This is a genomic window from Streptomyces sp. NPDC001410 (assembly GCF_042895235.1).
Taxonomy (GTDB): domain Bacteria; phylum Actinomycetota; class Actinomycetes; order Streptomycetales; family Streptomycetaceae; genus Streptomyces.
This window is the reverse complement of record NZ_JBIAWE010000001.1, coordinates 57,030-168,029: the sequence shown is the minus strand read 5'-3', so window position 1 is coordinate 168,029 and position 111,000 is coordinate 57,030. Positions and strand designations below refer to the sequence as shown.

At 72.2% G+C, this 111,000-nt stretch carries 107 protein-coding genes and 3 pseudogenes (2 of these 110 running past the window's edge); 54 read left to right on the top strand and 56 right to left on the bottom strand.

Annotation, left to right across the window (positions count from 1 at the left end):
* The 4 genes from ACFY3C_RS00780 to ACFY3C_RS00765 form a co-directional block, all read right to left on the bottom strand.
* Positions 1–581: the start of a cellulase family glycosylhydrolase gene (locus ACFY3C_RS00780; RefSeq protein WP_390769170.1), read on the bottom strand. It extends 1,171 nt beyond the left edge of the window; the window shows 581 of its 1,752 coding nt (coding positions 1–581); it begins with the start codon at positions 579–581; its stop codon lies off the left edge, out of view.
* 484 nt (positions 582–1,065) lie between these two features.
* Positions 1,066–2,031 (bottom strand): pirin family protein, encoded by a 966-nt coding sequence (locus ACFY3C_RS00775; protein ID WP_390769169.1) that lies wholly within the window; start codon positions 2,029–2,031, stop codon positions 1,066–1,068.
* A gap of 171 nt (positions 2,032–2,202) precedes the next feature.
* Entirely contained in the window at positions 2,203–2,544 is a 342-nt protein-coding gene (locus ACFY3C_RS00770) for a hypothetical protein (RefSeq protein ID WP_386577963.1), read from the bottom strand.
* On the bottom strand, positions 2,541–3,233 hold the full coding sequence (locus tag ACFY3C_RS00765; protein WP_390769168.1) for an RNA polymerase sigma factor: 693 nt from the start codon (positions 3,231–3,233) through the stop codon (positions 2,541–2,543). The genes ACFY3C_RS00770 and ACFY3C_RS00765 overlap by 4 nt, the downstream gene beginning before the upstream one ends.
* Positions 3,234–3,451: 218 nt before the next feature.
* Between ACFY3C_RS00765 and ACFY3C_RS00760 the strand changes: the two genes are divergently transcribed.
* Positions 3,452–3,691, top strand: coding sequence for a hypothetical protein (locus ACFY3C_RS00760; protein WP_390769167.1), 240 nt, complete (start codon positions 3,452–3,454; stop codon positions 3,689–3,691).
* Positions 3,692–3,982: 291 nt separating this feature from the next.
* Here the strand turns inward: ACFY3C_RS00760 and ACFY3C_RS00755 are convergent, their stop codons facing one another.
* Entirely contained in the window at positions 3,983–4,678 is a 696-nt protein-coding gene (locus ACFY3C_RS00755; RefSeq protein WP_390769166.1) for a type 1 glutamine amidotransferase domain-containing protein, read from the bottom strand.
* 155 nt (positions 4,679–4,833) lie between these two features.
* Here ACFY3C_RS00755 and ACFY3C_RS00750 point away from each other — a divergent pair, with 155 nt between their 5' ends.
* The gene (locus ACFY3C_RS00750) at positions 4,834–5,739 is read left to right on the top strand and encodes a LysR family transcriptional regulator (protein ID WP_386577967.1); all 906 of its coding nucleotides are present in this window, start codon (positions 4,834–4,836) and stop codon (positions 5,737–5,739) included.
* Position 5,740: 1 nt separating this feature from the next.
* Here the strand turns inward: ACFY3C_RS00750 and ACFY3C_RS00745 are convergent, their stop codons facing one another.
* Entirely contained in the window at positions 5,741–6,298 is a 558-nt protein-coding gene (locus ACFY3C_RS00745; protein WP_390769165.1) for a GNAT family N-acetyltransferase, read from the bottom strand.
* Between the two features lie 2 nt (positions 6,299–6,300).
* Positions 6,301–6,891 (bottom strand): HD domain-containing protein, encoded by a 591-nt coding sequence (locus ACFY3C_RS00740; RefSeq protein ID WP_386577969.1) that lies wholly within the window; start codon positions 6,889–6,891, stop codon positions 6,301–6,303.
* A gap of 61 nt (positions 6,892–6,952) precedes the next feature.
* Between ACFY3C_RS00740 and ACFY3C_RS00735 the strand changes: the two genes are divergently transcribed.
* Together ACFY3C_RS00735 and ACFY3C_RS00730 are read left to right on the top strand one after the other, a co-directional pair.
* Positions 6,953–7,627: a hypothetical protein gene (locus ACFY3C_RS00735; RefSeq protein ID WP_390769164.1), complete on the top strand. Its 675-nt coding sequence runs from the start codon at positions 6,953–6,955 to the stop codon at positions 7,625–7,627.
* Positions 7,628–7,837: 210 nt separating this feature from the next.
* Positions 7,838–8,203 carry a cupin domain-containing protein gene (locus tag ACFY3C_RS00730; protein WP_390769163.1) on the top strand — a complete coding sequence of 122 codons (366 nt, stop codon included), beginning with the start codon at positions 7,838–7,840 and terminating at the stop codon, positions 8,201–8,203.
* A 51-nt stretch (positions 8,204–8,254) separates the two neighbouring features.
* Here the strand turns inward: ACFY3C_RS00730 and ACFY3C_RS00725 are convergent, their stop codons facing one another.
* The 4 genes from ACFY3C_RS00725 to ACFY3C_RS00710 all read right to left on the bottom strand — a co-directional run bounded on the left by ACFY3C_RS00725 (position 8,255) and on the right by ACFY3C_RS00710 (position 11,884).
* Positions 8,255–8,473 (bottom strand): zinc-binding dehydrogenase, encoded by a 219-nt coding sequence (locus ACFY3C_RS00725; protein WP_390769162.1) that lies wholly within the window; start codon positions 8,471–8,473, stop codon positions 8,255–8,257.
* A 79-nt stretch (positions 8,474–8,552) separates the two neighbouring features.
* The gene (locus ACFY3C_RS00720; protein ID WP_390769161.1) at positions 8,553–9,527 is read right to left on the bottom strand and encodes a pyridoxal-phosphate dependent enzyme; all 975 of its coding nucleotides are present in this window, start codon (positions 9,525–9,527) and stop codon (positions 8,553–8,555) included.
* Positions 9,528–9,680: 153 nt separating this feature from the next.
* Positions 9,681–11,030 carry a VWA domain-containing protein gene (locus ACFY3C_RS00715; RefSeq protein ID WP_390769160.1) on the bottom strand — a complete coding sequence of 450 codons (1,350 nt, stop codon included), beginning with the start codon at positions 11,028–11,030 and terminating at the stop codon, positions 9,681–9,683.
* Positions 11,027–11,884 (bottom strand): AAA family ATPase, encoded by an 858-nt coding sequence (locus ACFY3C_RS00710; RefSeq protein WP_386577975.1) that lies wholly within the window; start codon positions 11,882–11,884, stop codon positions 11,027–11,029. The genes ACFY3C_RS00715 and ACFY3C_RS00710 overlap by 4 nt, the downstream gene beginning before the upstream one ends.
* Before the next feature lie 153 nt (positions 11,885–12,037).
* On the opposite strand from ACFY3C_RS00710, the gene ACFY3C_RS00705 reads away from it, so the two are divergent.
* The 4 genes from ACFY3C_RS00705 to ACFY3C_RS00690 all read left to right on the top strand — a co-directional run bounded on the left by ACFY3C_RS00705 (position 12,038) and on the right by ACFY3C_RS00690 (position 15,014).
* Positions 12,038–12,610 carry a TetR/AcrR family transcriptional regulator gene (locus ACFY3C_RS00705; protein WP_386577976.1) on the top strand — a complete coding sequence of 191 codons (573 nt, stop codon included), beginning with the start codon at positions 12,038–12,040 and terminating at the stop codon, positions 12,608–12,610.
* A 117-nt stretch (positions 12,611–12,727) separates the two neighbouring features.
* The gene (locus ACFY3C_RS00700) at positions 12,728–13,408 is read left to right on the top strand and encodes an ABC transporter permease (protein ID WP_390769159.1); all 681 of its coding nucleotides are present in this window, start codon (positions 12,728–12,730) and stop codon (positions 13,406–13,408) included.
* A complete protein-coding gene (locus ACFY3C_RS00695; protein WP_390769158.1) occupies positions 13,405–14,076 on the top strand; it encodes an ABC transporter permease in 672 nt (223 codons plus the stop codon). The genes ACFY3C_RS00700 and ACFY3C_RS00695 overlap by 4 nt, the downstream gene beginning before the upstream one ends.
* The gene (locus tag ACFY3C_RS00690) at positions 14,073–15,014 is read left to right on the top strand and encodes an ABC transporter substrate-binding protein (protein ID WP_390769157.1); all 942 of its coding nucleotides are present in this window, start codon (positions 14,073–14,075) and stop codon (positions 15,012–15,014) included. Before ACFY3C_RS00695 ends, ACFY3C_RS00690 begins: the two co-directional genes overlap by 4 nt.
* 9 nt (positions 15,015–15,023) lie before the next feature.
* On the opposite strand, the gene ACFY3C_RS00685 is transcribed toward ACFY3C_RS00690, so the two are convergent.
* The 7 genes from ACFY3C_RS00685 to rhaI form a co-directional block, all read right to left on the bottom strand.
* Positions 15,024–16,178, bottom strand: a complete 1,155-nt coding sequence (locus tag ACFY3C_RS00685) for a betaine/proline/choline family ABC transporter ATP-binding protein (RefSeq protein WP_386577980.1) — start codon at positions 16,176–16,178, stop codon at positions 15,024–15,026.
* 57 nt (positions 16,179–16,235) lie between these two features.
* Positions 16,236–16,877 (bottom strand): lactate utilization protein C, encoded by a 642-nt coding sequence (locus tag ACFY3C_RS00680; RefSeq protein WP_390769156.1) that lies wholly within the window; start codon positions 16,875–16,877, stop codon positions 16,236–16,238.
* Positions 16,874–18,361 (bottom strand): LutB/LldF family L-lactate oxidation iron-sulfur protein, encoded by a 1,488-nt coding sequence (locus ACFY3C_RS00675; RefSeq protein ID WP_390769155.1) that lies wholly within the window; start codon positions 18,359–18,361, stop codon positions 16,874–16,876. The genes ACFY3C_RS00680 and ACFY3C_RS00675 overlap by 4 nt, the downstream gene beginning before the upstream one ends.
* A complete protein-coding gene (locus ACFY3C_RS00670; protein WP_390769154.1) occupies positions 18,358–19,113 on the bottom strand; it encodes a (Fe-S)-binding protein in 756 nt (251 codons plus the stop codon). The genes ACFY3C_RS00675 and ACFY3C_RS00670 overlap by 4 nt, the downstream gene beginning before the upstream one ends.
* A 72-nt stretch (positions 19,114–19,185) precedes the next feature.
* Positions 19,186–20,649 carry a rhamnulokinase family protein gene (locus ACFY3C_RS00665; protein ID WP_390769153.1) on the bottom strand — a complete coding sequence of 488 codons (1,464 nt, stop codon included), beginning with the start codon at positions 20,647–20,649 and terminating at the stop codon, positions 19,186–19,188.
* Positions 20,646–22,685, bottom strand: coding sequence for a bifunctional aldolase/short-chain dehydrogenase (locus tag ACFY3C_RS00660; RefSeq protein WP_390769152.1), 2,040 nt, complete (start codon positions 22,683–22,685; stop codon positions 20,646–20,648). The genes ACFY3C_RS00665 and ACFY3C_RS00660 overlap by 4 nt, the downstream gene beginning before the upstream one ends.
* Positions 22,686–22,805: 120 nt before the next feature.
* Positions 22,806–23,966 (bottom strand): L-rhamnose isomerase, encoded by a 1,161-nt coding sequence (gene rhaI / locus ACFY3C_RS00655; protein ID WP_390769151.1) that lies wholly within the window; start codon positions 23,964–23,966, stop codon positions 22,806–22,808.
* A gap of 260 nt (positions 23,967–24,226) precedes the next feature.
* Here rhaI and ACFY3C_RS00650 point away from each other — a divergent pair, with 260 nt between their 5' ends.
* From ACFY3C_RS00650 to ACFY3C_RS00595, 12 genes are all read left to right on the top strand, one after another.
* Positions 24,227–25,744: a sugar ABC transporter ATP-binding protein gene (locus ACFY3C_RS00650; protein WP_390769150.1), complete on the top strand. Its 1,518-nt coding sequence runs from the start codon at positions 24,227–24,229 to the stop codon at positions 25,742–25,744.
* Positions 25,741–26,781 (top strand): ABC transporter permease, encoded by a 1,041-nt coding sequence (locus tag ACFY3C_RS00645; RefSeq protein ID WP_390769149.1) that lies wholly within the window; start codon positions 25,741–25,743, stop codon positions 26,779–26,781. The genes ACFY3C_RS00650 and ACFY3C_RS00645 overlap by 4 nt, the downstream gene beginning before the upstream one ends.
* Positions 26,774–27,766, top strand: a complete 993-nt coding sequence (locus tag ACFY3C_RS00640) for an ABC transporter permease (RefSeq protein WP_386577990.1) — start codon at positions 26,774–26,776, stop codon at positions 27,764–27,766. The genes ACFY3C_RS00645 and ACFY3C_RS00640 overlap by 8 nt, the downstream gene beginning before the upstream one ends.
* Positions 27,767–27,796: 30 nt before the next feature.
* Positions 27,797–28,876, top strand: coding sequence for a rhamnose ABC transporter substrate-binding protein (gene rhaS, locus ACFY3C_RS00635; RefSeq protein ID WP_390769148.1), 1,080 nt, complete (start codon positions 27,797–27,799; stop codon positions 28,874–28,876).
* Between the two features lie 17 nt (positions 28,877–28,893).
* On the top strand, positions 28,894–29,232 hold the full coding sequence (locus tag ACFY3C_RS00630; RefSeq protein WP_390769147.1) for an L-rhamnose mutarotase: 339 nt from the start codon (positions 28,894–28,896) through the stop codon (positions 29,230–29,232).
* A complete protein-coding gene (locus ACFY3C_RS00625; protein ID WP_390769146.1) occupies positions 29,232–30,644 on the top strand; it encodes a BNR repeat-containing protein in 1,413 nt (470 codons plus the stop codon). The genes ACFY3C_RS00630 and ACFY3C_RS00625 overlap by 1 nt, the downstream gene beginning before the upstream one ends.
* A 78-nt stretch (positions 30,645–30,722) precedes the next feature.
* On the top strand, positions 30,723–31,748 hold the full coding sequence (locus ACFY3C_RS00620) for a LacI family DNA-binding transcriptional regulator (protein ID WP_386577994.1): 1,026 nt from the start codon (positions 30,723–30,725) through the stop codon (positions 31,746–31,748).
* 98 nt (positions 31,749–31,846) lie between these two features.
* Positions 31,847–33,148, top strand: coding sequence for an alpha/beta fold hydrolase (locus ACFY3C_RS00615; protein ID WP_390769145.1), 1,302 nt, complete (start codon positions 31,847–31,849; stop codon positions 33,146–33,148).
* A gap of 6 nt (positions 33,149–33,154) precedes the next feature.
* Positions 33,155–33,343 carry a hypothetical protein gene (locus tag ACFY3C_RS00610; RefSeq protein WP_390769144.1) on the top strand — a complete coding sequence of 63 codons (189 nt, stop codon included), beginning with the start codon at positions 33,155–33,157 and terminating at the stop codon, positions 33,341–33,343.
* A 42-nt stretch (positions 33,344–33,385) separates the two neighbouring features.
* Positions 33,386–34,129, top strand: a complete 744-nt coding sequence (locus ACFY3C_RS00605; RefSeq protein ID WP_386577997.1) for a PIG-L deacetylase family protein — start codon at positions 33,386–33,388, stop codon at positions 34,127–34,129.
* Between the two features lie 34 nt (positions 34,130–34,163).
* The gene (sigJ, locus tag ACFY3C_RS00600) at positions 34,164–35,057 is read left to right on the top strand and encodes an RNA polymerase sigma factor SigJ (protein WP_390769143.1); all 894 of its coding nucleotides are present in this window, start codon (positions 34,164–34,166) and stop codon (positions 35,055–35,057) included.
* 49 nt (positions 35,058–35,106) lie between these two features.
* Positions 35,107–35,985 (top strand): pentapeptide repeat-containing protein, encoded by an 879-nt coding sequence (locus ACFY3C_RS00595; RefSeq protein ID WP_390769142.1) that lies wholly within the window; start codon positions 35,107–35,109, stop codon positions 35,983–35,985.
* Here ACFY3C_RS00595 and ACFY3C_RS00590 read toward each other — a convergent pair.
* The gene (locus tag ACFY3C_RS00590) at positions 35,947–37,476 is read right to left on the bottom strand and encodes a cytochrome P450 (protein ID WP_390769141.1); all 1,530 of its coding nucleotides are present in this window, start codon (positions 37,474–37,476) and stop codon (positions 35,947–35,949) included. The genes ACFY3C_RS00595 and ACFY3C_RS00590 overlap by 39 nt on opposite strands.
* Before the next feature lie 120 nt (positions 37,477–37,596).
* Here ACFY3C_RS00590 and ACFY3C_RS00585 point away from each other — a divergent pair, with 120 nt between their 5' ends.
* Entirely contained in the window at positions 37,597–38,202 is a 606-nt protein-coding gene (locus ACFY3C_RS00585; protein ID WP_386578001.1) for a TetR/AcrR family transcriptional regulator, read from the top strand.
* Positions 38,203–38,283: 81 nt separating this feature from the next.
* A complete protein-coding gene (locus ACFY3C_RS00580) occupies positions 38,284–39,015 on the top strand; it encodes a DUF2470 domain-containing protein (RefSeq protein ID WP_390769140.1) in 732 nt (243 codons plus the stop codon).
* Positions 39,016–39,105: 90 nt separating this feature from the next.
* Here ACFY3C_RS00580 and ACFY3C_RS00575 read toward each other — a convergent pair whose 3' ends face one another.
* The 5 genes from ACFY3C_RS00575 to ACFY3C_RS00555 form a co-directional block, all read right to left on the bottom strand.
* Complete coding sequence (locus ACFY3C_RS00575) at positions 39,106–40,257, bottom strand: lactonase family protein (RefSeq protein ID WP_390769139.1); 1,152 nt, start codon at positions 40,255–40,257, stop codon at positions 39,106–39,108.
* Positions 40,258–40,467: 210 nt separating this feature from the next.
* On the bottom strand, positions 40,468–41,541 hold the full coding sequence (locus ACFY3C_RS00570) for a hypothetical protein (protein ID WP_390769138.1): 1,074 nt from the start codon (positions 41,539–41,541) through the stop codon (positions 40,468–40,470).
* A 47-nt stretch (positions 41,542–41,588) separates the two neighbouring features.
* Positions 41,589–42,842 carry an aromatic acid exporter family protein gene (locus ACFY3C_RS00565; RefSeq protein WP_390769137.1) on the bottom strand — a complete coding sequence of 418 codons (1,254 nt, stop codon included), beginning with the start codon at positions 42,840–42,842 and terminating at the stop codon, positions 41,589–41,591.
* A gap of 115 nt (positions 42,843–42,957) precedes the next feature.
* Positions 42,958–43,452: an FBP domain-containing protein gene (locus tag ACFY3C_RS00560; protein ID WP_390769136.1), complete on the bottom strand. Its 495-nt coding sequence runs from the start codon at positions 43,450–43,452 to the stop codon at positions 42,958–42,960.
* A 112-nt stretch (positions 43,453–43,564) separates the two neighbouring features.
* Positions 43,565–44,209: a PAS domain-containing protein gene (locus tag ACFY3C_RS00555; RefSeq protein WP_390769135.1), complete on the bottom strand. Its 645-nt coding sequence runs from the start codon at positions 44,207–44,209 to the stop codon at positions 43,565–43,567.
* Between the two features lie 205 nt (positions 44,210–44,414).
* On the opposite strand from ACFY3C_RS00555, the gene ACFY3C_RS00550 reads away from it, so the two are divergent.
* From ACFY3C_RS00550 to ACFY3C_RS00540, 3 genes are all read left to right on the top strand, one after another.
* The gene (locus ACFY3C_RS00550) at positions 44,415–47,630 is read left to right on the top strand and encodes a cytochrome P450 (protein WP_390769134.1); all 3,216 of its coding nucleotides are present in this window, start codon (positions 44,415–44,417) and stop codon (positions 47,628–47,630) included.
* Positions 47,631–47,652: 22 nt separating this feature from the next.
* On the top strand, positions 47,653–48,624 hold the full coding sequence (locus tag ACFY3C_RS00545; protein WP_390769133.1) for a phosphotransferase family protein: 972 nt from the start codon (positions 47,653–47,655) through the stop codon (positions 48,622–48,624).
* Positions 48,625–48,716: 92 nt separating this feature from the next.
* The gene (locus ACFY3C_RS00540; RefSeq protein WP_390769132.1) at positions 48,717–50,006 is read left to right on the top strand and encodes an ROK family protein; all 1,290 of its coding nucleotides are present in this window, start codon (positions 48,717–48,719) and stop codon (positions 50,004–50,006) included.
* A gap of 225 nt (positions 50,007–50,231) precedes the next feature.
* Here ACFY3C_RS00540 and ACFY3C_RS00535 read toward each other — a convergent pair whose 3' ends face one another.
* Complete coding sequence (locus ACFY3C_RS00535; protein WP_390769131.1) at positions 50,232–51,266, bottom strand: PHP domain-containing protein; 1,035 nt, start codon at positions 51,264–51,266, stop codon at positions 50,232–50,234.
* 146 nt (positions 51,267–51,412) lie between these two features.
* Between ACFY3C_RS00535 and ACFY3C_RS00530 the strand changes: the two genes are divergently transcribed.
* Positions 51,413–51,658 carry a hypothetical protein gene (locus tag ACFY3C_RS00530; protein ID WP_386578011.1) on the top strand — a complete coding sequence of 82 codons (246 nt, stop codon included), beginning with the start codon at positions 51,413–51,415 and terminating at the stop codon, positions 51,656–51,658.
* Positions 51,659–51,670: 12 nt separating this feature from the next.
* On the opposite strand, the gene ACFY3C_RS00525 is transcribed toward ACFY3C_RS00530, so the two are convergent.
* Positions 51,671–52,903 (bottom strand): ricin-type beta-trefoil lectin domain protein, encoded by a 1,233-nt coding sequence (locus ACFY3C_RS00525; protein WP_390769130.1) that lies wholly within the window; start codon positions 52,901–52,903, stop codon positions 51,671–51,673.
* A gap of 223 nt (positions 52,904–53,126) precedes the next feature.
* On the opposite strand from ACFY3C_RS00525, the gene ACFY3C_RS00520 reads away from it, so the two are divergent.
* From ACFY3C_RS00520 to ACFY3C_RS00490, 7 genes are read left to right on the top strand one after another with little or no spacing between them, the layout of a single operon-like run.
* Positions 53,127–53,309 (top strand): hypothetical protein, encoded by a 183-nt coding sequence (locus ACFY3C_RS00520; protein ID WP_386578013.1) that lies wholly within the window; start codon positions 53,127–53,129, stop codon positions 53,307–53,309.
* The gene (locus tag ACFY3C_RS00515; protein WP_390769129.1) at positions 53,306–53,758 is read left to right on the top strand and encodes an MrpF/PhaF family protein; all 453 of its coding nucleotides are present in this window, start codon (positions 53,306–53,308) and stop codon (positions 53,756–53,758) included. Before ACFY3C_RS00520 ends, ACFY3C_RS00515 begins: the two co-directional genes overlap by 4 nt.
* Positions 53,759–53,793: 35 nt before the next feature.
* The gene (locus ACFY3C_RS00510; RefSeq protein ID WP_390769128.1) at positions 53,794–54,054 is read left to right on the top strand and encodes a hydrogenase subunit MbhD domain-containing protein; all 261 of its coding nucleotides are present in this window, start codon (positions 53,794–53,796) and stop codon (positions 54,052–54,054) included.
* On the top strand, positions 54,051–54,791 hold the full coding sequence (locus tag ACFY3C_RS00505; RefSeq protein WP_390769127.1) for an MnhB domain-containing protein: 741 nt from the start codon (positions 54,051–54,053) through the stop codon (positions 54,789–54,791). Before ACFY3C_RS00510 ends, ACFY3C_RS00505 begins: the two co-directional genes overlap by 4 nt.
* A 10-nt stretch (positions 54,792–54,801) precedes the next feature.
* A complete protein-coding gene (locus tag ACFY3C_RS00500) occupies positions 54,802–55,149 on the top strand; it encodes a sodium:proton antiporter (protein ID WP_386578018.1) in 348 nt (115 codons plus the stop codon).
* Positions 55,149–56,915 (top strand): complex I subunit 5 family protein, encoded by a 1,767-nt coding sequence (locus ACFY3C_RS00495; RefSeq protein ID WP_390769126.1) that lies wholly within the window; start codon positions 55,149–55,151, stop codon positions 56,913–56,915. Before ACFY3C_RS00500 ends, ACFY3C_RS00495 begins: the two co-directional genes overlap by 1 nt.
* Positions 56,916–56,970: 55 nt before the next feature.
* Positions 56,971–57,924: a ribose-phosphate diphosphokinase gene (locus ACFY3C_RS00490; RefSeq protein WP_390769125.1), complete on the top strand. Its 954-nt coding sequence runs from the start codon at positions 56,971–56,973 to the stop codon at positions 57,922–57,924.
* Between the two features lie 17 nt (positions 57,925–57,941).
* On the opposite strand, the gene ACFY3C_RS00485 is transcribed toward ACFY3C_RS00490, so the two are convergent.
* Both ACFY3C_RS00485 and ACFY3C_RS00480 read right to left on the bottom strand, forming a co-directional pair.
* Positions 57,942–58,322 (bottom strand): anti-sigma factor antagonist, encoded by a 381-nt coding sequence (locus ACFY3C_RS00485; protein WP_389172496.1) that lies wholly within the window; start codon positions 58,320–58,322, stop codon positions 57,942–57,944.
* A gap of 153 nt (positions 58,323–58,475) precedes the next feature.
* On the bottom strand, positions 58,476–58,904 hold the full coding sequence (locus ACFY3C_RS00480) for a MarR family winged helix-turn-helix transcriptional regulator (protein WP_386578022.1): 429 nt from the start codon (positions 58,902–58,904) through the stop codon (positions 58,476–58,478).
* A gap of 105 nt (positions 58,905–59,009) precedes the next feature.
* Between ACFY3C_RS00480 and ACFY3C_RS00475 the strand changes: the two genes are divergently transcribed.
* The 3 genes from ACFY3C_RS00475 (at position 59,010) to ACFY3C_RS00465 (ending at position 62,552) form a co-directional block, all read left to right on the top strand.
* A complete protein-coding gene (locus ACFY3C_RS00475) occupies positions 59,010–60,467 on the top strand; it encodes an aldehyde dehydrogenase family protein (protein ID WP_390769124.1) in 1,458 nt (485 codons plus the stop codon).
* 23 nt (positions 60,468–60,490) lie between these two features.
* Positions 60,491–61,597 (top strand): NAD(P)-dependent alcohol dehydrogenase, encoded by a 1,107-nt coding sequence (locus tag ACFY3C_RS00470; protein WP_390769123.1) that lies wholly within the window; start codon positions 60,491–60,493, stop codon positions 61,595–61,597.
* Between the two features lie 109 nt (positions 61,598–61,706).
* On the top strand, positions 61,707–62,552 hold the full coding sequence (locus ACFY3C_RS00465; protein WP_390769122.1) for a hypothetical protein: 846 nt from the start codon (positions 61,707–61,709) through the stop codon (positions 62,550–62,552).
* A 4-nt stretch (positions 62,553–62,556) separates the two neighbouring features.
* On the opposite strand, the gene ACFY3C_RS00460 is transcribed toward ACFY3C_RS00465, so the two are convergent.
* The 5 genes from ACFY3C_RS00460 to ACFY3C_RS00440 all read right to left on the bottom strand — a co-directional run bounded on the left by ACFY3C_RS00460 (position 62,557) and on the right by ACFY3C_RS00440 (position 68,028).
* On the bottom strand, positions 62,557–63,120 hold the full coding sequence (locus tag ACFY3C_RS00460) for a TetR/AcrR family transcriptional regulator (RefSeq protein ID WP_390769121.1): 564 nt from the start codon (positions 63,118–63,120) through the stop codon (positions 62,557–62,559).
* Entirely contained in the window at positions 63,117–63,479 is a 363-nt protein-coding gene (locus tag ACFY3C_RS00455) for a DUF1304 domain-containing protein (protein WP_390769532.1), read from the bottom strand. The genes ACFY3C_RS00460 and ACFY3C_RS00455 overlap by 4 nt, the downstream gene beginning before the upstream one ends.
* A gap of 63 nt (positions 63,480–63,542) precedes the next feature.
* Positions 63,543–64,781, bottom strand: a complete 1,239-nt coding sequence (locus tag ACFY3C_RS00450; RefSeq protein WP_390769120.1) for a helix-turn-helix domain-containing protein — start codon at positions 64,779–64,781, stop codon at positions 63,543–63,545.
* A gap of 94 nt (positions 64,782–64,875) precedes the next feature.
* Positions 64,876–66,507 (bottom strand): amidohydrolase, encoded by a 1,632-nt coding sequence (locus ACFY3C_RS00445; protein ID WP_390769119.1) that lies wholly within the window; start codon positions 66,505–66,507, stop codon positions 64,876–64,878.
* Positions 66,508–66,525: 18 nt separating this feature from the next.
* On the bottom strand, positions 66,526–68,028 hold the full coding sequence (locus tag ACFY3C_RS00440; RefSeq protein ID WP_390769118.1) for an APC family permease: 1,503 nt from the start codon (positions 68,026–68,028) through the stop codon (positions 66,526–66,528).
* Positions 68,029–68,153: 125 nt separating this feature from the next.
* Here ACFY3C_RS00440 and ACFY3C_RS00435 point away from each other — a divergent pair, with 125 nt between their 5' ends.
* Entirely contained in the window at positions 68,154–68,873 is a 720-nt protein-coding gene (locus tag ACFY3C_RS00435) for a helix-turn-helix domain-containing protein (protein ID WP_390769117.1), read from the top strand.
* Between the two features lie 65 nt (positions 68,874–68,938).
* Positions 68,939–69,403 (top strand): pyridoxamine 5'-phosphate oxidase family protein, encoded by a 465-nt coding sequence (locus ACFY3C_RS00430; protein WP_390769116.1) that lies wholly within the window; start codon positions 68,939–68,941, stop codon positions 69,401–69,403.
* A gap of 34 nt (positions 69,404–69,437) precedes the next feature.
* Here ACFY3C_RS00430 and ACFY3C_RS00425 read toward each other — a convergent pair whose 3' ends face one another.
* Together ACFY3C_RS00425 and ACFY3C_RS00420 are read right to left on the bottom strand one after the other, a co-directional pair.
* A complete protein-coding gene (locus tag ACFY3C_RS00425) occupies positions 69,438–69,746 on the bottom strand; it encodes a DUF4235 domain-containing protein (protein WP_390769115.1) in 309 nt (102 codons plus the stop codon).
* Positions 69,747–69,964: 218 nt separating this feature from the next.
* Positions 69,965–70,414, bottom strand: coding sequence for a nitroreductase family deazaflavin-dependent oxidoreductase (locus ACFY3C_RS00420; protein ID WP_390769114.1), 450 nt, complete (start codon positions 70,412–70,414; stop codon positions 69,965–69,967).
* Positions 70,415–70,646: 232 nt separating this feature from the next.
* On the opposite strand from ACFY3C_RS00420, the gene ACFY3C_RS00415 reads away from it, so the two are divergent.
* A complete protein-coding gene (locus ACFY3C_RS00415) occupies positions 70,647–71,099 on the top strand; it encodes a nuclear transport factor 2 family protein (RefSeq protein ID WP_386578034.1) in 453 nt (150 codons plus the stop codon).
* A 10-nt stretch (positions 71,100–71,109) separates the two neighbouring features.
* Here the strand turns inward: ACFY3C_RS00415 and ACFY3C_RS00410 are convergent, their stop codons facing one another.
* Complete coding sequence (locus tag ACFY3C_RS00410; protein WP_390769113.1) at positions 71,110–71,742, bottom strand: LysE family transporter; 633 nt, start codon at positions 71,740–71,742, stop codon at positions 71,110–71,112.
* 294 nt (positions 71,743–72,036) lie between these two features.
* Here ACFY3C_RS00410 and ACFY3C_RS00405 point away from each other — a divergent pair, with 294 nt between their 5' ends.
* Complete coding sequence (locus ACFY3C_RS00405; protein ID WP_390769112.1) at positions 72,037–73,266, top strand: cytochrome P450; 1,230 nt, start codon at positions 72,037–72,039, stop codon at positions 73,264–73,266.
* Positions 73,267–73,278: 12 nt separating this feature from the next.
* Entirely contained in the window at positions 73,279–73,476 is a 198-nt protein-coding gene (locus ACFY3C_RS00400; RefSeq protein WP_386578037.1) for a ferredoxin, read from the top strand.
* A 39-nt stretch (positions 73,477–73,515) separates the two neighbouring features.
* Here ACFY3C_RS00400 and ACFY3C_RS00395 read toward each other — a convergent pair whose 3' ends face one another.
* Complete coding sequence (locus tag ACFY3C_RS00395) at positions 73,516–74,070, bottom strand: TetR/AcrR family transcriptional regulator (protein ID WP_390769111.1); 555 nt, start codon at positions 74,068–74,070, stop codon at positions 73,516–73,518.
* Between the two features lie 110 nt (positions 74,071–74,180).
* Between ACFY3C_RS00395 and ACFY3C_RS00390 the strand changes: the two genes are divergently transcribed.
* Together ACFY3C_RS00390 and ACFY3C_RS00385 are read left to right on the top strand one after the other, a co-directional pair.
* Complete coding sequence (locus tag ACFY3C_RS00390) at positions 74,181–74,639, top strand: nuclear transport factor 2 family protein (protein ID WP_390769110.1); 459 nt, start codon at positions 74,181–74,183, stop codon at positions 74,637–74,639.
* A 9-nt stretch (positions 74,640–74,648) separates the two neighbouring features.
* Positions 74,649–75,182, top strand: coding sequence for a flavoprotein (locus ACFY3C_RS00385; RefSeq protein ID WP_390769109.1), 534 nt, complete (start codon positions 74,649–74,651; stop codon positions 75,180–75,182).
* Between the two features lie 25 nt (positions 75,183–75,207).
* Here ACFY3C_RS00385 and ACFY3C_RS00380 read toward each other — a convergent pair whose 3' ends face one another.
* Complete coding sequence (locus ACFY3C_RS00380) at positions 75,208–76,059, bottom strand: endo alpha-1,4 polygalactosaminidase (protein ID WP_390769108.1); 852 nt, start codon at positions 76,057–76,059, stop codon at positions 75,208–75,210.
* A gap of 121 nt (positions 76,060–76,180) precedes the next feature.
* On the opposite strand from ACFY3C_RS00380, the gene ACFY3C_RS00375 reads away from it, so the two are divergent.
* Positions 76,181–77,149 carry an aldo/keto reductase gene (locus tag ACFY3C_RS00375; RefSeq protein ID WP_390769107.1) on the top strand — a complete coding sequence of 323 codons (969 nt, stop codon included), beginning with the start codon at positions 76,181–76,183 and terminating at the stop codon, positions 77,147–77,149.
* A 41-nt stretch (positions 77,150–77,190) separates the two neighbouring features.
* Here the strand turns inward: ACFY3C_RS00375 and ACFY3C_RS00370 are convergent, their stop codons facing one another.
* Positions 77,191–78,000 carry a phytanoyl-CoA dioxygenase family protein gene (locus tag ACFY3C_RS00370; RefSeq protein WP_390769106.1) on the bottom strand — a complete coding sequence of 270 codons (810 nt, stop codon included), beginning with the start codon at positions 77,998–78,000 and terminating at the stop codon, positions 77,191–77,193.
* A gap of 69 nt (positions 78,001–78,069) precedes the next feature.
* Here ACFY3C_RS00370 and ACFY3C_RS00365 point away from each other — a divergent pair, with 69 nt between their 5' ends.
* Both ACFY3C_RS00365 and ACFY3C_RS00360 read left to right on the top strand, forming a co-directional pair.
* Positions 78,070–78,963, top strand: coding sequence for a helix-turn-helix domain-containing protein (locus tag ACFY3C_RS00365; protein WP_390769105.1), 894 nt, complete (start codon positions 78,070–78,072; stop codon positions 78,961–78,963).
* 276 nt (positions 78,964–79,239) lie between these two features.
* Positions 79,240–81,078 carry an RICIN domain-containing protein gene (locus ACFY3C_RS00360; RefSeq protein ID WP_390769104.1) on the top strand — a complete coding sequence of 613 codons (1,839 nt, stop codon included), beginning with the start codon at positions 79,240–79,242 and terminating at the stop codon, positions 81,076–81,078.
* Positions 81,079–81,116: 38 nt separating this feature from the next.
* Here ACFY3C_RS00360 and ACFY3C_RS00355 read toward each other — a convergent pair whose 3' ends face one another.
* From ACFY3C_RS00355 to ACFY3C_RS00335, 5 genes are all read right to left on the bottom strand, one after another.
* Entirely contained in the window at positions 81,117–81,608 is a 492-nt protein-coding gene (locus ACFY3C_RS00355; protein ID WP_390769103.1) for a universal stress protein, read from the bottom strand.
* A gap of 55 nt (positions 81,609–81,663) precedes the next feature.
* Positions 81,664–82,917 (bottom strand): SLC13 family permease, encoded by a 1,254-nt coding sequence (locus tag ACFY3C_RS00350; RefSeq protein WP_390769531.1) that lies wholly within the window; start codon positions 82,915–82,917, stop codon positions 81,664–81,666.
* Between the two features lie 60 nt (positions 82,918–82,977).
* A complete protein-coding gene (locus ACFY3C_RS00345) occupies positions 82,978–84,219 on the bottom strand; it encodes a hypothetical protein (protein WP_386578046.1) in 1,242 nt (413 codons plus the stop codon).
* A 200-nt stretch (positions 84,220–84,419) separates the two neighbouring features.
* Positions 84,420–85,106 carry a DUF4232 domain-containing protein gene (locus ACFY3C_RS00340; RefSeq protein WP_390769102.1) on the bottom strand — a complete coding sequence of 229 codons (687 nt, stop codon included), beginning with the start codon at positions 85,104–85,106 and terminating at the stop codon, positions 84,420–84,422.
* Positions 85,107–85,264: 158 nt separating this feature from the next.
* Positions 85,265–86,653 (bottom strand): serine/threonine-protein kinase, encoded by a 1,389-nt coding sequence (locus ACFY3C_RS00335; protein WP_390769101.1) that lies wholly within the window; start codon positions 86,651–86,653, stop codon positions 85,265–85,267.
* A gap of 59 nt (positions 86,654–86,712) precedes the next feature.
* On the opposite strand from ACFY3C_RS00335, the gene ACFY3C_RS00330 reads away from it, so the two are divergent.
* Positions 86,713–87,249, top strand: a complete 537-nt coding sequence (locus tag ACFY3C_RS00330) for an RNA polymerase sigma factor (RefSeq protein WP_389172543.1) — start codon at positions 86,713–86,715, stop codon at positions 87,247–87,249.
* Between the two features lie 22 nt (positions 87,250–87,271).
* Here the strand turns inward: ACFY3C_RS00330 and ACFY3C_RS00325 are convergent, their stop codons facing one another.
* On the bottom strand, positions 87,272–89,653 hold the full coding sequence (locus tag ACFY3C_RS00325; RefSeq protein WP_390769100.1) for a SpoIIE family protein phosphatase: 2,382 nt from the start codon (positions 89,651–89,653) through the stop codon (positions 87,272–87,274).
* Positions 89,654–89,919: 266 nt separating this feature from the next.
* Here ACFY3C_RS00325 and ACFY3C_RS00320 point away from each other — a divergent pair, with 266 nt between their 5' ends.
* On the top strand, positions 89,920–93,018 hold the full coding sequence (locus tag ACFY3C_RS00320) for a glycoside hydrolase family 2 TIM barrel-domain containing protein (protein WP_390769099.1): 3,099 nt from the start codon (positions 89,920–89,922) through the stop codon (positions 93,016–93,018).
* Between the two features lie 218 nt (positions 93,019–93,236).
* Positions 93,237–95,012 carry a glycoside hydrolase family 9 protein gene (locus ACFY3C_RS00315; RefSeq protein WP_390769530.1) on the top strand — a complete coding sequence of 592 codons (1,776 nt, stop codon included), beginning with the start codon at positions 93,237–93,239 and terminating at the stop codon, positions 95,010–95,012.
* A gap of 24 nt (positions 95,013–95,036) precedes the next feature.
* Here ACFY3C_RS00315 and ACFY3C_RS00310 read toward each other — a convergent pair whose 3' ends face one another.
* The 3 genes and pseudogenes from ACFY3C_RS00310 to ACFY3C_RS00300 form a co-directional block, all read right to left on the bottom strand.
* Entirely contained in the window at positions 95,037–96,668 is a 1,632-nt protein-coding gene (locus ACFY3C_RS00310) for a multicopper oxidase family protein (protein ID WP_386578053.1), read from the bottom strand.
* 116 nt (positions 96,669–96,784) lie between these two features.
* A pseudogene (locus ACFY3C_RS00305) lies at positions 96,785–97,004 on the bottom strand (2OG-Fe(II) oxygenase); the annotation flags it as partial.
* Positions 96,920–97,153 (bottom strand): 2OG-Fe(II) oxygenase, encoded by a 234-nt coding sequence (locus tag ACFY3C_RS00300; RefSeq protein WP_390769098.1) that lies wholly within the window; start codon positions 97,151–97,153, stop codon positions 96,920–96,922. The gene ACFY3C_RS00300 and the pseudogene ACFY3C_RS00305, both read right to left, overlap by 85 nt.
* A gap of 139 nt (positions 97,154–97,292) precedes the next feature.
* On the opposite strand from ACFY3C_RS00300, the gene ACFY3C_RS00295 reads away from it, so the two are divergent.
* The 3 genes from ACFY3C_RS00295 to ACFY3C_RS00285 all read left to right on the top strand — a co-directional run bounded on the left by ACFY3C_RS00295 (position 97,293) and on the right by ACFY3C_RS00285 (position 100,082).
* Positions 97,293–97,532: a hypothetical protein gene (locus tag ACFY3C_RS00295; protein WP_386578054.1), complete on the top strand. Its 240-nt coding sequence runs from the start codon at positions 97,293–97,295 to the stop codon at positions 97,530–97,532.
* Between the two features lie 3 nt (positions 97,533–97,535).
* Entirely contained in the window at positions 97,536–97,913 is a 378-nt protein-coding gene (locus ACFY3C_RS00290; protein ID WP_386578055.1) for a toxin Doc, read from the top strand.
* Positions 97,914–98,396: 483 nt separating this feature from the next.
* Positions 98,397–100,082 (top strand): RICIN domain-containing protein, encoded by a 1,686-nt coding sequence (locus tag ACFY3C_RS00285; protein WP_386578056.1) that lies wholly within the window; start codon positions 98,397–98,399, stop codon positions 100,080–100,082.
* Positions 100,083–100,130: 48 nt separating this feature from the next.
* On the opposite strand, the gene ACFY3C_RS00280 is transcribed toward ACFY3C_RS00285, so the two are convergent.
* From ACFY3C_RS00280 to ACFY3C_RS00255, 6 genes and pseudogenes are all read right to left on the bottom strand, one after another.
* Positions 100,131–101,300, bottom strand: a complete 1,170-nt coding sequence (locus ACFY3C_RS00280; RefSeq protein ID WP_386578057.1) for a lactate 2-monooxygenase — start codon at positions 101,298–101,300, stop codon at positions 100,131–100,133.
* A gap of 80 nt (positions 101,301–101,380) precedes the next feature.
* Positions 101,381–102,076, bottom strand: coding sequence for an alpha/beta fold hydrolase (locus tag ACFY3C_RS00275; protein ID WP_390769097.1), 696 nt, complete (start codon positions 102,074–102,076; stop codon positions 101,381–101,383).
* 128 nt (positions 102,077–102,204) lie between these two features.
* Complete coding sequence (locus ACFY3C_RS00270; protein ID WP_386578059.1) at positions 102,205–102,546, bottom strand: cyclase family protein; 342 nt, start codon at positions 102,544–102,546, stop codon at positions 102,205–102,207.
* Positions 102,480–102,833: a cyclase family protein gene (locus ACFY3C_RS00265; protein ID WP_390769529.1), complete on the bottom strand. Its 354-nt coding sequence runs from the start codon at positions 102,831–102,833 to the stop codon at positions 102,480–102,482. The genes ACFY3C_RS00270 and ACFY3C_RS00265 overlap by 67 nt, the downstream gene beginning before the upstream one ends.
* 38 nt (positions 102,834–102,871) lie before the next feature.
* A pseudogene (locus tag ACFY3C_RS00260) lies at positions 102,872–104,466 on the bottom strand (purine-cytosine permease family protein).
* A gap of 157 nt (positions 104,467–104,623) precedes the next feature.
* A complete protein-coding gene (locus ACFY3C_RS00255) occupies positions 104,624–105,187 on the bottom strand; it encodes a hypothetical protein (RefSeq protein ID WP_390769096.1) in 564 nt (187 codons plus the stop codon).
* A gap of 322 nt (positions 105,188–105,509) precedes the next feature.
* Here ACFY3C_RS00255 and ACFY3C_RS00250 point away from each other — a divergent pair, with 322 nt between their 5' ends.
* Positions 105,510–105,944, top strand: a complete 435-nt coding sequence (locus ACFY3C_RS00250) for a protease inhibitor (protein WP_386578062.1) — start codon at positions 105,510–105,512, stop codon at positions 105,942–105,944.
* Positions 105,945–106,249: 305 nt separating this feature from the next.
* Here the strand turns inward: ACFY3C_RS00250 and ACFY3C_RS00245 are convergent, their stop codons facing one another.
* Positions 106,250–106,747 (bottom strand): methyltransferase family protein, encoded by a 498-nt coding sequence (locus ACFY3C_RS00245; RefSeq protein ID WP_390769095.1) that lies wholly within the window; start codon positions 106,745–106,747, stop codon positions 106,250–106,252.
* Positions 106,748–106,821: 74 nt separating this feature from the next.
* Positions 106,822–108,358 (bottom strand): annotated as a pseudogene (locus ACFY3C_RS00240) (MFS transporter).
* A 215-nt stretch (positions 108,359–108,573) separates the two neighbouring features.
* Between ACFY3C_RS00240 and ACFY3C_RS00235 the strand changes: the two are divergent.
* A protein-coding gene (locus ACFY3C_RS00235; RefSeq protein ID WP_390769094.1) for a substrate-binding domain-containing protein crosses the window boundary here: on the top strand, positions 108,574–111,000 show its 5' portion. Its footprint extends 384 nt past the window's final position; 2,427 of the gene's 2,811 nt are visible here — the first part of the coding sequence; it begins with the start codon at positions 108,574–108,576; the stop codon falls past the right edge of the window.

Below are 111,000 nucleotides of genomic sequence, written 5' to 3'. Positions count from 1 at the left end.
ACGCTCTCGAAGACCAGCTGGGCGGGCTCGTTCCGGAACGCGGTGGCGATCTGGGTCCAGGTCGTGTTGAAGCGGGCCAGGACCTTGTCGTGATCGGTGGACATCTTGCTGGTCCACTGCCAGGAGTCGTGATGGACGTCGATGATCACGTAGAAGCCGTCGGCGATCGCCCAGTCGACGACCTCTTTGACCCGGCTCAGGTACGCCGGGTCGATCGTGTAGTTCGGAGCCGCTCCCTGGTGGTCGCTCCAGGTCACGGGGATTCGGATGCTCTTGAAGCCCTGGGCGCGGACCGAGTCCAGCAGGGCCTTGGCGGTGCGGGGCTGGCCCCAGTTGGTCTCGTTGGGGATGGCGTCCAGGCTGTTGCCCAGGTTCCATCCCGGCTGCATCGCGGCCACGGCCGCCATCGCGTTGTCGGGAACCGGGGCCGTCGCCGCGGACGCCTGGGGCTTGCCGTCGTCGCCGAACATCCCGAAGACCGTGCCGTAGGCGATGACGCCCGCGGCGATGAGTGCCAGCGGTGTACCCACTGCGAGCCTAAGCCGACGTCGGCGGTGCTGTGGGGCCTGCTGCTTCTTCATTGCTCATCCGTTCTGGAAGATCGAGCCGGTGTCGCCCCTTAGTCGCCGCCGACGGGCAGGAGGTTGCCGTCATTCACAGGCAAGGCACAGGCAAGGCACAGACACGGCCGCTGCCCTCTGCAGGGGGACCGGCTGCCGGCAATCTCACGGCGCTGCAGTGGCAACCCAATCCCGTTGCCCGAGTGCACGTGGGCTTGGGGCCGTCGAGCCGCCTCGGATCTGCCGTCGGGCCGCTTCCAGCCTTGACGATGTTCGCACTGTCGGGAGCGCCCCGAAGTCGACGTTGGACCTTCGTCGAGAAAAGGGGCGCGGGCGTCCGAGCGGAGCCTCCCGCAAGAAACTGACTCTCTGTCAGTAAAGTCAGCATTGGGTCAGCATCAGTCTGACCACGCTGGAAGCGTTTGCTTACGTGGATGTAGTCAACCGGGCGGGGTGAGCCTCTCCGTGCCCGGCTGTCGGAGCTTCTCGCGAGGAAAATACCAGCTCAACGCACGCGACCCCGCGGCTTCAGCGGCACAGCCGGCAGCTCCGGCGCAGGCAGCGGGCCCCCGTCGTACCCCTTCACTTCCCCGAACCTCGACCCGCTCGTCCAGTCCTCGCGGGCCTGTTCGATCTCCTGCTGCGTACGCCCGACGAAGTTCCACCACATGATCAGCTCCTCGGCGAACGGCTCGCCGCCCAGCAGCATGATCCCGGCGTCCGACTCGGCGCGCAGCGGGAGTTCGGTGCGGCCGCAGCCGAGGTAGAGCAGCGAGCCGGGCAGCACCGGCACCCCGTCGACGTGCACCTCGCCGGACATCGCCAGCACGCCGTACTCGAAGTCCGGTACGAGGGGCAGACGGAGGTCGGCGCCCCGGCTCAGGGCGAGGTCGGCGCCGACGATCGGGGTGAACGTCGTACCGGGCGAGGACGATCCGTCGAGGTCGCCGAGGATCACGGTCGCGGTCAGGCCGGGCGCGGTGACCGTGGGCAGTTCGGAGTGGTACTCGAACCTGGGGTCGGTGTGGCGGTGCTCGTCCGGGAGCGCGACCCACAGCTGGGCGCCGTGCAGGAAGCGGGCGTGCGACTTGGGGCTCTCCTCGGAGTGGCTGATGGCCCGGCCCGAGGTCATCAGGCCCAGCTGCTTGGGCCGGATCGTCTGGAGGCTGCCGGTGGAGTCCCGGTGCAGCACCTCGCCCTCGTGCAGCCAGCTGACCGTCTGCAACCCGATGTGCGGATGCGGCGGGACCTGCATGCCGGGCTCGTCGGCGATGTCGTCGGGGCCGTAGTGGTCGACGAAGGCCCACGCGCCGATCATGCGCCGGCCGAGGTTCGGCAGCAGTCGGCGGACCTCGGTCGACTCCCCGAGTTTCACCAGGCGGGGGCTCAGCAGCTCGCGGACGGGTTCGGCGACGACGAATCCGCGGCCGCCGCACACGCTCGGTACGGGAGCGCGGTCAAGGTTGCTCATACCGCCCAACTTAGCGTCAGGTCGTCTTCGTTGCCGAGCGTGTGGACGGGTGAGGCGCGAGGGTGCACGGGGCAGAGAAGTCCGGGCCCACTAGAGTAAGTCAATCAACTGACTTACCTGCAGGAAGAGTGCGACATCGAACTCGCCCGTCCCGGGGCGTGGTTCACCGGACTACGGCGTCGGGAAGGTGGGTGTCGGCTCGGCCCTGGACGGGTGGACGGGGCTGGGGACCGGTGAGGGGGTGCCGATCGTCGGCCGGGGGGAGCGGGCCGGCTCGGCCGGGTGGGGCGGGCCGCCGCGGACCGTGAAGAACACCAGGGCCGCCACCGCGGCCAGGGCCAGCAGTCCCACCGCGACCCGGCGTACGAGCACCCGGCGGGGGCGGACCGCCCCGGTCGGCGGGCGCAGTGGCCGCAGGTCGGCCGGGCCGACGGACTGTGCCCGGGCGGCGAGGGCGGCTCGCAGCCGCTCCTCGACCGGCTTCGACGCGGTCCCGGTGCCGGACTCGTTCATCGCAGACCCTCCAGACGTCGGCCGAGGGCGTCCAGGGCCCTGCTGGCCGTGGACTTGACGGTGCCGCGCGACAGACCGAGCGTCGCCGCGATCTCGGCCTCGGACAGGTGCGACCAGTAGCGCAGGACCAGCACCTCACGCTGACGCGGGGTCAGCGTCCGCAGGGCCGCCAGCACCTCACGGTGGTCCTCGTGGAGCAGGACGTCCTCCTCCGGCGCGGGGGCGTGCTGCTCCGGTTCGGGGGTGTGCGCCCGTACGGTCCTGCGCCGCCGCAGCACCGAGCGGGCCGCGTTGACGACACTGGTCCGCAGGTACGCCTCCGGGTCGTCCAGCGAGCCGAGCCGGTGACCGTGGCGGCGGAACAGCGCCGTGAAGGCGTCCTGCACGACGTCCTCGGCCGTCGGCAGGTCGTCCACCAGCAGCACCGCCAGGCGCACCAGGGACAGCCGGCGGTGGTGGTACAACTCCTCGATGCCGGGAGGGTGTTCGGGGACGGCCACGCCCCGCGCCTCGGCGCCGTCACCGCTGTCGCGGGGTGCCGGATCCGCCGTCGTACCGGCGCGTACGCGCGTGAGGACGCGGGCCCGCAGCGCATGCTTGAACCTGCGCCAGGCCGGTGCGGCCTCGGACCCAGGAGTGCCGGCCCGGTCCCAGGGCAGGGCTGCCGCCGGTGGTGTCGCTGTCGTCATGGATCTCCCGACCGGGTGCGCGGGGAGCCGCACCGGGCGCCTCCCCGCACACCGGCATGCCTCAGTGGTGCTGCGGAACCGGCGAAGGCGTCGCGTACTCGGTCGCGGGGACCGGACTCGGCGACGCCGGCCGGAGCCCGTGGCCGTGGGCGTGGGCGGAGCGCGGTACCGGCACCGGGGCCGGGGCGGCTGTGGACGGGACCGGTGAGGGGGTGGCCGTGGACGGGACCGGTGACGGGGAGGTCGGCACGGGTTGTGGCGTCCCCGGGTGCGTGGGGGACGGCACCGGGGTGGGCGTGCCTGTGTGGGGGGTGGTCGGCACCGGCGTCGGAGTGCCTGTGTGGGGGGTCGACGGCACCGGCGTCGGTGTCGCCGTACGGACCGGGGACGGCACGGGCGACGGCGTGGCAGGGCCCGTCGTGGTGTGGGATCCGGATCCGGCAGGGGCGCTGCTCTGAACCGCCTGGGCGGTCATGGTGCCGCCTACGGCCAGGGCCGCGCCCACGGCGGAGACCCCCAGGGCGGTACGCAGCCTGCGGATGCGGCGAGGGCGGGGGACACGGTGTGCGGACATGTGTTCCTTCGGTTGCTCGGGTCGCTCGGACATCGGTCGAAGTGGAGGCCTCCACCCCGACAGACGTCCGACCCCGGGCGAGGTTGCAGGCGACGGCCGACCAATTTTCCGCACGTGTGGCCGGCCGCCGCTCAGCAGTACCTCGGCATCAGCCCAGCTGCATCAGCCGGCTGCTTCAGCCGAGCTTCTTCAGCAGTTCCTCGGCGACCGGTGCCGAGGAGGCCGGGTTCTGACCGGTGACCAGGTTGCGGTCGACCACCAGGTGCGGCGCCCACGGCTCGGCCACCTGGACCTCGACGCCCGCCTCGGTCAGCCGGTCCTGGAGCAGCCACTTGGCCCGCTCGGCGAGCCCGCCCTGCGTCTCCTCCTCATTGGTGAAGGCCGCGACCCGGTAGCCGGCGAAGGCGTTCGAGCCGTCGGCCCGCACCGCCGCGAGCAGCGCGGCCGGACCGTGGCAGACCACCGCCAGCGGCTTGCCCGAGTCGAGGGTCGCGGTCAGCAGGCGGCCCGAGTCGGCGTCCACGGCCAGGTCCTCCATGGGCCCGTGCCCGCCGGGGTAGAACACGGCGGCGAAGTCGTCGAGGTCGACCTCCGCCAGCTTCACCGGTTCCCGCAGCTCGGTCATCTCCTCCAGGGCGCGCGCCGTCTTGTCGGCCCCTTCCTGACCGCCGTTGAACTCGGGCGCGAGGCTCGCCCGGTCGACCGCGGGCACCACACCGCCCGGCGTGGCGACGACGACCTCGTGGCCTGCGGCCTTGAGGGCGCGGTACGGGACCACGGCCTCCTCGGCCCAGAAGCCGGTCGGGTGCGGGGTGCCGTCGGCGAGCGTCCAGTGGGTGGCGCCGGTCAGTACGAAAAGGATCTTCGACATGGGTCTTCTGCTCCCTGAACATTGCGCTTGTGGAACGTGCGCTTGTGCGGCAAACGTAGGCGACACCACCCATAGGCAACCAATGAAGCGGCGAATGGAAGACATAGGATCCCCTATGGGTCGCGCGGAGTGCGGTCCGGTGAATACTCGGCCTCGTGGACATCCCTGCTCTCGACCTGAACCTGCTGCGTACCTTCCTCGCGGTCTACCGCTCCGGCTCCTTCACCGGCGCCGCCCGGCTGCTGGGCCTGTCGCAGCCGACGGTGACGACGCAGATGCGCACGCTGGAACGGCAGACCGGCCGGGAGCTGTTCGAACGGCTGCCGCGCGGGGTGGCGCCGACGCAGGTGGCCGAGGAACTGGCCGCCCGGATCGCCGCGCCCCTGGACGAGCTGGCCGCCGTCGCAGGTCCCGGGCCGGGCGAGGGGGCGCGCCCGGAGCCCGTCCACCTCGCCGGGCCCGCCGAGGTCCTCTGCACGACCGTCCTGCCCGCCCTGGCCCCGCTCGTCGCCGAGGGCGTACGGCTGCGGGTGGCCACCGGCCTGACCGATCCACTGCTGGACGAGCTGCGCGCGGGTCGCCACGACCTGGTCATCGCCACCACCCGCCCGCGTGGCCGCACGCTGCACGCCGTGCCGCTGACCGACGAGGAGTTCGTCCTGGTCGCCGCGCCCGTCTGGGCCGAGCGGCTGACGGACCGGCTGCCCGTCGAAGGGCCGGCCGCCCTGCACTCCGTACCCCTGATCACCTACGCCGAGGACCTGCCGATCGCCCGCCGCTACTGGCGGCACGTCTTCGGCCGACGCCTCTCCTGCACCGCCGCCGTGACCGTGCCCGACCTGCGCGGGGTGCTGGCGGTGGTGGTCGCGGGCGCGGGGTTCAGCGTGCTGCCCCGCTATCTGTGCGCGGACGAGCTGGCGTCGGGTGCGCTCGTGGAGCTGCTGGAACCGGAGGACCCACCGATCAACACGGGCTTCCTCGTCCAGCGTCCCGGCGCCTCGGACAACCCCGACGTGGTCCGCGTCCGTGAGCTGCTGCTGCGGTCGGGGCGGACCTGGTAGCTCACTCGCCGGGCCCGGACAGCCAGTCCGGTGCCAGCACCGACCAGATCTCCTCGTCGTGCCGCTTTCCCCGGTAGAGGTAACTCTCCCTGAGGACACCGTCCTTGCGCATGCCGAGCCGCCGGGCCACCGCGATGCTGGGCGCGTTCTCCGGCGACACCCACCACTCGACGCGGTGGATGCCCCGCTCCCGGACCGCCCAGTCGATGAGCACCCGGGCCGCCCGGGTCACCAGACCCCGGCCCACCGCCGCCGGCTCCAGCCAGCAGCCCGCCTCGGCGATGCCCTGCGGCACGTCCATCCGGCGCAGGATCACCGCCCCGACGAGCGTGCCGCCGTACCGGACACCGCGGATACGGCCGGCGTCGGCCGCCTCCTTCTCGGCGTACGCCTGAAGGAACGCCCGGCTGGACGCCACATCCGTGACCACGTCCGGCAGCCCGTTGTACCGCCCGATGAACTCCCGCCCCCGGTCCACGTGTTCGAGGAACTCCCCGGCCTGCCAAGGCCCGAGGGGACACAACTCGGCACCGTCGTCACCGAGGGGGATCGCGTACATGGTCACCTTCGAGCGAGGGGCTGGGACATCTGCCAAGCCAGCCTACGACCGGCCCCTTCGCCGATCCCCACGAGGACCTCGTCCAACTCCAGAAACCACTCCCAGCCCTCCCGCCCGTCGACTCCGGCCAGCCGACCCACGATCAAGTCCTCCAGTTCCGGTAGGCGTTTGTCCTTCCACACCTTGTCGGCGAGGCTCACGAGCAGGTCCTCCACGCCGGTCCCGGCCGCGGTCCAGGAGGCGTGCGTCCCGGCGAACCGGGCCAGCCCTGGCTCCACACCGTGGCTCAGCAGCAGTTCCCGCCCGGCCTCCTCGTGCCGTGCGCCCGGGCCGGACAGCTCGGCCACGTGCACGGCCTTGCCGATGTCGTGCGTCGCGGCACCGAAGAGCACGGCCTCCGCGTCGAACTCCAGCCCCGGACAGTGCCGTTGCACCCAGTCGACGAGCTGTGCCGCCACGTCGTGCACCGCCCGGAGGTGGGCCACCAGACGTGGTGGGGCGTCAACTCGCGTCAACAGTGCGACGGCCCGCTCGGGAAGCGGCCGCAGCGGTGGGTCGACGGTGTCATCCATCGCGATCGACGCTGTGCTCATAGCTGTCACCGTGCCAGAGTAAGCACCGTCGGGCGTGACGGTCTGTGTACGGAGGGTGGTCGTGGACGCGGTGCACACGGGGTTTCTGCTCGGAACCGGGCTCTTCTGGAGTGTCACGTACGTGCTGTTGATCCGCGCGGGGCTGCGGGAGCGCACGTTCGGGATGCCTGTCGTCGCGTTCGCGACGAACATCAGCTGGGAGTTCATGTTCGCGTTCGTGCGGCCGCCGTCCGGGGTCATGCATGTGATCAACGTCGTCTGGTTCTGCTTCGACCTCGCCATCGGCTACACCGTCGTACGCTTCGGGCGGTCCGAATTCCCCTACCTGCCCGACCGGTTGTTCCTGCCCGCGCTGGCCGTCCTGCTCGCCCTCGCCTACCCGGGCATGAACTACGCGTCCGAGCAGTTCGACGAGGGTGTCGGTGCGATCACCGCGTTCGGCAGCAACCTGGCCATGTCCGGGATGTTCCTGGCGATGCTGGCCGCGCGCCGCGGCACGCGCGGTCAGTCGGTGGGAATCGCCGTGACCAAGCTGCTGGGCACCGCCTGCGCCTCGCTCTCGATGCTCACCGACCCCGACGGGGATCCGCGCTACGACAACGCCCTCATGTACTACCTCTACCTCGGCTGCCTCGTCCTCGATCTCGCCTACGTCTACGCGGTGTTCACCATAGGGCGCGCCGAGCGGAACGCCGATGCGGTCGGGGTGCCGGCGCAGAGTGCCGTCCGGCGCTGACGTGCAGCGGGAGACGGTGAGGAGCGGAAGTGCCGGCCCGACGGCGACAACGTTGTCTCGGCTGTGCTCCGTCGTCCGCCCGAATGGCGGCTCCCAGTTGACGGGCAGACGATGGTGGCGTGGGGTGCGGCCGCCGCCGGAACGCCGGTACCGCCGGGAGACGGCGACCCGCCCGGGCCGTGGTGAGCGGCCGGAAGGGAGGACACCGTCATGTTGGAACTGAAGACGGTAGACAAGCCGGACGAGCGGCGCGACTTTCCCCGGGGCCATCTCGAAGCCGTCCACCTGACCGGGCTCGACTTCGCCGTGGGCACGTTCGAACCGGGCTGGCGCTGGTCCGAGTCCGTGGCGCCGATCGCGGGCACCGAAAGCTGCCAGTTCCAACACAGCTCCTATGTCGTTCAGGGCCGACTGCACATCCGCATGGACGACGGCGGTGAGGGTGAGGTAGGTCCCGGCGATGTCTTCATGTGCCCGCCCGGGCACGACGCGTGGGTCGTGGGAGACGAGCAGGTCGTGGTGTACGACTTCGCGGGACCCACGGCGAAGGACTACGCGAAGGCTTCGGGGACCTGACACGTCCCCCGGTGCCCCGCGGTGCGCCCGTCACCGCGGGGCACCCGTGCGTCAGGGCCGCCCCGGTCGGACCGTGACGACGACCCTCCCGCGCGCGTGCTCCTCCGGGTACCGGATGGCCTCGGGCGCCTCGCCCAGCGGGTACGTCCGGTCGATCACCGGGGCGAGCTTCCCGGAGCCGCCCGCCTCGCGCAGCTCCGTCGGCACCGCCTTGCTCGGTGCCGGGCCGATGAGCGGACGCAGCCGCTGACGGACGAACGCAGAGATCACGAGCCCTAGGAGGATGAGGACGGGAGCCCCGGGAACCTGCCCGAAGGGCGAGCGCGGGTACGTGTAGGGGGCTGGTGTCTCAGCGGCCGTGGGTGGCGGCCCCCTCCTCTGCGTAGGCGACGGCGTCCGCGTGCCCGAACAGGCCGGGCAGCCCGCCGGTGTGCACGAACACCGTCTTCTCGCCGGGCCGTACGTCACCGTCCCGTACGGCGGCGGCCAGCCCGGCCAGGGCCCGGCCGGTGTAGGTCGGGTCGAGGATGATCCCCTCGGTGCGGGCCGCGAGCCGGAGCGCCTGTGCCACCGGACCGGTCAGCGCCGCGTACCCGCTGCCCACCTGGTCCCGGCGCACCCGCAGCCGGTCCGCCACGACCTGCTCCGCGGTGAGCCGGGCCGCGAACTCCTCGACCGCGGCGGCCGGGTCGGCCAGCGCGCCCACGTCGACACCGAGCACCGACTCCGTGCCGAGGGCCGCGACCAGCCCCGCCATCGTGCCGCCCGAGCCGAGCGCGACCACCGCCGTCCGCAGGCCGGGCACCTGCCCGCGCAGCTCCTCGCCACAGCGCACATAGCCCCGTGCGCCCAGCGTGCTGGACCCGCCGAACGGGATCAGCGCGGGACGGGCACCGCCGGCCCGCAGCCCCGCGCACACCTCGGCCGCCGCGGCGTCGAGTCCGGCCTGGTCCACGTCGCCCGCCCAGGCGAGCCGGGCCCCCAACAGGCCGTCCAGGGCGAGGTTCCCGGACCGGGACCGCCCCGGCGAGCCGCGCAGTACGAGGACGGCGTCCAGGCCCAGCCGGGCGGCCGCGGCGGCCGTCAGCCGGGCGTGGTTGCTCTGCGCGGCGCCCGTGGTCACGAGGGTGTCCGCGCCCTCGGCCAGGGCCGCGCCCGCGAGCCACTCCAGCTTGCGGATCTTGTTCCCGCCACCGCCCAGGCCGGTCAGGTCGTCCCGCTTGACCCACAGGTCGTCCGGACCGAGCCCGAGCGCGGCGGCGAGCCGGGGCGCCGGTTCGACGGGAGTCGGGAAGGTGCCGAGCTGCACGGGCTGGTGGCTCATGTCGTACGTCCTCGTCTGCCGGGCGGATGGCGAATGGCGGATGCCGGATGGCGCCTGGGGCTGGTGGGTGGTCGGCGGGCCGATGGCAAGCGGCCGGCTGCCTGGTTCATGGCGGCCGGCGAGGTCCAGTCGATCATGCCCGGCCGCCCCGCGTCACACCGGCAGCAGCCGTCCGATCAGCGCGCCGAGCTGCCGGGCCGTGCGGCACTCGTGCATCTCCACCAGCTCGGCGTAGGCGGGCGCCGCCGAGTCACCGGTGCCCCACTGGGCGCGCGGCTCGGGGTTCAGCCAGTAGACGCGCCGGGCGCTCCGGGCGAGTTCGCGGACGGCGGGCAGGTTCGGGTCGCTCATGTTGGTGCGGGCGTCGCCGAGGACGAAGACGGTGGTGCGCGGGCCGACCGCGGCGCCGTACCGCTCGGTGAACTCGCCCAGGGCGACCCCGTAGTCGCTGCTGCCGTGCCAGCCGGTGAGCGTGGCCTCCGCGCGGATCCGGGCGCCGAGCCCTTCCGGGTCGGCGCGGCCGTGGTCGAGCAGGCCGGTCACCTCGTCGAGGCGGTTGACGAAGGCGAACACCCGCACCTTGCTGAACTGGTCGTGCAGCGCCTGCACCAGCAGCATCGTGAAGTCCGAGAACCCGGACACCGAGCCCGACACATCGCACAGCAGCACCAGTTCGGGCCGGGCCGGACGGCGCCGGCGCAGCACCGGCCGCATCGGCACCCCGCCCGTGGACAGCGAGGAGCGCAGGGTGCGGCGCAGGTCGATCGTGCCGCGCGCGGCCCGGCGGCGGCGCGCGGCCAGCCGGGTCGCGAGCTTGCGGGCCAGCGGCTGAACCGCCCTGCGCAGCTCGGCCAGTTGGTCCCGGCCGGCGTACAGGAAGTCCACGCGGTCGGCGGTCGGCGCGACAGCCCGCCGGGCGATCTCGTCCCGGTCGCGCCGCTCGGCGACCCGGCGCCGCGCCTCCACCGCGACCAGCTGCCGGAACGCCTCGATACGGCGCCGGATCTCGTCGTCCAGCAGCCGGTCCGCGAACCCCGTGCCCCCGTCCCGGCCCCTGATGTCGGCCCGCACCCGGGCCAGCAGGGTCTGCGGGCGGAGCCGGTCCAGGGTCTGGTACGACGACCAGCCGTCCGACCCCGGCGAACTCCCGTACCCGCCCATGCCGTCCACGGCCTCGGCCGCCAGCCGGGCCATCAGCGACCGGTCGTCGGCGGCCAGCGCCTCGGCGAGCCGGTCGCGCAGCTCGTCCCGGCCCGCCTGTTCCGTGCCCGGACCGCCGACACCGCGCGGGAAGTACAGGTCGAAGACCGGATCGAACACCGCCCGCTGTCCCGGCCCGTGCAGCAGGGTCGCGGCCAGCCCTTCCCGCAGCAGGTCCCGGTCGGCGAACCCGAGGGCCTCCACGGCGAGGGCCGCGTCGACGGTCTCCCCGGTGCCGATCCGGACGCCGTGTGCGCGCAGCGCCCCGACCAGACCGGTGATCCGCTCCTCGACACCGCTCACAGCGCGTCCAGGTCCAGCTTGGCCGCGGCCTTCTGTACGTCGTCCTGGTGCTTGAGGATCACGCCGAGGGTGTCCCGTACGACGGTCTCGTCCAGGGTGTCGGTGCCCAGGGCCAGCAGGGTGCGCGCCCAGTCGATGGTCTCGGCGATCGACGGCACCTTGCGCAGGTCCATCGCGCGCAGCGCCCCGACCACCCGCACCACCGACTCGGCCAGCGCCGCATCGAGCCCGGGTACCTTCAGCCGTACGATCCGCCGCTCCAGCTCCTCCTCGGGGAACCCGATGTGCAGGAACAGACAGCGGCGGCGCAGCGCCTCGGACAGCTCGCGGCCCGCGTTGGAGGTGAGCACGACGAACGGGCGGCGGGTCGCGGCGATGGTGCCCAGCTCGGGGACCGTGACCTGGAAGTCGCTGAGCACCTCCAGCAGCAGGCCCTCCATCTCCACGTCGGCCTTGTCGGTCTCGTCGATCAGCAGCACGGTCGGCTCGTCGCCGCGTATCGCGGTCAGCAGCGGGCGGGGGAGCAGGAACTCCTCGCTGAAGATGTCGGTGCGGGTCTCGTCCCAGCTCTCGTCGCGGCCCGCGCTGATGCGCAGCAGCTGCTTGGCGTGGTTCCACTCGTACAGCGCCCGGGACTCGTCCACGCCCTCGTAGCACTGCAGCCGTACCAGCCGTGCCTCCGTGACCTGGGCGACGGCCTTGGCCAGCTCGGTCTTGCCGACGCCCGCGGGGCCCTCCACCAGCAGCGGCTTGCCCAGCCGGGCGGCGAGGAAGACGGTCGTGGCGACGGCGGGCGAGGCGAGGTACCCGGTCTCGGCGAGGCGGGCGGAGACGTCGTCGACGGATGAGAACAACGGGGCCTCCGGCTGGTTCGGGATCTGTGTCCGGTCTACGTCAGGGCACTATCTAAGCGCTTGTTCACCGTCCTTGTCACGGAATTCCTCGGGCGTCCGGCGATGTGTATACCGATCGGTTTCCGTTCGTCCCGGACACGGTAACCTCGCCGTATGGCCACCACGGACAAGGCGTCCCCCAGAGACAGGCTGCTCGACGCCGCCGACCAGCTCTTCTACCGCGACGGCGTCTCCATCGGCGTCGAGGCGCTGTGCCGCACGGCGGGCGTCTCGAAGCGGTCGATGTACCAGCTCTTCGAGAGCAAGGACGAGATGCTGGCCGCGAGCCTGGAGCGACGTCTGCCCCGGTACCAGGCCCAGCTGGCGCCCGCCGACCCGGTGGCCGGGACACCGCGCGAGCGCATCCTGTACGTCTTCGAACAAGTGGAGAATGCCTCCACCGCCCCCGACTACTGCGGCTGCCCCTACCTCGCCGTACTGGTCGAGCTGAAGGACCCGGAGCACCCGGCGAGCCAGGTCGCCCGCGCGGCCAAGGAGCGCCTCACGGAGACCTTCCGCACGCAGGCGGAGGAAGGCGGCGCCCGTGACCCCGAGCTGCTCGCCCGCCAGCTGATGCTGATCTTCGACGGCGCCAGCGCCCGCGCCGGAGCCCGCGTGGAACGCCTGGACGACGGACTCGCCACGGCGACGGTGACCGCGCTCATGGACGCGTCCGGAATGCGGTAGCCCGCACCGGGTGGCCCGCACCCCATACGGCGGGCCACCGCACCCATACGGGCCGCCACACCCCGTACGGGCCACCACAACGCGCCGCCCCGTTCGCCCGCCCGGTGCAATGGATGCGTGACCGCGCCTCCGGACGACTGCCTCGCGCGCAACGAGTGGATCTGCGGCGCCTATCTGACCACCCGCCGCCAGATCCTCCTCGACGCGGTCGTCCAGCACCTCCAGCTGACGTCGGTGTCGGTCCTCATCGGGCTCGCCCTCGCCCTGCCGCTGGCGGTGTTCGCCCGCCGCTGGGCCTTGGCGGCCGGCCCGGTCCTCGGCGTGACGACGATCCTCTACACCATCCCGTCCCTGGCGATGTTCTCCCTGCTCCTGCCTCTCTATGGCCTCTCGGCCGCCCTGGTCGTCGCGGGACTGGTGCTCTACTCGCTCACCCTGCTGGTGCGGAACATCCTGGCCGGGCTGCGCGCGGTCCCCGAGGAGACTCGGCAGGCGGCGCGCGGCCTCGGTTACGGACCCATCCGGCTGCTGCTCACCGTCGAGCTGCCCCTGGCCCTGCCCGCAGCGATGGCCGGGCTGCGCATCGCGACCGTCTCGGCGGTCTCGCTGGTCACGGTCGGTGCGATCGTCGGCTTCGGCGGCCTCGGTAACCTGATCTACTCGGGCATGAACACCTACTTCAAGGCCCAGGTGCTCACCGCGTCCGTGCTGTGCGTACTCATCGCCGTCGCCGCCGATGTCCTCCTGCTCGGCATGCAGTGGCTGATCACCCCCTGGGTGAGGGCGGCCCGCGGATGAACACCCTGGGCGCCGCCTGGGACTGGCTGGCCGACCCCGCCCACTGGTCCGGCGACAACGGCGTCCGGCACCGGCTGCTCCAGCATCTGGTGCTCACCGTCGTCTGTCTGGTCATCAGCTGCCTGATCGCGCTGCCGGTCGCGCTGGTCCTCGGCCACCTGGGCAAGGGCGGCGCGCTCGCCGTCAACATCTCCAACGTCGGCCGGGCCGTCCCCACCTTCGCGGTACTGGTCCTGCTCCTGCTGACCCCGGTCGGGAAGTGGGGCGAGGGGCCGACCGTGGTCGCCCTCGTGCTGTTCGCTGTGCCGCCCCTGCTCACCAACGCCTACGTCGGCATGCGCGAGGTCGACCGGAACGTCGTACAGGCGGCGCGGGGCATGGGGATGACCGGGCGGCAGATGCTGTTTCACGTGGAACTGCCCCTTTCGCTCCCGATGGTCCTCAACGGTGTGCGGATCGCCGCCGTCCAACTCGTCGCCACCGCCACCATCGCCGCGCTCGCGGGCGGCGGCGGACTCGGCCGGATCATCACGGCGGGCTTCAACCTGGCCAGCACACCCATGGTGGTCGCCGGGGCTCTCCTCGTCGCCGTGTTCGCACTGATCGTCGAGGCCGTCTTCGAGGTCGCCGAACGCCTGGCACCGGCCTGGGCCAGGGGCGGCCGATGAGAGGCCGCACCGCGGTCACGGCAGCCGGGCTCCTCGCCCTGACCGCCTGCTCCACCGGCCCCTCCCTGGAGAACCGCGGCGCGGTCACCGCATCGCCCGGCGACAGCCACCACCTGACCATCGGCTCGGCCGGCTTCACCGAGAGCGACCTGCTCGCCCAGCTGTACGCACAGCTGCTGAACCAGGCCGGCTACAAGACCTCGATCATCACGGTCGCCAACCGGGAGCTGTACGAACCGGCCCTGGAGTCCGGCCAGATCGACGTCGTGCCCGAGTACGCGGCCACCCTCGCCGACTGGCTGAACGCCAAGACCCACGGCGCCGACGCGAAGCCCGTCGGCTCACCCGACCTCGACGCCACGATGAAGGCCCTGCGGAACCTCGCCGCACCCCGCGGACTCACCTTCCTGCCGCCCGGTCGCGCGGTGGACCAGAACGCCTTCGCGGTGAGCGCCGACTACGCCCGGCAGCACCACCTCAAGACCCTCAGCGACCTCGGCGCCTCGAAGCTGAAGGTACGGCTCGCCGCCGGCGACGAGTGCGTGCAACGGTCCTACTGCGAACCGGGGTTGATGAAGGTCTACGGCATCGACATCACCGGGATCGACCCCAAGGGCGTCGGCACCACCCAGGCCAAGCGGGCCGTGCAGGACGGCCGTGACCAGATGGTGCTGACCACCACCACCGACGCCACCCTCGACCAGTTCGGTCTGGTCCTGCTCGCCGACGACAGGCATCTGCAGAACGCCGACTACGTCGTCCCGGTCGCCAACCGCGCCCGCGCGGGCAGTGCGGGCGTGGCGAAGGCGCTGGGCAGGCTCAACGACGTCCTCACGACCGCGGACCTGGCGGACATGGACCGGCAGGTCGACAGCTGGCGCCGGCTGCCGGCCGACGTCGCCCGGACCTACCTCAAGGACAAGGGCCTGCTGAAGTGACGGCCCGCCTCAGGCGTGCGCGACCGAGTCGAACGGCACCTGCCCCCGCGCGACACCCCGGGCGTCCGCGTCCACCGAGCGGCGCAGCGCCTCGTGCAGCTTCGCCGGGGTCAGCACGCCCAGGAAGCGCGCCCCGTCCAGCACGGCGACCCACCCGGCGTCGTACTGGAGCATCACCCCGAACGCCTGCTTCAGCGGGGCACCCACCGGCACCCATGCCGTCATCCGGTGCGCGAGGTCCCCGACCGTGCCGCCCGCGGCCAGGTCGTCGATGCCGACCCAGCCGTGCAGCTCGCCGTGCGCGTCGAGCACCACCGCCCACCGGGCGCCCTCGGCCCGCAGCCGCTCCGCGGCACGCTCGGCGGGCTCGGTCGGCCTGGCCACTGGCGGCTGTTCGAGATCGTCCGGCTCGATCTCGGTGACCGACAGCCGTTTCAGCCCGCGGTCGGCGCCCACGAACCCGGCGACGTACGGCGTGGCGGGCGAGCCGAGCACCGCACCCGGCGTGTCGAACTGCTCGATGCGCCCCTGCCCGTACACGGCGATGCGGTCACCGAGCCGGACGGCCTCCTCGATGTCGTGCGTGACCAGCAGCACCGTCTTGCGCACCGCGGCCTGCATCCGCAGGAACTCGTCCTGCAACTGCTCCCGCACCACCGGGTCGACCGCGCCGAACGGCTCGTCCATCAGCAGCACCGGCGGATCGGCCGCGAGTGCCCGCGCCACGCCCACCCGCTGCCGCTGGCCGCCGGAGAGCTGCTCCGGATAGCGCGGCCCGTACGTCTTCGGGTCGAGGCCCACCAGATCCAGCAGCTCGGCCGCCCGGGCCCGGGCCTTCGCCCGCTTCCAGCCGAGCAGCGCCGGCACGGTCGCCGTGTTGTCCAGCACCGTGCGGTGCGGGAAGAGGCCCACCTGCTGGATGACGTAGCCGATACGCCGGCGCAGCCGCACCGGATCCACCTGCGCGATGTCCTCTCCGTTCACGAAGATCCGGCCGGAGGTCGGCTCGATCAGCCGGTTCACCATCATCATGGTGGTCGTCTTGCCGCAGCCCGAGGGCCCCACGAGGGTGACCAGTTCACCTTCGGACACCTCGAAGGAGAGGCCGTCCACGGCCGTCGTACCGTCCGGATACCGCTTGGTGACCTGCTCGAACCGGATCATTCCCTCACGCTAGCGGGACAGCTCGCGCTGTCGCGCCAAGGGGAGGGTGGCGGAGTGTCAGCCCAGGAGGACGACCTCCAGGGTGCGGGGGCCGTGCACGCCCTCGACCCGGTCCAGCTCGATGTCACTCGTGGCCGACGGGCCGGAGATCCAGGTCAACGGGCGGGCCGGATCGAGGCGATCGAGGGCCTGGGGGACAGAGGAGACGACCTGCTCAGGGACGCGGACGACGCAGATGTGGTGGTCGGGGATCAGGCTGATCCGGCGGCGGCCCTGGTCGGGACCGCCGTCCAGGACGATCGTGCCGGTCTCGGCGATCGCGACCGCGCAGCCCGTGACCACGCTTTCCACCTTGTCCAGTTCGCGAGGCGTGCTCGCTGCACGGTCGTGGACCCGAGTCGGATCGGCGGCCGACATCCACTCCGGCGGGAGGCCAGGGGGCACGAGCACCTCCTGGGACCCCCGCTGGGCCAGCAACCGCATGATGAGGAGGGGGAGTTCGGCGTCAGTGGCGCGGTGCACGATCGCCCGGTAGTCCGCCAGGTTCTCCGCGAGCAGGTTGACCATCTCCTCGACGGTGCGCTCGCCGTGCTCCCGCAGATACTCCCGGGAAACGGCCCGCTCGTACGGCGTGTCGTCCTGCGGTACGTCCGCCAGCGCGCGCCGCACCCGGCCCAGGATCCGCTCTCTGCTGCTCACTTCGCACCCTTCCTTCCGCCGTCCGTGCGCTGCCACCAGTCCCGGAACGGCTCCGAGGGCACCGGCGGCAGGTCCCGGGAGCCGCTCCAGGCCCTGCCGGGACCGGGGAGTGTTCGTGGGTGGAAACGGCGGGTCCGCGAAGCGATCCGCTGGCCCGCCCGCAACGCCCCCGGATGCGCGAAGGCCCAGCGGGCCGCCCGCATGGCCGCCCGCTCGGCCGCATGCCCCTTCGCCGGCTTCAGCAGCACCCTGTTGCCCTCCCGGACCGCCGGACCGCCCTCCACGACCCGCTCCCGCAGATGCACCAGCACCTCGGGGATGTCGATGGCGACGGGGCAGACCTCGTAGCAGGCGCCGCACAGCGACGACGCGTACGGCAGCGAGGCGTCGATCTCGCTTGCCGTGCCTCGGAGTTGAGGGCTCAGGATCGCCCCGATCGGGCCCGGGTAGACCGAGCCGTACGCGTGCCCGCCCGCCCGCTCGTACACCGGGCACACATTCAGGCAGGCCGAGCAGCGGATGCAGCGCAGCGCCTGGCGGCCGACCTGGTCGGCGAGGGCGTCGGTGCGGCCGTTGTCGAGCAGGACCAGGTGGAAGGCCTGTGGTCCGTCAGCCGTCTCGGAGTCTGTCGTGCCCGTCCACATGCTCGTGTACGGGTTCATGCGCTCGGCCGTGGAGGAGCGGGGGAGGGTCTGCAGGAAGACCTCCAGGTCGCGCCAGGTGGGCACGATCTTCTCGATGCCGACGACCGAGATCAGGGTCTCCGGGAGGGTGAGGCACATCCGGCCGTTGCCCTCGGACTCCACGATCACCAGCGTTCCGGTCTCGGCGACCATGAAGTTGGCGCCGGAGATGCCGACCTTGGCGCGCAGGAACTTCTCCCGCAGGTGCAGCCGCGCGGCCTCGGCGAGTTCGGCGGGAGAGTCGGTGAGGCCTTCGGGGGCGGGGCGGCCCCACTCGCTCATCTCCTTGCGGAAGATGTCCCGGATCTCGCCCCGGTTGCGGTGGATGGCCGGGACCAGGATGTGCGAGGGACGGTCCCTGCCCAACTGCACGATCAGCTCCGCGAGATCGGTCTCGTAGGCGCGGATGCCCTCCGCCTCCAGGGCCTCGTTGAGACCGATCTCCTGCGTGGCCATGGACTTGACCTTGACGACCTCCGACTCCCCGGTGGCCCGGACGAGTTCGGCGACGATCCGGTTGGCCTCGTCGGCGTCCGCCGCCCAGTGGACCGTACCCCCGGCAGCCGTGACCGCCTCCTCCAACTGCACCAGATAGCGGTCCAGATGGCGCAGGGTGTGGTCCTTGACGGCCCGGCCCGCCTCCCTCAGCTCCGCCCAGTCGGACAACTCGGCGACCGCCTTGGCCCGTTTGGCGCGGATGGTGTGCGTGGCGTGGCGGAGATTGCCGCGCAGGGTCCGGTTGCCCACGGCATCGTGCGCCGCCTCCGGAAAGGCCGGCATGCCGACGAACGTCCCGCTCATACCGCCGGTTCCTCCTCCGTGCTCGCCAGGATCTCCGCGATGTGCACCGGCCGCATGTCCACCTGGAGCCGGGTCATGATCCCGCCGATGTGCATCAGACAGGAGTTGTCGGCCGCGCACAGCACCTCGGCGCCGGTCGACTCCGCGTTGCGGACCTTGTCGGCGCCCATCGCCCCCGAGACCTCGGAGTTCTTCAGCGCGAAGGTCCCGCCGAACCCGCAGCACTCCTCGGCGCCCGGCAGCTCCACCAGCTCAAGACCCTTGACCGCCTGAAGAAGCCTTCGGGGCCGGTCGCCGAGCCCGAGACCGCGCAGGCCGTGGCAGGTCGGATGGTAGGTGACCTTGTGCGGGTAGCAGGCGCCCACGTCCGTCACGCCCAGCACGTCCACCAGGAACTCCGTCAGTTCGTAGGTCCTGGGGACCACGGGCGCCAGCGTCCGGGCGAGGCTGTCCCCGCGCCCCTCGGCCCGCGCCCGCTCACCCATCCTCGGATACAGCTCCCGCACCATCGCCCCGCACGACCCGGACGGGGTCACGATGGCCTCGTACTCCCCGAAGACATCGGAGAAATGCCGGGCCAGCGGCTCCGCCTCATGCCGATAGCCGGTGTTGTAGTGCGCCTGCCCGCAACACGTCTGCCCCATCGGAAAGTCGACCTCGACACCCAGCCTGGTCAGCAGCTTCACCACCGCTCGGCCGGTGTCCGGATAGAGCGTGTCGTTGACACAGGTCAGGAACAGGGCGACACGCATCGCGGCTCCTCGGGGTCGGTCATCGGACGAGTGCAGGGTAATGGGCGGACACCGCCGGGGGCAGAGGGCGACTCACCGCGTGGCGAGCCGGGCCTGGGCCTCCCGCCAGCGCGCCGTGTCGCCCCGGGGCGCGTACCGGGTCAGCGGCTGGGTACGGGTGAGCAGCCGGCGCATGCCGTCGAGGTCGCCGACCAGCCCGTGGGTGCGGGCCTGTACGAGGACGTTGCCGAGGGCGGCCGCCTCCGTGGCGCCCGCCACCACCGGCAGCCCGCACGCGTCGGCCGTCAGCTGACACAGCAGCGCGTTACGCGTGCCGCCCCCGACGACGTACACGACGTCCACCGGATGGTCGGCCAGCCGCTGCGCGTCCTCGACGGCCCGACAATGCGCGAGGGCGAGCGAGTCGAGGATGCACCGCGTGATCTCGGCCCGCGTACCGGGCGCCGGCTGCCCCGAGGCCCGGCACGCCTCGGCGATCCGCTCCGGCATCCGCCCCGGCGCCAGAAACGCCTCGTCCCCCGCGTCGACGACCGACCGCAGCGTCGGCACCCCGGCGGCCTCGCGCAGCAACAGCCCCAGATCGGGCTCGCCCCAGGCCCGTACGCACTCCTGGAGCAGCCACAGACCCATGATGTTGCGCAGATAGCGGACCGTGCCGTCGAGCCCCAGCTCATTGGTGAAGTTCGCGGCCCGGCTCTCCTCGGTGAGCACCGGCGCGTCCAGCTCCAGGCCGGCCAGGGACCAGGTGCCGGTGCAGATGTAGGCGAAGCGCTCACCGGCGGCCGGTACCGCGGCCACCGCCGAGGCGGTGTCGTGCGACCCGACGGCCGTCACCGGCACCGGGCCCGTGAGCCCCGTCTCCTCCAGCACCTCCGCCCGCAGCACACCCGCCGGATCACCCGGCTGCCGCAGCGGCGCGAACAGCCCGAGGTCGATCCCCAGCCGCTCGGCGACGTCGTACGACCACGCGCGGGTCCGGGGATCGATCAGCTGGGTCGTGGAGGCGTTGGTCAGCTCGGTGCCCTGCTCGCCGGTCAGCCAGTACGTCAGCAGGTCCGGGATGAGCAACAGCCGTCTGGCGTGGGCGAACTGGGCGGTCGACCGGGCCGCCATGAGCTGGTACAGGGTGTTGAAGGGGGCGTACTGCAACCCGGTCGCCGCGTACAGCTCGGTGGCCGGCACACTCGCCCACACCTTCTCCGCGACGCCCTCGGTGCGGGCGTCGCGGTAGTGCACCGGGTTGCCCAGCAGGGCCCCGCCGGCGTCCAGCAGGCCGTGGTCCACGGCCCAGCTGTCGATGCCGACGGAGTCGAGTCGTCCGCCGCAGTGGGCACCGGCCGCCCGCAGCCCGTCCAGCACACCGGCGTACAGCGCGAGGACGTCCCAGCGCAGCCCCTCCGGCACCCGCACCGGCCGGTTCGGGAACCGGTGCGCCTCGCTCAGCTCCAGCGTGTCGTACCCGACCCGCCCGACCATCACGCGCCCGCTGGACGCGCCCAGGTCGACGGCGGCGTACGACTTCACGCCCGCGCTCATCGAAGGAACGCGGCCGCCACACCCGCGTCGACCGGGATGTGCAGCCCGGTGGTGTGCGTGAGGTCCCCGCCGGTGAGCGCGAACACCGCGTTCGCCACATGCTCCGGCAGCACCTCCCGCTTCAGGATGGTCCGCTGCGCGTAGAACTCGCCCAGCTTCTCCTCCGGCACCCCGTACACGGCGGCCCGCTGAGCACCCCAGCCGCCCGCGAAGATCCCGGACCCCCGCACGACACCATCGGGGTTGACCCCGTTCACCCGGATCCCGTGCTCACCCAACTCGGCCGCCAGCAGCCGCACTTGATGCGCCTGGTCGGCCTTGGTCGCGGAGTAGGCGATGTTGTTCGGGCCGGCGAAGACGGCGTTCTTCGAGGCGATGTAGACGATGTCCCCGCCCAGCCCCTGCGCGATCATCACACGAGCCGCTTCCCGCGAGACGAGGAAGGAGCCACGGGCCATGATGTCGTGCTGGAGGTCCCAGTCCCTGGCCGAAGTCTCCAGCAGCGGCTTGGAGATGGAGATGCCGGCGTTGTTCACCACGAGGTCGACGCCACCGAAGGCGAGCACGGCGGCCCGGAAGGCGCCGGCGATCTGCGCCTCGTCCGTCACGTCCACGGTGACGGCGACGGCCTTGTCGGGTCCGCCCAGCTCCTCCGCCACGGCGGACGCGTTCTCGCCGCCCAGATCGGCGACGACGACACACGCCCCCTCGGCCACGAGCCGGTGCGCGATCGCCCTCCCGATCCCGCTGCCCGCCCCGGTCACGAGGGCCACCCGGGTGGCCAGCGCCTTCGGCTTCGGCATCCGCTGGAGCTTGGCCTCCTCAAGCGCCCAGTACTCGATGCGGAACTTCTCCGACTCCTCGATCGGCGCGTACCTGGACACGGCCTCGGCCCCGCGCATCACGTTGATCGCGTTGACGTAGAACTCACCGGCCACACGGGCGGTCTGCTTGTCCTTGCCGAAGGAGAACATCCCCACGCCGGGAATCAGCACGATCGCCGGGTCGGCGCCGCGCAGGGCGGGGGAGTCGGGCAGCGCGTGCCGCTGGTAGTAGGCGGCGTACTCCTCGCGGTAGGAGGCGTGCAGTTCCTGCAGCCGGGCGACGGCCTCCTCGACGGGCACGGACGGGGGCAGATCGAGCACGAGCGGCCGTACCTTGGTCCGCAGGAAGTGATCCGGGCAGGAGGTTCCGAGCGCGGCGAGCCGGGGATGCCCCTCCCGCGCCACGAAGTCGAGAACGACCTCGGAGTCGTTGAAATGCCCGACCTGGGGCTTGTCCTGGGAGGCGACGGCCCGCACGTACGGCGCGAGGGCGGCGGCCCGCTCCCGCCGCTCGCTCTCGGGCAACGCCTCGTACCCCTCGATCACCGCCCCGAACGGCTCCGCCTTCCCCTTCTCCGCCAGGAAGGCCTCGGCGGTGCGGATGATGTGCAGCGAGTTCCGCTCGCACTCCTCGGACGTCGATCCCCAGGCGGTGATCCCATGCCCGCCGAGGACGCACCCGATGGCCCGCGGGTTGGCCTCCTTGATCGCGGCGATGTCCAGCCCCAGCTGGAACCCTGGCCGCCGCCACGGCACCCACACCACGCTGTCCCCGAAGCACTCGGAGGTCAGCTTCTGCCCGTCGGCGGCGCACGCGAGCGCGATGCCGGAGTCCGGGTGCAGATGGTCGACGTGCAGGGCGTCCACGAGTCCGTGCATGGCGGTGTCGATGGAGGGAGCCGCCCCGCCCTTGCCATGCAGGCAGTAGTCGAAGGCGGCGACCATCTCGTCCTCGCGCTCGACACCCGGGTAGACGTCCACGAGCGCCCGCAGCCGGTCCAGCCGCAACACGGCGAGCCCCGCCTCGGTGAGCGTGCCGAGGTCACCACCGGACCCCTTCACCCACATCAGCTCGACGTCACCGCCGGTGACGGGGTCGGTGTCGGTGGCTTTGGCGGAGGCGTTTCCACCGGCGTAGTTGGTGTTACGGGGATCGGAGCCGAGCCGGTGGGACCGGCCGAGAAGAGCGGCGGCTTCGGGATGTGGTGCCATGAACTTCCAGTCCTTACTTGAAAGGCGATCAGTGCATTTCCCTAGGGGCGCGGGGAACTGCGCGACCAGCCACACACGGCCCGCACCCCGCAACGAACAGAACCCGGCAGACACTTGCGCTTACGCCCCCCACCCCGCCTGCTCCCCACCAACCCGCTCGGCAACGATCTTCTCCGCCCACCCAGACCGCGCATACGCAGCCAAGGGATCAGCATCCAACCCCATCTCTTCCCGCACCTCACGAAGCACCGGCCGCACATCCGTGTTGTACGCATCCATCAGCACCGCATTGGCACCGAGCACATCACCGGAGACCTGCGCCGCAGCCAACGCCGACCGATCCACCAACAAAGCCTTGGCCGTCGCTTCCTGCACGTTCATGACGGACCGGATGATCGCCGGAATCTTCGCCTCGATGTTGTGGCACTGATCGAGCATGAACGCGACCGCTGAGGTGAACCCACCCCCACGCACCACCTCGTACATGATCCGGAACAGCTGGAACGGATCAGCCGCCCCCACCATCAGGTCGTCGTCGGCATAGAACCGCGAGTTGAAGTCGAACCCGCCGAGCTTCCCCTCCCGCAGCAGCGTGGCGACGATGAACTCGATGTTGGTCCCCGGAGCGTGATGCCCGGTGTCCACCACGACCTGCGCCTTCGGACCGAGCTTCAGACAGTGCGCGTACGCCGTCCCCCAGTCCGGCACATCCGTCGTGTAGAACGCCGGCTCGAAGAGCTTGTACTCCAGCAACATCCGCTGGCCGTCACCGAGCCGCTCGTACACCTCGGAGAGGCCCTCGGCCAGCCGGTCCTGCCGCGCCCGTACATCGTCCTGCCCGGGATAGTTCGTACCGTCCGCGAACCACAGCTTCAGATCGGCGGAGCCCGTCGCGTCCATGATGTCGACGCACTCCAGCAGGTGATCGACGGCCTTGCGCCGCACCGCCGCATCCGGATGGCAGATGCTGCCCAGCTTGTAGTCGTCGTCCTGGAACGTGTTGGAGTTGATCGCCCCCAACTTCACGCCGCGCTCCTCGGCGTACTTCGCGAGCGCCGCGTAGTCGTCCACCTCGTCCCAAGGGATGTGCAGGGCAACGGTCGGCGCAACACCGGTGAACGCATGCACCTGCGCCGCGTCCTCCAACTTCTCCTGCGGAGTGCGTGGAACGCCCTGCTGGGCGAACACCTTGAACCGCGTCCCCGAGTTCCCGTACGCCCACGACGGTGTCTCGACGGCCTGGGTCTTGAGCGCGGCCTTCACCGCGGCGAGGTCGGTCACTTGAGGGCTCCTGTGGGGTCCGGCTGAACGACGGAATGTGTGAAACGATTCAGAACGGCAAACTATGAGCCCTCCCGAGGGGTGTCAAGCGCTCCGACCAACCCTGTTCTCCGTGACCCGGCCGCGAACTTCGGCTGTCGAAATCTTTTCGACACGGACCCATTGACGGGACATGGCCGGGATGCCTAACGTCCCGGCAATCCAGTTGAAACCTTTCACGACGCCGTGGGATCGCCGCGGGCGTCGTCGAGGAGCCATCCATGACCCACCCGCCTGACCCGGGACCGGCCCCGGTGCTGGCCCTGAGGGACGTGTCCAAGTCCTTCGGCGCCGTACGCGCCCTGCGCGGCGTCTCCCTGGAGCTGTTCCCCGGCGAGGTGCACGCCCTCGCCGGCGAGAACGGCGCGGGCAAGTCGACCCTGATCAAGACGCTCGCCGGCGTGCACCGACCGGACGCCGGTCAGGTGCTGCTCGACGGCGAGCCCGTCGTCTTCCACGGCCCCGGTGACGCCCGCGACGCCGGTATCGCCGTGATCTACCAGGAACCGACCCTCTTTCCCGACCTGTCGATCGCCGAGAACATCTTCATGGGCCGCCAGCCCCGTCGCGCCCTCGGCCGGATCGACCACAAGGCCACACACGCGGCCACCGCGGCCCTGATGCGGCGGCTCGGCGTGGACCTCGACCCCGACCGCCCGGCCCGTGGCCTGTCGATCGCCGACCAGCAGATCGTGGAGATCGCCAAGGCCCTCTCCTTCGACGCCCGCGTCCTGATCATGGACGAGCCCACGGCCGCCCTGACCGGCAGCGAGATCGCCCGCCTCTTCGGCGTCGTCAGCACCCTGCGCGAACAGGGCGCCGCCGTCCTGTTCATCTCCCACCGGCTGGAGGAGATCTTCCGGATCTGCCGGCGGGTGACCACGCTGCGGGACGGGGCCAGGATCGCCGCCGAGCCCCTCGACGGCATGACCGAGGACGACCTGGTCCGCCGCATGGTCGGCCGCGACCTGGACGAGCTGTACCCCAAGCAGGACGTCACGCCCGGCCAAGTCGCCCTGAGCGTGCGCCGGCTGACCCGCGAGGGCGTCTTCAACGACGTCTCCTTCGAGGTCCGGCGCGGCGAGATCGTCGGCCTCGCCGGGCTCGTCGGCGCGGGTCGCACCGAGGTCGCCCGCGCGGTCTTCGGCGTCGACCGCTGGGACGCGGGGGAGGTCGAGGTCGACGGCCGCAGGCTCACCAACGGCGCGCCCTCCACCGCGATGGCCGCCGGACTCGCCCTGGTCCCCGAGGACCGGCGCGCGCAGGGCCTGGTGATGGACATGTCCATCGAACGCAACATCGGCCTGACCGGGCTGCGTACGGCGGTGAAGGCCGGGCTGGTGGACCGTGGCGCCGAACGCATCCGCTCCCTCGACTGGGCGGTGAAGCTCCAGGTGAAGTACGCCCGGATCGCCGACGCCGTCTCCACTCTCTCCGGCGGCAACCAGCAGAAGGTCGTCCTCGCCAAGTGGCTGGCCACCGGCCCGAAGGTACTGATCGTGGACGAGCCCACCCGCGGCATCGACGTCGGCACCAAGGCCGAGGTCCACCGGCTGCTGTCCCAGCTCGCCGCCGACGGGGTCGCCGTCCTGATGATCTCCTCCGATCTGCCCGAGGTCCTCGGCATGGCCGACCGCGTGCTGGTGATGCACGAGGGCCGGATCACCGCCGAGATCCCCCGCTCCGAAGCCACCGAGGAAACCGTGATGGCCGCAGCCACCGGGAGGGCCGCCGCATGACGGTGACCGCGCCCGACCACGCACCGCCCGCCGAGGCGCCGCGGTCCAGCGGCACCCGCCTGGTCGACCGCGTCTTCAAGATGCGCGAACTCGCCATCATGGTCGTCTTCCTGGTGATGATCGCCGTCACCCAGGCGGGCAACAGCGAGTTCCTGTCCGAGCAGGGCATCAAGGACCTGCTGCTCAACGCCACGATCCTGGTCCTGGTCGCCACCGGCCAGTCCCTGGTGGTGATCACGAGGAACGTCGACCTGTCCGTCGGCTCCACCCTCGGCATCAGCGCCTTCGCGGCCGGCACCTACCTCCACGGAGGCGGGAACCCCGTCGTCGCGATCGCCCTCGCCGTCCTGCTCGGCATCGGCTTCGGTCTCCTGAACGGCCTGCTCGTCAGCCTCGGCCAGGTGCCCGCGCTCGTCGTCACCCTCGGCACCCTCTACATCATCCGCGGCATCGACTCGATCTGGGTCGGCTCCCGGCAGATCACCGCGGCCGATCTCCCCGGCGGATTCGTGGACTTCGGCTCCGGCGGACTCTCCGCGATCCCCTGGCCGGCCCTGATCGCCCTCGCCGTACTCGTCGCCACCGCCTACTACCTCAGACACTTCGGCAGCGGGCGTGAACTGTACGCCCTCGGCTCCAACCCGGAGGCCGCCCGCCTCGCCGGCATCCCCGTCCGCAAGCGGATCCTGGCCGCCTACACCCTCTGCGGCGCCCTGGCCGGCCTCGCCGGCGCCCTGTACCTGGCCCGGTTCGGCAACGTCGACTCCGGCACCGGCAACGGTTACGAACTCACCGTCGTCAGCGCGGTCGTGGTCGGCGGCGTCGCCTTCACCGGCGGCTCCGGCAGCGTCTACGGCGCCGCCCTCGGCGGACTGCTGCTCACCTCGATCAACAGCGTGCTGCCCGCCCTCGGCGTCAGCTCCGTCTGGGTGCTCGCCATCAACGGCGTCCTGCTGCTGCTCGCCATCGCCGTCGACCGGATCGTCGCACTGCGGGTGGCCGCCGCCCTGAAGAAGAGGAAGGCCCGCCATGCCTGAGTCCCTGACACGCGCGGTCCGCTGGGACACGGTGGTCGGTGCGCTCCTGGTCGTCCTGTTGCTGTTGTCGTTCGGCACGGTCGACGGCTTCGGGAACGCCCTGAATCTGTCGTTCCTGATCGGCAACACGCTGCCGATCGCCCTGATCGCCCTGCCCATGACGCTGCTCGTCGTCTCCGGTGAGATCGATCTGTCGGTGGCTTCCACCGCCGGCCTGTCGGGCGCGGTGATGGGCAGGCTGTGGAACGAGGGCATGGCCATCGAGACGATCATCCCGATCTGTCTCCTGCTCGGCGTGGTGTGCGGGCTGGTCAACGGCCTCCTCGTCACCCGGCTCGGGCTGCCCTCCCTCGCCGTCACCATCGGCACGCTCGCCGCCTACCGGGGCATCGCGCAGATCGTGCTCGGCTCCGACGCGGTGACCGACTTCCCCACGCAGTACCTGGACTTCGCGGCGGGGCGGATCGGGAACACGTTCATCCCGCATGCCTTCCTGCCCTTCCTCGTGCTGCTCGCCATCGCGGTGGTCGTCCTGCACGCCACCCCGTTCGGCCGGTCGCTGTTCGCGATCGGTGCCAACGAGGAGGCGGCGCGGTTCGCCGGGATCCGGGTCAGGCGGCACAAGCTGATTCTGTTCACGGTGACCGGGTCGATGGCCTCGCTCACCGGGATCTTCTGGGCTCTGCACTACGCCAGTGCGCGTTACGACAACGCCACCGGGCTCGAACTCTCCGTCGTCGCCGCCGTGTTGCTCGGCGGGATCGACTTCGACGGCGGTAAGGGCACGTTGGGCGGTGCGATCGCCGGGGTGTTCCTGCTCGGTGCGCTGCAGAACGTGATGAGCCTGCTGAACGTCTCCGCGCAGTCGCAGATTGTTGTGACCGGCGTGCTGCTGGTCGTCTCCGTGCTCGGCCCCCGGGTCGCACGCCAGATCGCGGTGGCGAAGGCGAGCCGCAGAGCCGCCGCCTCGACTCCCGCCTCCTAACCTCCGCTCACCCCGTAAAGGACCGTCGCCATGCGCAAGTCATCCCTTCGCCGCTCCGGCGCCACCCTCGCCGCGGCCACCTCCCTCGCCCTCGCCCTCACCGCCTGCGGCGGCACCACCAAGAACGACGTCAAGTCGGAGAACACCTCGGCCGCCTCCGCCGGCAAGGCCGATCCGAACGCGGCCACCAAGAAGGGGCTGACCGTGGGCTTCCTGCCCAAGCAGGTCAACAACCCGTACTTCACCACCTCCGACAAGGGCGGCGAGAAGGCCCTCGCCGAACTGGGCTCCAAGTACAAGGAGGTGGGCCCGAGCAGCGCCACCGACACCGCCGGGCAGGTGAGTTATGTCAACACCCTCACCCAGCAGCAGGTGAACGCGATCGCCGTGTCCGCGCAGGACCCGGGGGCGCTGTGCACCGCGCTCAAGCAGGCCATGAGCAACGACATCAAGGTCGTCACCTACGACTCCGACACCAACCCCGGCTGCCGCAACGCCTTCGTCTCGCAGGCGTCCGCCGAGGACCTGGGCCGTACCGAGGTGCAGTTGCTGGCCGAGCAGATCGGGTACAAGGGCGAGATCGCGGTCCTGTCGGCCGCGCAGACCGCGACGAACCAGAACACCTGGATCGGCTACATGAAGGACGAGCTGAAGGATCCCAAGTACAAGAACATCACGCTGGTCAAGATCGCTTACGGCAACGACGACGCCCAGCAGTCCTTCCAGCAGACCCAGGGCCTGCTCCAGGAGCACCCGAACCTGAAGGGGATCATCTCCCCGACCACCGTCGGCATCAAGGCGGCCGCGCAGTACCTGTCCGGCTCCAAGTACAAGGGCAAGGTCAAGCTGACCGGCCTCGGCACCCCCAATGACATGCGCAAGTACGTCAAGAACGGCACCGTCGACGCCTTCGAGCTGTGGGACCCGGCGGGGCTCGGCGACCTCGCCGCCCGCACCGCCGTCGCCCTGGCGTCCGGGCAGATCACCGGCAAGGAGGGCGAGACCTTCAAGGCCGGCGACACGACGTACACCATCGGCAAGGACGGCGTGATCAACCTCGGCAAGCCGACCGTGTTCGACGCCAAGAACATCGACCGGTTCAACTTCTAGTGACCGAGGGGCTGTTGATGCAGCGCGTGTGCTTCCTGCTGAAGGTCCGGGCGGACCGGCTCGACGAGTACCGCGAGCGGCACGCCGCCGTGTGGCCGGAGATGCTCGACGCTCTGCGGGCGACCGGCTGGCACAACTACTCGCTCTTCCTGCGCGAGGACGGCCTGCTCGTCGGTTACCTGGAGACCGAGGACTTCGCCGCAGCCCAGGCCGGCATGGAGGCCACCGACATCAACGCCCGCTGGCAGGCGGAGATGGCGCCGTTCTTCGAGTCGTTGGACGGCGCCCGGCCCGACGAGGCCATGAAACCGCTCACCGAAGTGTTCCACCTGGCCCGACCCCTGGAGCCTTGCTGATGAGAAGACGCACCGTGCCGGCGACCGCCCTCCTGGCCGCCGTCGCGGCCCCCGGCACCGCGAAGGCGGCCGACCCCGGCCCGTCCGTCACCAAGAAGGGCACCACCCGACTCGACGGCCAGGCCCTCTACTTCGTGTCCTACGACGGCCTGGTCAACAACAACTCCTTCCAGAAGAACGGCCTGCTGACCTACAAGGGCCACCAGTACGCCGCCTGGTACACCTCGACCCGCAACGCCGTCGTCGCCCGCCGGGTCCTCGGCGGCTCCACCTGGTCGACCGTCACCCTGTCCCACACCCTCAAGAGCGACGACTCCCACAACGTCATCTCCATGGGCGTCTCGAAGACCGACGGCCGCCTCCACCTCACCATGGACTCCCACAGCGACGGCTTCTTCTACGTCAAGTCCGTCGCCGGACTCCTCGACAACCCCGCGTCCACGTCCTGGACCTCGTCCGTCTTCGGTGCCGTACGGACGACCCTCGACGGGCTCGCGCTCGCCTCGCAGTTCACCTACCCCCAGTTCGTCTCCACGCCCGAGGGCAGGCTCCAGCTCAGCTACCGGGTCGGCATCTCCGGCAACGGCCGTAACGCCCTTGCCGAGTACGACGGTTCGTCCTGGACCGCGCTGGGGGAGTGGACCAGCTCCACCGGCACCTACGCCGGCTCGCACGGCTCCGGCACCGCCCGCAACATGTACCTGCACGGCATCGACTACGACACGAGCGGCCGGCTGCACGCCTTCTTCACCTGGCGCGAACAGAACGCCGCCGTGATGTGCAACAGCGGCGGCATCACCAACCACGACACCGGCTATGTCCACTCCACCGACCGCGGCCGCACCTGGCGCAACGACGCGGGCACGGTCGTGGGCACCACCGGCACCTCGGACACGGTCGCCGTGGGCGATGCCGGGCTCGTCGTCGACTCCCTGAACCCGGACCACTCCCTGATGAACCAGGAGAGCCAGGCCACCGACTCGGCCGGCCTGCCGCACGCGATCATCAGCTACGTCCCCGGCCGCTTCGGCCAGTGCACCACGAACTACGTCGCCGACCGCACCGCGCACGGCCGCGCCTTCCACCTGCGCAAGAACTCTTCCGGCAGCTGGCAGAAGACCGAGATCCCCGTCGCGCTGAACTCCAGCCAGCGCACCAAACTGGTCCTGGACAGGTACGACAACGCCTACGCGATCTTCCCGTACGGCCGGATCGCCGGCGCCTCCAAGTCCTCCGGGTACACGGACTGGGCGCTGCTGTACGACGGCGGCGACCTGAACGCGTTCGGAGAGGTCGTGATCGACGAAATGCGCGTGCGGGCGGACAACGTGCTGTCCTTCATGTACCAGGAGAAGTCGAGCGGCACCACCCCCTCGCCCCTGCATGTCGTGGACTTCGCACTCCCCGCATGACCGGTCTGTTCTGGGCGGCGATGACGGTAATGTGAAGGCCTTCCCGCCGCCCCTCGTTTCCCTGGAGGTCCCCGCCCGATGGCCCAGTCGGTGGGTATCAAGGACGTCGCCCGCGCCGCCGGAGTGTCGGTGGGCACGGTGTCGAACGTCATCAACCGCCCGGACACCGTCGCCAGCGAGACCCGGGCCCGGGTGCTGTCCGCGATCGACCGGCTCGGCTACGTCCGCAGCGAGTCCGCGCGCCAGCTGCGCGCGGGCCGCAGCCGGATCATGGGCCTGCTCGTCCTCGACATGGGCAACCCCTTCTTCGTGGACGTCGCACGCGGGGCCGAGCGGGCCGCGCGCGAGGCCGGGGTCGGCGTGATGGTCTGCAACAGCGCGCAGGACGCGGCCGAGGAGGCCGAGTACCTCTCCCTCTTCGCCGAGCAGCGGGTGCGCGGGGTGCTGCTCACCCCGGCCGACGCCACCGGCCGCAACATCGCGGCCTTCCGCCGGCACGGCATCCCGTTCGTGCTGGTCGACCGGGTCGCCGAGGGCACCACCGAGTGCTCGGTCTCCGTGGACGACGTGGCGGGCGGCGCCCTCGCCGTCCGCCACCTGGTCGACGCCGGGCACCGCTCCATCGCCTACGTCAGCGGCCCGCCCGGACTCAACCAGGTCCGCGACCGCCGCACCGGCGCGCTGAACGCCCTCGCCGAGGCCGGACTCGGCCCGGACGCGCTGCGCGAGCTGCCCACCGAGCGGCTCGACGTGGCCGCCGGCCGGGACGCGGGCGCCCGCCTGCTCGGCCTCGCCGACCGCCCCACCGCCGTCTTCTGCGCCAACGACCTGCTCGCGCTCGGTGTCCTGCAGGCCATGTACGCGGCGGGCGTCACCGTTCCGGACGACCTCGCGATCGTCGGCTACGACGACATCGAGTTCGCCGCCGCGGCCGCCGTACCGCTGACCTCCGTACGGCAGCCGGCCGTCACCATGGGCGCCCTGGCCGCCGAGCTGCTGCTGGAGGAGGCCGAGACCGAGGGCGGAGTCGGCGCCCATGAGCACCGGCGCGTGGTGCTCCAGCCGGAGCTGGTGGTGCGCCGCTCCAGCCTGGCCGCCCGCTGACCGGAAGTTCAGTAACGAACCATGATCCCGGGGCTCGGCTCACCGCCGTCCATGTGCTGAACTGGGACGCGTCCGACCCATCCGTCCCGGGAGACCCGTTGAGCATCAGTTACCGCCAGCCCGGCGTCGTCCTCACCGACCGTCACTTCACCGTGCCCCTCGACCACGGCGACCCCGACGGCGAGACCATCGAGCTGTACGCCCGGGAGGCCGTCGCCAGTGACAAGGCGGGCCAGGACCTGCCCTGGCTGCTGTATCTGCAGGGCGGGCCCGGCTTCGGGGCGAACCGTTTCATCGGACGGCAGGCCTGGCTCGACCGCGCCCTCAAGGACTACCGCGTCCTCCTGCTCGACCAGCGCGGCACCGGCCGCTCCACACCCGCCACCCGGCAGACGCTCCCGCTGCGCGGCGGCCCCGCCGAGCAGGCCGGCTACCTCACCCGCTTCCGCGCCGACTCGATCGTCCGCGACTGCGAGGCCATCCGCACCGAGGTGACGGGCGGCGCCCCCTGGACCGTGCTCGGCCAGAGCTTCGGCGGCTTCTGCACGGTGTCGTACCTCTCCCTGGCCCCCGAGGGGCTCAGCACCGCCGTCATCACCGGCGGACTGCCCTCCCTCGACGCCCACGCCGACGACGTCTACCGGGCCGCCTACCCGCGCATCGAACGCAAGGTCGCCGCGCACTACGCCCGTTACCCCCAGGACGTGGAGCGGGCCCGTCGCATCGCCGACCACCTCCTCACCCACGACGTCGTGCTGCCGGGCGGCTACCGCCTCACCGTGGAGGCGTTCCAGTCCCTGGGCCTGATGCTCGGCGCGAGCGACGGCAGCCACCGGCTGCACTACCTCCTGGAGGACGCCTTCGTCCGCACTCCCGGCGGCTTCGACCTGTCCGACGCCTTCCAGGAAGCGGTCCAGGGCCTGCTGTCGTATGCGGGGCACCCGCTGTACGCGCTCGTCCACGAGGCGATCTACGGCCAGGACGCCCGGCCCACCGCCTGGGCCGCCGAGCGGGTCCGCACGGAGTTCCCGCAGTTCGACGCGGCCAAGGCGATCGCCGGCGACGCCCCGGTGCTGTTCACGGGCGAGACGGTCCACCCCTGGATGTTCGACACCGACCCGGCCCTGCGCCCGCTGCGCGAGACCGCCGAGCTGCTCGCCGCCCGCACCGAGTGGGAGCCGCTGTACGACCCCGCCCGCCTCGCCGCCAACGAGGTTCCGGTCGCCGCGGCGATCTACCACGACGACATGTACGTGGACACCGCCCACTCCCTGCGGACCGCCCGCGCCGTCCGCGGCCTGCGCACCTGGGTGACCGACGAGTTCGAGCACGACGGCCTGCGTGCCGGAGCGCCCCGGGTCCTGGACCGGCTGCTCGCGCTGACCCGCGACGAGGTGTGAGGCAGGGTGCGGCACGACGCGCCTTCCCCGAGGGCCCTGGCCGGTGTCCGGGCGGCGCTCACCGGGGAGGGCGCCGAAGAACGCCGTACCGCACTGGGCCTCGGCCCGGCCTCCGTGTCCGTCCTGCTGAGCGCCGGGGGCGCCTCCGCCACCCCGCACACCGCCGTCGTACCGCCCGCGAGAAACCCACGCTGAAAAAGGAGTTGCGACACGGGCCCGGCCGCATAGTCTGCGGCCATGAGCGAGCCGAAGATCACCCAGCTCCGGCCCCTGCCCGATGACTGGCAGCGCGCCCTCGCCGTCGTCGCGCACCCCGACGACCTGGAGTACGGGTGCTCGGCCGCGGTCGCCGCCTGGACCGATGCGGGCCGCGAGGTCGCCTATGTCCTGGCCAGCCGCGGCGAGGCGGGCATCGACACACTCGACCCCGCCGCCTGCGGTCCGCTGCGCGAGCGCGAGCAGCGGGCGAGCGCGGCCGTCGTCGGCGTCACCGCCGTGGAGTTCCTCGGCCACCGGGACGGCGTCATCGAGTACGGCCCCGCGCTGCGCCGCGACATAGCCGCCGCGATCCGCCGCCACCGCCCCGAACTCGTCATCACCCTCAACCACCGCGACACGTGGGGCGGTGTCGCCTGGAACACCCCGGATCACGTCGCCGTGGGCCGCGCCACGCTGGACGCGGCCGCGGACGCCGGGAACCGCTGGATCTTCCCGGAACTCGCCGAGCAGGGACTGGAGCCCTGGAACGGGGTCCGCTGGGTGGCCGTCGCCGGTTCCAGCAGCCCCACGCACGCAGTGGACGCTACGGTCGGCCTGGAGCGCGCGGTGGGCTCCCTGCTGGAACACCGCACCTACATAGAGGCGTTGACCGAACAGGACCCGGAGACTTACGTCCGCGACTTCCTGACCGAGACGACCACCGCCACCGGGGAACGCTTCGGCGGGAAGCCGGCGGTGGCCTTCGAACTGTTCCACCGATAGCCGAGATGACGAACCACCACCGAACGGGGACCCCATGAACGGCACCGACCTCCTCGCCGACCGCTTCGAGGAGCACCGCGGGCAACTGCGCGCGGTGGCCTACCGGATGCTCGGCTCGCTCGCCGAGGCGGAGGACGCGGTCCAGGAGGCGTGGCTGCGGCTCGGCCGCAGCGACACGGACGAGATCAGGAACCTCGGCGGCTGGCTGACCACGGTCGTCGGCCGGGTCTGCCTGGACATGCTGCGCTCGCGCACCGCCCGCCGCGAGGAGCCGATCGACGACACGTTCGTCCCCGACCCGATGGTCCGTCCGCTGTCCCAGGTGGATCCGGAGGCGGAGGTGCTGGAGGCGGATTCGGTCGGGCTCGCCCTGCTCGTCGTCCTGGAGACCCTGGACCCGGCCGAGCGGCTGGCGTTCGTCCTGCACGACATGTTCGCCGTGCCCTTCGACGACATCGCCGCGATCGTGGAGCGCACCCCGGCCGCCACCCGGCAGCTGGCCAGCCGGGCCCGCCGCCGGGTGCAGGGGGCGACCCCCGCGGTCGACCCGGATCTCGGCCGGCAGCGGCAGGTGGTCGACGCCTGGCTGGCCGCCTCGCGCGGCGGCGACTTCGACGCGCTGCTCGCCCTGCTCCACCCGGACGCGACGCTGCGCGCCGACGCCGGCGCCCTGGTGCGCGGAGCGGCCGCGTCCAAGGCCGTGCACGGGGCGCGGACGGTCGCCGAACAGGCCTCGATGTTCTCCCAGTTGGCGGTGTACGCCCGCCCGGTGCTGGTCAACGGCGCGGTGGGCCTGGTCACCGCGCCCGAGGGACGGCCCGTGTCGGTCACGGCGTTCACGATCGTCGACGGACGGATCACCGGCCTGTACATCCTCGCCGACCCCGACCGCATCGCCGCGCTGGACCTGCCCGTGCTGGAGGGGTGACCCGACCGCCGTGGTCAGGACAGTTCCGCAGGTCAGTAGGCTGGACGGTATGCCGGATCAGACCACCGACCCCTCCGCCCTGCGCGGCGACTGCGCCCAGTGCTTCGGGCTGTGCTGCGTCGCCCTGCCCTTCGCCGCCTCCGCGGACTTCGCCCTCGACAAGCCCGCGGGCAAACCCTGCCCCAACCTCCGGGGCGACCACCGCTGCGGCATCCACGCGGACCTGCGGAACACGGGCTTCACCGGCTGCACGGTCTACGACTGCTTCGGCGCGGGGCAGAAGGTCTCGCAGCTCACCTTCGGCGGGCAGGACTGGCGTACGGGCTCGAAGGAGCACGCCCGTCGGATGTTCGACGTGTTCCCGGTCGTGCGCCGGCTGCACGAACTGCTCTGGTACCTGACCGAGGCACTGGGCCTCGACGCCGCCCGGCCCGTCCACGCCGATCTGCGCAGGGCGCTGGAGCAGACCGAGCGGCTCACCCGGCAGACCCCCGAGGAGCTGGCCGCGCTGGACGTGGCCGCACACCGGCAGGAGGTCAACGTGCTCCTGCTCCGCACCAGCGAACTGGTCCGAGCGAGCGTCACCGACGGCAAGGGCGGCAAGGGGATCAACGGCAAGAAGGGCAAGGGGAAGGGAAAGGGGAAGGACCGGCGGGGCGCCGATCTCATCGGGGCCCGGCTCAGCGGCGCCGACCTGCGCGGTGCCAGCCTGCGCGGTGCCTACCTCATCGCCGCCGACCTCACCGGAGCCGACCTGCGCGGAGCCGACATGATCGGCGCCGACCTGCGCGACGCCGACCTGACCGACGCGGACCTCACCGGCGCCTTCTTCCTCACCCAGCCACAGCTGAACGCAGCCCGGGGCAGCGCCGGCACCAGGCTGCCGGAGTCACTCACCCGCCCCGTGCACTGGGCAGCGGCCGGCTGACCCCGAGCCGTCGTCCGGGACCGTGACCGGTGTGGCCGCCGCGGGCACGGGGGCGGTGCGGCGCTCCAGGTGCATCCGCAGGCCCTCCGGCATCAGCGTCAGACGCTCGGTGACCCGGAGCCGGTAGTCCGGGTCCGGCCGCAGCTCGTAGCGGCGCAGCAGCAGCCCGAGGACGAGGGTCGCCTCGTGCAGGGCGAACTGGCGGCCGATACAGGCCCGCGCGCCGGTCCCGAACGGCTTGAAGGTGTGCGGCGGACGGGCGCGCACGGCGGCGGCGTCGAACCGGTCCGGGTCGAACCGCTCGGGGTCCTCGCCCCACACCTCCGGGTCGCGGTGCAGCATCGGCAGCAGCACCAGCGCCCAGGCGCCGCGCCGCATCGGATGCTCCCCGGCCAGCACCGTGTCCTGCCGGGCCTCCCGGGCGTAGCCGGGCGCGGTCGGCCACAGCCGCAGCGACTCGTCCAGCACCCGGCGGACGTAGCGCAGCTTGGCGACCTGGTCGTAGCCGGGCTCCGGGGTGTCGCCCCAGACGCGGTCCACCTCGGCGCGGGCCCGGGCGGCGACCTCCGGGTGCCGGGCCAGGTAGTACAGGGCGAAGGAGAGCGCGCCCGAGGTGGTCTCGTGGCCCGCCACCAGGAACGTGATCACCTGCTTGCGGACGTTCTCCGCCGACAATCGCTCCCCGGTCTCGGGGTGGGCCGTCGCCAGCATGCGGTCCAGCAGGTCCCCGTCCCCGCCGCCCGAGCGGCGCCGGGCCGCCACCAATTCGTCGACCGTGCGGTCGAGATGGGCGATGTCGGCCGCGTTGCGCCGGGAGGCACCGCGCAGCAGCAGCGGTGCCAGCGGCACGGGCACGCTGTTCAGCCGCTGGGCATAGGTGAGCGTGCCCACCATCGCCGACACGAAGGGGTGCGGCCGGTCCCGCTCGAAGGAGCCGAAGTCGTGCCCGAACCCGGTGCGCGAGATCGTCTCCAGGGTCAGCTTGGTCATGTCGCCGGGCACGTCCACCGCCCGCCCGGCCGCCAGCTCCCGGTCCCAGTGACCGGTCAGCCGCTCGGCGACCGCCAGCATCATGCCGTGGTAGCCCTCCATGGCCTCCCGGGTGAAGCCGGGCGCGAGGACGTCGTGGGCCAGCTGCCAGTTCGGCTCGTGGTTGTACGCCGTGAACAGGCCGTCGCCGGCGACCGGGCGCAGATTGGCGATCCCGAGGCCCACATGCTTGGCGAACCGGGACTCGTCGGCGAGATCGGCGACCAGGCGTGAGCCCCACAGGAACACGAACTCGTTCCCGAAGGCCCGGCGCCGGAAGATCGGGCCCAGTTCCCGCCCGAAGCGCATCGAGTCCTGCACGGGCCGGCGCCGGTCGACGCCCAGCACATCGCCGGCCAGCGGCAGCCGGCGCGGCGGATGCGGGATGCGGTGCAGCTCCGGCCAGCCCTGCTCGGCGCCCCGGAACCCCTTGGGCAGCCCGGTCTCCCTCGTCCCCGCCATGACGCGATCTCCCTTGATCCAGCGGATGGTCGAACCTGTGACGCGCGCGTGTTGTACGTGAGTTCAATAACGTTTTCAGTGTGGTCCGCTTGTTGAACTCGCGTCAAGTAAAGTGACGCCATGCCCGCGAACCAGGGGGAGCGAGCCCGGCGCAGACTCAGCACCGAGGAACGCCGTGAGCAGCTGTTGTCGGTCGGCGCGAGGCTGTTCTCGGAGAGCCCCTACGACGACGTGTGGATCGAGCAGGTCGCCGAGATCGCCGGAGTCTCCCGCGGGCTGCTGTACCACTACTTCCCGACCAAGCGGGACTTCTTCGCCGCGGTCGTGGAGCGCGAGAGCGAGCGGATGCTGCGCATGACGGCGGCGGTCCCCGGGGTGCCCGTGCGCGAGCAGCTGGCCGCCGGCCTCGACACCTATCTCGGCTACGTCGAGGCCCACGCCCACGGCTTCCGTGCCTTCCACCGCGCCGACGCGGCCGGCGACCAGGCCGTGCGCCGCGTCTACCAGCGGGCCCTCGCCGCCCAGGAGCAGCAGATACTCGCCGCGCTGGCCGCGGACCCCGAGTTCGGTCCCGTCCTCGACAGCGCCCCGCACGTGCGCCTGGCCGTGCGCGGCTGGCTCGCCTTCACCACGGCCGTCTGCCTGGAGTGGCTGCGCGACGGCGGGCTGACCCGGGACCAGGTGCGCGACCTGTGTGCGCGCGCCCTGCTGGGGGTCCTCGCGTAAATCCCCGTCTTTGCCGGGCGTGGTTGGCGCGCGCCCGGATCTTCGGTAGGTTAGGCAAGGCTTACCTAAGGAGGTCTCGGGATGGGTGACACGCAGGACTGGGCGGCCGGACCAGGCGCGGCGGAGCGGGCGCGGTCGGTGCTCGCCGCCGCGTGGTCGTGCGGGGTGACCGCGGACGGTGCCCGCGAGGAGTACGTCGGCGCGCACTCCGTGACCGAGGACGGCGGGGTGCTGCTCGACGTGCCCGAGGACAGCGCCCTGCTAGCGGCCGCGTTCTGCTCCCCGCGCGGGGAACCGTCGGCCGTGCTGGAGTTCGCCGACGTGGCCCCCGTCCCGGTACGGCAGCGCATCCGCGCCAGGCTGTGGCTGGCCGGCTGGTTCGCCCCCGCCGGTGGCGACGGCTCGCTGCTCTTCCGGCCCACGCGGGTGGTGCTGTGGCAGCCGTCCGGTGCCGTGCTCGTCGACCTCGACGAGTTCGCCGCCGCCCGGCCCGACCCGCTGGCACTCGCCGAGGCCGGGCTGCTGACCCACCTCGCCGACGCCCACCCGGACGCCGTCGAACGGCTCACCCGGCTCGTGCGGCCCGAGAGCCTGCACGCCGCGACCCGGGTGACGCCCCTCGCCGTCGACCGGCACGGCCTCACCCTGCGCATCGAACGCACCCGCGCCCACGGCGACGTACGCCTGACGTTCCACACGCCTGCCGACGACGTCACCCAGTTCACCGAACGCATGCATGCACTACTGGCCCAGGCGAGCGCCGCGGCCTGCCCGCGTGCGCTCCTGCGGCAGCGTGCGGAGGGTGACAGGTGAGGCGAACGGCGGGCGCATGAGGGGCAGTTCGCGCCGTTCGGTGGCCGCGTGGGGGACGCCGGCTGGTTGCGGTGCGTTCCTTCGGTAGCGCTACAACGGCAACGCGCAGACAGCGACCGGTGACGCGAACGGCTCGCCCGTCAGGCGCAGTTCGCCGCTCTTGGCGTCCACGTGGAAGACGCTGACCGTGCCGGAGCGCTGGTTCGCCGCGAACAGCAGTCGGCCGTCCGGAGAGAAGGCGATCTGGCGGGGGAAGTCCCCGGCCACCGGCACCGTGCCGAGCAGCCGCAGCCGGGCGCCGTCCGCCTCGACGGCGTAGCGCGCGATGCTGTTGTGGCCGCGGTTGGCGAGGAAGGCGTACGAGCCGTTCGCGGTCACCAGGATCTGCGCCGGGTAGTTGGTGTCGGAGTCCGAGCCCGTGGGCTGCGGGTCGCCGACGGTCAGGCGCCCGGTGGCCGGGTCGTAGGCGCAGACGGAGACGGTGTCGTCCACCTCGTTGGCCAGGTAGGCGTACCGGCCGCCGGGATGGAAGGTCAGATGGCGCGGGCCCGCGCCCGGCCGGGCGCGCGCCTGGGACGCCTCGGTGAGCGTGCCCTTCGCCTGGTCGAGGCGGTAGGTGTAGACGGTGTCGGTGCCGAGGTCGACGGCGAGGACGTGAGCGCCGTCCGGACCGGTGATGAACTGGTGTGCGTGCGGGCCCTGTTGGCCCGGGCCCGGTGGCGGCGTCGAGTGCGTGACCAGCTCTGTGCGCTCGCCGAGGGCGCCCGAGGAGTCGATGGGGTGCACGGCGACGCTGCCCGACCCGTAGTTGGCGCTCAGCAGCCAGCGGCCGCCCGGGTGGACCGACAGATGGCAGGGGCTCGCCCCGCCGGTGCTCCGGCTGCCGAGGATCCGCCGGTCGGCGACGCGTACGGCGGTGACCGCGCCGTCCTGGCGCTCGTCGACCGCGTACAGCGTGCGGCCGTCCGGATGCAGCGCCAGATAGGACGGGTCGGGCACTGAGGTGATCGTCCCCGTGCCGGTGATCCGGCCGGACGCCGGGTCGTAGGTGGCCAGTCCGATTCCGGTGCCGCCACCCTCGACGGAGGTGTAGGTGCCGAGGTAGAGCGGGTGGGGGCGGGGGTCCTTCCGGGGCAGCCGATCCGCCGGCCGGGTCGCCGGTCCCTTGGCTGCGGGCGGTGCGCCGGCCGCCGGCGGGGCCGCCGGCGCGGGCACCGCCACCACGGCGGCCGTGCCCGCCACCACTCCGACGAACCGGCGCCTGGTCCAGCTGCCCCCCTGCTCTCGGCTTCGCCCGAGCAGGGGGGATCCCCGTCGCGTCGCCCGCGCGTCCCTGTCCATCCCGCACCTCAGGTCATCGGTTGCCCCGCTCGTGACAGTCACCTTGGCGTGGATCCACCGGCAAAGGCAAGAACGGCAACGGGCGTTGCGCAGGATGCAATGGCTGTCGGGCTACCACTCCCCGTCCTCGACCGGCTTGCCCGGCGCGTCCTTCAGCGGTGTCACCTGGCCCGGGTGCGGCTTCTGCCAGGGGTCCAGATCGTCCCCGAGCCAGTCGCCGACCGGCTTGACGCCCTCCAGGGTCTCGGTGGGAGCGAGATCCTCGGCGTCCTCGTCGTAGTAGTCGAACCAGGGCAGCCCCGCGCTTGTGTAGGCCGCCCGGTCCACCGGTGACGGCGGCGGTGCCTCGCCCGTGATGCGGCGCCACTCCGGGGGCGTGACCAGGTGGACGAACACCCGCCCGGAGGGTGTCCCGGCCCAGTCCGTCAGCGGCCGGTCGTCCGCGTAGACCTCCTGGCGCATCGAGCCTCCGACCCCGAGGCCCATGGCCGCCGCGCGCCGCGGGGGCGCGGTGGCCGGCCCGCCGGGCGCGGCCGGGCCGGAGGGAGGCGGCAGGGGCCCGCCGGGTGCGGCGGCGGCCATGGGGAGCGGCGCGCCGTAACCGCGGAACTTCGCGGCCGCCCGCGCCTTCCGCTCCCGCTCCCGCTCCTGGCGCCGCCACTCACCCAGGGCCTCGTCCGTCAGCGGGAACGACTGCAGCTGTACGCCGCCCCACACCTCCTCGCCCGTGACCTGCCCCTCCACGGTCGCACCGAGACCGAGCGGTACGGCGACGAACTGGCGGACCGTCCCCTTGCCCGAGTTGATGCCGTCCAGCCAGGGCTGGCGGGGCAGCACCACGTAGTTCTGCGGGTCACGGGAGAGCCGGTCGCGCCACGGCTTGCCGGAGACGGCGCACACCTTGCCCACGCCGACCTGGAGGGCGGCCGGCTCCTTCGTACCGGCGAAACTCAGCCACATCGCCTCGCGCAGATACACCGGCAGCATCACGCCGCCGCGCGCCCGCCACTCCTCGGGGACCCGGTCGGCGTAGTCGGACACCCGCCTGACCGGGAACTCGCCGAGCCCCGGCGGCAGCGGATGCGTGCCCGTCTCCGGCAGCCGCAGCGTGCGGATGAACCGCACCGCCACCCCGCCGGGCAGCCGCAGCGTGTTCCCGTCGATCCGTACCCCGGTGTCGGCCATAGGCCCGCTCCCTCGCCTTTCGGTGCCGGCCCCGCCCCGGCGCTCCCTCACCGAGAACGCCCGCTGACCCCCGTCCGGTTCCGCCACAGCTCCTCCTGGACGCCGAGGCGCTCGCGCAGCCGGTTCATCCTGGGCAGCTTGGCCCGGTGTTCCCGGGACACCCGGTCCAGCTCCTCGAGCAGGCGGCGGGCGCGGTGCTCGGTGTCGAGTTCGTCGATGATCCGGTTCACCTCGGTCAGCACGGCGCCCATCAGGTGCCAGTTGGTCGAGTCCTCGCGGATCTCCTCGCCGAGCAGCTCGGCGAGCCGGTCGCGGGTGGCGGCCGCCGTGGTCAGCTCGGCCGCCAGGCGCGCCTCAGCCGATTCGGCGTTCTCGCTCAGGTGGGTGGTCACCAGCACCGCGAAGCTGACCACGGCGTCGCCGATCTCGGACAGCAGCTGTTCCACGGTCGCCCCGACCCGGGGCGGGAACAGTTCCTCGGAGCCGCGGGTCTTCGCCAGGTCCGTGAAGGTGCGGGCCAGCACCCGCAGCACGACCGTGCAGATCTCCAGTGTGTCCAGTCCGGTGCGCAGCACCACCCGGTGCAGCAGGCCCTCCTTGACGCGCGGATTGAGCCGCAGGCTGTCCTCGGCCTGCCGCAGCGCCGCGTCCACCTGGACGATGTCGTGGTCCAGCCGGCGCGCTTCGTGCAGCCGCTCGGCCGCCTGCTCCCAGGGGGTGCGGCCCGCTGCCTCCTCGCCCATCCGCAGCATCAACTGCCGTACCCGGCGTGCCAGACCATCGATCGACCGGCCCGCCTCGTCCACCCAGACCGGGGGTGGGAGCAGCAGGTTGCAGGCCATGCCGACGACCGCGCCGATCAGCGTCTCCACGATCCGCGCCCAGGCGGTGAAGCCGACCGTGGTGACCCCGAGCACCAGCATGGCGCTGATCGCCACCTCGGCCACGTACTCGTCGACGCGCACCAGGTGCCCCACGGCCAGCGAGGCCACGATGAGCAGCGCGAGGCTCCACCAGGTCAGCCCCACCAGCAGGCTGAAGGCGATGGCGACCAGCACCCCGGCCACCACCGAGTTCACCCGGCGGATGCCGTTGGTGAGCGTGGCGTAGAAGGTGACCTGGACGACCAGCAGGGCGGTCAGGGGTGCGGTCAGCGGGGCCGGCTCGGGGCTCAGGCGCAGCGCGATGACGTAGGCGATCGTGGCTGCTGCGGCCGACCGCAGCGTCTGGACGACCACCGGTTCTCCGCGGCGTCCCACCAGGCGCAGGAGTGGCTCGCTCCACTTGCGTTCGTCGTGCATCCCTTGGCCTGTTCCCATTCCGGAGGCGGATCGAACGTGATCGGTCGAGGACCGGATCTGTCCGCAACGACTTCTACATTGATCTCGCCGGTCAAGGGAAGATGTGCGGGGGGCGTCAGACGAAGAGCTTGTCGACGAAGGCGGACAGGTTGCCCGTCGTACGGGCGATCTGCTCCTCCAGGGTCAGGCTCTCCTCGAACCGGCTCCCGGACTCCGGCACCTTCTTCCCGCGCACGTACAGCGAGCACGCCAGGTCCGTGCACATGTACACCCCGACGGAGTTGCCCTCACGTCCCGCCGCGCCCGCCTTCCGGGCGGTCATCAGCGACACCCCGCCGCCGGGATGCGTGGTCAGGCACACCGAACACATGCTGCGGTGCAGGAAGCCGCGCCGCGAGGCCGGGTAGCGCATCGCGACACCCACGAGCCTGCCCTCCCGCTCGGTGACCAGATAACTGCGGTCGGGCGCCCCGGGATCCCGCCACCCGAGGAAGTCCAGGTCTTCCCACGGCTGTTCACCGAGGTCACGCGGGACCGCCAGGCGCTTGGCGTCGCCCTTGGAGCAGTTGATGAACGAGTTGCGGATGTCCTGCTCGGTGAGGGACTTCATGGGAGGCCTTCCGGGTTCGATGCCATGAACCTAGAGGGTCTAGGTTCATGGCTAGCCTAGGCAGCCAATGGGAGGGTGGGCGAATGGTTTTCCGGGCCGCCGGTGTCACGCCCTACTCCGCCTCGGCGACCCTCGCCTCCGGCGGCCACACCCCCGGCGAGAGCACCCCGAGGGCGTAGGCGCGGGCGACCAGTTCGGTGCGGTTGGAGGCGCTCCAGCGGGCCGACAGACGGCGCAGGTGGTAGGTGACGCCGTCCTTGCTCAGGCCCAGCTCACGCGCAGCCCGGGTCGTGGCGGCGCCCCCGGCCAGGAGCGCCAGCACTTGGCCCTCCACCGGGGTGACCGGCGGCGGCTCCGGCTCGCTATGGGCCTCGCGCTCGCCCTGGACCCGCAACATCACCAGCAGGGCGGGCGTCTCGTCCACGGTGTCGCTCACCGGGTCCGCCGTCAGGTCGCCGTACCGCTCGGCGCCGCCGGGGGAGCGCCAGCACACCGACACCTGGTAGCGCGACCGGTGCCGCAGCCGCAGCGCCTCGGCGATCCGGTCGACCTGCGTGGCCTCCTGCGGCCGGAACAGCTCCAGCACGTCCCGGCCCCGCAGCCGCCCCGGTGTCGTACCGCACTCGGCGGCCATCGCCGGGTTGGCGAGTCGGACCCGGCCTTGCACATCGCAGACCGCGACCGGTACGGAGACCCGGTCGAAGAGGGTCAGCGCACGGTTGCGCCACACCACGGCCTCCGTCCGGCCCAGGTCCATCCGCACCTCCCGACGTCCCGCCCGTCCAAGTCCCGCCCATCCAAGAGGAACAGCCAGGTCAGCGGCAAACGCCCGGTCGTCGCGCAAGCCCCCGTACCGACTTTTTCACTGCACGATCGTGTAGTGACGTGGCCCGTGCGCCCGGTGTCGGTCGACCACCCTGGAACGCAGTACTCCCCGTACCGCGAAAGGCAGTTGTCGCGCCATGCCCCCCACCGCACTGCACCCCGAGACCGCCGGTACCCTGCCCGGCGTCCCCGTCGTGGACATCACCGCCACCGGGCCCGGCCGTACCCCCATTCAGCAGGTCATGGAGCTGATGCGCGCCCACGGTCCGGTGCTGCTACGCCGGCTGTACGGGCGTGACGTGATGTTCGTCGCCGACGCCGACCTGGTCGCGGACCTGGCCGACGAGGAGCGGTTCGCCAAGCACGTCGGGCCCGCGCTGGAGAACGTGCGCGCCTTCACCGCCGACGGCCTGTTCACCGCCTACAACGACGAGCCCAACTGGGCCAGGGCGCACGACATCCTCATGCCCGCCTTCGCGCTCGGCTCGATGCGGACCTACCACCCGGTGATGCTGAGGGTGGCCCGCCGGCTCATCGACTCCTGGGACCGGGCCGCGCACGGCGGGCAGCCGGTGAACGTTCCCGACGACATGACCCGCATGACCCTCGACACCATCGGACTGGCCGGATTCGGCTACGACTTCGGCTCCTTCGAGCGGGCCGAGCCGCACCCCTTCGTGGAGTCGATGGTGCGCTGCCTGGAGTGGGCCATGACCCGGCTCGCCCGCACCCCGGGCCAGGACCGGACGGCGGCCGACGCCGCCTTCCGTGCCGACGCCGACCACCTCGCCCAGGTCGTGGACGACGTCATCGCCTCCCGCACCGGCACCGACCAGAGAGCGGCCGACGACCTCCTCGGGCTGATGCTCAGCGCCCCGCACCCGGCCGACGGCACCACCCTGGACCCGACCAACATCCGCAACCAGGTCATCACCTTCCTGATCGCCGGGCACGAGACCACCTCCGGCGCGATGTCCTTCGCCCTGTACTACCTCGCCAAGCACCCGGCCGCGCTCCGGCTCGTCCAGCGCGAGGCCGACGCGCTGTGGGGCAGCGCCCCGGACCCCGAGCCGACGTACGACGACATCGGCCGCCTCACCTACACCCGCCAGGTCCTCAACGAGGCGCTGCGGCTGTGGCCGACGGCCGCCGCGTTCAGCCGGCACGCCCGCGAGGACACCCTGCTCGGCGGCCGGATCCCGATGCGCGCCGGACAGGCCGTCACCGTCCTCGCCCCGATGCTGCACCGGCAGCCCGTGTGGGGCGACAACCCGGAGCTGTTCGACCCGGAGCGGTTCACCCCCGAGGCCGAGGCGGCTCGCCCGGTGCACGCCTTCAAGCCTTTCGGCACCGGTGAACGCGCCTGCATCGGACGGCAGTTCGCGCTGCACGAGGCGACCATGCTGCTGGCCATGCTGGTCCACCGCTACCGGCTGCACGACCACGCCGACTACGCGCTCACGGTGAAGGAGACCCTCACCCTCAAGCCCGAGGGCTTCACCCTCACCCTGACCCCGCGCACCGACGCCGATCGCGTCCACGCTCCGCTGCCCGGTGCCGCGGCCGCTGCCGGCGCACCGAGCCCGGCCCCGGACACCCTCCCGGCCCGGGTCCGGCCCGGCACGGGCGCCCTCTTCCTGCACGGCAGCAACTACGGCACCTGCCGTGCCTTCGCCGCCCAGCTCGCCGACGAGGCCGCCGCCGTCGGCTGTGCCACCGAGGTCGCCGCCCTGGACGAGTACGCGGACGGCCTGCCCACCGACCGGCCCGTCGTCATCACCGCCGCCTCCTACAACGGCCGCCCCACCGACGACGCGACCGCCTTCACCGCCTGGCCCGACCGCACCCCCGACCTCACCGGCGTGACCTACGCCGTCCTCGGCGTCGGCGACCGCAACTGGGCCGCCACCTACCAGCACGTCCCCACCCGCATCGACGCCCGCTTCGCCGAACTCGGCGCCACCCGGCTGACCGACCGCGCCGCCGCCGACGCCTCCGGCGACCTGAGCGGCACCGTCCGCGACTTCACCGCCCGGCTGCGCACCGCCCTGCTCCAGGAGTACGGCGACCCGGACGCCGTCACCGGCACCGAGGAGGAGCCCGCAACGGCGTACGAGGTCCGCACCGTCACCGGTGGCCCGCTGGACGCCGTGGCCGAGCGGCACGGGCTGGTCCCCATGACCGTCACCGAGGCGTACGACCTCACCGCGCCGGGACATCCGCGCACCAAGCGGTTCCTGCGCGTCGCCCTGCCCGACGGCGTCGCCTACCGCACCGCCGACCACCTGACCGTGCTCCCCGCCAATGCCCCCGGCCTCGTGGAGCGCGCCGCCGCCGCGCTCGGCGTCGACCTCGACGCCGTCCTGGACATCCGGGCCACCCGCCCGCGCCGCGACGGCCTCGCCGTGGACCGCCCGCTCACCGCACGCCAACTGCTCACGCACCACGTCGAGTTGCAGGAGCGGCCGACCGCACGCCGGCTGGCCCTGCTCGCCGAGGCCACCCCCTGCCCGCCCGAGAGCGCCGCCCTCGCGGCCCTGACCGGCGAGGACCCGCGCACCCTGGTGGAGATCGCCGAGGACCACCCCGCCCTGCGCGGCGCCCTGGACTGGCCGCGCCTCCTCGACCTGCTGACCCCGCTGCGCCCGCGCCACTACTCCATCTCCTCCTCCCCGGCGGCCGACCCGCGCCACGCCGACCTGATGGTCTCCGTGCTGGACGCCCCCGCCCTCCCCCACTCTCGGCTGCGCTCGAGCGGGGGGACCCCCATGGGCAAGGGCCGATACCGGGGCACCGGCTCCGGGCACCTCGCCGCCCTGCGGCCCGGCGACACCGTGTACGCCCGCGTGCAGCCCTGCCGGGAGGTGTTCCGGACCGACGGCAGCGCACCGGTCGTGATGATCGCCGCGGGCACCGGACTCGCCCCGTTCCGCGCAGCCGTCGCCGACCGCACCGCGGCCCGTGCCGCCGGCACCGAACTCCTCCCGGCATTGCTCTACTTCGGCTGCGACGCCCCCGACGCCGACTTCCTGCACGCCGGTGAACTCCGCGCCGCCGAGGCCGCCGGAGCCGTCCGCCTCCGCCCGGCCTTCAGCGCCGCCCCGGAGAACGGCGCCCTGTTCGTGCAGCACCGCATCGCCGCCGAGGCCGACGAGGTCTGGGAACTGCTCACCGCAGGAGCCCGGGTCCATGTCTGCGGCGACGGCTCCCGCATGGCACCAGGAGTTCGCGAGGCGTTCCGTACCCTGTACCGGGAACGGACTCCCGGCGCCGACGAGGCGGCCGCCGGGCGGTGGCTCGACTCGCTGATGGCGGACGGGCGTTACGTCGAGGACGTGTACGCGGCGGGCTGACGCCGTGGGAAGGGGGCGCGCGATGGGGGAGCCGGAGGAGCGGGCCCGGCGGGTCCTGACCGCGGCGGGCATCGAACCCGGCCGGCTGGCCGGAGTGCGCCCGCTGAGCGGCGGCACCTACAACACCGTCGAGGAACTGCGGCTCACCGACGGCACCCGCTGCGTCCTGAAGGCCGCGCCGACGGCACCGGGCCTGCGCCACGAGGCCCGGCTGCTGCACTCCGAGGCGGTGTTCAGCCGCGCGGCCGAAGAAGCCGGCGTCCCCGCGCCCCGCACGCTCCACGCCGACGACGGCCGCGAGGTACGGCATCTGCTGCAGACCGCCTGTCCCGGCACCCCCTGGGACGACTCCCTCACCGACGCCGAGCGAGCCGTCCTCCGTGGGGAGTTGGGTCGGCAGGTCGCCCGCCTGCACCGGGTGACCGGGCCCGGCTTCGGCTACCCGTCCGGTGCCCTCGGCCCGCTCGCCCCCGCCTGGCGGACGGCGTTCACCACGATGTTCGACGCGGTCCTGGACGACGCCCGCCGCTACCGGGCCCGGCTGCCCCGACCCGTCGACGAGGTGGCCCGTACCGCCCGGGCCGCGTACGACACCCTGGACGAGGTCACCGTCCCGCGCCCGGTCCACTTCGATCTGTGGCCGGGCAACATCCTCGTCGAGCGCACACCCGACGGCCCCCGCGTCGGCGGCCTGATCGACGGCGAGCGCATGTTCTGGGGCGATCCCCTCGCCGACTTCGTCTCCCTCGCCCTGCTGGACGACATCGAGAAGGACGAGGCCTTCCTCGCGGGCTACCGGCAGGCCGGCGGCCGCGCCGCGCTCGGGCGCGCGGAACGCCTCCGGCTCGCCCTCTACCGCGCCTACCTCTACCTGATCATGCTGGTCGAGACGGTCCCACGGGCGGTCGACGAGGGCCACGCCCGCTGGGCCCAGGAGGCCGTCGCCCCGGAACTCGTCGCCGCGCTGGATGAGATCAAGACGGCCTGCGCTTAGCTCAGCACATGAAATAAGGGTTGTCCGAAAGTCGCGTGCAACCTGTCCCGAGGGGTATGTTGCAGGTCGGGACATGGTTCGAAGGGAGCCACATGGCGGGGCGGAACGGGCGAACGGTACGCGACCTCAGACGGGGCAACCGCACGGCGGTGCTGCAACGGCTGTACTTCGACGGCCCGCTCAGCCGCTTCGAACTGGGCCCGGTCACCGGACTGAGTTCCGGCTCGGTCAGCAACGTGGTCGCGGACCTGGTCGCCGACGGACTGGTCGAGGAGGCAGGCAGCGTCGACTCCGACGGCGGCCGCCCGCGGACCCTGCTGCGCGTCTCCCCGCACAGCGGCCAGATGATCGGCGTCGACGTCGGCGAGACCCGCGTCCGCGTCGAGCTGTTCGATCTGGCCCTCACCGAACTCGCCCGCACCGAACGCCCGCTCACCCAGCAGGGCTACGACGTCGACGTGATCGTCGGCCACATCCGCGACGGCATCGCCGAGGTCCTCGAGGCCGAGGGGGCCTCGCCCGAGCGGCTGCTCGGCGTCGGCGTCGGCGTCCCGGGCATCGTCGAGCACACGGCGGACCGGGGCGCTGTCGTGCACGGACAGACCATCGGCTGGGACGCGGTCCCGCTGGAGCGGCTGCTCCGCTCGACCTCCCGACTGCCGGACACCGTGCGGTACTTCATAGACAACGGCGCCAAGACCCTGGGCCAGGCCGAGATGTGGTTCGGCGGCGGTCGGGGCGCCCGCAACGCGGTGGTCGTGCTCTTCGGCTCCGGTGTCGGCGCCTGCCTGGTCACCCCCGAGGTGGAGCACGGGCGGGCCGTCGAATGGGGCCATCTGACCGTACGGGTCCGGGGGCGCCGCTGCCGGTGCGGTGCGCCGGGCTGCCTGGAGGCCTACGCCGGTGCCGAGTCGCTGCTCGCCCGCTGGCGAGAGGAGGGCGGACGGCCGCCCGAGGGCGCCGACGAGGAGACCGCGCTCACCGCGATGCTCGCCGCCGCGTACCCGACCGAGGGCAGGGACCCCGATCCGGTCGCGCTCGCCGTTCTGGAGGAGACCGCCGAGTACCTGGGCGCCGGCCTGTCCGACCTGATCAACCTCTTCCAGCCCGAGCGGATCCTCATCGGCGGCTGGGCCGGACTCCAGCTCGGCAACCGGTTCCTGCCCGCCGTACGCCGCCACGCGTCGACGTACGCCCTGCGGTACCCGGCCGACAAGGTCAGTATCGACCTCGGCCGGCTCGGACCCGACGCGGTCACCGTCGGTGCGGCGATCCTGCCCCTGGCCGACTTCTTCGCGCGCGGCGGCCGCCGCGCCGAACAGGCCACCGAGGACCGGCACCCCGCCTGGCGGGCCGCACTGGAGGAACGGACACCGCGCTGACCGGCGTGACCCACCTCACGGACCCCTGCTGGAACACCACAAGATGGTTGCCCGTTGAACCAGCCGTGGGTGCGGACGGGACAGTGTCCCCGGGCCTCACCATCCGCCCACAGGGACGATCGTTCGGCTGAAGCCCTGTGGTGCCCTTCGCCGAGGGGCGACCGCCGTGCGTGCCCACCACCTGGCCGCCCCGGCCGTGATTCCCCCGTCACGGTCGGGGCTTTCTCATGACACCCGAGCGGGCGTACGGCCCTCCCGCGTCCAGGCCAGCAGCTCCTCGGCCGGCCAGGTCGTCACCACCCGTTCGGCGGGCACCCCGCACTCCTCGGCCCGGGCGCAGCCGAGGATCTGCCAGTCCAGCTGGCCGGGCGCGTGCGCGTCGGTGTCGACCGAGAACAGCGTCCCGGCCGCCACGGCCCGGCGCAGCAGCCGCCGAGGCGGGTCCAGCCGCTCGGGACGGCTGTTGATCTCCACGGCCGTACCCGACTCGGCGCACGCGGCGAACACCTCGTCCGCGTCGAACTCCGACTCCGGCCGGCCACGGCCCGTGACCAGGCGTCCCGTGCAGTGGCCGAGGACGTCCGCGTGCGGATCGCGTACGGCCTTCACCATGCGGCGGGTCATCGAGCGGGCGTCCATCCGCAGCTTGGAGTGCACGGACACCACGACGACGTCCAGCCGCTCCAGCAGCCCGGGCTCCTGGTCCAGCGAGCCGTCCTCCAGGATGTCGCACTCGATGCCGGTGAGCAGCCGGAACGGCGCCCACCGCGCGTTCAGCTCCGCCACCACCTCCAGCTGCTCGCGCAGCCGCCCCGCACTGAGGCCCCGGGCCACGGTCAGCCGGGGGGAGTGGTCGGTCAGGGCAGTCCACTCGTGGCCGAGCCGGGCCGCCGCACGCCCCATCTCCTCGATCGGGCTGCCGCCGTCGGACCAGTCCGAGTGGGTGTGGCAGTCGCCGCGCAGCAGAACCCGCAGCTCGGTGCCGCCCTCGGCGGTGAGCGGCCCGCCGGCCTCCTCCTCCACCGTGCGCAGATAGCCGGGCACCTCCCCGGCCAGGGCCTCCCGCACCACCTGCGCGGTCTTCGGCCCGACCCCCTTCAGCGACTCCAGCGTCCCGGCCGCCGCACGCGCGGCGACCTCGTCCTCGGGCAGCGCGGACAGCACCCGGGCGGCGGTCCGGAAGGCCCGCACCCGGTAGGTGGGCGCCAGCGACCGCTCCAGCAGGAAGGCGATCCGGTCGAGGGCCGCGACGGGTTCCATGGGCACCTCCAGCGCGCGATGCCCCTCCAGGGTTCCCCAGCCGGACCCGCCCCGCACGCCCGCCGGCCCGCGCCCCGAAGCGCCGCGGCGCCTGGACGGCTCCGCGGACGAGTCGTCGGCCCCGGTTGCGTTCTACGCTCTATTGCATGACCGAACAAGCAGTGCCCTACATCTCCCATCCGCGGGTCCTGGTGCACGGTGTGTGCCCGGGCAAGCCGGGGGAGCCGCCCTTCCGGGTGGTGGAGATCGACGGTCAGGTGGTCGGCCGGGCCAGGACCGCGACCGACGTGCTGGAGGTCGCCGCCACCCACGGCATCACGATCCACGACCTGAGCGACCCGGACGCGGTCCGCTGGGTGGGCGGCGGCCAGTACCACTGGACCCCCATCTGATCCGCAGGAGGCTCAGCCGACCGTCCACTTCTGGTTGCCGCCGCCGGTGCACGTCCAGATCTGCAGCCGGGTGCCGTTGGCCGGGTTGTTCCCGGTCACGTCGAGGCACTTGTTCGCCTGCGGATTGACGATGTCGTGCGCCGCCGAGACGGCCCACTTCTGGTTGGGGCCGCCCGTGCAGTCCCACAGCTGGACGGTCGAGCCGTCCGCCGTACCGTTGCCGGTGACGTCCAGGCACTTGCCGAGCGCCCGGATCGTGCCGTCCGAGCCGACCGTCCACTGCTGGGCGCCCGTGCCGTTGCAGTCGTAGAGCTGGACCGGGGTGCCGTTGGCGGAGTTCGCGCCGGCCACGTCCACGCACTTGCCCGCCAGTCCCCGGATCGGGACACCGGCCGCGCTGTTGCTCGTCGTCACCGACACCGAGTCGACCACCAGCTGCTGCGGGAACTGCGTGGTGCCGTCCGGGTCGCCCGGCCAGTAGCCGCCGACCGCCAGGTTCAGGATCAGGAAGAACGGTTTGTTGAACACCCAGGTCTTCCCGCCGAGGTCGGCGGGCGTGCGCCGCTGGTAGACGTTCCCGTCCACGGACCAGGTGATCGAGTCGGGCGCCCAGTCGACGGCGAAGGTGTGGAACGCGTCCGCGAAGGCCTGGCCGTTCGGCAGGGTGTAGCCGGCGCCGATGCCGCCCGAGCCGGAGTAGCCCGGGCCGTGGATGGTGCCGTGCACGGTCGAGGGCTCGAACCCGACGTTCTCCATCACGTCGATCTCACCCGAGTCCGGCCAGTTCACCGGAGTGCCGAGCATCCAGAACGCGGGCCACATGCCCTGCCCGCGCGGGATCTTCATCCGGGCCTCGACATGTCCGTACTGCGCGTTGAACTTCCCGGCGGTGTTCATCCGCGCCGAGGTGTACTGGCAGCTGCCGTACCAGCACTGGTAGCCCGCCGGGTTCTCCTTGCGGGCCGTGATCACCAGATGCCCCTGGCCGTCCAGGGCCGCGTTCCTGGTCCCGGACGTGTAGTACTGCCGCTCGTGGTTGTTGACGTTGTCGCCGGTCTCCAGCGACCACTTCGAGGAGTCGACCGCGGCGCCCGCGGGCCCGTCGAAGCTGTCGGAGAAGGTGGTCACGGCCGCGGCCGCCGGGGCCGCGGTCTGTGCCCGGGCCGGACCGACGGCGGCCGAGCCGACCAGAGCGGCGGACAGAGCGGCGAACAGGCAGCTGCGGAGCAGGCGTGGGGAGGCCATGACTCTCCGTTCACGTGGGGGGGGGTGAGACGACTCTTGATTTAAGGAGTGAAGTAAGGAGGCGTCAATACCTTGGTACGGACCTCCCGCTGACGAACTCTCAGCCGACGGCCCGCCCGCGCGCCGCCGCCCGGTACAGGGCCCGGCGATGCTTGGATGCCCGGAGCGGCGAAAGGGCAGAACGCCGCACGCTCATGCAGAACGGACCGAGAGGGGGAGGTGGATGACCCGGCGTACGGCCTTCCTCGTCCTGGGCGAACTCCTGGCCTGGTGGGCTGCACTGGCCCTGCTGTGGCTGGCGTTCATCAGCTCGGTCGACACCCTGGAGCGGATCGTGGGCGCGAGTGCCGCCGCCGTGGGCGCGTTGCTGGCCCGGGCCGGACGGCGGGCGGTGACCTGGCGGTGAACGGCTGGCTCCTCGCGGCGACCGTCGAACTCGGCGGTGCAGGAGCGGCCGCCCTGTGGGGGACGGCCACCGGCCCGCTGCCCCGCCGCGTCATGGCCCAGAACCTGGCCACCTCCGCGGTCTGCCCGGCCCTGCTGCTGCTCGCCCAGGGCTACGGCCGCCCCTCCTACGTCGACCTCGCCCTGCTGATGGCTCTGTTGGGCCCGGTCGGCACCCTCGTCTTCGCCCGTCTGCTCGCCGACGACCTGGCGGCCGAGCCGCCGCGCGCCTGGGCACTGACCTGGACCGCCGTCGGCGTGGCCACGGCGGTCGTGGTGGCGGTGTGCGTGGCCACCGGCCCGAGCCGGGCGATGGTGAAACTGCTGGTGATCGGCGTGCTGTTGATCGGTGGCAACGTCATCGCGTCCCGGGCGCTGGCGGGTGGCTTCCGGGCGGTGCGGGGTGCCTGACGCGGGAGCGGCGCGGGGTGGGAGCGAGGTGCGGCATGGCTGATGCCGTGACCGCCGTGGCCCTGCTGCTCGTGGCCGCCTCCGCCACGGCCGCCGTGGCCCAGCGCGAACCGGCCCGGCAGGCCCTGGTGCTGTCCGTGCTCGGTGTCGTCCTGGCCGTCCTGTTCACCGTGCTCCAGGCCCCGGACGTCGGCCTGTCCCAGCTGGCCGTGGGCTCCGCGCTCACCCCGCTGCTGATCATGCTGTCGGTGCGCAAGGTCAGACGGCGGAGCCGCACGAAGGACGGGGCGCGATGACCCGGCGGCTGCGGCTGTGGCTGCTCGCCGCGGGCGGCGCGGGGGTGGCCGCCCTGCTGGTCGCCGCCGGCCTCGACCTGCCCGCCTTCGGCAGCCGGTGGCACCCGTACGGCGAGCGGGCCGTCCGCGCCTCCCTCGCCCGGCACACCGCGAACACGATCGCCTCCGTCAACTTCGACCAGCGCGCCTACGACACCCTCGGTGAGACGAGCATCCTGTTCGCCGCCGTCCTGGGCTGCCTGGTGCTCCTGCGCCAGGCCCGCGACGAGCACCGGGCGCAGCCGCGGCCCGCCGAAGTGGCCCGGCCCGTCCGCCGCTACGCACTGATCGTGCTGCCCGTCGCCCTCCTCACCGGCGTCTACGTCATCGCCCACGGCCAGCTCAGCCCCGGCGGCGGCTTCCAGGGCGGGGTCGTCGCCGCGACCGCCCTGCACCTGCTGTACCTCGGCGCCGACTACCGGGCCCTGGAACGCGTCCGCCCCCTCGGCGTGTTCGACGTCTGCGACGCGCTCGCCGTCTCCGCCTACGTCGTCCTGGGCCTCGCCGGCCTCCTCGCGGGCACCGCGTTCCTGGCCAACACGCTGCTGCCGTACGGCACCTTCAACACGCTGTCCTCCGGCGGGACCGTCCCGCTGCTGAACGCGGCCGTCGGCATGGAGGTGGCGAGCGCGGTCGTCCTGCTGCTCGCGAGTTTCCTGGACCAGGCCGTCGAGATCGAGGAGGAACGCGGGAGTTGAGAACGCCGTGATGCACGTCCTTCCCTACCTGGTCGCCGCCTACGTCTTCCTGACCGGCTGCTACGGCCTCGCCACCAGCCGCAACCTGATCCACACCGTGGGCTGCCTGTCCGTGTGCCAGTCGTCCACGTACGTCCTGCTGCTGGCCGTCGGCTACCGTGACGGGGCGACCGCGCCGGTCTTCTCCGACATCGAGCCGGGCTCCCGGCCGCTCGTCGACCCGGTCGTGCAGGCGCTCACCCTCACCGACATCGTCGTCGGCGCCACCGTCACCGCGCTGCTGCTCGCCCTCGTCCTGCAGGTCGCCAAGCGGCACGGCACCCTCGACCCGGACGAGCTGAGAGAGCTGCGCGGCTGATGCAGCACCTGCTTCCGCTGCTCTTCGCGGTGCCGCTGCTCGGGGCCGCCCTGCTCGTGGCCACCGGCCGCCGGCTCGCCCGGGTCGTGGCCGAGACCACCGGGTTCGTCGTCTCCGGCGCCACGGCCGCCCTCGCGCTCGTCCTGCTGCTCAACTCCTCGCCGCCGCTGGTGGAATGGGTCGGCGGCTGGCGGCCCGTCGACGGGGAGAGCGTCGGCATCGTACTGGTCGGGGACGGTCCGGCGCTGGGCATGGCGGCGCTGGCCTCGCTGCTCACCCTGTCGGCGCTGGTGTACTCCTGGCGCTACTTCGACGAGCCGCCGCGCGGCCACGCCGGTTCGTTCCCCGCGCTGATGCTGGTCTTCCAGGGCGCGATGTGCGGCTTCGCGCTCGCGGGCGACCTGTTCAACGCGTTCGTGTTCTTCGAGCTGATGAGCGTCGTCGCCTACGCCCTGACCGGCTACCGGATCGACGAGGCGAAGGCTGTGCAGGGCGCGCTGACTTTCGGAGTCGTCAACTCCCTCGGCGCGTACGCGATGCTGTTGGGCATCGGCCTGCTGTACGCCCGCACCGGTGAACTGGCCATGTCCAAGATCGGGCGCGGCCTGGACGGCGCGGCCGCGCAGGGCGGGCCGGACGCCCTGGTCCTCGCCGCGTTCGTCCTGGTCATGACCGGGCTGCTGGTGAAGGCGGCCGCCGTGCCGTTCCACTTCTGGCTCCCCGACGCGCACGCGGTCGCCCCGACCCCGGTGTGCATGCTGCTGTCCGGCGTCATGGTGGAACTCGGCGCCTACGGCGTCTGGCGCGTGTACGGCACCGTCTTCGCCGGGCCCGGCGGCATCCCCGCCGCCGACCTGACCCGGGCCCTGGTGACCCTGGGCGTGCTCACCGCCGCGATCGGCGCCGTCATGTGCTGGTACCAGCGGCACATCAAACGGCTGCTCGCCTACTCCACGGTCGCGCACACCGGCCTGTTCCTCGTCGGCCTCGGCGTACTCACCCCTGAAGGGGACGACGGGGTCGCCCTGTACCTCGTCGGGCACGCCGGGGTGAAGGCCGCGCTGTTCGCCTGCACCGGCGCGCTCCTGAACCGGTTCGGCAGTGTCGACGAGCACGCCCTGCACGGCAGGGCGCGCGGGATGCGCGCGTTCGCGGTGATGTTCGCGATCGGCGGGCTCGCCCTCGCGGGCCTTCCCCCGTTCGGGACGGCCCTCGGCAAGGCGATCACCGAGGAGACGGCCGGCGGCCCGCTCACCGCGGTGTACGTGCTCGCCTCCGCGGTGACCGCGGGCGCGGTGCTGCGGGTCACCGCCCGGGTGTTCCTCGGGCTCGGGCCGCGCCCGAAGGACGCCGAGTACGAGACCAGCGGCTCCGGGGAGGAGCCCGAGACCGGCAGGAGACTGACCCGCATCCCGGACTCCATGACCGTGGTGCCCGCCGTGCTGCTCGCCGCCGCCTTCGCCGTCGGCGTGGCCCCCGGCCTCGCCGTACTGGTGGCCGACTCGGTCAACGAGGCCGGGTCGGGCGGCGCCCACGCCTCTGCCCACTGGACGGCGCACGGCATCCTGCTCGGCCTGGTCTCCACCGTGCTGGCCGTGGGTCTCGCCGCCCTCGCCGTGACCCGCTCGGGCTGGCTGTCCACCCCGGACTGGGCGCTGCCCCTGCGCCGCCTGCAGTCGGGCCACATCGGCGACTACGTGGCCTGGCTCCTGGTCGGCGCCACCGCGCTGGGCGCGCTGACCCTGCCCGGGGTGCTGGGCGGCTGACCAGCGCCAGTAACATGATCGACGCAGCCCGTGCTGATCATGCGAGGAGCGGATCGTGCGAGACATCGCCGTCTTCAGTGGCAGTGCCCATCCCGAACTGGCTCAGGAGGTCTGCGCCCACCTGGGCGTGCCGCTCAGCCCGACCCGGGTCAGCCGGTTCGCCAACGACTGTCTGGAGGTGCAGCTTCAGGCCAACTGCCGGGAACGGGACGTCTTCCTGATCCAGCCGCTGGTCAGACCCGTGCAGGAGCACCTGGTGGAGCTGCTGCTGATGTGCGACGCGGCCCGGGGTGCCTCGGCCGGCCGGATCACCGTCGTCATGCCCCACTACTCCTACGCCCGCTCCGACAAGAAGGACGCGCCCCGCATCTCCCTCGGCGGACGGCTGGTCGCCGACCTGCTGGTGGCCGCGGGGGCGAGCCGGGTCCTCGCCATGACCCTGCATGCACCGCAGGTGCACGGCTTCTTCTCGGTGCCGGTGGACCACCTGCACGCGCTGCGCGAACTGGCCGCGCACTTCAGGCAGTACGACCTCTCGCGCACCACGGTCGTCTCCCCGGACCTCGGCAACGCCAAGGAGGCCGCCGCCTTCGCCCGGCTGATCGGCGCGCAGGTGGCGGCCGGTGCCAAGCAGCGGTTCGCGGACGACCGGGTGAGCATCAGCTCCGTGATCGGGGACGTGGCCGACCGGGACGTCATCGTCCTGGACGACGAGATCGCCAAGGGCAGCACCGTCCTCGAACTGCTGGAGAGGCTACGGGAGTTGGGGCCGCGCTCGATCCGCGTGGCCTGCACGCACGGGCTGTTCGCGGCCGGTGCGCTCAAGCGGCTGAGCGAGCAGCCCGACGTGCTGGAGATCGTGTGCACCAACACCGTCCCGGTACCCCTGGACGAGCACACCGACAAGCTGCGCATTCTGTCCATCGGTCCCGCCCTCGCCGAGGCCGTACGCCGCATTCACAACGGTGAGTCCGTGAGCGCCCTCTTCGAGGAGTCGAGAGGCGCCTAGCCGGGAAGCGGCCGTCGTCACAGCGATCCGGACGTGGCCTCGGGCTGTTCCAGTGCCGCCTCCAGCGTCGCCTGCGGCGGCAGCAGCCGGGACAGGCCGGTGACCCGGAAGACGCGCAGGGTCAGCGGGTGGGTGCACACCAGGTGCAGCCGCCCGCCCCGCTCCAGCACCCGGCTGCGGGCCCGGTAGAGCAGGCGCAGCCCCGAGCAGTCGAAGAACTCCACGGACCGCAGGTCGATCACGATCCGGACCCCGGGCCGGTCGGTGATCCGGTCCAGGGTGGATGCGATCTCCGTCGCCGCCGCGATGTCGATCTCGCCGCGGAACTCCACCACCGTGTGCCCGCGGTCCTCGCGTATGCGCAGATGCCGAGTGAGCGGCGTGGGCCCCTCCTGCACGACGGCATCACCTCCCACGCGCGCCTGGAAAACCGTCTCTCGACCGTCAAGTTACCCTCGATAGAAGGAATTTGAGCATGTTCGATTGACATATGTCTTCGAGTTTGGCGCCGCGTGTCGCTTCGTGATGCGGACGGCAGGGTTCCAGGGTGGCTACGACAGCGCGTGCCACGCCTTCGAGAGCGCCCGCCGGAACTGCTCGCGCTGGTGCGCCGTGAGGTCCTCGACCATCCGCTCCTCCAGCTCCCGCACCGGCTCGGCGAACCGCGCCAGCAACTCGCGCCCGGCGTCGGTGAGCAGGATCAGCAGCTCGCGCCGGCTCTGCGGATTGCGCTCCCGGCGGATCAGCCCCCGCGTCTCCAGGGAGCGCACGAGGTCGGCCATGGACTGGGCGGTGACGAACGAGTCACGGGCGAGCCGGGCCGCGGACAGCCCGTCGTGCCGCTCCAGCACTGTGAGGGCCGTGTACTGCAGGGCCGTGATCCCGGCGGGCCTGACCAGCTCGTCCAGGCGGGAGCGCGCGGCGAGTTCGACCTGCTTGACCATGTAGAGCAGCGACGGGCCTGTCCTTGTACCGACCATGCGCCCACCCTAGACCATTGACAGGAATCCTGACCGAAACGAGACTGCGGACCAACAGGATTCCTGTTTATTGAAAACTTGGCGATCTATGCTGGGGAGTGGGCAATGACGACCACCATCGACACCGGTCCGGGTCGGCTGTTCATCGGCGGCGGCTGGCGCGAGGCCACCGACGGCGCCCGCAGAGAGGTGCTCGATCCGTCCACCGGGCAGCCGGTCACCACCGTCGCCGAGGCGAGTGCCGACGACGTCGACGCCGCCGTACGCGCCGCCCGCGAGGCCTTCGACGCGGGGGAGTGGTCCGGGCTGAGCGGCCGGGAGCGCGGCCGCGTCCTGCACCGCGTCGCCGAGCTGATCCGGGAGAACGCCGACGAGCTGGCGGCCCTGGAGAGCCTGGACGTGGGCAAGCCCATCACCCTGTGCAAGGCCGTCGACGTCGCCAACGCGGCGGGCGACTACGAGTACTACGCCTCCCTCGCCTTCACCCTCGACGGCGCCACCCGCGACACCCCACTCAACGCCCTCGCCTACACCCGGCGCGAGCCGCTCGGCGTGGTCGCCGCCATCACCCCCTTCAACTTCCCGCTGATCCTGGCCGGTTCGAAGCTCGGCCCCGCCCTCGCCGCCGGCAACACCGTCGTCCACAAGCCCGCCGACGAGACCCCGCTCAGCGCCCTGTACATGGCCCGGCTGCTCACCGAGGCGGGTGTCCCGGCCGGCGTCGTCAACGTCGTCACGGGCGGCGGCCCGGTGGCCGGCGAGGCGCTGCTCGCCCACCCCGGCGTCGACAAGATCGCCTTCACCGGGTCCACCGCCGTCGGCCGGCACGTGGCCGGCACCGCCGGTCAGGCCCTCAAACCGGTCACCATGGAACTCGGCGGCAACGCGGCCCACATCGTCTTCGAGGACGCCGACCTGGAGAAGGCGGTCGGCGCGGTCATCAAGGGATTCGTCTTCAACACCGGCCAGTTCTGCATGGGCGGCCCCCGCCTGCTGGTCGCCCGCCCGGTCTACGGCACCCTGCTCGGCATCCTCGCCCAGGCCGTCCCCGGCGTCCCGGTCGGCGACCCGCGCGACCCGGACACCGTCGTCGGCCCGATGGCGGGGGAGCGGCACCTGCGCAAGGTCGAGGAGTACGTCGACCTCGCCCGCAAGGAGGGCGGCCGCATCGTCTGCGGCGGAGAGCGCCTGGACCTGGACGGCGGCTTCTACTACCGGCCCACCGTCATCGCCGACCTGCCCGACGACTCCCGGGTGATCCAGGAGGAGATCTTCGGTCCCGTCCTCACGGTGCAGCCCTTCGACTCCGAGGACGAGGCCGTCGCCCTCGCCAACTCCACGCCCTACGGCCTGGCTTCGGGCGTCCAGACCGGTAACCTGGCCCGCGCCCACCGCATCGCCGCCCGCCTGCAGGCCGGCATCGTCTGGATCAACGACTGGGCGCTGCTCGACCCCGCGGTGCCCTTCGGCGGTGTCAAGAACTCCGGCTTCGGCCGCGAGTACGGCCCCGAGGCGCTGGCCGCCTACACCAAGGTCAAGTCCGTCGTCGTCTCGCTCGACTGAGCGGCATCACCAAGGAGTTCAGGATGAGCCTCACCACCCGTGCCGCCGTCGTCGAGTCCGGCGGAGCGCCCTTCACCCTCACCGACGTCGAACTCGACGCCCCCGGACCACACGAGGCGCTCGTCCGCATGGTGGCGGCCGGCCTGTGCCACACCGACCTCGGCGTGGCGAACGGCGCACTGCCCTTCCCCCTCCCGGGAGTGCTGGGCCACGAGGGCGCGGGCGTCGTCGAGGCCGTCGGCTCCCAGGTCACCGGCGTGGCCCCCGGCGATCACGTCGTACTGTCCTTCACCTCCTGCGGGCGGTGCCGCAACTGTCACGCAGGGCACCCCGCCTACTGCGCGACCTGGCTGCCGCTCAACCTGACCGGCGGTCGCCGCGCGGACGGCACCCACACCGTCAGCCGGGGCGGGGAGCCGCTCGGCGGCCACTTCTTCGGCCAGTCCTCGTTCGCGGAGCGCGCCCTGGTGGACGAGTGCAGCCTCGTCAAGGTCGACCCGGACGTGCCGCTGGAGTCGATCGCCCCACTGGGCTGCGGGGTGCAGACCGGAGTCGGCGCCGTCTGGAACGTACTGAAGCCCGAGGCCGGCAGTACGCTCGTCGTCCTCGGTGCCGGAGCGGTCGGCCTGTCGGCCGTGATGGCGGCCGCCCTCACCCCCGCCACCACGATCATCGCCGTCGACCGGGTCCCCGAACGGCTGGCACTCGCCGAGGAGCTGGGCGCGACCCTCACGATCGACTCGACCGAGGACAGCGTGCCCGAACTGATCCATCACCTGACCGGACACCGGGGCGCCGACGGCGTCGTCGAGACGACGGGCAACGTGGGCGTCCTGAGCCAGGGCGTCGACGCGCTCGCCGCCCGCGGCACCCTGGTCGTCGTCGGCGCCCCGCCCTTCGGCACCGAGGTCTCCCTGGACGTCAACGGGCTGCTCGCGGGCAAGCGGATCGTCGGCCTGACCCTGGGCGACAGCGAGACCCAGACGTTCATCCCGGCCCTGGTCCGCCTGGTGCGGGAGGGGCGGCTCCCGCTGCACCGCCTGATCAGCACCTACCCGTTCGCGGACATCGACCGGGCGGTACGGGACATGACCGCGGGCAAGGCGATCAAGCCCGTACTCACCTTCTGAGGCCCCGGTCCCGGCCGCCGGATCGTCCGGCAGACCTGTCGTGCCCCGAACGTTTCGGCCCGTCCCCACGTCGGAGGAGCGCAAAGACAGTCCAGGGACAGGGGCGGGCATGCGCAGGGGACTTGTGGCCGTGGCGGTACTGGCAGCCGTGACGGCGGTGGGGTGCGACGACGGCACCGGAGTACGGGTGGTGGTCGACGGCACGCCACCGGCAACCCCGTACAGCGGTTCGCTCGACGTCCCCACCAAGGCCGTGGACGACGACAGCCCCCGGTCCCTGCGGCTGGCCTCCGGAGCCGCGGGCCGGGCGCTGGAGTGCGACGGGGAGATCTTCGAGGGTGGCGGCCCCGACGGGTGGGAAAGGTCGGACGGCGGCGGCACACCGGAAGAGGGGCTCAAGCTCTACTTCGACATGTTCCAGCCGGTGCAGCCCGACCACGGCTACCGCGTGGAGCGCGAGGAGCCCGGCCGGGTGCTGTACTCCTTCGACGTGAACGGCCGTACCAAGGTGGCCGTCGTGGTGGCCAAGGACCAGAAGGACCGGCCCGGTTGGGGCCCGGAGACGAACGCCTCCTGCGACCCCGCCGAACTCCCCGCGAAGTTCTCGGCCGCCCAGGGCTGGGAGGTCTGGACGGACCGGAACGGCCGGCGGGTACCGGTGAGCCGGCTCAGCAGTTCCGGCGGCCCGGAACACTGCGACTGGCAGTCGGCCCACTTCCTCGACCTGGACGGCCGCCACTACGCCCGCGACCCCGAGGGCGTCCTGCGCCGCGACGGCTTGCTCACGACGCCGTACCGCGCGCACGTGAGCATGCCTGCGGGCGCTCATGACACCGGGTACCACTACCGCGACCGGCGCCTGTGGCTCACCGACGACAAGGACACGGCCTACGTCCGCACCTCCGGCGCAGTGGAGGCCTGGCCGCAGACGAAGAACGGTCCCGCCTGCAAGTGACCCGTCACCGGCTGCGGTGCAGCGCGACCAGCAACTGCCAGACCTGGTCCGCGACTTCCTCCGGCCCGGCCTCCAACAGCCCGTGCAGCCAGTCCGCGAGGACCCCCGCGAAGGTCGCCGCGACCGCCGAGGCGACCAGCGGGGCGTCCGCCGCGCCCGCCAGCTCGCGCTCGGCGAGGCTGCGGGCCCGCAGATCCCGGTGCAGCACCCGGCCGAGCGGCCCGCCGCCGCCCGGCGCGAGCAGCGACCGGTACAGGGCCGCGTGCGGGGCGAGGCTCACGAAGAACTTCCGCAGCGCGGGCGGTGAGTTGACCGGGTCGGGCCGTCCCCGCCAGGCGTGCAGCGCGTCCACCGCCTGCCGTACGACATCCGCGCACGTGTCGACCGCCAGCGCCTCCAGCCCGTCGTAGTGGACGTAGAACGTGGCCCGGCCCACCCCGGCCCGGCGCACCAGCGCGGCCACGCCGACCTCCTCCAACGGGCGCTCGGCGCACTCCGCGAGCAGGGCCGCGCGCAGCCGGGCGCGGGTGCGCGCGGCCCGCGGGTCCTCCTGGGGCGCCGGGGTCATCGTGCGACGAGCACGGCCGCCAGGGCCAGCGCGCCGGGCAGCGCCTGGGCGAACAGGATGCGACGGTTGGCCGTGACGGCACCGAACACGCCCGCCACCACGACACACGACAGGAAGAAGACCTGCACCCGGAACCCGGTCGGGTCGGCCGCGATCAGCCCCCACACCAGGCCCGCGGCCAGAAAACCGTTGTAGAGGCCCTGGTTGGCGGCCAGCGGCGCGGTCGCCCGGGCCATCTCCGGATCGAAACCGTGCAGCCCCCGCCCCGGCTTCTTCTGCCACAGGAACATCTCCAGTACCAGGATGTACGCGTGCAGTGCGGCCACCAGGCCGACCAGCACGTTCGCCACGATCTCCACGACCAGCGGCCCCCTCATCTACTTGGACAGGTGTCCAGGATAGCCGGACACCTGTCCATGAAGTCACCTGGGGGACCACACCCCGGCCGCGGCGTCCCTGCGCAGCTCCCGGGCCCGTAACGCCAGCTGGATCTCGAAGCGGGCCGCCGGGTCGTGCAGCAGCTCACCGAACAGCTCGTCCAGCTGCCGCATCCGGTAGCGGACCGTCTGCGGGTGCACGGCCAGACGTGCGGCCACCTCCGCGACTCCGCGGCCGGACTGCAGCCAGCCCAGCAGGGTCTCCGCGAGCCGCTCCCGCTGCGGCGGACGCACCTGTTCCAGCGGGTGCAGCCGGCGCTCGGCCATCGCGTCCAGCAGTGCGTCGTCCCGCAGGAGCAGCAGCGTGGGCAGGTGGTCCTGGCAGCGCACCACACCGCCGGCCGGGTCCGTGCCGGACAGCACACCGCGCCGTACGAGGTCCAGCGCCTCGGTGGCCCAGCGCAGCGAGCGCGCACCCTCGTTCAGCGCCACCGTGGGCCCCATCGCGGCGCGCAGCCCCTGCAGCGCCCCGGCCACCGCACGCGCCCGGCCCGGTCCCTCCGGATCGGGCACCACCAGCAGCGCGGGCTGGACGTCGAACCGGGTGAGGAACTCCGGCGGCACGATCGGCCCCGCGCCGGGCCCGGGGTCCACGGCCACCACCGCCACCGCCCGCGGCATCGTCCAGCGCGCGGCATGCGCGAGATCGGCGATCGCCCCCGCCGAGGCCGGGGGATCGGCGGTCAGCAGGTCCACCAACCGGGCCCGCCGCTGCTGGAGTTCACCGGCGGCGTGCAGCCGGGCCTCGGTGTAGGCCGCGGTCGCCGCGGCCGCCATCCCGTCCAGGTGCAGGAACAGCGCCTCACCGAAGGCGCCCAGCACATGGCGGGGCAGCAGCCCGCCGTCCACCAGGGCGTTGACCCGGCGCCAGGTCACCCGGGCGCCGAGCCGCAGTGCCGACTGGAACGAGTCGAGGCTGCGGCCCTCCTCGGCCTCCCCGCGGCCGATGCGCTCGTACGTCTCCCGCACCGGCTCCCAGCCGGTGTCCGGCTGGGCCATCCGCTCCAGCAGCCCGCGCAGGGCGTGGTCCACGCCCCGGTTCACGGCCTGTATGTACGTGTCGTCCATGGGGCGCGCGTACTCGGGGATCCCGGTCCCGATCGCGCGGACGACCTCCTCGGTGATCTCGGGGACATACGGTCTGAGGCGGTCCGGCAGACCCGGGGGCAACGCCTTGAACGGGCCGCCCGTGTCCACGCCCACCGCTGCGGCTCTCTTCGGCACTCTGGTGACGATACCCGCGGGTAACTCCCGCGGGCTCATCACTCGGGGACAGTTGTCCGTACGGTACTTGTGCACCGGTGACAAACGGAGCGCCTCACGCCCCGGCGGCCGCGTACACCCGCTCGCCCTCCACATAGGTGAGCGCCACGCTCGTCTCCGCGATCGCCTCCGGCGGCCCGGCGAGCGGATCCCGGTCCAGCACCACCAGGTCGGCGAGTGCCCCGACGGCCACCCGGCCGGTGTCGTCCAGGTGGTTCACGTACGCCGACCCGGCCGTGTACGCCGTGAGCGCGTCCGTCAGGCTCAGCCGCTCGTCCGGCAGGAACACCGGCCCGGTGCCGCCCGGTTCCACGCGGTTGACCGCGACATGGATGCCCTGCAGCGGATCGGGACTGCTCACCGGCCAGTCGCTGCCCGCCGCCAGCCGTGCCCCGGAGCGCAGCAGCGCCCCGAACGGGTACTGCCACGCGGCCCGTTCGGGCCCGAGGAACGGGATGGTCAGCTCGTCCATCTGCGGTTCGTGCGCGGCCCACAGCGGCTGGATGTTGGCGGTTGCGCCGAGCCGGGCGAAGCGCGGCACATCGTCCGGGTGTATCACCTGCAGGTGCGCCAGGTGCGGCCGGTTGTCGCTCGGCCCGTTGGCGGCGCGCGCCGCCTCGACGGCGTCCAGCGCGTCCCGTACGGCCCGGTCGCCCAGCGCGTGGAAGTGGCACTGGAAGCCGAGCGCGTCCAACTCGGTCACGTATTTGGGCAGTTGGGCCGGATCGATGAAGCTCTTGCCGCGGTTGGCGGTGGCGCAGCCGCACCGGTCGAGGTAGGGGTCGAGCAGCGCGGCCGTGTGGTTCTCGGCGACTCCGTCCAGCATCAGCTTCACGGTGCCCGCGCGGAACCGGCCGTGGCTCGACGCGGCCCGCTTCTCGACGAGTTCGGGGATCTGCTCGGCCCCGCGCTCCCGGTCCCACCACAGGGCGCCGGTCACCCGCGCCGTCAGCGAGCCGTCCCGGGCCGCCGTCAGATACGCCCCGGCCGGGTCGTCCATGCCGAGGAAGTCCCCGATCAGCGCGTCCTGCCAGGCGGTGATGCCGAGCGCGTGCAGATGCCGCTGGGCGTGCAGCAGCGCGGCCAGCCGGTCCGCCGCACCGGCGGGCGGGGTCAGCCGGCCGACCAGCTGCATCGCCCCCTCCTGCAGCGTGCCGCTCGGCTCGCCCGAGGCGTCCCGCTCGATCCGTCCGTCGGCCGGGTCGGGCGTGTTCCTGTCGATGCCGGCCAGCTCCAGCGCGCGGCTGTTCACCCAGGCGCCGTGGTGGTCCCGGTTGGGCAGGTACACCGGCCGGTCCGGGACGACCGCGTCCAGCAGCTCCTTCGTCGGCGTACCGCCCTCGAACGCCTCCATCGACCAGCCGCCGCCGAGGATCCACTCCCGCTCGGGGTGGGCCTCGGCGTACGCGCGCACCGCGGCCACGGTGTCCTCGGCGGTCGTCCTGCCGCTCAGGTCGCACTGGGTCATTTCGAGGCCGGCAGGCACCGGATGGACGTGCGCGTCCTGGAAGCCCGGCAGCAGCAGCCGCCCGGCCAGGTCGACCACCTCGGTGCGCGGCCCGGCCAGCTCGCGCACCTCGTCGTGCCCGACGGCGGTGACGCGGCCCCCGGTGACCGCCACGGCGGTCGCCCTGCGGCCGTCCGGAGTGAGGACGGGGCCGCCGGTGAAGAGCAGATCAGCGTGCATGATGCCTTTCCTGGTAGGTCAGTTGGCGGTGGTCAGAAGCTGCTGGGAGTCGGCGTCGGTGCCGACGCCGGTGCGGAAGTACGGTGATCGGCGCACCCACTTCGCCCACGCGGCCACGACGAATCCGGACACGATCATCACTATCGGCATGAGCAGCAGGAACCAGCCGTTGCCCGCGCTGACCTCGAAGTGGTCTGCGGAGCTGTAGAAGGACCAGCCGAGGTAGCCGCCGAGACCCAGCAGGGCGACGGCGCTCAGCGTGGGCAGCACCACGGCCCGTACCCCCTGCCGCCAGTCCTCGCGCAGCAGGGACCGGAAGCGCACGACGGCGGCGAGCGCGGTGAGCGCGTAGGACAGGGCGACGACGATCCCGACGGCGTTCACCGTCGCATTGATCATGTCGGAGAGGCGCGGGATCACCAACGCGAGCACCGCCACCGTCGTGGCCAGGGCCCCGATCAACAGGGTTCCGACCGCCGGCGTCCCGTACCGGGGGCTGACCTTGGCCCACACCGGTCCGAGGGTGCGGTCCCGGCTCATCGCGAACATGCCGCGGGCCGTCGGGATGACCCCGGCCTGCAGCGAGGCCACCGCCGAGAACATCAGCGCCACCAGGGGCAGTGCGGCCAGCGGCTGAGAGGCCAGCCGGTCACCGAAGTACGCCAGCCCCTGCGCCCCGTGCCCGGCCAACTCGCCCTCGGACAGCACCCGTTGGAAGGCGATCGAGCCGAGCAGGAAGAGCCCGAGCATGGTCACCAGGGTGATCGTCCCGGCCTTGGAGGCGTCCCGGGGATCGCGCACCTCCTCGTTGACGGTGAACGCGGCGTCGAAGCCCCAGTAGCAGAACACCGACAGCAGCAGCCCCTGCGCCAGCCCGGTCGCCGAGGGGATCTCGAACGGGTTGAACCAGGACAGCTCGAAGGGGTGCGGGCCGGCCACGATGCCGTATCCGCAGAAGCCCAGCAGCACGACGTACTCGAAGACCAGCAGCCAGGTCTGCAGCCGGGCCGCGGTGCGCACGCCGGTCACGGCGGTGAGGGTCACCGCGACGAGGACCAGGATGCCCACCGCCGTGGTCTGCGCGGTCGAGTCCGGATCCAGGGCGAGCGAGCCGATCCGGTGCAGGCCCGCGTCCCCGGCCAGTTGCAGCATCGCGGAACCGGTGACCGCCGTGGTGTACGCGAGGAACGCAATGCTCGCCACGAAGTTCACCCAGCCCACCATGAAGCCGAGCCAGGGGTTGAGCGAACGGCCCACCCACACATAGCCGTTGCCCGCGTTGGGCTCCACCTTGTTCAGCCGGGAGTAGGCGCCGGCGATGCCGAGGATCGGCAGGAAGGCCAGCAGCATGATGGCCGGCAGATGCAGGCCGACCACACCGGCCGTCACACCGAGGCCGATGCCGATGCTGGTGGTCGCGGCCGTACTGGACGCGGCGACGGCGACGCCGTCCAGCACGCTCAGGGACTTGCGCAACTCGGGCTGCGCGGGTGGATCCACACCGAAGGGGGTCTCGCTCATCGCCGGTTCTCCGCTCGCACCGGGGGGCCTGGTCGGCCCCGGTGACCGCAGATGAAACCGCCGGTGCACTTCACAGGTCAACGGTGTTGTCATAAGGTGCCGGGCACACACCAGGGAGGGCTCTCATGACCGACCGTGTCGTCCCGGCCGCCGACCGGCAGCGCAGGCGCCCCACCAAGCAGGGCGTCGTGCTCTCCGCCGAGCTGATCGTCGAGACCGCGCTCCGGCTGATCGAGGAGCACGGCGCCGACGCCCTCTCCGTGCGCCGCCTCGGCCGCGCCCTGGGCGCCGACCCCAGCTCCCTGTACCGGTACTTCCGGCACACCGACGACCTGATGCTCGCCATCGCCGACGAGCTGATCGGACGTACCCTGCGGGTCTGGCGGCCCACCGGCGAGTGGCGCGCCGACCTGCGCGACCTGGGCCTGCGCATGCACGCGGGCGCCCTCGCCCACCCCCGGGCGGCGATGCTCAGCGCCCACCGGGTCACCGGCCGGGTGCACGAGATCCAGGCGGTCGAGAGCATGATCGGCGTGCTCCGCCGGGCCGGGTTCCCGGATCCGGAAGCGGTACGGATCTACCACGCCTTCGTCGACCAGGCCCTCGCCTTCGGTGCCCTGGACTCCGCCGTCACCGCCCTGCCCCGGGCCGCCCAGCAGGCCGAGGCCGAGGTGTGGCGGGACACCTACGCCCGGCTGCCGGCCGACACCCACCCGAACATCGCGGCCACCGCCCGCCACCTCGTGGCCTCCATGCGGACCAGCTCCTACCCGGCCGCACTCGATCTGCTGCTGACGGCGGCCCAGACACGCCTTGATCACATCCGTGCGCAGACGGAAGGCTGACGGTCACACTGGACGCCGTCCGCACGTCATACGAGTACAAGCCCGTCCCGAGGAGGCCGTACGACATGACCCCGCCGCCCGCCCGCACTGCCGAACAGCGCAAGAAGGACACCCTCCACCGGCTGGAGCACGACGAGGACGCCTGGGTCGCCACCGCGGGCGAGGACGGCGGCGCGCCGTATCTCGTCCCCCTGTCGTTCGTCTGGGACGGCGCCACCCTGCTGATCGCAACCCCGGCCGCGAGCCCCACCGGCCGCAACCTCCAGGCCACCGGCAAGGCCCGCATCGGCATCGGTCCGACCCGGGACGTCGTCATGATCGAGGGCGTCGTCCGGGCCGTGACGCCCGAGGACCTGCCCGAGGAGGACGCCGAGATCTTCGCCGGCAAGACCGGCTTCGACCCGCGTCAACTCACCACCCCCTACCTGTACTTCAACGTCCTCCCGCAGCGCGTCCAGGCCTGGCGCGAGGAGAACGAGCTGCAGGGGCGGGAGCTGATGCGCGACGGGGTGTGGCTGGTCGCCGACTGACACCCGAGAACGGCCCGCGGGCCCGGCCCGCGGGTCAGTCGTGGTCCCGGTCGGCCTTCTCGGCGACCGGCCACGCACCCGTCGACCGGGCGATGGCCTTGGCGCCGGTACGGTCGACGGCGCTGCGCACCACCGCGAAGATGGCACCCTGGACCGCTGCGGCGAGCAGGACCTCGCCCCAGCCGCGGTCCGGGTCCAGCGCGTCGGGCGGGATCTCCTCGTGCCGGAGCGCCCGCCACGCCCTGCGGAAGGCCAGCCCCGCGAGCGCCCCGCCCACCCAGCTGAGCGCGAAGCCGAGCGGTGCGTAGACGAGGGGGAGTTTCTTCTTCTTGTACTTCGCCATGGGTGACTTCTTCCTCGCCCTGCGCCCCTCAAGCGGGAGGCCCGCACGGCGCCACCCGTTCGCCCGGGCGCACGGACCGGCCGCCGGGCAGGACACAGAAGGGCCCCGCCGCGACGGGGGAACGCGGCGGGGCCCTGATGCACTGACTCCCCGCCGGGAAGCCGGTTCATGCCTCCCGGAAACAGATTTTTCTAGAACGAGCCGTTTCCCGGCCTGAATCAGCTCCCGTCGAGCTGCTCCAGGACGAACACGGGGATCTCCCGCGAGGTATTCTTCTGGTAGTCGGCGTACGGCGGGTATGCGGCCACGGCCCGCTCCCACCACTCGGCCTTCTCCGCGCCGGTGACCTCACGGGCCCTCATGTCCCGCTTGGCCGCACCGTCCTGCAGTTCCACATGGGGTTCGGCCTTCACGTTGAAGTACCAGACGGGGTGCTTGGGCGCGCCGCCGAGGGAGGCGACCACGGCGTACCGTCCCTCGTGCTCCACCCGCATCAGCGGCGTCTTGCGGATCTTCCCGCTCCTGCCGCCCCGGGTGGTCAGGATGATGACCGGCATCCCGGTGTCCATCAGTGTCGTGCCCTTCGTCCCGCCCGAACTCTCGTACAGCTCGACCTGCTCGCGCACCCACTGCGTCGGGCTGGGTTCGTACTCGCCCTCAAGCGGCATGGCAACCGTCTCCTCGGTCGGTCCAACGACTGACGTGCGGCCACATACAACACCCGCGGCCGCCCGAATCATCCGTACCGCGGGCCACTTCGCCCGGGCGGGTGATTACCCCGCGGGTCATCGCGCCGCCCCGGACGCCTCGGGCACAGTGATCCCGGGTGATCACCACACACCCGCCGCGGCCGGCCCGGAGACGAGAAGACGAGAAGACGAGAAAGGGGGCGCGGCGCTCATGCTTCCCGACTGCACCACCCCGACCCGCTCCGTCGTGGAGGAACTGCTCCGCCGGATCGGCCAGGGCGACCCCGAACGGATCGGCGAGCTGTACGCGGAGCACGGCGACTGGAAGCTGAGCTGGCCGCAGGACGAGCACGGCCGCGCCGACACCCCGTGGATCCGGCACCGCTCCACCCGCACCGACGCCGTCGCCCACTACCGCGAGCTGGCCGCCCACCACGTCCCGGAAAAGGCGGACACCCGGATCGAACGCATCCTGGTCGACGGCGACGACGCGGTCGTGCTCGGCGCCATCCGGCAGACGGCCGAACCGACCGGCCGCTCCTACACCGCCCGGTTCGCCCTGCACCTCACCGTCCGGGACGGCCTGGTCGTGCGCCACCACGTCTACGAGGACAGCCTCGCCGTCGCCCGCGCCTTCGCACCCGGCCCCGCGCGCGTGCCCTGACCGCCGGCGGTCACCTGGGTGCCACCGTCATCCGCGCCGCCAGCACCAGGATCACCGCACTGGAGACCAGCGCCGTCAGCAACCGTCCCCGGCGGCCGGTGAGGACGCGGCCGAGCAGGGCGCCGCCGCCCGCCAGCAGCAACTGCCAGCTCGCGGAGGCGGCGAAGGCCGCCACGACGAACGCCGCCCGCTCCAGTGGTCGTACGGCGTCCGCGGTACTGCTGCCGAGCACCAGCGCGACGAAGTAGATCACCGTGACCGGGTTGAGGAGGGTGATCCCGAGAAGGCCGAGATAGGCGCGTCCTGCGCCGGGAACCGGCCGCTCGGGGCGGGTGGCCACGCGATGGGCGCGGTACTGGCGCAGCGCCAGGGCCGCGCCCCACACCGCGAGGGCGACGAGGACCAGGGCCGAGGTCCAGCGCAGCGGGGTCAGCGCCGGCCGCAGCGCCGCCGCCAGGGCCGAGCCGCCCGCCGCGGCCACCAGTGCGTACAGGCCGTCGGCCGTGGCGATGCCGAGGGCGGCGCAGGCGCCGGTGCGCAGCGAGGTGCGGGCGGTGAGGGAGACCAGGTAGGTCCCGACCGCGCCGACGGGAATCGCGATGCCGTAGCCGGCCAGCAGGCCGGCGAGGAGCGCGGCCGTCACGGGCGCGCGGGCTCGGGCCTCCGATGACGGCCGGGCTGCTGCTGGTCCCGCACCGGCAGGACGGCGGCGGGGGTCGGCGGCAGAATGGTGTCCATAAGCAACATGGGCAGATCTTCGGGTCGCCGGCTCCGCGGCGGCAAGCGAATTTCGGCGCGTTCCCGCCCCCGGTGACCACACTCTTCGGCCAGATCGCACCGATCACCGATCTGGCCGAACTTGTCGTCGTCCCATAGGTGCCTGGGGCATCTAATGAAGATCGGCACGACGCACTTCTTTCGTCTGCGAGGTCTTTCCATGACGGAACTGACGGACATCACCGGCCCGGCGAACCCGGCCGAACCCGTCGCCTTCCCCCAGGACCGCACCTGCCCCTACCACCCGCCCACCGGCTACCAGCCGCTGCGCGACGGGCGACCCCTGTCCCGCGCCACCCTCTTCGACGGCCGCGAGGTCTGGCTGGTCACCGGGCATGCCGCCGCCCGCGCGCTGCTCGCCGACGGTCGCCTCTCCACCGACCGCAGCCGCCCCGACTTCCCGATGCCCACGGCCCGCTTCGCGGCCGTCCGCGACCGGCGGGTCGCGCTGCTCGGAGTCGACGACCCCGTGCACCAGCGGCAGCGGCGGATGATGATCCCGTCGTTCACCCTCAAACGCGCGACCGAGCTGCGGCCCACCGTCCAGCGGATCGTCGACGGGTGCCTGGACGCGATGATCGAGAAGGGCCCGCCGGCCGAACTGGTCTCCGCCTTCGCCCTGCCCGTGCCGTCCATGGTGATCTGCGGTCTGCTCGGGGTGCCGTACGCCGACCACGAGTTCTTCGAGGAGCAGTCCCGCCGGCTGCTGCGCGGCCCGTCGGCCGCCGACACCCAGGCGGCGCGCGAGCGGCTCGAGGCGTATCTCGGCGACCTGATCGACCGCAAGGCACAGGAGGCCGAACCCGGCGACGGGGTCCTGGACGACCTCATCCACCAGCAGCTGAGCGAGGGCGCGCTGGACCGGACCGAACTGCTCGCGCTGGCCGTCATCCTGCTGGTCGCCGGCCACGAGACGACCGCCAACATGATCTCCCTCGGCACCTACACCCTGCTCCAGCACCCCGACCGGCTGGCCGAGCTGCGCGCCGACCCGGCGCTGCTGCCCGCCGCCGTCGAGGAGCTGATGCGGATGCTGTCCATCGCGGAGGGCATGCTGCGGGTGGCCCTGGAGGACATCGAGGTCGCCGGCACCACGATCCGGGCCGGCGAGGGCGTTCTCTTCGCGACCTCGGTCATCAACCGCGACGCTTCCCTGTACGACGACCCCGACGCCCTGGACTTCCATCGCCCCGCCCGCCATCACGTGGCCTTCGGCTTCGGCATCCACCAGTGTCTGGGCCAGAACCTGGCCCGTGCGGAGCTGGAGATCGCCCTCGGCACCCTGCTGCGGCGGCTGCCCGGCCTGCGGCTGGCCGCGCCCGCCGAGAAGATCCCCTTCAAACCCGGCGACACGATCCAGGGGATGCTGGAACTCCCCGTGACCTGGTAAGAGGCTCAGTCCATGCACATTGAGATCGACAAGGACGTCTGCATCGGCGCGGGCCAGTGCGCGCTTGCCGCGCCGTCCGTGTTCACCCAGGACGACGACGGCTTCAGCATGCTGATCCCCGGCAGCGAGGACGGCGCGGGCGACCCGATGGTCCGCGAGGCGGCCCGCGCCTGCCCGGTGGGAGCGATCAAGGTGACGGAGCCGGCCTGATCCGCTGCCCGGCGTCTGCCCGATTTGTCCGGGCAGGCCCTAGCCGGCGGCCGCCACCAGCACGCGGGCCGCCTCGCGGGCCTCGGCCGCCGGCCGGGTGCTGCCGGTGACGCCCGCCGTGACCATGGCGCCCTCGGCCAGCAGGAACAGGGGGCCGGTCAGCGCGGCGGGCAGTCCCGCGTCGGTCACGAGCGAGGCGAGGTGGCCCCGGAACGCCTCCTTGTGCGCGCGCACCTGCTGCGCCACCCGCGCCGATGTGGCGCCCAGTTCGCCGTAGGCGTTGATCCAGGCGCAGCCGCGGAAGCCGGCCTCGCCGAACCACCCTTCCAGCCAGTCGAAGACGGCGGGGATGCGCTCCCGCGGGTCCGGCTGCCGTGCCACGTGCTCGGCGAGCCGGCCGCGCCAGCGCTCGTCCCGGCGGGCCAGGTAGGCCTCGACGAGCTGGTCCTTGGTGGGGAACAGCTGGTAGAGGCGCTTGAGCGAGACGCCCGAGGCGCCGCGCAGCTCGTCCATGCCCACGGACTGGATGCCCCGGGCGTAGAACAGCCCCTCCGCGGCGTCGAGCGCCTGCTCCCGGGCGACCGCGCTGTCCATCTGCGACCCCACTCCTTGACGAGAGAACGTACGTTCTCCTACGGTAGCAGCCCCTGCGGAGAACGCTCGTTCTCCGATGCCGTGCAAGCTGTATGAGCCGAGGAGTCACCATGGCCGACCGCCCGCCCCTGCCTCCCTTCACCCGCGAGACCGCCGCGCAGAAGGTCCAGGCCGCCGAGGACGCCTGGAACACCCGCGACCCGCACAAGGTGGCGCTCGCCTACTCGGAGGACTCCGTCTGGCGCAACCGCGACACCTTCGTCACCGGCCGCGCCGAGATCGTCGAGTTCCTCGCCGCCAAATGGCGCCGCGAGCGGGACTACGCGCTGCGCAAGGACCTGTGGGCCTTCGACGGCAACCGCATCGCCGTCCGCTTCCAGTACGAGTGCCGGGATGCCGACGGGCAGTGGTGGCGCTCCTACGGCAACGAACTCTGGGAGTTCGACGAGCACGGTCTGATGACCCGTCGGGAGGCGAGCATCAACGACCTGCGCATCGAGGAGGACCAGCGGCGCATCCACGGACCGCGGCCCGAGGCCGAGCGGGGGCAGACCTTCCCGCTTCAGTAGGGTGCCCGGATGACCGCACAGGACCGGAAGCCCTTCCTCTACGTCGTCGTCTGCGCGGCCGGGATCGCCGACGGCGTCAGCAAGCTGATCACCGCTGCCCAGGGGCGGAGCTGGGAGGTCGGGGTCATCGCCACACCTGTCGCCATGGGCGGCTTCTTCGACATTGCCGCCGTCGAGGCCCAGACGGGCCGGCCGATACGGTCCGCCTGGCGCTCCCCGGCCGACCCGCGCCCGTTCCCGCCGCCGGACGCCGTGGTGGTGGCCCCCGCCACCTTCAACACCGTCAACAAGTGGGCGGCCGGACTGGCCGACACCCTCGCCGTCGGCACCCTGTGCGAGGCCGCCGGGCTGGGTGTGCCGATCGCCGTCCTGCCCTGTGTGGCGGACGCGTTGGCCGCCCACCCTGCCTACCAGGACAGCCTGATCCGGCTGCGCGGGATGGGCGTCCGCTTCGGTGAGCCGTACTCCGGCATGCCCGAGGAGGGCGGTGGGCGGCCCGAGTTCCCCTGGGAGAGCGCGCTGGACCTGCTGGAGCGGCCCTGAGGGACGGCAGGACCGCTCCGGCGCGTCACCGCACCTTTCGGACGTATTCCGGTTCGCCCGGTGTGGAGACGTCCACGTCCCGGCGGACGATGCTCAGCCGCTTGCCCCAGCGGGCGAGGGCCTTGCGCAGGCCGCTGTCGGTGTACTCGATGTCCACCACGCGGTCGTCGAACGCCTTGGCGTACGCCTCGCACTCGTCGTACTGCCCGCACTCCTCCGTGACCGCGAAGTCCAGCCCGGCCTGCCCTCGCTGCCCGGCCAGTTCGGTGGTGTTCTTCTGCCCGATGGCCAGGTGCCGCTCGTGCGCGTGCCGGGAGATCAGGCGCATGAACGCGGTCGCGTCGGCGGCCGTGAGCAGGTGGTGGGAGCGGGTGTAGCTGTCGTAGTTGTCGGGCTCGACGGCGTCGTAGCCCTTCTTCGCGCAGCCGTCGATCCACTGGTCGACCCGCTCCGCCACGCGTTTGCGCCTGGCCGGGGTGCGCAGGTCGAGCAGCGGCTCGTTCCAGTCCTCGTCGATGACGACCTTGCCGCGGGCGTCCCGCAGCAGCAGGTCGGCGGGCCAGGAGGAGCGCTCCTCCGGCTGGGCCTGGAAGGCGTTGACGTAGCAGATGTTGTACAGGCCGGGCGCCGGGGAGTCGGACCGGTCGCGGCTGACGATCCGGACACCGGCGGGCGGGGGATAGGCCCCGCCGATCTGGTAGTCGAAACCGGCGTGACGCGGCGGCAGGCGTACGGCGGCGGGCTTCTGGGACTGCCGCTCGGGCGTGCTGCTCGCGTCACAACCCGTCAGTGCCGACACCGCGAGGGCGAGGGCGAGCAGCGCGGTACTGACGGTCGTCCCGGGGCCGGAGACACGGGAGAGGCCTTTGGCGGGCACGTCCGCTCGATCGATCACGTGTCAGGATCCAATCGTCCGCGCGACGTCGCGGTCAAGTCGGCGCCGGAGCACGCCGTACGCTCCTGAGTGACCATCGCCCCGGAAGGCAGGAGCAGTGACGATGCAGTACGTGAAGCTCGGTTCGACGGGCCTGGACGTGTCGCGGATCTGTCTGGGCTGCATGACCTACGGACTGCCCGACCGCGGTGTCCACGAGTGGACCCTCGACGAGGAGGCGTCCCGGCCGCTGATCCGGCAGGCGCTGGAGGCGGGCGTCAACTTCTTCGACACCGCCAACGTCTACTCGGACGGAACCAGCGAGGAGATCGTCGGCAAGGTCCTGCGCGAGTTCGCCGACCGCGACGAGATCGTGCTGGCCACCAAGGTGCACGGCCGGATGCGGCCGGGCCCCAACGGGGGCGGGCTGTCCCGCAAGGCCATCATGTCCGAGCTGGACCACAGCCTGCGCCGCCTCGGCACCGACTACGTTGACCTCTACCAGATCCACCGCTACGACCACGCCACTCCCATCGAGGAGACGATGGAGGCGCTGCACGACGTGGTCAAGGCGGGCAAGGTACGCTACATCGGGGCGAGTTCGATGTACGCCTGGGAGTTCTCCAAGGCCCAGTACACGGCCGAGCGGCACGGCTGGACCAAGTTCGTGTCCATGCAGAACCACTACAACCTGCTCTACCGCGAGGAGGAGCGGGAGATGCTGCCGCTCTGCGCGGACCAGGGTGTGGGCGTGCTGCCCTGGAGCCCGCTCGCCCGTGGCCGGCTCACCCGAGACTGGGGCACCGTCACCGAGCGCAGCGCCCAGGACAACTTCGGCAGCCGCCTCTACCTGGAGAGCGACCGCTCGATCGTCGAGGCCGTCACCCGTATCGCCGCCGACCGCGGTGTCCCGCGCGCGCAGATCGCCCTCGCCTGGCTGCTGCACCAGGACACGGTGGCGGCACCGATCGTCGGCGCGGCCAAGCCGCAGCACATCGAGGACGCGGTGGCCGCCGTCGAACTGGTGCTGAGCGACAAGGAGATCGAGCAGCTGGAGGAGGCCTACACCCCGCGCGCCATCAGCGGCCACTGATCCTCGACGGGGTCCGTTGCTCCTCAGTGAGGTCCGTTGCCTCAGTGGGGTCCGTGCGGTGCGAACTCCGTGCCGCACGGACCCGAACCCTCGCTCTCCGGCAGCGGGACCCGCGCACCGGACATGGCCAGCGTCCGGTAGTAGCCGCCGATGCGCTCGGCCGAACGGCCGACGTAGTGCCCGATGAAGGAGCGCCGGAAGCGGTCGGCGCTGCGGTTGGGTCCCGAGCCGTGCACCAGGCTGCCGTTGAAGAACAGCACGTCGCCCGGTGCCAGGTCCACGGGAACCGGAGTCAGACCGGGCGGCGGCGGGACGTACTCGCGGGCGAACGAAAGCTCCTCGTCCGCCACTTCGGGGCAGAACAGGTCCATCCGGTGCGTGCCCGGGACGACTTCGAGGCCGCCGTTGTCCCGGTCGATGACGTCGCAGGCGACCCACGCGGCCACACAGGTGCCCGGCTCGACCCGTAGATAGAAGTTGTCCTGGTGCAGCGCCTGGCCCCGCGCACCCGGCGGCTTGAAGTAGAACATGCTCTGTGCGGCCAGCACCTCCTCGCCGAACAGCACCTCCAGCACCGCCCGCAGCCGCGCGTCCAGCAGGAACTCCCGCGCCTGCGCGCTGAACTCGTGCGGCTGCATCACCCGCGGATGCCTGCGCAGCGGGTCGGGGTCCGCGGGCCGCGGCTCGAAGTGCCCGGGCACCGGCCCGGCCGCCCGCAGCGCCGCGAAGCCGTCGCGCAGCCGCACGATCTCGTCGTACCCGAACAGCCCGCGTACGACGGTGAATCCCGCCTCCTCGAACTGCTGCCGGAGTGCGTCGGGCAGGATGCCGCCGATGCCCGTGGCTGTCATATGTCCGCTCCTCGTCCGGTGCCCATGTGCCTGTCACGCTAGGCCGACGCACGCCCGGGAAGGATGCCCATGCATGTTGACGGACTGCCCGGGACTGCTGCCGGCGACCCGTCCCCGCCGCCGGGCCTGGTGGTGACCGGGCGCTACGACCAGGGGCCGGGGTACGGCGTCAATCGGCCGCGGGGGTCGGACAGCTGGCTGTTCACCTTCACCACGGGCGGGGGCGGCACGATCCGGCAGGGCGGCGCCCGTGCCGAGGCGGTCGCCGGGCATCTGGTGGTGCTCGCCCCGGGGGTGGCCCACCGCTATGCCGTGGCGCCCGGTGCTCCGCACTGGCGGTTCTGGTGGGCGCACTGCCAGACGCGCCCGTCCTGGGCGACCTGGATCCGCCCGTACGCCGTCGCCGACGGCCTGTACGTCGTCGCACCTGTCCCCACAACCCTGCACGGCCGCATCGAGGCCGCGTTCAGCCGGATGCTCGCCGACGCCCGCCGGCCCGCGCCGGGCGCACCGCCCGAGGCGGAGGACCCGGTGGCCGTGGCCCACGGCAGTCTGGCGCGGGAGCTGGCCCTGTGCGCGCTGGAGGAGGTCGTGCTGCTCGCCGCCTCGGGCGCCCGCGAGCCGGCACCCGAGCCGGGCGACGACACCCGCGTACGACAGGCCGAGGAGCTGATAGCCGTCGACCCGGGCGCCCCGCACACCGTCGCCTCGCTCGCCGAGAGCGTGGCGCTCTCCCCGTCCCGGTTCGCCCACCTGTTCACCCTGCGGACCGGAAGGTCGCCCATGCGCGCCCTGCGTGAGGCCCGGTTGCGGCACGCGGCCCGGCTGCTGGAGGCCACCGACCTGACGGTGGAGCGGGTGGCGGCGGCGTCCGGATTCCCGAGCCCCTTCCATTTCAGCCGCGTCTTCCGCGAGCGTTACGGAGTGCCGCCCGGCGCCTATCGCGCGGGGGAGCGGCCGTAATGCACGGCAAAGGCTTTCATTGACGAATGGTCAAAGAGCCGCTTGTCGACGCAATGTTTAAAAGTGAGAGATCTCTTGTTCAATGGCGTCGGCCTGTGCAAAAGTGTGCGCTGTCGGCGTGCAGACAATTACATTTCCTGCTGCATGCGCCAGGCCGCTCCCGTACGCCCCCCACGCTTCAAAAGAGCTGCCCAGGCGGACGTTCGAGATGCCGAATCCCATTCCGTACCCTTTGGTATGGACCAATTCCCGTGTCGCGCCCGGAGGAACGCAGCCGTGAATGACGCAGGCCGGTCGGATTCCGCCCCAACCGCCCGCCGGTTCGACGCTTCGGACGAACAACTGAGCGCCGAACTGAAGAAGTGGACGGGAACAACACCCGCGCTCCACCCGGTGGGTGAACTCCTGGACCGGCACTGGGAAGCCGCCTTCGCCTACGCCCGGTTGTGCACCGACGGACCGCGCGCCGCCGGAATGCTCACCACGGCCGCCTTCACCCGGCTGTTCGGCGAGTCGCTCCGCCAGGCGGGCCCGTCCGCCGCCTGGCGCCCGCACCTGCTGGTCACCGTCCGCCGCATCGCGGCCGAATGGGACGGCGACGGCCGCCAGGAACTCCTCCACCCCGCCCTGCGGCCCGGTACCGGCGGCGGAGAGCGCGCGGCCGCGCGGCTGCTCCCGCCCTCCGGCCGGCGACTGCTGTCCCGGGCGTTCCAGCGGTTGCCCCAGTCCGCCCGCGCGGTGCTGTGGCACATAGAGGTCGAGGCGGAACCCCTCGCCGTCCCCGCCGCGCTGCTCGGCCTGGACGAGGAGGAGACCCGGGTCGAACTGCGCCGCGCCCGCGAACGGCTGCGCGAGGAATGCCTCCAGGCCCACCGCGAACTCGCCCCCGAGGCCGAGTGCCAGCGCTACCTGCGCATGCTCGACGTGACGTTCCGCCGGGGCGGAGTCGACATCGACCCGGATCTGCAGCAGCACCTGACCGGCTGCCGGCACTGCAGCCAGACCGCCGACCAGCTGGCCCAGTTCAACACGGGACTCGGCCTCGCACTCGCCGAGGCGGTCCTCGGCTGGGGCGCCCGCGCCTACATGGAATCCCGGGCGGCCCGCACCGAGGAGACCACCGCCCCGGCCCCGGACCCGGTACCGGCCCCCACGGTTCCCCTGGGCGGCGAGGCATTCATGGCCATGGCGTCCGCGCCCGCCACCCCCGCCCCAGCCGCCGCGCCCGGCCCCTCCCGCCGTTCGGCGCACCGGGCTGCCCGCCGTGCCCGGCGCCGCAATCTCACCCTGGCCGTCGTCACGGTCAGCGGCCTGGTCGTCCTCCCGCTCGTCCTGTGGTCGGTGCTCGGCTCGGGCGACGACCCGGCCCCGGCTCCCAACGGCACGCCCTCCCGGGCGCCCGGCAAGGACTCCGCCGCACCGGGTCCGTCCTGGGCCGGCGCGAGCGGCACCACCAAGGGCGCGCTGCGCGGCCGGCTGCACAACCTCGCCTCGGGGCTGTGCGTGGGCGTCGTCGGCAAGAAGGCGGTCAAGGACGCGGAGACCGAACTCACCACCTGCTCCTCGGAGGCGAGCCAGCAGTGGTCGTACGAGACCGACGGACTGCTGCGCAACGCCTCCGCCCCGGACCTGTGCCTGGACTCCCACCTCGGCTACTCGGTGCGGCTCGCCCCCTGCTCGGTCACCGGTAAGGCCGCCAAGGACATCCGCTACGACTTCACGCTCCAGGGTGCCCTGGTGCCCCGCTCGGACCAGGATCTGGCGCTGACCCCCGCCGCGACCGACGGCTCCGGCGCCCTCGTCCTCAAGAACCGCGCCGCGAACCCGGCCCAGCGCTGGACCGTCGACACCGCCAAGCCGGACCTGCAGATGGAAGTCGTCAACTGGGACACCGACAACACCCCCACGCCGTCCCCGCCGGCCAAGGCCACCCCCAAGGCCTCGAGGACCCCGTCCCCGACCCCCACCCCGACCGCATCCAAGTCCAGCCCCGCGCCGTCGAGTTCCCCCGCGCGCGACTACTGCTCGGTCTACCCGGACTACTGCGACTGGGGCGGTGGCGGCGGCTACAACGGCGGTGGCTACGGCGGCGGTACGGGGGGCCACCACCACTGAACGTCGCCCGGCCGGCCGGGCCAGGCCCGCGGTGTGGCTCAGCGGTGGTGCGGCGGCGGGGGAGGGATCGTCCCGAGGTCCGGGGCCGGTTCGGGCCACACCAGCAGCACCGGGCAGGGCGCGTGGTCGACGGTGAACCGGGCGGCCGGGCCCAGGCTGTGCGGCCCGAGCCGGGAACGGTCGCCGTCCCGGGCCAGCACCAGCAGATCGGCTCCGTCGGCCGCGGCCACCACCTCCCGCTCGACCCGCCCGGTCCGCTCCTCGCGGGTGCACGGCCGTCCCAGCCGCTCGGCCGCCGCGGCAAGAAGTTCGGCCGCCGAGCTGTCGCCGAGCGCCTCCAGGCGGCTGCCCGGGTCGTGTTCGGGATGGCCCCGGCCGAGGAGCCCCGCGTAGGCGGCGTGCGCCACCCCGGGCACGTCCGGACCGGTCACATGCAGCAGCACCACCTCGGAGGCGTGCGGGGCGTGGGTGCGCACGGCGTCCACGCAGGCGGGCCAGGTGCCCTCGACGAGCCAGGCGATCACACGCATCCGGCCGGCCTCCCTCGGCTCTCGGAGTTCTCGGAGCTCTCGGAGAAGGGAACTCTCAGAGAATCTGCAGCGACCCCCACAGTGCCACCACCGACACGGCCAGCGTGGAGGGCACGGCGATCAGACCGAGCCGGGTGAACTCCCGGAGGTCCACGCCGTGCTCGTGCTGGTGCACGATCCGCCGCCACAGCAGGGTGGCGAGCGACCCGGCGTAGGTCAGGTTAGGGCCGATGTTCACCCCGAGCAGGACGGCGAGCACCGCGCCGGAACCGGCGGGAGCGGCGAGCGGCAGCAGCACCAGTACCGCGGGCAGGTTGTTGATGAGGTTCGCGAGGACGGCGGCCAGCGCGGCCGTCCCGAGCAGTGCGAGCAGCCCCGTGCCGCCGGGCAGGACATGCCCGAGCGCGTCCGCGAGCCCGTTGTCCACGACCGCGCGCACCACGATGCCCAGCGCGAGCACGAACGCCAGGAAGGCGGGCGCCGCCGCCCGTACGACGGTGACAGGAGTCGCCTTCCGCCGTACCAGCGCCCGCCCGGCCAGCACCAGCGCCCCCGCGGCGGCCACCCACGCGGGGTCCACCCCGAACACCGACGCCACCACGAACCCCGCCAGCGTGCAGCCCACGGTCACCAGCGCGAACAGCGGCAGCCGCGGCGCCTCACCGGTGTCCCGGCCCGCCGGGGCCGCCGCGGTGAGGTCACGGGCGAAGAACCGCCGGAACACCAGGTACTCGGTGCCGATCGCCACCAGCCACGGCAGCGCCATCAGCGCCGCGAACCGGGTGAAGGTCAGCCCGCTCGCCGCGAAGGCGAGCAGGTTCGTCAGGTTGGAGACGGGCAGCAGCAGCGACGCCGTGTTCGACAGATGCGTGCAGGCGTACACGTGCGGCTTCGGCCGTACGCCCGTCCGCGCGGCCGTCGCGAAGACGACCGGGGTGAGCAGCACGATCGTGGCGTCCAGGCTGAGCACCGCCGTGATCGCCGACGCCAGCGCGAACACCGCCGTCAGCAGCCGTACCGGACGGCCCGCCGCCCACCGCGCCATCCACGCCCCGCACGCCTGGAACAGCCCCTCCACAGCGCAGAAGTGGGCGAGCACCAGCACGGCCGCCAGGAATCCCACGACGGGCCCGAGCCGTTCGGCCTCGGCCCGGGCGTGGTCCAGCGAGATCGCCCCGGTGGCGATCGCGATCCCGGCGGCCGGGACGGCCAGCACCGCCTCCGGCCACCCGAAGGGCCGTACCACCGCCCAGGCGAGCACGGCGGCGAGCAGCGCGGCGGACAGGGCTTCGAGGAGCGGGGTGTTCAGGGCGGGTCCTCCGGATCGATCAGATGGTGCCCGCCCATGAAAACAAACGGCAGAGATGGACTATGAGGAGCGGGTGCCCGCCGCGCCCAGGAACTCCTCCCAGCCGCCCACCGGGGCCTGACCCGGTGACAGCGTGCGCAGCTTGCGCAGCACCGCCGGGTCCTGCGCCTCCAGCCAGGCCACGAGCTGCTTGAAGGACACGAACCGGACCTCGTCGTGCTCGGCCATCCGGCCGATCGCCTCCTCGACGGCGTCCATGTAGATGCCGCCGTTCCAACGCTCGAAGTGGTTGCCGATGAAGAAGGGGGCGCGGTTGCTCTCGTACGCGCGCCGGAACCCGGCCAGGTAGGTGTCTCTGGTCTGAGCGCGCCAGGCGTCGAACTGGGTGCGATCGCCCAGGGGGTTCCCGCCGGACTGGTTGAACATCATGTTGTAGTCCATCGACAGCACCTGGAAGGAGTGGCCGGCGAAGGGTATGGACTGCAGCGGGAAGTCCCAGATCCGGCCGCCCTGCACCTTGCCCGGCCAGATCTGCAGCCCGCCCGGGGAGCTGGCGTCGTACTTCCAGCCGAGCGCGGCCGCGGTGGGCAGCAGGTTGGTCTGGCCCTCCAGGCAGGGGGTGCGGCCGCCGATCAGTTCCTTGCGGTAGTCGAAGGGCAGCGGTTCGAGGTCGGTGAAGCCGGTGTTCGTCTTCCACTTGGTGACGAAGCCGATCGCCTGCTCTATCTCGCTGCGCCACTCGGCGGACGACCAGTTGCGCACCCCGGTCGCGCCGCAGAAGTGCCCGTTGAAGTGGGTGCCGATCTCGTGGCCCTCCAGCCAGGCGGCCCGCACCTGCTGGATGGTGGCGTGGATGTGCCGGTCGGCGAGGTAGCCGATGTCGGACGCGCCGACCGCGTGCTGCGGCGGACGGTACAGGCTCTTCTTGGCCTCAGGCAGCGTGTAGATCCCGCTGAGGAAGAAGGTCATCTTGGCGCCGTGGTCGGACGCGACCTTGCGGAACCGGGAGAACAGCTGGTTGCTCAGCTCGCCGGCGCCGTCCCAGGAGAACACCACGAACTGCGGCGGCTTCTGGCCCGGCTTCAGCCGGACCGGCTTCGGCTGGTGCGGCTGCGCGCCGGTGTCGGCGGTGGACCCGTCGCCTATGGGCTTGGCCGGCCGGGCCTGCTTGGTGCCCTTGCCGTACGCCGGGTCCTTCCCGCCGACGGACAGCCCGCCGGCGGTGGAGCAGGCGGACAGGGCCCCGAGGGCGCCCGCGGCCGCCCCCGCCGTCAGCACACGCCTGCGTGAAATGCCGCTCATGTTCTTCCCCGGTTTCCTCGTCGCGGCTCCCTGCGGAGCCTTCTCGCTGTGCGGTCGACGGGTTCGATGAGGGGTCCCTGCGGAAAGATCGCGGCGGCCGGGACGTGTTGCCGTCCTGTGACACTTGTGGCGCGCTCATGACGAACCCCGCTGCCCGGGAGCGGACAGCGGGGTTCGCGGGATTCTCGGAGAGGCTTCGGTCAGGCGCCGGTACCGGAGTTGAAGACGGTCAGGAAGACGGAGGAGGAGTTCCCGGACACCGGGACCGCCCCGGCCGTCCACGTCACCTTCAGCGGGTCCCGCTCGTCAGGCGGGGTGACCACCAGCGCGGCCGGCGTGGCCGTCTTCGCGCCGCTGATCTCCGGGTTGGAGAAGGTCAGGCCCGCCCAGGCGCTCTGTCCGGGCCGCAGAGTCACCGTCACCGGCGAGCCCCCGGACCGCTTGGGGTCCGGGCCGAGCTGGGTGCCGGAGGCGTTCACGAAGGCCGCGCCCGGATAGCCGCGCAGAGTGCAGATCCGGGCGGACTTGTTCGTGAGCACGATGGGGAAGTTCTCCTGGCCGGCGCCCGGGTTGTTGCGGCCGACGGCGGCGCGCAGCTCGGAGGTGTGGCACCGGGTGCTGCCGCTCTGGGTCGTGGTGCCGGTGCGGGAGGCGGTGGCCTTGCCCGGGGCGGAGGACGACGTGCCGCCGTCCGGTGTCGAGGCGGCGGCGGACGTGCCGGAGGAGGGCGAGCCGCCCGTGGCCTCGGTCGCCGGACCGGCCGTACCCGGCACCGTCTGGGGTGTCGACTGGGTGCCGGGGCTGCCGCAGGCGGTCAGGAGGCCCACTACGGCCGCCGTGCCCGCGAGCAGGGCCGCGCGCTGCAATGACCGGGATGAGTACGCCATGTCGCTCAACACTCCTGGATGTTCGCGGCGCGCGGCTCACGCGTGCCTTCGGCGCCGGGTGCGCCGTCATCACAGTGCGATGCCGGGGCCACCGGAAAGGTTCGGGACTCGCAGGGTTCTTTTCCCCGATTTGACCCCGCCCGACCTCGTGCGGCGTGTCAGGTGACCCGAAGGGAGCGGAGTATGGCCTCGGTCGCGTCGTCTTCACCCTGTTGGCGCACCTGCACGTACACCTCCGGCCGAGTGGAGCCGTCCGCCGGGCGGAGTGCGGACTCGGTGACGGAGCCGCCGTCCGGGCAGGCGTTCCAGCTCCGGATCACGCCGCGCCAGCGGGCGCCGGTGAAGGTGCGGCTGCCGGTTTCGTGGCAGCCGGAGTGGGCGAGCGCCTTCACCCGGGCGGTGACGTCGCCGTGCTCGCTGACCCCGAGGAAGACGCCGTCGACCGCGGTCTTCAGGTCGGACCAGTGCGCCACGTCGTCGGCGACCACCAGGCCCGGCTCGTGCCCGGCCGGCAGCCCGAGCGCGTGCGGATCCCAGCCGGAGCCGCGCACCTGCCGGGCCCAGCCGGCCGGCACCTGCACGGCGATCCGGCCGGTGGAGTCCTTCACCGTGGACTGTTCGGCGGTGTCCGGCCGGTGGAGCACCACCGTGACGGTGACGGCGGCGGCCCCGGCGGCGAGCACCGCGGCCAGCACCAGCGTCCCGGTGCCGAGCCGGCCCCGGACGCCGTCGAGCCGCCTGCCCGGCCGGACGCCGGAGGCCGCTGCCAGCCGTTCCAGTTCGTCCGCGAACGCGTGTGCTCCCGGCCAGCGCCGCTCCCGGTCCGGCTCCAGGGCGCGCAGCAGCGCCCGCTCGACGTCCTCGCCGAGGTCCGGCCGCAGCCGCCGGAGCGGTACGACCCTCCCCGGCGGCCCGGGCACGGTCCCGGTGACCAGCTCGTAGCCCACCGCGCCCAGGCTGTAGACGTCGGCGCGGGCGTCGATGCCCTCCCCGGGCTCGGCCTGTTCCGGCGGCTGATAGCCCGCCGAGCCCGCCGCGAGCGTGAGGACCGAGGCCTGCGCGAGGCTCTTGGCCAGCCCCAGGTCGGCCAGCAGCAGTCGCCTCTCGCCGTCCGGGGCGGTGTGCAGCAGCACGTTGGTCGGCTTGATGTCGCGGTGCACGATGCCCGCCTCGTGCAGCGCGGCGGCGCTGCGCGCGGCCTGCGCGGTCAGCACGAGCGCCTGGGGCACCGGTAGCGGGCCGGCCGCCAGCAGATCGGCGAGGGTGCCGCCGTCGGCGTACTGCATCACGAAGTACGGCCTGCCGTCCGGAAGTTCACCGATGTCGTAGACCTGGACGACCCGGCTGGAGCCGGCCCGGCGCAGCAGCCGGGCCTCGGACAGGAAGCGCTCCCGGATGTCGAGCCGGTGGGCCCAGTTCTCGGCGAGGACCTTCACCGCCACCAGGGCGTCCAGCTCGTCGTCGTGCGCGAGCCACACCGTGGCGAAGGCGCCGGTGCCCAGGGTTCGTTCGAGGCGGTAGCGGCCGATCCGCTCCAGGGAGTGCATACGACTATCATGCCTGCCCTGAGATCGACTTCGAGGGGGACCCTGACGTGCAGGATGGGGTGACGGCCGAAGACCTCGCCCGGCGTGCCGCGGCGGGCGACCGAGCGGCCCTGGACCGGCTGCTGGCCGAGCTGCGGCCCGAGGTGGTGCGCCGCTGCGGGCGCTTCCTGCCCTGCCGGGAGGATGCCGAGGAGGCCGCCCAGGACGTGCTGCTCCAGGTGGCCCGGCACATCTCCGCCTTCGAGGGCCGCAGCCGCTTCAGCACCTGGCTCTACACGGTCGTCGCCAACTGCTGCCGGCAGAAGTACCGCGAGCTGAAGCGGCGGGCGGCCGAGCAGCCCGTGGTCATCGAGCCCGCCGAGCACATCGACCCGCGCACCACCAGCGTCATCGCGGGCTCCCGGATCGATCTGCTGGAGGCCCTGGACCGGCTGGAGCGCGAGCATCCGCACCTGGTCGCGCCGCTGGTCTACCGGGACATCTGCCAGCTGGAGTACGCCGAGGTCGCCGAGCGCGTCGGCATCCCCCTCGGCACCCTCAAGTCCCGGCTGCACGAGGCCCGCAAACTGGTACGGCCCTGGCTGCGGGGCTACTGAACCCCTGTCACTGGTCCTCCTCTCACTGGTCCTCCTCCAGCAGCGACAGCTCCGCCCAGATCGTCTTGCCCTCCGCGGTGTGTCTGCTGCCCCAGCGCTGGGTGAGCTGGGCGACCAGCAGCAGCCCGCGGCCGCCCTCGTCGAAGGTCTTGGCGCGCCTCAGGTGCGGGGCGGTGTGGCTGGTGTCGGACACCTCGACGATCAGCGTGACGGGGTCGTGGATCAGCCGTAGCCGTATCGGGTGGGCGCCGTACCGGATGGCGTTGGTGACCAGCTCGCTCACCACCAGCTCCGTCGTGAACCCGATCTCGCTCAGCGACCAGCGCTCCAGCTGGTCCAGGACCTGCTTGCGGATCGGTGCGACCAGCGCCGGATCGGCGGGGATGTCCCAGGTCGCCACCTGGGAGGAGGGCAGTCCCCGGGTGCGGGCCAGCAGCAGCGCCACGTCGTCGGCGGTGCCGCCCGCCGGCAGCAGCGCGTGCAGGATCTGGTCGCAGGTCTCGTCCAGGGAGTCCGCGTAGGCCCGCAGCGCCTGGAACAGCTGCTGCCGGCCGGTGTCCCCGGCGCGCTCCCGGGACACCACCAGACCGTCCGTGTACAGGGCGAGGACGGTGCCCTCGGGCAGCCCTACCTCGGCCGACTCGAACGGCAGCCCGCCCAGGCCCAGCGGGGGACCGGCGGGCAGGTCCAGCTGGTGGGGCTCGCCCCCCGGCATCAGCACCACCGGCGACGGATGCCCGGCCCGGGCCAGCGTGCAGCGCCGCGACACCGGGTCGTACACGGCGTACAGACAGGTGGCGCCGACCTCGCCGGGGCTGCCCTCGCCGCCGGACTCCTCGGACAGCCGGACCACCAGGTCGTCGAGGTGGGTGAGCAGCTCGTCCGGGGCCAGGTCGATGTCGGCGAGGGTGCGCACGGCGGTGCGCAGCCGGCCCATGGTGGCCGAGGCCTGGATGCCGTGCCCGACGACGTCCCCGACGACCATCGCGACCCGCATCCCGGACAGCGGGATCACGTCGAACCAGTCGCCGCCCACCCCGGCCCGGGCCGCCGGCAGATAGCGGGAGGAGGCCTCCAGGGCGGCCGTGCGCGGCAGCGAGCGGGGGAGCAGACTGCGCTGCAGCGCGAGTGCGGTCTCGCGCTCACGGGAGTAGCGGCGCGCGTTGTCGATGCAGACGGCGGCCCGGGCGGTGATCTCCTCGGCCAGCAGCATGTCGTCGTCGGTGAACGGCTCCGGGCACCGGTGCCGGGTGAGGACCGCCACCCCGAGGGTCAGTCCGCGGGCCTGGATCGGCACGGCCATCGAGGAGTGGATGCCGAACTCCCGCACCCGCTCGCCGCGCACGCTGCTCCAGGTCAGCCACTGGGCCATGTCGCCCCCGGCCACCGTGGTCCGGATGGTGCGGCCGGCGGTCAGCGCGTCCGCCTGTGGGGAGAAGTCCGGGTAGACCTCGATCTGCCCGGGCTTGGCGACCGCCTCCGGAATGCCCCGCAGGATCGATTGATGGGCGGCCCGGCGCAGGTTCACCGGGGCCGTGATGCGGGCCGGGGGCTCGCCGCCGTACTCCTGCGGGTCCAGCAGGTCGATGGTGACGAAGTCGGCGAGTGCGGGCACGCACACGTCCGCCAGCTCCTGCGCCGTACGGGTGACGTCGAGGGTGGAGCCGATGCGCACGCTGGCTTCGTTCAGCAGCTGCAGCCGCTGCCGGGCCCGGTGGTTGTCGGTGACGTCGTGTGCCGCCAGGCACACACCCCGCACCCGGCCCTCGGCGTCGGTGACCGGCGCCAGCCGGGCCAGCCAGGCGCGCGCCCGGTCGTCGACGCCGGTGCGCATGAAGGTCTGGATGTCCAGCGGCCGGCCGGTGGTGAGGACCTGGAGCATGTTCTGCTCCAGCTCCTCGCTCTGCTGCTTGCCGCCGATCTCCGCGATCCTGAGGCCCCGCACGCGCTCCTCGGGCAGGCCGATCACCTCGGCCATGGCCTCGTTCATCCGGCGCAGCCGCAGCGCGTCGTCGTACACGGCGACGGCGCACGGCGACTGGATCAGCCCGGCCCGGCCGAGCGGATCGTCGTCGGCGCCGGGGTCGCGGGCGGTCAGCGGGGTGACCACGAGCCAGTCGCCGCAGTGCCCGTCGCCGGGTGGCCGGCGGTGGGCGAGCAGCCACACGGAGACCGTGCGGCCGTCCCGGTGGCGCAAACCGACCGTCCCCTCACAGCGCCCGCCGGAGGGTACGACCGGGGAGTCCTGCCCGGCCAGCAGTACGGTCGCGGGGCGGCCCACGACCTCGTCGGCCGGGTGGCCGAGCAGGCGCCGCGCGCCCTCGTTCCACTCCACCAGCGTTCCGTCGTCGTCGATGACAGCCCGGGCCGTTGCCGCATCGTCGAACGGATAGACCCGGCTCATCGTCGCCGCTCCCAAGCGCACACTCACAGTGAACAGGTGGCACCACTTGCGTTCCAGCGTAGTGCGTCGCGCACTCCCGTGAACCCCGACCCCCCTCGGACCGGGCCGATCCGTCGAACACGGTCAAGGGGGAATTCAGGCCGAAGTGCCGGCCGGGGCAGGTGCAGGGTGCCGCACCCTTGACGATCGCGTGTGGCAGTCCGTCAGAATCTGTTTGTTCACGATCAGTTGTGAGTACTTCTGGGCCCTGATGAGGGAGAGCCGCCATGACGGTCACTCGCAGATCGGTTCTGGTCGCAGCCACGGCAGCGCCCGCGGCCGGAGCACTCCTGGGCGGCCCGGACGCCGCGGCCGCACCGGCCGCCGGGGCGTCCGGTGCCGCGCCGGGACGCCACACCGTCCCGCTGCGCGACGGCTGGCGCTTCGCGCTGGTCAACCCGGGCGGTATCACCGACCCGACCGGCGCCTACGCGCAGGCCGCCGAGCCGGGATACGACGACTCGGCCTGGCGCCAGGTGGCCGCACCCCACGACTGGAGCATCGAGCAGACCCCCACGACGGACCACGGCACCACCAGCGGCACCGGCTTCCTCCCGGGCGGCCTCGGCTGGTACCGGCTGGCCTTCACCCTGCCGCCCGCCCACGCCGGCAAGCGGATCTCGGTGGAGTTCGACGGCGTCTACATGGACTCGTACGTCTACTGCAACGGCACCGAGGCCGGCCGCCACCCCTACGGCTACACCGGCTTCGCCCTCGACCTCACCGACCTGGTGCACACCGACGGGAGCACCCCGAACGTCCTCGCGGTCAAGGTCCAGAACCAGCTGCCGAGCAGCCGCTGGTACTCGGGCAGCGGCATCTACCGCGAGGCGCGCCTGGTGATCACCGAGCCCGTGCACGTGGCCCGCTGGGGCACGTACGTGACCACACCCGAGGTCGGGGCCGAACAGGCCGTGGTGCGGGTCGCCACCACCGTGCGGGGCGAGTTCGGCACCAGCACCGACGTCGAGGTCCGGTCCCGTATCACCGGCCCCGACGGCCGCACGGTCGCCCGTACATCCACCACGGTCGCCGTCTCCGAGCAGGCCACCGAGACCCACGAACTGACCGTCCCCGAGCCGCTCCTGTGGGACTTCGCGAGTCCGGACCACCGGTACACCCTGCACACCGAACTCCGCGCCGGCGGCCGCACCACCGACACGTACCGCACCCCCTTCGGTATCCGCACCCACCGCTTCGACCCGGACGAGGGCTTCTCCCTCAACGGCACCCCCGCCAAGATCAAGGGCGTCGACCTGCACCACGACCAGGGTGCCCTCGGTGCGGCGATCAGCCTCGACGCGGTGCGCCGGCAGATGACGATCATGAAGTCGATGGGCGTCAACGCCTTCCGCACCTCGCACAACCCGCCCTCGCCCCAGATGATCCAGGTCTGCGAGGAGCTGGGCATCGTGATGATGGTGGAGGCCTTCGACTGCTGGAAGACCGGCAAGACCAGGTACGACTACGGCCGGTTCTTCGACCAGTGGTGCGAGAAGGACGCCACGGAGATGGTGCTGGCGGCCCGCAACTCGCCCGCCGTCGTCCTGTGGTCCATCGGCAACGAGATCCCCGACTCCACCTCGACCGCCGGGCTCGCCATGGCCGACCGGATCATCGGCGCGATCAAGGCCGCCGACGACACCCGCCCGGTCGTCATCGGCTCGAACAAGTACCACGGCGTGCCCGCCACCGGTTCCGCGGCCGACCGCATGCTCGCCAAGCTCGACGGCCTGGGCCTGAACTACAACACGGCCAGGTCGGTCGACGCCCTGCACGCCAAGTACCCCCACCTGTTCCTCTTCGAGTCCGAGTCCTCCTCGGAGACCTCGACCCGGGGCTCGTACCAGGAGCCGGAGCACCTCAACACCGGCGAGAACCACACGCCGGGCAGGCGCGAGACCTCCTCCTACGACAACAACCTCGCCTCCTGGACGATGAGCGGCGAGTACGGGCACAAGAAGGACCGGGACCGGAAGTGGTTCGCGGGGCAGTTCCTGTGGTCGGGCATCGACTACATCGGCGAGCCGACCCCGTACGACGTCTTCCCGGTGAAGGCGTCCTTCTTCGGCGCCGTCGACACGGCCGGCTTCCCGAAGGACATGTACCACCTGTTCCGGAGCCAGTGGACGACCGAGCCGATGGTCCATCTGCTGCCGATGACCTGGAACCACGAGGAGGGCGACACGGTCGAGGTCTGGGCGTACGCCAACGTTCCGTCCGTCGAACTGTTCCTCAACGGGCAGTCCCTCGGGGTGCGGGAGTTCGACGTCAAGAAGACCACCGACGGCCGCGGCTACCTGGAGACCACCGAGGCCACCGGTGACGACCGGACCTTCACCGACGGCCCCTACCCGGGCAGTTACACCAGCCCCAACGGCAGCGCGGGCAAGCTGCACCTGACCTGGAAGGTGCCGTACCGGCCCGGTGAGCTGAAGGCGGTGGCCCGGCGCGACGGCAAGGTGGTCGCCACCGACGTGCTGCGCACCGCGGGCGCTCCGCACGCCGTGCGCCTGAGCGCCGACCGCAGGTCCCTCGCCGCCGACGGCCGTTCACTGGTCTTTGTGACCGCCGACATCGTGGATGCACACGGAGTGGTCGTGCCCGACGCCGAGCACCTCATCGCGTTCGACGTGACCGGCGGCTCCCTGGCCGGCCTCGACAACGGCCGCGAGGAGAGCGCCGAGCGCTACCAGGCCAGCACGCGCACGGCGTTCCACGGCAAGGCCCTCGCCATCGTCCGTTCCGGCGGCGAGCCGGGCACGCTGAAGGTCACGGCGCGGGTGGACGGCCTGCGCAAGGGCACGGTGAGCGTGCGCACCACACCGGCCCGCGGCGCCGCCACCACCGCCGCGCCCGCCTTCGAGCCCGATCATCCGGCAGCCCCCGGCCATCCCTACGCGGACGCCAGTTACTCCGGCCGCCCGGACACCCTGCCCGCCGCGATGCTGGACGGCGACCCGGCCACCGGCTGGTCCAACGCCTTCGCCAAGTCGGCCACGGCCCTGTTGCCCGCCTTCAACGGAGCCCGCGCCGAGGACTGGGTGTCGGTCGACTTCGGGCGGGCCCGGACCGTCGACCGGGTCGCGGTCTCCTTCACGGTCGACGGCACCCACGCGCTGCCCGCCAAGGCCGAGGTGGCGGTGTGGGACGGGCGTGCCTATGCGCCGGTGACGGGTGTGAAGGTGGACTGGGCCACCGCCTCGGACAGCCCGACGGCGATCACCTTCGACGCGGTACGCGGTTCACGCGTGCGCCTCACCTTCACCAGCGCGTATCCGGGCGAGGCCAGGGGAGCGGTGCGCATCAGCCGGCTCGACGTCTAGGGGGTGTCTTCCTGGCCCGGTCGAGGGTCCGGACGAGGGCGGCGTTCGCAGTCGCCCTCGTCCGGACCGTTGACGGAGTGTCATGTCTGGAACAAACATGGTGTGCATCCGCATCTGGGAGCGCTCCCATCGTGGGGGCGCCACCCGCACCTCCCCCGAGGAGTCCAGACGTGAAACGACGCAGCACCGCCTTACTGTCCCTCACCGCCGTGCTGACGGTGGCCTTCACCACGCTGCCGGCCGGCCCGGCCGGGGCCGGGCAGAGCACCGTGCGGGAGGTGTACGAGCCCGACACCGGTCCCCGGGTCCGCGTCAACCAGGTGGCCTACCTGCCGGCCGGGCCGAAGAACGCCACCCTCGTCACCGATGCCACCGCCCCGCTGTCCTGGCGGCTGGAGAACGCCGACGGGCGGACGGTCGCCCACGGCCGGACCGTACCGCGCGGCACCGACGTCTCCTCCGGGCAGAACGTCCACTCGATCGACTTCGGCGCCTTCCACGGCCGCGGCACGCACTTCACGCTGGTCGCCGACGGGGAGACGAGCCGCCCGTTCGACATCGGGGCGAGCGCCTACGAGCGACTGAGCCTCGACTCGCTGAAGTACTACTACACCCAGCGCAGCGGCATCGCGATCCGCGACGACCTGCGGCCCGGCTACGGCCGCCCGGCCGGCCATCTGAACACGGCCCCCAACCAGGGCGACGCGAACGTCCCCTGCCGGCCGGGCCTGTGCGACTACACGCTGGACGTCACCGGCGGCTGGTACGACGCCGGCGACCACGGCAAGTACGTCGTGAACGGCGGCATCTCCACCTGGGAGCTGCTGAGCACCTACGAGCGTTCCCTGTCGGCCCGCACCGGGCGGCCCGGGCGGCTCGGCGACGGGAGCCTGACCCTCCCCGAGAGCGGCAACAAGGTGCCGGACGTCCTCGACGAGGCCCGCTGGGAGCTGGAGTTCCTGCTGAAGATGCAGGTCCCGGACGGGCGGCCGCTCGCCGGTATGGCCCACAGCAAGGTGCACGACGCCCAGTGGACCGGGCTGCCCCTGCTGCCCGGCGACGACCCGCAGAAGCGGGAGCTGCACGCCCCGACCACCCAGGCCACGCTCAACCTGGCGGCGACCGCCGCGCAGGCCGCCCGTCTGTACCGGCCCTACGACCGGGCGTTCGCGGCGCGGGCGCTCACGGCCGCCCGCAAGGCCTGGCAGGCCGCGCTCGCGCACCCGGACACGTACCCCGACCCGAACGACGGCACCGGCGGCGGCGCCTACCCCGACGACAGCGCCTCCGACGAGTTCTACTGGGCCGCGGCGGAGCTGTATCTCACCACCGGGGAACGGGAGTTCGCGGACTTCGTGCTGAAGTCACCCGTCCACACCGCCGACATCTTCGGCCCGCTCGGCTTCGACTGGGGCCGCACGGCGGCGGCCGGCCGCCTCGACCTCGCCACCGTGCCCAACGAGCTGCCGGGCCGGGACCAGGTCCGCCGGTCGGTGATCAAGGGCGCCGACACCTACCTGGCAACCGCCGCGTCCCAGCCGTACGGCATGCCCTACGCACCCGACGGCAACCTCTACGACTGGGGCTCCAACGCCCAGGTCCTCAACAATGCGCACGTCATCGCCACCGCCTACGACCTGACGGGCGCGGCGAAGTACCGGGACGGCGCGCTGGAGGGCATGGACTACGTCCTCGGCCGCAACGCGCTGAACATCTCCTACGTCACCGGCTACGGCGAGGTCAGCTCCCATCGGCAGCACAGCCGTTGGTACGCCCGCGAACTCGACCCGAACCTGCCGGATCCGCCGCGGGGCACCCTCGCCGGAGGCGCCAACTCGAGCATCCAGGACCCGTACGCACAGAGCAGACTGCAGGGCTGCACGGGCCAGTTCTGCTACATCGACGACATCCAGTCCTGGTCCACCAACGAAACGGCTGTCAACTGGAACGCGGCGCTGGCCTGGATTGCCTCGTTCGTGGCGGACCAGGGGTAGGGGTGCCTCCTGCGGATCACCCGGTCACTTGCGGTATCCGAGGATGGTCATCATGCCGCTCTCCGAGTGGTACTGGTTGTGGCAGTGGAACATCCAGAGGCCGGGGTTGTCGGCGTCGAACTCGACGACCAGCTTGCGGTGGGGCAGGACGATCGCGGTGTCCTTGCGTGCGCCGACGGCGTCCAGGCCGGTCATGGCGAACGTGTGGCCGTGCAGGTGCATCGGGTGCCACATGTCGGTGGCGTTGATGAGCGTGAGCCGCACCCGCTCACCGGCGCGGACCGGGTGGCGCTGGCGGTCGTCGTACTGCTGGTGGTCGAAGCCCCAGTCGTACCTCGCCATGGTGCCGGTCACCCTGATGCGCATCTCACGGTCGGGTTCGCGGTCGTCGAGGGCCACGGAGTCGTGCGGTACGAGACGGCGGGCCGGGACGACCTCCCTGTCGAGCTCGGCCGGGCGGACATTGACCGGGGGAACGGTTCTCCCCTTGTCGGTGCGCAGGACGGCGAGGGCCCGGCCCTTCTTGCCCTCGGCCAGCGCGACCAGGGGGAAGACGCCGTCCTTGGCGGTGACGAGAACGTCGTAGCGCTCGGCCATGCCGATGAGGAGGGCGTCGGTCGTCTTGTGCTCCACCGGGTAGCCGTCGGTGTGCGTGACAGTCAGCCGGTGGCCTCCCAGTGCGACGCGGAAGGCGGTTTCGGAGCCGGCGTTGATGAGGCGCAGCCGGATGCGCTCCCCGGGGCGGCACCGGAACATCGAGGGCTGGGTGGGCATGCGGCCGTTGGCGAGGTAGAGGGGATAGTTCACGCTGCCGGCCTCGCTGCGGAGCAGCTGGCTGCGCGAGCCGTGCAACACGCGGTTCGGGCCGGAGGACTTGTGCGAGGGCGAGGCGTGCGGGCTCGCCGGCTTGCCGGCACCGTGTCCGCCCTGTCCGGGACCCATGGCCATGGCGCCCGTCTTCATGCCCGTGCCCGGCTTGAGCTGGGCGAGCACCCCGTCGGGGGTGGAGCCGTCCACACCGTCGAGCCAGTCGTCCAGGATGACGATCCACTCCTTGTCGTACTTGAGGGGCTCCTTGGGGTCGTCGACGATGAGCGGGGCGTACAGACCGCGGTCCGGCTGGAGCCCGACGTGGGAGTGGAGGAAATAGGTGCCCGGATGGGAGACGGTGAAGCGGTAGGTGAAGTCGGTTCCCGCAGCGATGGCCCGCTGGGTCAGGCTCGGAACTCCGTCCATGTCGCAGCGCATGCGCACGCCGTGGGAGTGGAGCGTGGTGGTCTCCGGCAGCCGGTTGGCGAGCGTGAGGCTGAGGACGTCGCCGGCGGTGACGCGCACCAGCGGCCCGGGCAGCTGATCGTGGTAGGCCCAGGTGCGCACGTGCCGCCCGCCCAGGTCCAGCGTTGTTTCGGCTGCGGTCAGCTTCAGCATGCGCACCGGGCCGGAGCCGCGCTTGCGCTCCGCGGCGCGGACCTCCGGACCCGACGGGTCGACATATCCCTTGGGCCCCGGGGGGACGAAGTCCCCTTCGCCGGCCGCCGCGCCCCGTCGGGGGCCGGAGCGGGATTGGGAGCCGGTGTCGGTGCAGGCAGCCAGGAGTCCCGCGCCGGCGGCAGCGAACGGGGCTCGGAGCAGGGTACGCCGCGAAGGTGTGTGCATGAATGAAATAAGACACGTTTTGTGCTGATATGTGAGGGAACCTCGGCGGCGCGTCTGATGATGTCGGCTCTCGGAGGCGGCAGAGCCCGGCCGTCTCGGGCGTCGTCGTGGAACACCAGGCCCAGGGTGCGCCGGTGGCCGGACCGCACGGTGCTCACCCCGTGCCGCACCGCTCCGGCCGACCAGCCGCGGCGGGTGCGCACGGGCCGTCGCGGTCGTGAACACCAGGCCGTGCCCCTGCCGCGGGACGGTCACGGTGCCCCGGGACCGGGCGCGAGGCCGCCGCTCGACCGGCAGGAACTCGCCGCCGGCGTAGTCGGTGCCGTACGCGGCCAGGGCGCCGGACGGTCCAGACGCGCCACCCAGTCACGCGCGATGGGGAGCAGGCGTGGGTAGAGGGTGGCCCGCAGCGCGGTCACGGGGGCGGGCAGGTCGTGCGTGACGTAGCGGTACCCGCCGGAGCCGAACCGGTGCCGGCACCACATCGACGGTGGCGCGGAACAGCTCGGGCCTGTCGTACAGGGCCGCCGGGCCGACGCACTCCTCGGCCTTCAGGTACCGCAGGAAAGGGTGTCTGACCTGGGTGTATTTACGGGTGAGTACCCGCGCGGTACCGTGAGGGGCATGCCAGCTCTCAACGTGGAGTTCAGCGAACGCGAACTAGAGGACCTGCGGCAGATCGCCAAGGAGCGCGGTACGTCGATGAAGGCCCTCGTGCGCGAGGCGGCCGCCGCCGACATTGCCCGGCACCGGGCGCTGCAGGAGGGCGCGGAGGCCTTCCGGAGCTTCTTCACCGCCCATGCCGAGGAGTTCGCGGCCGCGTTCCCCGACGACGAAGCCCCCGTCAAGGGCGAGGCCGCCTGAGCGATGCCCTCCGTCATCCATATCGACGTCCCGTGGCTGCTCCAGCGCCATGAGGAGGTCCTGCCCGACCAGCCCACGGTCGACGACTTCTCCGCGCTGGTCGCCGCCGTCGCCCGGCACCGTGTCGACCCGCCCCGGCTCGGGGTGGACTCCGACCCCGCCTGGCGGGCCGCCGCCCTGCTGCACACCCTCGCCATGCTCAAGCCGCTGCCCGCGGCCAACGCCCGCTTCGCCTGCGCGACCGCCGTGGCCTACATGTTCGTCAGCGGCGTCGGCATCGACCCGCCCTACGGCGCCCTGGTCGACCTCGCCCGCGACCTGATGTCCGGCAAGACCGACGTGTACGGGGCGGCCGACCGGCTCCGTTCCTGGCAGATCTGATCCGGGCGAGATCTGGCGCCGCCGCGGCCGCCGGGGGGAAGCCGCCGGGGCCGCCGGCCGCGGGCGGGAGGAACGGGGCCGGCGGCCGGTTTCGCGCAGAAGAGCCGCCGTTCTGCGCGGGGCCATCGGAGAGGGCCGAAACCCAGTCCACTACCGGCCCCCGCACCCCGGGAGCGTGCGCGGTCGGCCGGTGTGTGCGCACCCTTCACACGGGGCGCACGGAAAACCGAAAGCCGGCGCTGCGGACCTGCGACCCCTGCCGAATTCTGACTCTTTTTCAAACCGGCCGATGTCGTACGTGCGCCTTGTTGCGTGTGTGGAAGTTGTGCAAGGGTTGAAACGACCGTGCGGGGGGTAATCGCCGGAGTCCTTTCGGCAGTTGGGGAACCGGGCCGGTAGTGCCGCACCGGAGAATTCCCGCTCCCCGCGCGCACATCCTCGAGATGGGCGCCAACTCGCCATACGCACAAAGGAATCCGCTCAGTGCCCACCCCCCACCCTCCTCGTCCTCCCTATCCGCCCCCTGGGGGCGATACCGGGGAGTCGGACGAATCCCTCGCCGCGCCGCTGCGTGCCGGCTCCGACGCGGAGGCCTCCCGGTCCGCCGCCCTCCTGATGGCCCGGCACTGGCAGCCGGTCCACGACTACGCGGTCATCTGCCTGGCCGCACCCGGGCCCCTCGCCCACATGGTCTCCGCCGCGTCCTTCCACCAGGTTCTCGACCGGCTCGCCCTCGGTGAACCCGCCGAGGCGATACGGCCGCGCCTGCTGGTGGCGGTCCGGGACACCGTCGTGAACTGGGCCGCCACGGACCGGATAGCCGCCGTACTGCCGGGCCTTCTGAAACCCGCCGGAGGCCGCGGTATGCGTACCGCGAAGTCCCTGATACCGGAAAATCGTGCGCTGTCCGAACGTTCTTTCCAGAGCCTTCCCCGGTTCGAACAGGCGTTGCTGTGGCACACCGAGGTCGAGGCCGAGCCGATAAACGTCCCCGCGGGACTGCTCGGCATGGACATCGACAGTGCGGCGGCCGCACTCGAACAGGCCCGCGACACATTTCGGGAAGGCTGTGTCCGCGCGCACCGGGAACTCGCGCCGAGCACCGACTGCCGTCACTACAACCGTCTTCTCGACGTACCGATCCGCCGGGGCGGCGCACTGCTGCCGGACGTCCAGCAGCATCTCGCCGTCTGCCCCTACTGCCGGCACGCCGCCGAGCAACTGGGCCAGATCGAGGCCGGACTCGGCGTGCTGCTCGCCGAGGCGATCCTCGGCTGGGGCGCCCGCCGGTACCTGGAGTCGCGCCCCGGCCGCCGACGACCCGGCCCCGCGCGCACCCGCGGCACCTCCCGGCGCTCCGGCGGCCGCAGACGCGGCGGCGGCAAGCCCGGACTGCTCGGCCGGGTCGCGGTGCCGGGCGGCCGCCGGCAGGGCGGGGCGGATACCGGGACGCTCGCCCGGACCCGCGGGCGCCGGGCGGCCGGCGACGGCTGGTCGTCCAGGACGCTGCTCACCGGAGTCGGGGTCGCCTCGGCCGGGCTGCTCGCGACCGTGCTCGCGATCAGCGTGTGGCCGGACGGCGGCGACGGCACCGACCCGGTCGCCTCGACGGGCGCCGCCCCCGGCACCGACGCCCAGTCCCCGCCCGCCTCGGCCACCGCACCCGGCACGGCGGGCCTGCCCACGGCCGGCCGACCGAGCCGACTGCACAACGCCGCCGCCGACCTGTGCCTGGACATCAGGGGCAAGCCCGCGGCCGGCGCGAGTGCCACGCTCGCCGTCTGCTCCTCCGCGCCCACGCAGCAGTGGACGTACGAGACCGACGGGCTGCTGCGCAGTGCGGCCGGCTCCGGCCTGTGCCTGGACTCGCACGCCGACGCGGGCGTCGTCATCCTCGGCACCTGCGCGGACGTGGGCACGCGGCGCGGCGACGACATGCGCTACGACCTCACCGTGCAGGGCGAGTTGCTGCCCCGCTGGGACGATACCCTCGCCCTCGCCACGGCCGGCGAGACCGCGGGCGCCGACATCGTCGTCAAGGTCCGGGACCGCTCCGCCGGGCAGCGCTGGCTGACCGACGGACCGTCGGCCGGTCCGGGCTCCCTGTCGATAGCCGGCACCGAGGGGCCGTCCGCACAGCCTGCGGAGCTGCCCGGGACGGGCACGTAGCAGCGATCGGCGTTTCCCGCCGCCGGCCGGCGGCGGGAAACGAGCCCGTCAGTCGGCGGCCTCGACGAGGTCGTCCGCCGTGACGGTGCCCGGAGTGGAGTGACCGGACAGGGCGAGCGTGAGGTCGAACTCCGCGAGCACACAGCGGATGACGTGCTCCACGCCCGCCTGTCCCTCCAGACCGAGCCCGTACACGTACGGCCGCCCCAGCAGCACCGCCCGGGCGCCGAGGGCGAGGGCCTTGAACACGTCGTCGCCGGTGCGCACCCCGCTGTCGAACAGCACCGTCAGCCGGTCGCCGACCGCGTCCGCGATCCGGGGCAGCGCGTCGGCCGCCGCGACGGAGCCTGCCACCTGCCGGCCGCCGTGGTTGGAGACCACCACCCCGTCCATCCCGGCGTCCGCGGCGAGCCGGGCGTCGTCCGGGTGCAGTACGCCCTTGAGGACGATCGGCCCGTCCCAGTGCTCGCGCAGGAACGCCAGGTCGGGCCAGGTGTGGCTCGCATCCCCGAACAGCCCGAGGAAGTGCAGCACCGCCGCGTTCGGGTCCACGTGCACCGGCTTGTCGAGACCCGACCGGAAGGCCGGGTCGGTGAAGTAGTTGGCGGTTCCCACCCCGTGCAGGAACGGCAGATACGCCTGGTCCAGATCGCGCGGCCGCCACGCCAGCAGCGGGGTGTCCAGAGTGACGACCAGCACCGAGAACCCGGCCGCCTTCGCCCGGCCGAGGAAGCTCCGGGTCACTTCGCGGTCCTTGCCCCAGTACAGCTGGAACCACCGCTCCGCGTCCCCCATCGCCTCCGCCACCTGCTCCATCGGCGTACTCGACGCCGACGACAGGATGTACGGCACCCCCTGCGCCGCGGCGGCCCGGGCGGCCGCGGACTCGGCGTCCGGATGCATGATCGACAGTACGCCCACCGGGGCCAGGGCCAGCGGCGCCGGCAGGGCGCGGCCCAGCACCCGCACCGACAGGTCGCGCTCCTGTACGTCCCTGAGCAGGCGCGGCACGATCCGGCGCCGGGCCAGGGCCGCCCGGTTGGCGCGTGCCGTGCTGCCGTCGCCCGCGCTGCCCGCCACATAGCCCACCGGGCCGGGCCCGAGCCGGTGCGCGGCCAGCTCCTCCAGCCGGGTCAGGTCCGTGGGCAGCCGCGGCACGGCCCCTGACATCCCGTTCAGATAGATCTCGTACTGGAAGTCCGCCCAGTGCTTCGCCATCCGGCCGTCCGCCTCTCGTCGCTGAGTACGCGCTGCGGCCCGACGATACTGGCGAGTAGGCGCACGTCGGCAGGGGACCCTCAGGCGCGGCCGGCCGCCTCGTCCAGAATTCCGGCCAGCTCATGGGGTGTGGAGAACATGGGCCAGTGACCGGTGTTCAGCTCCACCAGCTCCCAGCGCCCGCCCGCCAGCGCCTCGGTCACGGCGGGCAGCGGCGGGCGGCCGTCCAGCACACACTTGACGTACGTCGCGGGCAGCTCGGCCAGCGGGCGCTTGAGCACGGCCGGTTCGGTCAGCGTGGCGGCCGGGTGCGGGGTGCCCTCGCCGACGAGTCGGGCGATCTGCTCGTCCGTGAGGTCCTGGTTCGCGTAGGCCGCCGGGGTGAGGAGCGGCCACACGCCGTCGTACTCGGCGAGGGCGGCGCGGATGTGGTCGCTGGGGAAGCCGTCGAGGAACGACACCCCGTCCGCCGGCAGATTGGAGTCGACGAACACCACGCGGCGCAGCCGGTCGCCGATCCGCCCGGCCGCCTGCCCGACCGGCACGCCCGAGTAGCTGTGCCCGACCAGGACGACATCCCGCAGATCCAGTCGCTCGACTCCGTCGACGATGTCCTGGACATGGATCTGCTGCCCCGCGGGCAGCTCCTTCTTCTCGGCCAGCCCGGACAGGGTGAGGGCGTGCACCTCATGGCCGGCGGCGCGCAGGTCGGCCGCCACCTCGTCCCACGCCCACGCCCCCAGCCAGGCGCCCGCCACCAGTATGAAGTCGGTCATGGCCGTCAACGTACCGGATGGATCAGGTAACTCCTTCTGAAATGAGCGGAGTTGACCATTCCGATGGCAGGTCCGGTGGGCACGTGGGCGAGCTCGGGTTCGTCGACCGGCGACAGCCCGTGAGGTACTCAGCCGACCCGGGCGACCGCTCGGACCGGAGCGCCGTCCGACCCGGGCAGCCGCAGCGGGAAGAGGAACACCTCCACCGCCTCGGCGCCCACCAGTTGCTCCAGCCCGGTGAGGTTCTCGGCGATCACCCCGCCGGCGCCGCACAGCACGCGGTGGGCGGGAAGCCCGAAGTCGGTCTGCGGATCACCCGGTCGGGGTGTGGGGTCGACGCTCAGTGCGTCGACGGCCACCGTGCGCGCGCCCGCCGCCACCACGGCCCGGCCCGCATCCGGGGTCAGCCAGGGGTGGGCGAGGTAGGCCTGCGTGCCCCAGTGTGCCGACCAGCCGGTGACGAGCAGCAACAGCGCGCCGGGCGTCGCCGCGAGGGCGTCGAGCGCGGGGGCCGGCAGGGCGGCGTGATCGGCGCCCGGGCGGGCAGCCCCCGGACGTCGGCCACGACCGCTGGACCGGCGAACCGGTCCAGCGGCAGCTCGTCCAGCCGGGGCCAGGCGTCGTCGACGTGGTACGGCGCGTCGACGTGGGTGCCGGACTGCGAACCCAGGTGCAGGGACAGGACGTTGACGCCGTCGGCCGGGGCCCGCAGAGCGGGCGAGACCGTGACCTCCGGGTCACCGGGATACACGGGCATCCCGGTGACCACGGGCACCGACAGGTCGAACCACCCGGTCATCGGCCGCCCTCGGCCGCGAGCGCGGTCGGCACCTCGTCCGCCGGAGCACCCGGACCGGTGATCGGCGGCACCGGGGCCTCGACGGTACGCGCCAGGCGCGCACCCTCGGGCCCGTACGCCGCCCGGGGTTCGGGGAACAGCCGCAGCAGCGCCAGGAACAGCACGGCGGCGACCGCGAGCGACAGCGGCAGGCTGATGTCGACGCCGTTCGCCGGGTCGCCCAGCGGTCCGACGAACTGGCCCGGGATGTCGGTGAGCAGCACGCCGATCACGGCGGCCACCCACCAGGCCGTCATGCCGCGCCAGTTCCAGCCGTGCGCGAACCAGTAACGGCCGCCGCGCTGACGCCGGTTGAACACTTGCAGGGCGTCCGGGTCGTACCAGCCGCGGCGGGTGTAGAAGCCGAGCATCATCACGACCATCCAGGGCGTGGTGCAGGTGATGATCATCGTGGCGAACGTCGAGATCGACTGCACGAGGTCCAGGCCGAACCGGCCGATGAAGATGAACGCGATGGACAGCACGCCGACCAGCAGCGTCGCCCGGACGCGGGACAGCTTCGGGAACACCGACGAGAAGTCCAGACCGGTGCCGTACAGCGAGGTGGTGCCCGTCGACATGCCGCCGATCAGGGCGAGCAGGCACACCGGCAGGAAGAACCAGCTCGGCGAGATCGCCAGCAGTCCGCCCACGAAGTCGGGCGCGGCCGGGTCGACGTACTTCGGCGCCTTCGTCGCGATGATGCCCGCGGTCGCCAGACCGAAGACGAACGGCAGCAGCGTCGCGATCTGTGAAAGGAACGCGGCACCGACCACCTTGCGGCGCGGGGTGCCCGCCGGGATGTAGCGCGACCAGTCGCCGAGGAAGGCCCCGAACGACACCGGGTTGGACAGCACGATCAGGGCCGCACCTATGAACGACGGCCAGAACAGCGACTTGGTCGCCGCGTCCGCCGAGCCCGTGAAGACACCGGCGTACGACGGGTCGAAGTCACCGGCGAAGGCGATCGCGCCGAGCAGGAACAGCACGGTCGCCGAGGTCACGGCGATTTTGTTCACGAAGAGCATGAACCGGAAGCCGTAGACGCACACCGCGAGGACCAGCCCGGCGAACAGCGCGTACGCGACGACGTACGACAGCGTGCCGCGCTCCAGGCCGAACAGCCGGTGCGCGCCGCCGACCAGGGCGTCGCCGGAGCTCCACACCGAGATGGAGAAGAACGCGACGGCCGTCAGCAGCGACAGGAACGAGCCCACCACACGGCTGTGCACGCCCAGGTGCGCGGAGGACGACACGGCGTTGTTCGTGCCGTTGACCGGGCCGAACACGGCCATCGGGCACAGGATCAGCGCGCCCGCGACGACACCCAGGAGGGTGGCCGCGAGCCCCTGCCAGCAGGACAGCCCGAACAGGATCGGGAACGCGCCGAGGACGCAGGTGGAGAAGGTGTTGGCGCCGCCGAAGGCGACCCGGAACAGGTCGTGCGGGGTCGCGGTGCGGTCCGCGTCCGGGATGCGCCGACGCCGTAGGGCTCGACCTCGGTCAGGGACGGCGGCGGCGCGGTGGGGGAGTCGGGGGACTGAGGGGTCAAGGCGGGCTCCAGCGAGTATGCGGCGATGGAGCGCTTCGTGGCGCGTCGGTGGCGGACGACCGTCGCGGCCGCAGGGGTGTGCGACGCGGGTGGGAGGGCGTCCCGGAGGGGTCTGCCGACGGTACGGCGCCGCAGAAGACCCCTGCCAGAGGACGTTTCATCCCTCTTCGCCGTCGTCACTGGAGGAATCGACCACCTCCTCACTGTCCGGTCCCTGCGCCCTGACCCGCTGGACGTGTTCCAGGGACTCGCGCAACTCGGTGAGCCAGTCGTCGGTGTGACGCTGCACCAGACGCACGCACCAGGCGAGGGCGTCACTGCGGCTGCGCGCCACGCCCCCGGCGATCAGGGTGTCCAGGACCTGCCGCTCGGGCTGCCGCAGCCGGGTCATCACCGGCGCGGCCACATGTGTGAACAGGGCGCGCTCCGCACCGCACACCACGCCCCAGGACACCTTCCGGCGGAACAGGTGCTCGGCCTCGCGGGCCACCTCGATCCGGGCTTCGCGGGTCCGCTCCCGGAACTCCTGGATCCGCGCCCGTACGGCGGCCTCCCGCTCGGCGTCCGAGGCGCCCTCGGCGAGCCGGGGCTCCGGGATGCGCCCGATCACGGTGATCTCCTCGCGGTCGGGGGTCACCTCGACCAGTTCCTCGAAGAGATCGTCGGGCAGGCGGCCGGCGAACCAGCCGCGCAGCTTCTCTCTCTGCTCTGTCGTAATCATGTAATCACGATTACTCCGACCGTTTCATGAACACAAGGCGTCACGAGGGGGTTCGCCGAGGGCTGAGCCGGAATGTTTCAGGCCTATTAACTAGGCGGTGGTTTTCAGCCATCCGACCGCCATCCGCGATCAAGAACCGCCCAGTCATGGGGTCGACGTGTTCGATTTCCGTAACTTCACGCCACTGTTTCAACACGCAAGGTTACTGAAAGATGTGGGTTCGATGTGTGTTTCGTCGACGGACTCGGCAGAGTGTCGCTCGCCGCTCCGGCACCGACCGGGCTGGAGCGCAACCGTCTATTCGAGCGGAAGGATGCACACAATGCGGAACACCGCGCGCTGGGCAGCGACTCTCGGCCTCACGGCCGCCGCCGTCTGCGGACCCCTGACCGGGGCCGCCGGCGCTGCACCGGCTGCCGGCCCGTCGTCGCTCTACGCCCCCTCGGCGCTGGTCCTCACCACCGGCCACGGCGACAACGCGGCGACGGCCACTCCGGAGCGCGCCGTCACCCTGAACTGCGCCCCGACGGCCTCCGGCACCCACCCTGCCGCGGCCCTGGCCTGCGCCGAACTGCGCGGCATCGGCGGCGACTTCTCGGCCCTGCAGGCCCGGGACGACGTCTGGTGCACCAAGCTGTACGACCCCGTGGTCGTCACCGTCCAGGGCGTCTGGCAGGGCAAGCGCGTCTCCTACGAGCGCAGCTTCGGCAACAACTGCATGAAGGATGCGCTGAACAGCAGCGTCTTCGCCTTCTAGGGACCGGGATCGCGCGGTCCTCGCGTCGCCGGATCAGGCTCGCAACTGGGGAGTGCGGCCCCTGGAGCGGGGAACCTGCGATCTCGCACCGGGACCGACGGGCGGAGTGGGGCCGCCCGCCGGCTTCCGGGCACCAAGCCGCTCCCTGGGCACGGCCTGTGGGGGGTCGTCCCGGGGAGCGGCGAAAAACAACTGGTTTCAACAGGTGTCCACACCACTTATTGGTGACTCGTGTCGTACAAGGGGTGACGACGCCAACACCCGCCCGTGCACGGACAGTTGCCGTGGCGGGCGGCGACGCGTTCTCAGGCACCCCGCCACGGCGTGCGCCGCGGCCACCAGGCCGACACCGCCCGCCGGTAGCGCTCGTACTCCGCGCCGAACCGGCGCACCAGCCCAGGCTCCTCGTACCAGCGGACGAACGCCCAGGTGAGTACCCAGGCCCCGGCCGCGTACCCGAACAGCACCGGCCGGGCGAGCAGCAGGCCCTGGCCGCAGAGCACGGCGACGACCGCGAGGTAGATCGGATTGCGCACGTACCGGTAGGGCCCGCTCACCACCAGCCGCGCAGGCGGCGCGACGGGCGCCGGAGTGCCGAGCCCTTCCAGGGCGAACCGTGTGAAGGCCTCCAGGATCACGGCGGTGCCGGCCGCCAGGGGAACGAGGCCGAGCAGCCGCAGCGGCAGCCACCAGTCACCGGCCTGCCAGCCGCCGGTCAGCCACCACGGGACCAGCACGGCCGCGCTGCCGGAGACCACGACGAGGAACAGGGCGCTGCCCAGCGCCGCCGACGCCTTGCGCACACCTCCACCATGACAGCGCAGAGGGGCCGCCGTCTCCCTGCTGACGGCGGCCCCTCGGACCATGCGACCCGGTCCTACATGTGGACGACCGGTACGGCTCCGGCGTCCTGCTGCGGCACCCCGCGCCGGTAGAGCAGGAACGCGATGACCGTGCCCGCGGCGAAGAAGCCCGCCGACCACCAGAAGGCGGTGGTGTAGCTCTCGATCGTCGCCTGCGCCTGCACCAGCTTGCTCGCGGGGTTGTGGCCCGACAGGTAGTCGGTGGCGGCGCTGGAGGCGAGGGTGCTCAGCAGGGCCGTGCCGATCGAACCGCCCACCTGCTGCATGGCGTTGACGGTCGCCGAGGCGACACCCGCGTCCTCGGCCGCCCCCCGCCGGTGGCCAGCTGCATGGCGGTGGGCATGACCAGGCCGAGGCCCACACCGATCACGATCAGCTGCGGCGGCACCGCGCTGACGTAGTGGGAACCGAGCCCGATACCGGTGAGCCAGGCCATGCCGGCCGTGGCGATCGCGAAGCCCAGCGGGATGACCGCCTTCGGACCGATCCGGGGCATCAGGACCGTGGTGCCGAGCTGCGCGGTCACCATCAGCGCGCCGACCATCGGCAGGAACGCCACGCCCGTCCTGGTGGGGCTGAAGCCGAGGTTGAGCTGGAGGTAGTAGGTCAGGAAGAGGAAGACGCCGAACATGCCCGCGCCGGTGATCAGCACCGCGAGGAACGAGGCGCCCCGGTCACGGTCGAGCAGGATGCGAAGCGGCAGCAGCGGGTGCGCGGCCCGGGTCTGCCACCAGGCGAAGGCCGCCAGCAGGAGACCGCCCGCGATCAGGAAGCCCCAGGTCAGCGGCGAACCCCAGTCGTGGGTCTCGGCGTTGGAGAAGCCGTACACCAGGGAGAACGGACCGGCGGCGACCAGGACCGTGCCCGGCACGTCCAGCTTGGCGTTCGCCGCGTCACGGTGGTTGCCGAGCAGCACCCAGCCGCCGACGAAGGCGACGACCGCGATGGCCACGTTCACATACAGGGTCCAGCGCCAGTCGAGCGCGTCGGTCAGCACACCGCCGAGCAGCAGGCCGACCGCACCGCCGGCACCGGCGATGGCGCCGTACACGCTGAACGCGCGGGCCCGTTCCCGGGCGTCGGTGAAGGTGGTGTTGAGCAGGGACAGCGCGGCCGGCGCGAGCAACGCACCGAAGGCGCCCTGCAGGGCGCGGGCGACGACCAGCATGGTGAAGCCGTTCGCGGCACTGCCGAGCGCGGAGGTCGCGGCGAAGCCGACGACGCCGACGAGGAAGGCGGGCTTGCGGCCGAACAGGTCGGCGATCCGCCCACCGAGCAGCAGCAGTGGGGCGAAGGCCAGCGCGTAGGCGGTCACGATCCTCCCCCACTGCCTTAAGGGCGTGGGGGGACCCCCAGCCGGCTGTCGTCGGAGAAGCCCAGGTCGGCCTGGGCGGACGGCAGGGCGATGTTCACGATCGTGGCGTCGAGGACCACCATCAGCTGCGCGACGGCGATGATCGCGAGGATCCACCACCGCTTGCCCGAGGCCTCGGCGTGGGCCTTCGCGAGGGCCCCTGTGCGGGGGCCGTCGGTCAGGGTGTTCTGGGGCATGGGGAACCACCCCAGGGAAGTCGTTCGAGGAGTTCGAGGAGGAGGCACGGCAACGGCGTAAACGAAACCGTTTCGTACACGTGGAGGCTGGAGGAGTTTCAGCGAAACGGCAGCGTTTCGTTTTCCGGGGTGGTCCGACCAGGTCCCCAGGGGCTTTCGCGTCCGCTACGGTGGCGCCGTCGGCATGGGGGCTCTGAGTCGAGAATCGGTTACAGGTGGCAGACACTTCTTCTGGTCCCGTCGCGGTGATCCTGACCGCGCTGCGCGTCGAGTACGAGGCGGTGCGCGCCCGGCTCGCGGACCTCACCCAGCACAGCGAGAGCGGCACGATCTTCGAGCGGGGCCGGCTGCCCGGCACCCCTTGGACCGTCGTCCTCGCGCAGACCGGTCCCGGCAACGACAACGCGGCCGTGGTCACCAAACACGCCCACGACCTGTACCGGCCGAGGGTGCTGTTCTTCGTCGGTGTCGCCGGCGGGCTCAAGGGCGATGTGCGGATCGGCGACGTGGTGATCGGTGAGCGGATCTACGACTACCGCGAGAAGCAGGGCCCCGACGGCGGCCACTACCGGCCCCGCGAATGGGAGGCGCCGTGGTGGCTCCTCCAGCACGTCCAGCGCATGACCTTCGGGCCCGAGGTCGCCGGCCGGGTGCGGGTCGCGCCGATCGCCTCCGGCAACGTCGTGCTCGACCGGGAGCACTCCGAGCTGGGCGACCTGCTGCGCGGGAACTACGACGACGCCGTCGCGATCGAGATGGAGAGCGCCGGTGTGCGCCGGGCCGCCCAGATCGTCGGCGGACTCGACACGCTGACGATCCGCGGCATCAGTGACAAGGCCGACGGGGGCAAGGGCCGGGCGGACGCGGGCGGTTCCCAGGAGATCGCGGCGTGGTGCGCGGCCGCGGCGGCCGTACGGATCCTCGCTTCGCTGGCTCCTGAGGAGGGGACTCCGACTCTCCCTGACACAGGGGATGCTGACGGATCCTCCGGGGTCGGTTCGGCGTCCCAGGAAGTCTTGGGCGCGTCGGCCGCCGGGACCGACGAGTCCGGGCCGCCGGAGAAGCCGCCCACCACGCCCCCGCCCACGCCCCGCCGCCCGCGGACGCCGCTGTCACGCACCCGCTTAGGCATGAGGGCACGGCCCTCCAGGCGTACCCGGACGACCTTCATGGCCTGTGGCGCGGTGGCCGTGGTCGCAGTGCTCGTCGCCGTCCTGCTGAAGGTCACAGGCGGTGCGGACGCGACGGACAAGGACTCGGCGCTGGCGAGCTGTCCGGTGTCCCAGGCCCACGTCAAGCTGCACATCGCCGCCTCGATCGATGTCTCGACCTCACTGAGCGAGGCCGCCGAGCAGTACGCCGCCCGGCAGGGCGAGGGCGGCAGCTGCGTCAAGATCGAGGTTTCCTCCGTCAACTCCGGTACGGCGATGCGCGCGCTCGCCCGCGGCTGGGGCGAGGGCGACGGCGACGAGCCCGACGTGTGGTCGCCCGCCGGCAGCGAATGGCTCGCTCTGGCCCGCACCAAGGCGTCCGGACCGGCGAAGCAGCTGCTGCCCGAGACCGCGGAGCCCATCGTGACCAGCCCGCTGACGATCGCCATGCCCAAACCGATGGCCGAGGCCCTGGGCTGGCCGGAGTCCACCATCGGCTGGGGCAAGCTCGCGGAATGGGCCGCCGACCCGGCCAAGTTCTGGGAGAGCGTCGGTCAGAAGCAGTGGGGCGCCTTCAAGCTGGGAAAGACGAACCCCCTGTACTCGACCTCCGGTCTGAACGCGACCGTCAGCGCGTACTACGCGAAGACCCACACCAGTGCCGAACTGTCCCAGGGGGACATCGACTCGCCCGACAACCAGGCCTTCGTCCGGGACATCGAGAAGTCCGTGGTCCACTACGGCGACACCACGCTGACGTTCCTGGCCAACCTGCGCGCCGCCGACGACCAGGGCGGTGCCGACGAGGCGCTGAAGTACATCTCGGCCGTCACGGTCGAGGAGGACGCCGTCGTCGCGTACAACCAGGGCTACCCCTGCGGGGCCTACAGCAAGGCGCGCAACTGCGAGAAGCGGAGCCGTCCGCACACCCCGCTGGTCTCCTTCTATCCAACCGACAGTGACCCGGTCAGCGACCATCCCTATGTCGAACTGGGCAACATGGAGAAGGCCAAGCGGCCGGTGGCGCGGGACTTCCTGAACTACCTCCACCGCCCGGACATCTACGGCAAGTTCTTCGCCCCGTACGGCTTCCGGACCTACAAGGGCGCCGCCGGCGCGGCCCCGGCGCTCTCGCCGGACAACGGTGCGCTGCGTGACGCCGACATCTCCCAGTACTCGGCACCGGACGGCCAGGTCCTCGACCGGCTGCAGACCGTCTGGCCCACCCTGCGGCGGCGGGCGAACGTCCTCGTGGTGATCGACACCTCCAAGTCGATGGACGACAAGGTGCCCGGCACCGGCGGTACCAAGATGGAGCTGCTGCGCGACGCCGAGTCCGCTCTCTTCGGCTCCGGCGGCTTCGCGGACACCGACCGGGTCGGCCTGTGGAAGTTCTCCAACGCGGCCAGTCTCGGCGGCAAGCACCACTACGTCCCGCTGGTGGACATCGGGCCGATGGGGGAGAAGCTCGCCGACCGACGCGGCGCCACG

Coding starts and splice junctions, on each gene's coding strand:
- ACFY3C_RS00295 (WP_386578054.1), top strand. CDS start 97,293: ATGCCAGCTCTCAACGTGGAGTTCAGCGAACGCGAACTAGAGGACCTG.
- ACFY3C_RS00395 (WP_390769111.1), bottom strand. CDS start 74,070: ATGGACAGCGCGGTCGCCCGGGAGCAGGCGCTCGACGCCGCGGAGGGG.
- ACFY3C_RS00495 (WP_390769126.1), top strand. CDS start 55,149: ATGCAGCACCTGCTTCCGCTGCTCTTCGCGGTGCCGCTGCTCGGGGCC.
- ACFY3C_RS00390 (WP_390769110.1), top strand. CDS start 74,181: ATGGCCGACCGCCCGCCCCTGCCTCCCTTCACCCGCGAGACCGCCGCG.
- ACFY3C_RS00550 (WP_390769134.1), top strand. CDS start 44,415: ATGCCCCCCACCGCACTGCACCCCGAGACCGCCGGTACCCTGCCCGGC.
- ACFY3C_RS00320 (WP_390769099.1), top strand. CDS start 89,920: ATGACGGTCACTCGCAGATCGGTTCTGGTCGCAGCCACGGCAGCGCCC.
- ACFY3C_RS00435 (WP_390769117.1), top strand. CDS start 68,154: ATGACCGACCGTGTCGTCCCGGCCGCCGACCGGCAGCGCAGGCGCCCC.
- ACFY3C_RS00595 (WP_390769142.1), top strand. CDS start 35,107: ATGCCGGATCAGACCACCGACCCCTCCGCCCTGCGCGGCGACTGCGCC.
- ACFY3C_RS00275 (WP_390769097.1), bottom strand. CDS start 102,076: ATGACCGACTTCATACTGGTGGCGGGCGCCTGGCTGGGGGCGTGGGCG.
- ACFY3C_RS00505 (WP_390769127.1), top strand. CDS start 54,051: ATGACCCGGCGGCTGCGGCTGTGGCTGCTCGCCGCGGGCGGCGCGGGG.
- ACFY3C_RS00250 (WP_386578062.1), top strand. CDS start 105,510: ATGCGGAACACCGCGCGCTGGGCAGCGACTCTCGGCCTCACGGCCGCC.
- ACFY3C_RS00675 (WP_390769155.1), bottom strand. CDS start 18,361: ATGAGCGGGACGTTCGTCGGCATGCCGGCCTTTCCGGAGGCGGCGCAC.
- rhaS (WP_390769148.1), top strand. CDS start 27,797: ATGCGCAAGTCATCCCTTCGCCGCTCCGGCGCCACCCTCGCCGCGGCC.
- ACFY3C_RS00520 (WP_386578013.1), top strand. CDS start 53,127: ATGACCCGGCGTACGGCCTTCCTCGTCCTGGGCGAACTCCTGGCCTGG.
- ACFY3C_RS00400 (WP_386578037.1), top strand. CDS start 73,279: ATGCACATTGAGATCGACAAGGACGTCTGCATCGGCGCGGGCCAGTGC.
- ACFY3C_RS00695 (WP_390769158.1), top strand. CDS start 13,405: ATGAACACCCTGGGCGCCGCCTGGGACTGGCTGGCCGACCCCGCCCAC.
- ACFY3C_RS00460 (WP_390769121.1), bottom strand. CDS start 63,120: ATGACCCCGGCGCCCCAGGAGGACCCGCGGGCCGCGCGCACCCGCGCC.
- ACFY3C_RS00775 (WP_390769169.1), bottom strand. CDS start 2,031: ATGAGCAACCTTGACCGCGCTCCCGTACCGAGCGTGTGCGGCGGCCGC.
- ACFY3C_RS00375 (WP_390769107.1), top strand. CDS start 76,181: ATGCAGTACGTGAAGCTCGGTTCGACGGGCCTGGACGTGTCGCGGATC.
- ACFY3C_RS00625 (WP_390769146.1), top strand. CDS start 29,232: ATGAGAAGACGCACCGTGCCGGCGACCGCCCTCCTGGCCGCCGTCGCG.
- ACFY3C_RS00310 (WP_386578053.1), bottom strand. CDS start 96,668: ATGCACACACCTTCGCGGCGTACCCTGCTCCGAGCCCCGTTCGCTGCC.
- ACFY3C_RS00660 (WP_390769152.1), bottom strand. CDS start 22,685: ATGGCACCACATCCCGAAGCCGCCGCTCTTCTCGGCCGGTCCCACCGG.
- ACFY3C_RS00280 (WP_386578057.1), bottom strand. CDS start 101,300: ATGGCGAAGCACTGGGCGGACTTCCAGTACGAGATCTATCTGAACGGG.
- ACFY3C_RS00420 (WP_390769114.1), bottom strand. CDS start 70,414: ATGCCGCTTGAGGGCGAGTACGAACCCAGCCCGACGCAGTGGGTGCGC.
- ACFY3C_RS00685 (WP_386577980.1), bottom strand. CDS start 16,178: ATGATCCGGTTCGAGCAGGTCACCAAGCGGTATCCGGACGGTACGACG.
- ACFY3C_RS00370 (WP_390769106.1), bottom strand. CDS start 78,000: ATGACAGCCACGGGCATCGGCGGCATCCTGCCCGACGCACTCCGGCAG.
- ACFY3C_RS00605 (WP_386577997.1), top strand. CDS start 33,386: ATGAGCGAGCCGAAGATCACCCAGCTCCGGCCCCTGCCCGATGACTGG.
- ACFY3C_RS00770 (WP_386577963.1), bottom strand. CDS start 2,544: ATGAACGAGTCCGGCACCGGGACCGCGTCGAAGCCGGTCGAGGAGCGG.
- ACFY3C_RS00745 (WP_390769165.1), bottom strand. CDS start 6,298: ATGTACGCGATCCCCCTCGGTGACGACGGTGCCGAGTTGTGTCCCCTC.
- ACFY3C_RS00545 (WP_390769133.1), top strand. CDS start 47,653: ATGGGGGAGCCGGAGGAGCGGGCCCGGCGGGTCCTGACCGCGGCGGGC.
- ACFY3C_RS00525 (WP_390769130.1), bottom strand. CDS start 52,903: ATGGCCTCCCCACGCCTGCTCCGCAGCTGCCTGTTCGCCGCTCTGTCC.
- ACFY3C_RS00530 (WP_386578011.1), top strand. CDS start 51,413: ATGACCGAACAAGCAGTGCCCTACATCTCCCATCCGCGGGTCCTGGTG.
- ACFY3C_RS00470 (WP_390769123.1), top strand. CDS start 60,491: ATGAGCCTCACCACCCGTGCCGCCGTCGTCGAGTCCGGCGGAGCGCCC.
- ACFY3C_RS00665 (WP_390769153.1), bottom strand. CDS start 20,649: ATGAGCGCGGGCGTGAAGTCGTACGCCGCCGTCGACCTGGGCGCGTCC.
- ACFY3C_RS00585 (WP_386578001.1), top strand. CDS start 37,597: ATGCCCGCGAACCAGGGGGAGCGAGCCCGGCGCAGACTCAGCACCGAG.
- ACFY3C_RS00560 (WP_390769136.1), bottom strand. CDS start 43,452: ATGAAGTCCCTCACCGAGCAGGACATCCGCAACTCGTTCATCAACTGC.
- ACFY3C_RS00265 (WP_390769529.1), bottom strand. CDS start 102,833: ATGCCCGTGTATCCCGGTGACCCGGAGGTCACGGTCTCGCCCGCTCTG.
- ACFY3C_RS00425 (WP_390769115.1), bottom strand. CDS start 69,746: ATGGCGAAGTACAAGAAGAAGAAACTCCCCCTCGTCTACGCACCGCTC.
- ACFY3C_RS00590 (WP_390769141.1), bottom strand. CDS start 37,476: ATGGCGGGGACGAGGGAGACCGGGCTGCCCAAGGGGTTCCGGGGCGCC.
- ACFY3C_RS00255 (WP_390769096.1), bottom strand. CDS start 105,187: ATGATTACGACAGAGCAGAGAGAGAAGCTGCGCGGCTGGTTCGCCGGC.
- ACFY3C_RS00415 (WP_386578034.1), top strand. CDS start 70,647: ATGCTTCCCGACTGCACCACCCCGACCCGCTCCGTCGTGGAGGAACTG.
- ACFY3C_RS00690 (WP_390769157.1), top strand. CDS start 14,073: ATGAGAGGCCGCACCGCGGTCACGGCAGCCGGGCTCCTCGCCCTGACC.
- ACFY3C_RS00385 (WP_390769109.1), top strand. CDS start 74,649: ATGACCGCACAGGACCGGAAGCCCTTCCTCTACGTCGTCGTCTGCGCG.
- sigJ (WP_390769143.1), top strand. CDS start 34,164: ATGAACGGCACCGACCTCCTCGCCGACCGCTTCGAGGAGCACCGCGGG.
- ACFY3C_RS00730 (WP_390769163.1), top strand. CDS start 7,838: ATGTTGGAACTGAAGACGGTAGACAAGCCGGACGAGCGGCGCGACTTT.
- ACFY3C_RS00555 (WP_390769135.1), bottom strand. CDS start 44,209: ATGGACCTGGGCCGGACGGAGGCCGTGGTGTGGCGCAACCGTGCGCTG.
- ACFY3C_RS00630 (WP_390769147.1), top strand. CDS start 28,894: ATGCAGCGCGTGTGCTTCCTGCTGAAGGTCCGGGCGGACCGGCTCGAC.
- ACFY3C_RS00300 (WP_390769098.1), bottom strand. CDS start 97,153: ATGTGGTGCCGGCACCGGTTCGGCTCCGGCGGGTACCGCTACGTCACG.
- ACFY3C_RS00290 (WP_386578055.1), top strand. CDS start 97,536: ATGCCCTCCGTCATCCATATCGACGTCCCGTGGCTGCTCCAGCGCCAT.
- ACFY3C_RS00540 (WP_390769132.1), top strand. CDS start 48,717: ATGGCGGGGCGGAACGGGCGAACGGTACGCGACCTCAGACGGGGCAAC.
- ACFY3C_RS00335 (WP_390769101.1), bottom strand. CDS start 86,653: ATGCACTCCCTGGAGCGGATCGGCCGCTACCGCCTCGAACGAACCCTG.
- ACFY3C_RS00355 (WP_390769103.1), bottom strand. CDS start 81,608: ATGCGTGTGATCGCCTGGCTCGTCGAGGGCACCTGGCCCGCCTGCGTG.
- ACFY3C_RS00570 (WP_390769138.1), bottom strand. CDS start 41,541: ATGGCCGACACCGGGGTACGGATCGACGGGAACACGCTGCGGCTGCCC.
- ACFY3C_RS00580 (WP_390769140.1), top strand. CDS start 38,284: ATGGGTGACACGCAGGACTGGGCGGCCGGACCAGGCGCGGCGGAGCGG.
- ACFY3C_RS00345 (WP_386578046.1), bottom strand. CDS start 84,219: ATGAGCGGCATTTCACGCAGGCGTGTGCTGACGGCGGGGGCGGCCGCG.
- ACFY3C_RS00565 (WP_390769137.1), bottom strand. CDS start 42,842: ATGCACGACGAACGCAAGTGGAGCGAGCCACTCCTGCGCCTGGTGGGA.
- ACFY3C_RS00510 (WP_390769128.1), top strand. CDS start 53,794: ATGGCTGATGCCGTGACCGCCGTGGCCCTGCTGCTCGTGGCCGCCTCC.
- ACFY3C_RS00480 (WP_386578022.1), bottom strand. CDS start 58,904: ATGGTCGGTACAAGGACAGGCCCGTCGCTGCTCTACATGGTCAAGCAG.
- ACFY3C_RS00475 (WP_390769124.1), top strand. CDS start 59,010: ATGACGACCACCATCGACACCGGTCCGGGTCGGCTGTTCATCGGCGGC.
- ACFY3C_RS00440 (WP_390769118.1), bottom strand. CDS start 68,028: ATGAGCGAGACCCCCTTCGGTGTGGATCCACCCGCGCAGCCCGAGTTG.
- ACFY3C_RS00645 (WP_390769149.1), top strand. CDS start 25,741: ATGACGGTGACCGCGCCCGACCACGCACCGCCCGCCGAGGCGCCGCGG.
- ACFY3C_RS00445 (WP_390769119.1), bottom strand. CDS start 66,507: ATGCACGCTGATCTGCTCTTCACCGGCGGCCCCGTCCTCACTCCGGAC.
- ACFY3C_RS00670 (WP_390769154.1), bottom strand. CDS start 19,113: ATGCGTGTCGCCCTGTTCCTGACCTGTGTCAACGACACGCTCTATCCG.
- ACFY3C_RS00535 (WP_390769131.1), bottom strand. CDS start 51,266: ATGGAACCCGTCGCGGCCCTCGACCGGATCGCCTTCCTGCTGGAGCGG.
- ACFY3C_RS00340 (WP_390769102.1), bottom strand. CDS start 85,106: ATGGCGTACTCATCCCGGTCATTGCAGCGCGCGGCCCTGCTCGCGGGC.
- ACFY3C_RS00765 (WP_390769168.1), bottom strand. CDS start 3,233: ATGACGACAGCGACACCACCGGCGGCAGCCCTGCCCTGGGACCGGGCC.
- ACFY3C_RS00705 (WP_386577976.1), top strand. CDS start 12,038: ATGGCCACCACGGACAAGGCGTCCCCCAGAGACAGGCTGCTCGACGCC.
- ACFY3C_RS00740 (WP_386577969.1), bottom strand. CDS start 6,891: ATGAGCACAGCGTCGATCGCGATGGATGACACCGTCGACCCACCGCTG.
- ACFY3C_RS00365 (WP_390769105.1), top strand. CDS start 78,070: ATGCATGTTGACGGACTGCCCGGGACTGCTGCCGGCGACCCGTCCCCG.
- ACFY3C_RS00640 (WP_386577990.1), top strand. CDS start 26,774: ATGCCTGAGTCCCTGACACGCGCGGTCCGCTGGGACACGGTGGTCGGT.
- ACFY3C_RS00720 (WP_390769161.1), bottom strand. CDS start 9,527: ATGAGCCACCAGCCCGTGCAGCTCGGCACCTTCCCGACTCCCGTCGAA.
- ACFY3C_RS00430 (WP_390769116.1), top strand. CDS start 68,939: ATGACCCCGCCGCCCGCCCGCACTGCCGAACAGCGCAAGAAGGACACC.
- ACFY3C_RS00405 (WP_390769112.1), top strand. CDS start 72,037: ATGACGGAACTGACGGACATCACCGGCCCGGCGAACCCGGCCGAACCC.
- ACFY3C_RS00650 (WP_390769150.1), top strand. CDS start 24,227: ATGACCCACCCGCCTGACCCGGGACCGGCCCCGGTGCTGGCCCTGAGG.
- ACFY3C_RS00620 (WP_386577994.1), top strand. CDS start 30,723: ATGGCCCAGTCGGTGGGTATCAAGGACGTCGCCCGCGCCGCCGGAGTG.
- ACFY3C_RS00500 (WP_386578018.1), top strand. CDS start 54,802: ATGCACGTCCTTCCCTACCTGGTCGCCGCCTACGTCTTCCTGACCGGC.
- ACFY3C_RS00755 (WP_390769166.1), bottom strand. CDS start 4,678: ATGTCGAAGATCCTTTTCGTACTGACCGGCGCCACCCACTGGACGCTC.
- ACFY3C_RS00325 (WP_390769100.1), bottom strand. CDS start 89,653: ATGAGCCGGGTCTATCCGTTCGACGATGCGGCAACGGCCCGGGCTGTC.
- ACFY3C_RS00465 (WP_390769122.1), top strand. CDS start 61,707: ATGCGCAGGGGACTTGTGGCCGTGGCGGTACTGGCAGCCGTGACGGCG.